This window comes from Paenibacillus sp. J31R30, assembly GCF_059692115.1.
This window is the reverse complement of sequence record NZ_JCAUAV010000009.1, coordinates 57,672-173,014: the sequence shown is the minus strand read 5'-3', so window position 1 is coordinate 173,014 and position 115,343 is coordinate 57,672. Positions and strand designations below refer to the sequence as shown.

Sequence of the window (115,343 nt, the reverse complement as noted above, 5' to 3'; positions counted from 1 at the left end):
GAGCTTGGGAAAATTCGTAAGGCCTAATACACGCACCCCATAAGTATGCCGCTGTTCTCTGACCTTGGTCGGAAAGGCGGCTTTTTGTTGTTGTGTGCAGCGAAGCACGAGACTGAGAACAGTCGAAGCGTTCCGTGATACGCATCGCACGCGGAGCACGAAAGAGTTCGAGCAGAGGCTGCTTGCTATTTTCATACATGCAGATGTCGTTTTCTCATTTGAATAGCAGCTATAAGGTAGAGAATAAGCGTTACACTAAATAGATTCCAGACGCTGGGAATAGTTGCTGCGGACAGATAGAGTCCGAAAGGGAATGACCATAGAAAAGCTGCCAACATGAGCTTCCAATTTCGCACGAATGAGCCGATCAATCCTAGTATGGCAGGAGCAATCAACATCACACTCATGATTAGAATTGTATCCCTGCTAGCGACAGACTCCGAGTAGGGATTCCACCAAAGGAACCAACAGCAGAGTAGAATGCTGCCTAATGAAGCGCCAACGCCAACGTAAGCATAGGTCCATTTCAAATGAAGACCCCCTTTTAATTACCATCAAGCTCTAATCGCCAATCATTACATTGCATGAAATGTCCTGGCGGGTACTCGAATTCACACTGACGCATCAGCGAAAAGTTAAGTTTTCGACACACCGCATTCGACGCTGGATTATGAATCGACGGAAAAGCATGCATCCATCCAAATTTAGCCTCTACATTTGCGTGAGCAATAGCTGCCTGTAAGGCCGCACTCGCTATCCCTTGCCCTTGATAGGCGGGAAGCACACTCCAACCGACTTCGTAAGCATTTTCCCCTTGCCAGTGGCTATCCCAGTATCCGATGCTACCTACGACTTCACGGTCAGGCAGTGTAACGATGCTAAACATATGCCCTTTACCTTTTTCGCTGATGGTAAGATACCGTTGGTGGCGGATCAGAAGCTGCTCCTCCGTTTCCGGGCCCCCTAGATGTTCCATCATCTCAGGAGCATTGATGAGCCGAAGAAGTTCGAGATCCGTGTCGGACCAAGGCACGATGGTAATCTGTGACTTACTCACATTCTCTGACATGTTCTCACTCCTATTTTAACTAGTAGAATTGCAATTTAATCTTTTACTGTTATCTCCATCATATTAGAACGTACGTTCTATGGCAAGTGGTATCTGCTCCCCCATACATACTATCTCCCCATTAGGGACAAAATAGGAAAAAAATGGACAGAGGAGATCGTCACATTGACTCAAAATAAAGAGGCTTCTACCGTTACGTTACCCCAATTCCCACAATCTTTCTGGCTCGACTCTGTGGACAAGATCCCTCAGTTTCCCAGCCTGACGGCCGATCTGAAGACGGATGTCGTCGTCATTGGTGCAGGTATTACAGGTATCACTACAGCATATCTACTCGCAAAACGAGGCGTGAAAGTCGTTGTTCTCCATGCAGGCCGCATCCTAGAAGGAACAACAGGGCACACCACCGCTAAATTGACTGTCCAGCATGGACTTATTTATCATGAGTTTCTTTCCCATTTTGGCGAGGAGAAGACTCGCCTCTACTATGAGGCTAATCACGAAGCGCTGATGCTCATCAAACAAACGATTAATGAGCTCGGCATCGAGTGCCAATTTACCGAAGAAGATGCTTATCTGTATACGAGTGATGATGCTTATTTAAAGCAACTAGAAGACGAATATATGGCCTATGGTGAGCTGCAGATTATTGGCGATTATCTGGAATCAACCCCTCTGCCTTTTGAAACCAAAGCAGCCATCAGATTAAAGGGGCAGGCTCGGTTTAATCCTGTGCCTTATCTGATCAGACTCACGCAGGAGATCACTCAGCTGGGGGGGCAGATTTATGAAGGAACGACAGTCGTTGGTGCAACGCATGAGAAGCCCTCACTTGTCAAAACAAAGCAAGGGCATCAGGTTACTTGTAATTATGTGGTCACAGCCTCCCATTACCCGTTCAACGATATCAAGGGCGCTTACTTCACTCGTCTGCACGCGGAGAAGTCGTATGTGATCGCTGCTCGCACGGAGAAAGCCTTCCCTGGCGGGATGTACATCAACGTTGAGCAGCCAACTCGGTCTCTCCGAGCTGTCACCATTCAGGGGGAGCCTGCGGTTCTGATTGGCGGCGAGGGGCATAAGACGGGGCAAGGCTTATGCACCCATCAGTATTATGAAAATCTACAGAAGTTCGGGGAGGAGACGTTCGGACTCCAAGAGATTCTGTATCGTTGGTCGGCGCAAGATGTGTTCACATTAGACAAAATGCCCTATATAGGCCAGCAATTCTCTGATGCGCCGCATCTCCTCATGGCGACTGGCTATCGCAAATGGGGGATGACGAACAGCATGGTAGCGGCAATGCTGAATACGAAACTAATCTTAGGGGAGCAAAGCCCCTATGAAGATGTATTCACACCGCATCGATTCCATGCCGATCCTAGCATCAAGACATTTGTCATGCAGAACGCGAATGTCGCGAAGCATTTTGTAGCTGGAAAGTTTGATTTGCTGCATAAACAGCCAGAGGAGCTGTCTCCAGACGAAGGCTCAGTCGTCCGCGTGAAGGGTAAGAGAGCTGGCGCTTATCGAGAACCCAGTGGGCAGCTTCACGTGGTTGATACGACTTGTACCCATTTAGGTTGTGAAGTCGAGTGGAACGATGCAGAGCGAACATGGGACTGCCCATGCCATGGCTCCAGATATTCCTTTCAAGGTGATGTGATAGAAGGACCTGCGAAAAAGGCACTAACCAAATTGACAGTAGAGTAATTAACCCCCTCAGGACAAGAGCGTATTTTTGCATAAAAATGGACAGCTATCCATGCGATGTTACCCCATAAGCCATACACTGTAGAGCAATGTATCTCTGCTCACGTGAAGGAGGTGGACGTTCGTGGCATCCAGAATTCGTAAAGATGACGTTCGTAAATTGATCGGGAAAGACATTTTGGCTGTTAAGAAAGATGGTACACAGGTGACTGGTAAATTGGTGCGGATCAGCGGTAACACGTTGATTGTTGCTCCACAAAACGGCAAAAAAGTGCAAGTTAAAGCGATTATCCCATTGGTACTATTTGATCTGTTAGCGATTGGTACTGCACCTTATGCATATGGTGGGTTTGGTGGTTATGGCTTTGGCGGTGGCTTTGGCGGTGGCTTTGGTGGCTATCCGTATGGCGGTGGCTTTGGCTTCGGTGGTCCAGGACTGTGGTTCTGAGAATGATCGAAATGGAAAACTCTTTCCTTCTGGGGAAGAGTTTTTTGTTGCTTTAGAAACAATATAAAGAGGCGCACCAATCTGCAGCCTCCTGAATAGGCTAACATACAGGTTTACAGAAGATGCCCCCGTGCATCGGGGAGAAGCTCTGGAACCAACCGCGGACAGGGAGTGAGCAACATGCCGAGTTCCATCGTGTTTAACATGATCAATATTAATAATCAGAATACGAATGCAACGATCGGGATCGGAGAGAATGCACAATCCAGCTGGGATTCTCATAGCAAAAACAATTACGGCACCGGTGAATTCATCGGTAATTCGATCGCCTGCAACTTCGTCAATACCATCTTTGATAATGACTTTATCGATGCACCAATTAATGATCAGGACTTTAAACCAGCCATAACCAATCAAGTTTAGCGGAAGGGTGGTTGAAAGCGATGCTGAATCTGCCTGGACCTTTAGACCCGCCGCTGATCCAATTTGATGCGATTCACGTCAACTCCATAGCCGATGGATCTGGTATATTCATTGGCACGAATGCTCAGGTGAATTGGACAACAAGCGGTAAAAGCAATAGCGGCCTTGGTGAAGTAAATGGTGAACATAACTTGGTGTGGAACAATGTGAACACCGTTTACGATAACGATATTATCGATGCGCCGTATACCAAGGGTGATTTGATCATTGGACGTGTTTGAAAAGAAGCTCCGCGACAGCCTTAATCGGCCGTTGGCGGAGCTTGTGTCGTTGCTTCGGTTGGAGCTGGAGCTGCCGCGACGGATGACGTGGTGAAGCCCGATGCCTGTGCTTGCGAGGTAATCATCTCCTGCAGCCATTCCGGCGTTTCATTATCACCCACATTGAGCATATCGAGGAAATCCGAATCGTTCAGCATGGAGCGGGTACCCACCAACTGATTATGATCCCCTTCGACGGCGCCAAAGCCTTGAACCGTTTTTTGATTGCTTTGAAAATCGGTTGGCCAATTATTTCCCATATTGATGCAGGAGGCACTTTCCACGGATCCAATACGGATGGAGCCAATAATAAATGTCGGAGACATGAAAGAAGACACCGTAAATCACCTCATCATTACGCTTTTGGTTGGGGCGGTGTGTAGCGGTAGCCGGTTGAGGTTCGCTCAGGGCCTGAACCCTCTTGTGCCGATGATTTCGAGACACTGTCGTTAGATCTCTCTGGCTGCGATCCTTTCGTCACCTGTGAACGTTGGAAAGCCTTATCTACAGCTTCATTTTGCGTTTTCCCATTTGGCTTAGCACCGAAATTATTTCCTAAATTCAGTGAGCCGCTCAGTTCCTTAATATCGAGCTGATCGAGTCGAAAGGTTAAATTTTCGAGAACAGGCTGATGGACGTGAAGGTTATCGATATGAATGCGCGGTTGCTTGGCTGTAAGGTCGGCCAACTGATCTTCGAGCTTGCGCAGCCGCTGTTCCAATAGGTTGACGGTTTGTGTATGTACGGAAGACGACACAGTCTCGTTTCTCATAGGAGATGACCCTTTTGAAGGCATGGAAGATGATCCAGGCGGCGACGCTTTCTTTTTTTGAAACCACATAGGCAGAGTCAGCTCTTTCGTGTATTCGGTTTAAAATCAAACGTATCATTATCCAGGACCGTGTGCTTCCCGCCTAGCACCACATTGTGATCACCTGTCAATTCACCGATCCCTTGATTCGTCTTGGCTGAATGCCGCCTTCCATTGATCCGATTTGTACCCTTGTTCACGCTGGCGTTGTGGCTTATGTCATCGATATGAATGGATTGAAATTGAATCCGAACCATCGCCATTCCCTCCAAATCCTCAATTTCGCAAAGATCTTTCTTTATTTATATGGGGACAACGGCAGAATCATTTCTATTTTTGCAAAACAAAAAGATCACCATGATCCCCATGAGGTGGAGTAGGTAATCTTTCCTGTTACGTAAACTGTATAGGGATGACCTTCTCGCCATCTGGAGGAGCAAGTGGTATGCGGATAATGAGCAAACCATTATGATACTGTGCTCGCATCTGATCGGTCAAAGCTCTGCCAGGCAAGCGGATTGCTCGCTCAAAATTGCCAAAATAACGCTCAGAGAGCCGCATTTGCTCATCACTGACCTGATATGGACGGACGAGCATGCCTCGGATGAGGAGAGACTGGTCGCGGAAAGAGATTTGAATGTTCTCAGGGGACGACAGTCCTGGCACCTCAGCGACTACAACGAGTTCTTGCGGCGTTTCGTACATATCAACTCTTGGTCCGGTTAGTGGAATAATACTGGCAATGTCCTGCCAGAACTCGGGGCCCAGCACATCGCCGGCTTGCGCCGACAGTCCCTTCCAATCGGGCTTTGACGAACGGTTGCCTGGAGGATTCATCTGCCATCATCACCTGACTTCACCATTAAAAGTAGAGCTGCAAGCAGCTTGCTACTAGTTTATGTGCTCACGAGGCGGATTATGGCTGACTCATTCATTCAGGACATGTTTACTACTGTGGAGGCCGCTGATTCGCCAGCTGCTGCTGCGCCATGCGTACGAGCTCCTTCACCATGGCGCCTCCGATTGGACCGCCAACCCTGCCTGCATCTTCTGAGCTCAGTTGACCATTGTACCCTTGCTGTAAGGGAACCCCGAGCGTGCGGGCGACCTCATATTTCACAAGATCAGGCCGCTCTGGATTTACCGCGTAACCTTGGTTTTGCATGACGTGAGCCTTTAGAAGGCCTAAGCCATGCTCGGATCCGGGCACCATGGCCCGATTTCTTCGTCTTCTTGACATCGTCTATCACCTCTTTGGTGTTAGGATGCCCTACCCCTTTTCGGTTCATGAGTCCGGAAGGTGAAATATTTATGCCCGACATAATTACCAATTGTGTACAAGCCATTGCCAACCAGAATTGCACCATTATGGAGCCAACCGGAATTAGCATCCGTTAGGTAGGATCCAAGCGCTTCGGCAAGAAGCCAACTGATCCCATAAGAGACGAAGTAACAGATGAGGATCACAAGTAAGAACTTCCACCAACTGTTGCCAACGCTCGCATTTGAGCGGAAGGTAAACGAACGATTAAGCACGTAACTCACCACGGCCCCGATCGTATTCCCACCGAAGGTCGACACCCAATAGTTAAGATCTAATAAGTTAAAGAGAGCAAAGCTGGCGGATAAGCCAACCAAGGTATTCAATACGCCAACGAGTAAGAAACGCGCGAAGCTGCCTGTTAATAAAGACTTCATGGACGCCATTCGATTACCGCCTTGCAGTGGCGGGTTTGACCGTCTGTGAGGAGGCAACTTCTATCTCCTGAGCCTGCTCCGTCAATTCCTTTTCGATAACAAATAGGGGACGCTGCTTCACTTCTTTATAGATTTTACCTATGTATTCGCCGATCAAACCGATAGCCAAGAGCTGCACGCCGCCAATGAACCATACTGAGAGTACAAGAGATGTCCAGCCTGTTACGTTTGCACCTAAAAACTTGCCTACAATCGCATAAATAGCAGCGACTACGCTCAATGCGAAAAGAAAGAAGCCCATGACAGTGACGAAACGTATCGGAGTTACACTGAATGAGGTGATGCCATCAAAGGCAAAAGCCAGCATTTTGCGCAGCGGATATTTGGATTCACCAGCAAATCTTTCTTTTCGGTCATAATAGACCTGTGTAGAGGGAAATCCTAGCAGAGGGACTAAGCCGCGAAGGAATAAGTTAACCTCTTGAAATTTCTCCAAATTATCCAGCGTGCGTTTGCTCATTAAGCGGAAATCTGCATGATTGTAATGTATTTTCACACCGAGAGAGGTCATGAGTTTATAAAAGCCTTGGGCCGTAGCACGCTTGAAAAAGGTGTCCGCTGAGCGATCCTGACGAATGCCGTAGACAATGTCGTAGCCTTCATGGAATTTAACGAGAAATTCACGGATGACTCCTGTATCATCTTGGAGATCAGCATCGATGGAAACGACGCAGTCCGAATACGCTTTCGCTTTCATTAGTCCGGCAAGTAAGGCGCTTTGATGTCCGGCATTTTTTGCAAGCTTAAGCCCTGTAACGAAAGGATTGGACAGGTGGAAACGCTCAATCAACGGCCAAGTTGCATCTTTACTGCCATCGTCAACAAAAAGCACGGTACTACTCTCGGCAATCAGTTGATCCGTAATTAAAGAATCTAACACTTCACTAAGCTGAAATACCGTTTCCGGGAGTACTTCTTCTTCGTTATAACAAGGGACCACAATGGTCAAAATCGGTTTAGACACAATACCTCGTCTCCGTCCTGAATAGGTTGTAGATGAAATTATATAGCTTAAGTTTTAATTATAGCTAAAAGGGCCATAAAAAGTAAGCGGCCGGAACGGAAATCATCGTCCCAGCCGCTAGTGCTGCTCTCTATTTTACCAACCAAACCCGAACGTAGCTAGAACAATAACCAAGAGGACGTATAGAACGAGGACTACAGCAGCGCTAGAACCACCAGCAGGGTACCCACAACTCATGTCAATCCCTCCCTTCACAAAATTACTATATGTCATTTATCTAGAGGTTGTATGGATGAATGCCCCATATGCGTCATAATTATTGGGCAACGTGTCCACCTTGCTGCAATGTTGCACCATAGGAGCGGGAAAGAATGAGGAGTTCGCATTCAAAGGGAGGAGGCAATCAAACACATGCGTTACGAAGAACGTCAACCGGATGATATCCTGCAGCAATATATTAAATGTTTTTGGTATTTGGAGCGGGATTACAGCGCGGCGGAAGAGGGGGAGACCATGTGGCCTGATGGCTGTCATGAGCTGATCTTCCATTTTGGAGCCGATTATTCCGCAAGTGGGCAAGTGATGCCTAGTGCGTTCTTTATAGGTACGCTTTCGCACTATCATCAGCTATCGGCGGAAGGACCCATCCGTGTATTCGGTGTACGTCTGCTGCCTTGGGGGTTGCGTGCATTCAAAGAAATGGATAACCGTACGCTCAGAGACAGATTTCTACCGCTAGCTGACATATTTCCCGAGCATGAGCTTGTGGAGCTAGTTGCTACATTGGCAGAAGCAGACTTTGACGAGGGTATCGCTATTCTGACAGCCTATTTGTATCGTCATTTTCAACCAGAAACCAAGCATGCTGCGATGATTCCTATCTTGTCCAAGCTGTACCACACACCGATGGAGCAGGATGTTCCCATCAGCGTAGCCGAGAGTGGTTATTCTCAGCGGCATTTTGAAAAGATCTGTTCGGAGCTCGTTGGCATGTCGCCAAAGCAACTAAATTCCGTGTCCAGATTCAATTTGGCTCGGCTCCAAATTTTCTTCAATCCGACGGTGGATATTTCGAGTTGTATGGCCCAGTTCGGCTATCATGATTATGCGCACTTTTCCAAGGAATTTAAGAGATGCCTCGGCATTACACCGACACACTACAAGAAGTGGCTGATGCGGCTTGCCGAGCGCAGGGGCCGGCTGACGCCTGGGATGAATGTCGCATCCGATCAGGAGGGGTAAGTTTTCGGATACCGAAAGCGGCTTACTGATTGGCGGAAACGGATGCTGTTGGCGATAAAACGAACCGAAGAGTGGCTCGTCAACAATTTAACTGGAGTTTTTCCATTTAAATTCCATAATTTACGATAAAGTTTCCCACTTCGCCCACATTTCCCTAGGGTTCAGCTCATAGACATCACTTTCTCGAAACATATACTGGTGCATAATCAACTCACGGCGCAAGGTAGCAAAATCCGGATGATAGTTTTTGAGGCATGTATTAAGGTCCGTCTCGGCGTAAGAGCGCCCTTTTTCAAGCTCGTTAACCAGATGCTCTAGAACAATAAGCTTCTTCTTGAGCTGTGCCGGGATATGCTTGAGCTTGCCTTCCTGTGTGAAAAAGTTCCTTAGAACGGACTGCTTGAGACTTGCGTTTTTGTCTGCTATTTCCATAGAAGCGGGAACCTCCTTTTTATTTTTGAAAATGAGGTCAGCAGTTGCCTGACCGTGACTGCGAATAAAGGCGTCATTCAATGTAAAATAAATCGTATTTTTGTCCCGACGCTCATGAATCAAGTTGGCTTCGCGAAGCTTGGAGGCGTGATGGGTAATGGTCGCAGGTGTCACACTCAGCTTCTCGGCGAGAGCTTGCCCATTGGATTCGCCGTCCGCTAACAAGATGAGCATACGAATACGCGTCGCATCGGACAGTGCTTTGTGATAGGTGATGAGTTTATCCAATTGCATGCGGGGGAGCTCCTTCAACTAGAGATTAGATGATTATCTAATTAGATAATATTTAAATTAGATGATCGTGTCAAGCGTGAAAGTTTCCTTCTGGGCAGGGGTCATGTAAAATATACGTATAGAAGTCAAAGCTTAGCTTAAAGGGGAAAAACAATGCGAATACTTGTCATGACAGCAGTCGCTCCTGAACGAGATGCTATACAGCGCGGTCTTGGTCAGGATAGCAGATTCGAATATGCTTTAGCTGGTGTGGGTCTTGCCGCGGCAGCAGTGAATGGAGCGCTAGAGTTGGCCAAAGCTGATTATGATCTATTAATCATCGCCGGTATCGCTGGCGGCTTCGTGGGTCAAGCGGAGGTTGGCTCGCTTGTTATCGCGAGCGAGATCATCGCCGCCGATCTTGGCGTCGAGCTGCTGGATGGCTTCAGCAGCTTGGACGAGCTGGGCTTCGGCTCAACGCGCATCAGCGTTGCGGCCGAACTGGCCCAGCGCGTGACGGCGGCGCTGCAAGCCGCCGGCCTGCAGGCGCAAGCGGCGCCGGTGCTCACGGTGGCCACGGCCACCGGCACAGCGGCAACCGCCGCTGCGCTGGCTGCGCGCGTCCCTGGCGCTGCCGCCGAAGCCATGGAAGGCTTCGGCGTTGCGACAGCTGCGCAGCAGCGCGGCGTGCCCGTGCTCGAGATCCGCGCGATCTCCAATGCGGTCGGCCCACGAGACCGAGACGCCTGGCGGATCGGTGATGCCTTGAAAGCTTTAGAAGCAGCAGGTTCAGTCTTAGCGGAGGTGCTTTAACCATGAAAATAGCGTTCTCACCATGTCCGAACGATACCTTTGTATTCCATGCCTGGGCACATGGCTTAATCCCAGGTGCACCAGAGCTCGATGTCCTCTACGCGGACATCGATATAACGAACCGTCTGGCTGCCGAAGGCAGCGGCCCCGACGTGCTCAAGATCTCCTACGCTGCACTCCCATGGGTGCTGAAGGATTACGCCCTGCTGCCCTGCGGCGGCGCCTTGGGCCGAGGCTGCGGACCGCTTGTGCTGATGCGGCCAAGCGACGGCTTTACGGCCGACCCGGCTGCGCTTAGCGGCCGCCGTGTCGCCGTGCCAAGCGAGCGCTCGACCGCGTACTTACTGTTCCGCCTATGGGCGGAACAGAACGTACCTGGCGGCGTAGGCGAAATCGTGGTCATGCCGTTCCACGAGATCATGCCCGCCGTGCGGGACGGCCTCATCGATGCCGGCCTGGTCATTCATGAAGCGCGATTTACTTACTCGTCGTACGGGTTAGCGCTTCTAACTGATCTAGGCAGCTGGTGGGAGTCCGACACTGGGCTGCCAATCCCGCTGGGCGCCATCATTGCTCGGCGCACCATGGATCTGGAGGCGCTCGCCGGCTGGGCTCGCGCCTCGGTTGAATACGCGTGGGCGCATCCAGAAGCTTCGCGCGACTACGTCATGCAGCACGCGCAGGAGATGGACCCACAGGTCGCGCAGCAGCACATCGAACTGTACGTCAACGAGTTCACCGCTGATCTCGGCGAGAGCGGCTATGGCGCCGTCTTGACCTTGCTCCAGCGGGCAGCGGAGACAGGCCTTGTGCCGCAGATGGATTATGCGGCCTTACTGAAATAACTTTGGATCGGAACATCCAAAGGAACACAAAAAGCTGTCTTTCCCGTAGATGAAATCTACACGGAAAGACAGCTCTTTTTTACCCAATCACATTCACCGGCCGACCCTCGACAAACCCACGCGCATTACTGCTCGCAACAGCCATCAATCTAGCTCTCGCTTCCTTCGTGGCCCAAGCAATATGCGGCGTAATAATTACATTCTGCGCATGCAGCAAGGGGTTATCAGGCTTCGGCGGTTCAATCGTTAGTACGTCAAGCCCAGCACCAGCAAGGCGGCCTTCATTCAAGGCTTGCGCCACATCCAACTCGTTAAGCAGCCCACCTCGAGCTGTATTGATCAGAATGGCTGACGGCTTCATAAGAGCGATCCGCTCCGCATTGATCAGCTCATTTGTCGCTGGTGTCAGCGGACAATGCAGACTAACGACATCTGCGCGCTGCAGCAGCTCTTCAAGCGATACCCATTCTATGCCCTCCACAGGCTCTGGTACACGGCGTCCACTACCTGCAGCAATGACCTTCATGCCCAGCGCCCCAGCAATGATTGCCGTTTGCTTTCCGATTTGACCAAGCCCGACCAGTCCCATTGTTTGACCGTGTAACTCCACGAGCGGGGACCTGCTGTAGTAGAAATCGATCGATTTCGCCCAATCCCCTTGAAGCACACTGTCACTATGGCGCTGCACCCGATGGCAGAATTCCAACACCAGTGCAAAAACCAGCTGAGCCACTGAATGCGTGCTGTAAGCAGGAACATTCGTCACCACAATTCCGCACGTTTTCGCAGCTTGAACATCTACAATATTGTAGCCAGTCGCCAAGACACCAACATATCGCAGTTTAGGCAGCTGTCCAAGGGTTTGAGCGGAGAGAGGCGTTTTATTTGTCAGCACCATGTCTGCGTCAGCGGCACGCTCCACGATTTCGGACTCGGCGGTCCGTTCATAGACAACTAGTTGCCCAAGTGCCTCCAACTCGCTCCAGTCCAGATCACCTGGATTTAACGTATATCCATCAAGTACAACAATGTTCATCGATTTACTCCCTTTTGCATTCTACGCCCTCAATCACTCAAGGTTCTTCCAAATCTCCGCTTCACTCGTCCTATCTTACTTCTTCACACCTGGCTCTTTAAAAGGGTTCAAAAACACCTTCGGAATATGCGTCTCAAAACGCATTAACTTGCCTGTCGTCGGGTGCAAAAAGGCTAGCACACGCGCATGCAGACCAAGTCGATTGATCTCCTTCGATTTGGAGCCGTACTTTTTATCCCCAGCAACGGGGTGCCCGATATCCTGCATATGTACACGAATCTGGTTTTTACGGCCAGTCTCCAAGTTCACCTCTAGCAGGGAGAAGCTCTTGTTCGCTTGCAGCGTTTTGTAGTGCGTGACTGCATGCTGTCCATCGTTAGGGTACGGTGTGGAGAACATTTTGAGCGATTTGGCGTGCTCCTTAAGCCATGAAGAAATCGTTCCCTCTGGCTTGCGCACCATACCTTCCACTAACGCAACGTACGTCCGCTCCTTAACGCTCTCTTGCCAAGTATTTTGCAAATGCTGCTGCGCTTGCTCGTTTTTGGCAAACATCATGACACCGGATGTATCCCGGTCTAGTCGATGAACAACGAAAATCCGCGCCTTTGGATCATGATTCCGCACGTGCGCCGTGAGCTGGCGATAGGCTGTGATCTGATTTTCCTGCGAATCCGTCGCGATGGATAGAAGGCCAGCATCCTTTTGAATCACAATGACATCGTTATCTTCGTGCAAAATCGTCATGCCTGCCAGCGGGATATCCTCCACGACTTTGTCCTTGTTAATCGTGACTGTCATCTCAGGTTGCAAGGGGTAATTATAAGCCGTGACCGCTTTGCCATTCACTGCGACTTGTCCGCGAGCGAGAATCGCCTTCACAGCATTCCGGCCTAAGCTCGATAGCTTTTCTAACAAAAAGGGCAGCAGCTCAATAGGCTCCTTCACCGTATACTGGCGAGTGCTCGACTCCTGGCTTATTTTAGCTGTGTTCGCGGGTTGCCCCTGTGGTTTATGAGAACCGAATTTGGGTTTATGACTCGGGCTTCCTTTTGGACGTGAACCTGGTTTCTTTTGCATACATGGAACCTCCTCTTGCGATCGCTTACCTTCCGGTCAGATCATTCGACCTTCAATATACCACGTTCGTAAAAGCAAATGAAATGCTTGGAGCGAAGCTCCTGTAAGAACATTGTTCAATAACAAGCGTAGTATTCCTTAGAACTACATATCTGTCGCCTAACCCTGCAACCTCTGAATCGTACTCCCCGTGAAAAAATCCCCCTGCAGCCTCACATGCTCAAAAGGTAAATGCGGATTCGCAATCCGCCATAGCATGCGATCGGCTGCGCGATAGCCAGCTTCTCGAATCGGCAGCTGGGGGCGAGAGCAGAGAGGCAGCGTGTCGCTTTGCTCATTCAGCAGCGCAACCAGCGAGCATTGCTGCGGGACGTTCACGCCTAATCGGCGAAGCGTGTGATACACAGGCGCAGCTTCCTCATCAATGCCGCAAATCACTGCCGTTGGCTGACGCAGCAGATATTTCTGCTGGAAATCCGCCAACCACGCCTCCGAACCATCTCGCTCTATCGCATGGTCCTGTGGATCAACCGCCAGCCCAGCTTCTTTCATCGCTTCCGTGAAAGCCTGCCACCGGATAACGAATCCACGTTGATCCTTCGTATCACCTACATAAAGAATGTTCCTGTGGCCCATTCGCACTAGCCTTCGTACGGCCTGATAGACGGCCTCGTATACATCCCAAATGACACTGTCGACCTTGGACTCCGGCGGCGGAAAATTCAACAAAATCCGAGGGAGCTGCAGCTCCAACAGTTTTTGCTCCAGTAGATCCCAATTCATCCTCGGTGCGATAAACACCCCCTCCGCATATAACAATCCTTCTTCCTCGGCCCAATCGTCAAATTCTGAAGGCTTAAGCTTTGGCGGTATAAGCAGCGGTTGTACGGTGTGTCCAAATTCCATAAAACGTTCATGCAACCCTTGCAGCAGTAGCCGATTGAAGTTCAATGATTGCTTGTTCTGGACGAGCACGAATCTGCGCTGGACAACGGGATACGGGGAAATGAGATCCTGCTGCAGCGTTTGTTTCTGATCTTTGGTCATATAGCCAAGCTCACGTGCTAGCTTGAAAACTTCACTTCGTGTCTGCTCTGACATGCCCGGAAGTCCACGCAGCGCTTTGGATACCGTTTGTATCGTTAAGCCTAGCTGGTCAGCCAAGTCGTGGAGCGTAATTCGTTTGCGCATACGTCTGAGTTGTCCTCTTTTCTAAAAAATCATTCGAGTCTTCTGTACCCCCAATTTTAAACTAAATTTAAACTAAAAAGAAGGTTATTTTTAAACTACACTATAGAGAGAAGTAAGGCATGGAAGAGGCAAGTGAGACACAAATCAAATTAGCTAAGGGAGCGAAGTCAGATGATCAAACAGATAGAAGCAGATGTGGTTGTAGTAGGAGGTGGACCAGCGGGGGTGAATGCAGCGATAGCGGCTGGCCGAAGCGGGGCCAAAACTGTTCTCATAGAAAAATACGGCTTTATTGGCGGGATGTCGACGGCTGCGCTGGTGTATCCTTGGATGACGTTTCATACAACGGATGGCAAGCAAGTCATTGCGGGTATCGCTCAAGAAATCATTGATCGCCTCATGGCGATGAACGCATCACCGGGGCATCTTCGGGATACGGTTGGTTTCGTGAATACGATCACACCTTACCACCCTGAAATATATAAAGTTCTTGCAGTCGATATGCTAAAAGAAGCGGGCGTTAAGCTGCTTTTCCATAGCTTTGTAGATCATGTTGAGACGGTGGACAATCGCATACAATCAGTGCAACTAACATCCAAATCCGGCAGAATTGATGTCAGTGGCAAAGTGTTTATTGATACAACAGGTGACGCTGATCTCGCGTATCTGTCTGGAGCGCCGTGCTTGCAAGGGCGTGATGGCGATAAAGCCACACAGCCAATGACGATGAAATTCAGAATGCGCGGTGTGAATCTGCCTGCCGTGAAACAATACATGATCGATCATCCAGATGAGTTTTATAAAAAGACGCCTTTCTCCGAGCTCGCTGATCTCCCTCTGTCTGGTGTACTCGGCTATTTCAAACACTGGAAGGAAGCGAATCTTCCGATCAATCGCGATCAAGTGCTGTTCTTCACAGGTCCAGAGGACGACGAAGTGCTGGTCAATACTACGCGTGTGCAGGGGCTGGATGGCACCAATGTGGAGGATTTGACAGAGGCTGAGGAGCTTGGACGCAAGCAAGTGTTGATGGTAGCTGAGTTTATGCGAAATAACTTACCCGGCTTTGAAAAAGCATCCATTTCCAACGTTGGCGCACAAATTGGTATCCGTGAAACGCGCCGGATTGATGGCCAGTATGCGCTGCAAGTGGATGATGTCGTGCAAGGCCGTCATTTTGATGACGTTATCGCACGCAGCGGTTATCCGATCGATATCCATGATCCGTCTGGCAAAGGCGTAACCGCAGCTTGGGTCAAAGGCGATGGCGCCTACGACATCCCTTACCGCTGCCTGCTGCCGCAAAAAATCGAAAATCTGCTCACCGCAGGTCGCTGCATCTCCACCACGCATGAAGCGCTCGCGACTACGCGCCTCACGCCAAGCTGCATGGCTACAGGTCAAGCTGCAGGTTCCGCAGCCGGACTTGCTGTTAAGCACGGCGTGCTTCCAGCGGAAATCGATGTAGCTGAGCTTCAGGCCGTCCTCGAGAAGGACGGAGCTTTGTTGAAATAGATTTAAGTAGAGAGCCCCCGGCGTCCGCTGGGGGTTTTTGATCTGTTCACAAGTGTCAAAAATGCAATAAGGCATCCTGTTAAGAGGTATTCGCTTCAACGTTTTAAATAGATGCAAAAATCGTTAATCTAAAAGAAAATAGTTGCAAATTTGCATTTCTCAGTAGTTGTTAACCACGAGCTACCCCAACACATCATCCTTCGACAGATTCAATTTCCTCATCATGCTCACATGCCCCACCAATTGTTATTTCCCCATTTTTGATACCACGCGGTTGATAACTTCCGAATACCTCCCCTCCATTCAGGGAATACTTGCATACACACATCCTAACCTGATAGCGAGGCGAGTCCATGCTTTTATACCAATTAACCCAGTGGTTTGAAGAACGCACGACGTTGCATCAAGCACTGCAGCATGAGCCGGCAGAATCGGCCGGAGAAATCCACCAGAAGATTCAAGAGGTGGAACAGCAGCTTTATTCCCACGCCGAACGCTGGAAAAACGCAATCGAAGAAGCCTCCTACCTGCAGTTCCCGTATGAAGTCCCGCATTTGGATGACGATATGGTTTTATAATGTCTGAAGTTGACTCTTACATGATCCCCTATTTGACGTAACGCTGCACAAGTCGTCCCTCATTGGAGGGCCTACCTTTGTATTTCCTCCGTTTTCGTGTAGAATTAGAAGGCACGATAATTGAGAATAGAACGAGGTTTTTTGCATATGAAAGTACTTGTATCCACACTGAACGCCAAATTCATTCATACCTCCTTGGCTTTGCGCTATCTGAAAGCGTTCTGCGAGAAGGATTTTGATGTTGAAATATCCGAATATACGATTAAAGACCCCGTCATGAACGTTGTCTCTGATATTTATCAGAAGGCGCCGGACGTGCTGGGCTTTTCCTGTTACATATGGAACATCGAAGAGACGATTCACATTATCAAAATGATCAAAAAAATCAGACCCGAAATCCTCATCGTCCTCGGCGGACCAGAAGTTTCTTATGATACGGACTATTGGATGGAGCGCATTCCCGAGGTGGATTTCATCGTGATGGGCGAAGGGGAAGAGACGTTCCACCAGCTGCTTACCGAGATCTCAACAACGCGCAAATACCACTTCGTGTATGGCGTGGCCTACCGCAAGGAACAAGAAGTGATTCTAATGCCGGGCAGACCGAAGCTGAAGCTAGATGATATTCCATCGCCGCATCGCTTCAAGGAAGATCTTCCGAGCCTAGCCAATCGTGTTGTTTATTTCGAGACAAGCCGCGGCTGTCCGTTCTCCTGCCAATTCTGCCTATCGAGTATCGAGGTGGGTGTGCGGTATTTTGATATGGAGCGAACGAAGTCGGACTTGCTTTACCTCATTGACTCCGGTGCGAAGCTGATCAAATTCGTGGATCGTACATTTAACATTAAGCGTGACTATGCGATGGAAATCTTTGAATTCCTGATCCAAAATCACCGCGGCACCGTGTTCCAATTCGAGATTACCGCAGATATCATGCGCCCAGAAGTACTCGATTATCTAGCTGAAAATGCCCCTCCGGGCACGTTCCGTTTCGAGATCGGTGTGCAATCGACGAATGACACGACCAATGACCTCGTGCAGCGGAGACAGAATTTCTTTAAGCTGAGCCGTACCGTGTCTAAGGTGAAAAACAGTCTCAAAATCGATCAGCATCTCGATCTCATCGCTGGACTGCCAGAAGAGGATTATAACTCGTTCCGTAAGACGTTTAACGATGTTTTCGAGTTAGGGCCGGAAGAGCTGCAACTCGGCTTCCTCAAAATGCTGCGCGGCACAGGCATGCGTAACGATGCTCATAAATATGGCTATATTTATATGGATCACGCCCCTTACGAGATTCTCGGCAACGACATCCTGCCGTTCACCGACTTGATTCGCATCAAGCGCGTCGAAGACGTGCTCGAGAAGTACTGGAACGCCCACCGTATGGATCACACGGTGAAGCATCTTATCGCGAACGAGTTCGCGTCGGCATTCGATTTCTTCCAAGAGTTCGGCGACTTCTGGGAAGGCCGCGGCTGGCAGAAGATCGGGCATCAGCTCGAGGATCTGTTCACGCGTTTGCACGAGTTCCTGATGCATCGCGGAACTAACAACATGCACATCATCGAAGGCCTGATGAAGCTAGACTACTTCCTCGGCCATAAATATAAGCCGCGCAAAATCTGGTGGGACTTCACCTTGGAGAAGTCCGAACAGAATGCGTACCTCAAGCTGATTGCGGAGCAGCCTGAGCTCGTCAGCGGAGACTTCCAGAGCCTCCGCATCAACGAAAAAGACCTCCACAAGCATGCGATGCTTGAGGTATTGCCGTTCGCTTTGCAGACGTATCTGCAAAGCGGCGAGATCGACCAAAGCAGCAAGGAGCTGCTTGTCGTGCACTTCCCGCCGGACGCTCAGAAGCCGGCGTCCTACTACACGATGCCCCTGCAGCAGCTAGCAGCCATTTAACAAAGCCATGCCCCTCACGACCGCCGTGAGGGGTATTTTTCTTGCGATCTGGGTAAATTAGGAGAGTTAAAGCAGATTGAGACGAAAGAGGAGAGCAGCAATGATCGAAACGAAAAACTCACAACTCGAAGAACAAATCATCCAGGTACTGAACGCCAATCAGGTGTGCTCCTTCGCTACGATTGACGGTAACAAGCCTAAAGTACGCTATATGGCCTTGTTTCACGACGGGCTCACGATTTATTTAACGACGAGTAAAAAAACAGATAAAGTGGAAGAACTCCAAGACAATCCCCATGTCCATATCCTTGTGGGATATGACGGCAAGTCTACGCCTAACATTTTGCAAATACAGGCTACGGCTGCGATTTCTTCGGATAATGCCCTTCGGGAGAAGCTATGGACCGAGGAGATGAAGCAATGGTTTGAGGGGCCGCATGATCCTAACTATGTCGTGATGGACATTTCCCCGTACTATATTGAATATTCGAGTCGTGGTTCCGAGCCACAGATCTGGAAGAAATAACGTTGATACGCAGCCGACTGAACATTTCCCTAAAAAATCCATTGACCACAGGCAAGGTTCAGTGATAAGATTATAAAAATTTACCTATGGATCAATTAAAGGAGAGACTTTGAGCAACGCTCAAAAATCCCTATATTAGGAGGAAATTGTAAAGTGGCTACGTATTATATGGAACCATCGCGTACGTTTAGTGAGTTTTTATTAATTCCTAACCTGACGACGAAGGCATGTACACCGGCGAACGTTAAGCTGAAGACCCCGCTAGTCAAGTTTAATAAAGGTGAGGAGCCTGCAATCTCACTGAATATCCCGTTTTCTTCTGCTGTCATGCAAGCTGTATCCGATGATGGAATGGCTATTGCTTTGGCGCGTAGTGGCGGGATTTCGTTCATTTTTGGCTCTCAGTCGATTGAAGAACAAGCGCAGATGGTGCGCAAGGTAAAAGGGTACAAGGCTGGTTTCGTCGTAAGCCGCTCCAACCTGACACCTGCTCATTCACTTAGTGATGTGTTGGCATTGAAAGAAGAGACAGGTCACTCCACAGTTGCAATCACCGATGATGGTACAGCGAACGGAAAATTGTTGGGGATCGTAACAGGCCGTGACTACCGCAAGAGTCGTGACTCGCAAGATCGTAAGATTTCAGAGTTCATGACGCCTTTTGAGAAATTAATTTATGGGAAGTCCGGTATTACTCTTTCCGAAGCCAATAACCTGATCTGGGATCACAAGCTGAACTGCTTGCCAATTGTGGACGATAACGGGAAGCTCGACACGCTTGTTTTCCGCAAGGACTATGATGAGCACAAAGAGAACCCGATGGAGCTCCTCGATAAGAACAAGAGCTACATTGTCGGCGCTGGTATCAACACGAAGGATTATATGGAGAGAGTACCTGCGCTTGTGGAAGCTGGCGTAGACATTCTCGTTATCGATTCATCGGACGGTTACAGCGAATGGCAGCATGAGACGGTGCAGTATGTGAAACAGAATTTTGATGTGAAAATCGGTGCAGGTAACGTCGTTGACCGTGAAGGCTTCCGCTACCTTGTAGAGTCAGGTGCTGACTTTATTAAAGTAGGAATCGGCGGAGGTTCCATCTGTATTACGCGGGAACAGAAGGGTATTGGCCGCGGCCAAGCTTCCTCGGTCATGGAAGTTGCTGAAGCGAGAGATGAATACTTCAGAGAAACCGGTATCTATATCCCGATCTGTTCTGATGGTGGTATCGTACACGACTACCACGTAACCCTTGCTTTGGCAATGGGCGCCGACTTCGTTATGTTGGGCAGATATTTTGCTCGTTTCGATGAGAGCCCGACTCGTAAACTTAAAGTCGGCAACAACTTTGTGAAAGAATATTGGGGCGAAGGCTCTAACCGTGCTCGTAACTGGCAGCGTTATGATACAGGCGGCAAAAGCAAACTTCTGTTCGAGGAAGGCGTGGATTCCTACGTTCCTTACGCGGGAAGTCTACAAGAGAACTTGGACAAGACGTTGGGTAAAATCAAATCCACGATGTGCAACTGTGGATCATTGACGTTAGATGAGCTGAAGCAAAATGCAAGAATCGCGCTCGTATCCGCGACATCACTTGTTGAGGGCGGAGCGCACGACGTGATTTTGAAAGAAAGCAGCCTTTCGGAAGAAGGTTAGCACAATAGAAAAGCTCTCTGACAGTGCCCGTCAACCGCGGCTGCTATCAGAGAGCTTTCTTTTATTTTAGCTTACGAATATCTTTTATGGCAAATAACTGCGAATCACCGTCATGCTGCCCTCAAGCGAGTAGCTGCCCAAATCCGCAGGAAGCAAGAAGCAGTCACCTGGCTTCGTTGCGATTTGACCGTCTGCCCATTGAAGCGTCCCGTTTCCGTCCGCGATCACTAGGATTACGAAGCTGTCTGGCGTTGTTGTGAGTTCCCACTCCGGACCAACAAGGCCTTTTTCTACGGTGAAAAAAGGAGAGGACGCGAGAGTCAGCCATGTGCCGGCTTCCGTCAAATCCGTTTTCATGCGCGTGGAGCCTGAACCTTCATAGGCGATGACATTGAGCGAGTCTTCGATATGCAGCTCACGCAATTTGCCATCCAAGCCCGGACGGTTATAATCGTATAAACGATACGTGGTATCGGAGTTTTGTTGAATTTCGGCTACAAGTACACCCGCGCCAAGCGCGTGAACCGTACCAGCCGGTATGTAAAAGGAATCTCCTGCTTCAACAGGTACTTCTTGCAAACAATCCATAATGCGGTTCTCCGCAATGGCTTCTGCAAGGCTTTCCCGTGTTACGCCGTCTTTCATACCATATATAATTTTGGCGCCTGGTTTCGCATCGAGAATGTACCACATCTCCGTTTTGCCTAGTTCACCTGCTGCAAGGTTCTCGTAGTGATCATTGGGATGAACTTGCACGGACAGATCGTCCTCACAATCTAGCAACTTGATAAGAAGCGGGAAACGACCGTTTTTCTCAGAAAATCCTTTGGTACCGAATAACTTCTTGCCATACTTCTCACGAATTTCGTCCAAACCTAAGCCAGCTAATTCGCCGTTGATGACTTTTGTTGTCCCATTCGGATGATCGCCGATCATCCAGCCTTCGCCAATGGCGCCTTCCGGCAGCTCAAAGCCAAATCGTTCGAGGGTTCTGCCTCCCCAAACACGTTCTTTCATTTCAGGTTGAAATTGCAGCGGGTATGATTTCAAAACAATCCCTACTTTCCCCTAGTCTGTTCTATCAATGTGTCATTAATTACTATCTAGCATTATATCATGCGGCTACCTTTTTTCTAGAGCTAAGAGATAAGGCGCAGAGGCGCTGCGATTAACAAATTGATATCGCAGCACTTGAAACGCTGCGAGTGGAAGTTGAGAAGCCCAGCGCTCGACCGCTGCGGCTTCTTCGGATCCGCCCTCGTGCCCGCTGTACAGCACGACGGTCACAATCCCGCCTTTGCGCAGCAGGCGGAGCGCAGCTTCAAGAGCAGGAATGGTCGATTCCTGCTCGGTGATAATGCTTGTATCGGCTCCTGGCAGGTAGCCGAGATTGAACGTGACCGCGGCGACCTTGCCGTGGCGGTCTTGCGGCACGGCCGCTTCCATGAGCGCATGGCTGCATAAGCTCATGGCTACTTGCGCGTCTGGCAGCTCTTTCGCCAGACGCTGCGCAGTTTGATCCAGCGCAGCCTGCTGGATATCGAAGCCGTACACGCTGCCGCGAGGGCCAACCAGCTTTGCCATAAACATGGCGTCCACACCAGTGCCAAGCGTGGCGTCGATAACGGTATCACCAGGCTCGACACGCTGCCCAAGTAGCTGGTGAACAAAACTTAGAACTGAAACAAATCCCATGTGTAATAAACCTCCGTTATTCCGATATGTCACGTGGACACTATCCCATTGGCTCAGAATATGGATGGACCCTTGCTGACCTAAGCGATGGGGATAGTGGCGATAGGTGCCCTTTATAAGAATGTCGATACTCTCGCTCCATCACAATAGAGCATCCTGGCTCACCAGAATGCTCTAAAGTAATCCTATTTACTCTTTACCAGCCCAATACTTCCCTTGCCACGTATTTCTCTCCAACAGCAGCTTATCAAAAGCGTTCAAAACTTCCCACTTTTTGAGGCTCCACATCGGTCCGATTAACAGATCCCGCGGGGCGTCCCCAGTGAGTCGATGAACGATCATTTCAGGGGGTAGAATTTCAAGCGTATCAACAATTAGCTTGACGTATTCATCCTTTTCCAAAAACTGCAGCAAGCCTGCTTCATACTGCTTCACCATTGGTGTTTTGCGCATGAGGTGCAGCAAGTGGATTTTGATGCCTTGCACATCCATCTGAGCGACGGCTTTCCCTGTATCCAGCATCATGTCATGGGTTTCACCTGGCAATCCATAAATAATGTGTGCACAGACACGGATATTATGCTTACGCAGCTTGGCGACAGCGTCCAAATAACATTGGGTATCATGTGCACGATTGATCAGTTCTGAGGTGGACTCATGTACCGTTTGTAGACCCATTTCTACCCATAAATAGGTGCGCTGATTCAATTCAGCCAAGTACTCGACGACGTCATCCGGCAGACAATCCGGCCGCGTTGCGATAGACAAGCCTACGACGCCTGGCTGCTTTAAAATCACTTCATAATATTCTCGCAGCTCCTCAACGGGCGCGTAGGTATTCGTATAAGCCTGAAAATAGCCGATGTAGTTGGCTTCGGGCCATTTTTGATGCTGTAGATCGCGGATCTTATTAAATTGTGTGACGAGATCGTCGCGGCGACTACCCGCGAAATCTCCTGAACCACGCGCGCTGCAGAAGGTGCAACCGCCAGTTGCAATCTTTCCGTCGCGGTTAGGGCAGGTGAACCCAGCATCCAGCATAACTTTGAAAACTTTACCACCGAAGGCATCGCGCATTTCATAATTCCATGTATGGAAACGTTTATCTCCCCATAGCTGGGGTGATTCCTGAATCAGTGTAGACATAGGAAGGTATCCTTTCTTTCTGCTGCTTCGCATTCATTCAACCTATATTGTAGCGAAATTTCCGCATGAAAGCGACCCCTGCCTTTCCAACAAGTCCCCCTATAAAAGCTTACAGAAGGGAGCATGATAACCTTGCACCACAATTACGAGCTGAGAGGGGAAATGCCTACGTGAAAAAGTTTCGTACGATAACTTTAGCAGTAGCTTTGACGGCAGCTTTAAGTATGGGGGCAGCAGGAGCTCAGGCAAAGAATATGGATTCGGGGAATGCAGTCGGAACGGGATCGCCAATAGGAGCACTGGGGACAGGAACTACGGGGACTACGACATCAACGGGCTATACAGGGAGTAACTATGATGCTACTTCACCAGGAATGGGGCTAGGAACAGGCATCGGCTCACCCAATTTTAGTGGGAATGGAACGAACGGGATCTATAATGGAAATTTGACGACCCCGAACACGTATTCTGGATACGGAACACCGAGCAGAGGAACGGGTATTATGGACCATATTAATGGATATGGTACGAATCCCGTTGAAAGAGGGGCTAATGCCATTGAAAGAGGCGTCGACCGCGGAGCCAATATGATCGAGAGAGGTGTCGATCGAAGTGCCAACATGGTTGATAGAATGAGTACCAAAAGCATAGGAACAACTCCACCAAGCAGCATAGCAACAACACCACCAAGCACTTATAGAGCTTATGCAACCACGGATACGGATAGTGATATCAGCTGGGGATGGTTAGGTCTCATCGGACTTTTGGGCCTAGCAGGGCTGAGAAGTAATAATAGAAGAAGAGACGAAAGCTATAAATAATGTTCTTTGAACATCTAGAAGCACCTTCCATCTCGGAGGGTGTTTTCTTCTAGTTTATCCTTAAATGCCTCTCATTTAAGAGAGAAAGCTTTGATTTTTTTTATAGAATCGACTATGATTTGTATTCGAAAGCATGTACGTGTAGGAGGAAAATGAATAATGCGTTTACGGGGTAGAAAAGGTATCAGAGAAGATATAGAACGTCAAAAAGAACTCGTTGTGTTAAATGCTAAGGATTATAAAGGCAAATGGGCCGAGTTGTTCGGAAACAATAACCCGATTCATGCCGAGTTGGGGATGGGCAAAGGGCGCTTTATTAGTGAAATGAGCAAAAAATACCCGAACATCAACTTCATTGGTGTAGATATGTATGATGAACTGATTAGGAAAGCAAGTGAGAAAGCCAAAGTCGCTCATAAAATTATAGTGGAAAATGAAGAAGATGCGGTACTTAGCATTGCAAATCTAAGATTGATGTTATTTAATATCGAGCATATTGAGGAAGCTTTCGCAGAAGGTGAGCTGGAGCGCGTTTATTTGAACTTTAGTGATCCATGGCCGAAGAAAAAGCATGCGCGCAGACGCTTAACGCATCCAGGATTTGTTGCTAAATATCAACAAATTTTGAATGCCAAAGGCGAAATACATTTGAAAACTGATTCTCAGTCTCTATTCGAATTCTCTTTGAATTCCTTTGCTGATATGGGGCTCAGAATGCGAAATATTTCGTTGAACCTTCACGTGGATGGCATACATCCGGATCACGTGATGACTGAATACGAAACGAAGTTCGCGGGCCAAGGCATGAATATTCATCGCTGTGAAGTTGTGATTGGACAAGAAGCCTTGTCTACACATCAAGAGCAATTGAAGCAAGCCGCTGCATCTGCCTTAGCAGCAGAAACGAAGGAATCGGCTGAATAAGATACAAATTAAATAGACGTTCCGGTGTTGCGAATAAGCATCACTGGAGCGTCTGTTTTTCTTATCCAAGCAATTGCATGATCACTTCGGAACCGTCGCCTGCAGGGAGATGAGTCTTCCTATGTTGATTGGAAACGCGCTTAGCCTGCACATCCGCATAGCGACTAGCCAGCATGGACAACCAATGAGAGATCGTATCCGCGGATTGGATCGGTTCGCCGAAGCCGTGTCTTGTGAAATAATGAACGTTTTCTTCCTCTTGGCCAGGAAGGGGGTCATAAAATAACATAGGAATCCCTTTCGCAAGTCCTTCTGAGCATGTCATACCGCCTGGCTTCGTAACAAGTAAGTCTGAGGCTTCCATCAGCTTGCCAATCTCTTGTGTAAATCCGAGCAGGTGGATATGAGGATGCTGATACCGCGGGTCAGCCGCTAATTTAGCAATGGCTTTTTCATTATGTCCTAAGCAGAAAATGAATTGAATTCGGTCTCTCCACGTCAGCAGATGCTCGCTTAAAGAATCGCCGCCGATCAAGCCCCAGCCGCCGCCCATAACCAAAACAGTTGGCAGGGAAGACAGATTAAACTGGTTTCGAATTAGTGTTCGGTCATGTACCTCTCGAAAGCTGGGGTGAACGGGTATCCCTGTGATTTCGACATGTGCGGCCGCGATGCCATGCACGATGAGTTTGTGTTTAACATCCTCGGAGGACACCATGTATTTATTAACCTCTCGACTGACCCATGTCCCATGAACATCATAGTCGGTTATTACGGTACACAGAGGGATGTGTAAGCCTGCTCGCTTTAATCGAGAAACAACAACGCTGGGAAAAGGGTGCGTACACACAATGGCTTGAGGCGCCCAATGGCTGATCATAGCTGCCGTTTGCGCATAGAAAATGCGATGAAGGGCGAGTTGAGTCAAAGGATTGAGCGATTTTTGATACTGCGCACGATACAATCGACCATACAATTTGGGCTGCGTTGAAATGGTTTTCTTATAGGCGCTAAGTATCCATGGTGCCAATGTGGGATGCAGAAAGGAGCCGAGCTCTACCACACGCGTTTCTATATTCGAACAGCGCTGTTCGAGGCTGCCAGCCAGAGCGAATGCAGCTTGCGTATGGCCGGCTCCGAAGCCTTCTGAAAGAATGAGCACTCTTCTTTTTTGCGATAGTTGTTGTTCCATGATTTACCCCCAGAAGGCTACTGTCACTAATGATGCTGTCGTTCCAAGCAAACAACCTACAATACAATCGGAAGGATAGTGAAGTCCCAAGTAAATCCGCGATAGGCCAACGATACTAGCAAGCGGGATCAGTATAAGTCCGAGCATGGGTAAAGCATATACGATAGGAATCATAACTGAGAAAATAGCCGTGGTGTGTCCAGATGGAAAGGAATGATCTGTCAGAGGGTTTTTATGTGTAATGGTTTGAGGATGGACGAGATAAGGGCGCAGTCTAGGATATCTTTTTTTCATAATCGCAACAGGGATATGGCTGATTGTCAAAGCGATCAGCGCTTGAATACCGGCTATACGCAGTGAGCCTTGCCCAAAGCATGTCAGGCATAAAGAGAGCATGATAGAAGCAGTGGCACCGCCTAGATGTGTTAAATTAGTAAAGAAATGATCGAGGAAATGATGTTGAATCCGTTGGTTGACGAAGTGGAATACTCGTGTTTCATGATGCTGAAGCCAATGTACAACTTTGCTGCTCATGAATAACCTCCTCCTTCTTATCTGGAATTTCACTCTATCTTTATTGTACGAAGGGTTTATTCGAGGAAGATTAAATGAATGATAAATATTCATAAATTCAAATTAATGTTGCACTAATCTGGCGTTAACATTTCTATGATAGGATGACACATATCTTCGAGTCGGCTCAGCGCAATTTCGCAGTTTTCTAGTTAGTCTTCCCCGAAATTGGAAGGACTATCCTGTGCAAGTCGTGGATGATATGTCCTTATTGTGAACGACGGACTCTTTCGGGTTGTGTTATGCGAATGCTGTTAAGGTGACCGTCTACATCCATTAACAGGGTAATTAAGCAAAAGTTGTCAGCAATTAGCTGAGTGACTTATAATAGGTGACGTTGCCACTTAGAAAAGACAGTGTTCGTCTAAATGGTGAACTTTTGGTACACAATAAATGAAAAACGATGAAAACAAGACATTTTCGACCCGATTTCAAGCGCATGCTCTATTCGGCGTGTGCGAACCACCCAAATTTCAAAGAACTGCCGCTTTTTCGGCGTTTGCAGACTTTGACAAACGGGGGGAAAGAGAGGAAAATCAAAAACGATTGTTTCACCGTTTGCCTGTTGACACGAATTACCTGTACATAAAAGCACGAGGCATATAAAAAGATAGCTGACGTGCACAAAAAAAGGGGGACTTTGCTTCATGCTAGACAAGATTATGCTTGCCGTTCAAATGTTCTTGGCTTTGGTCGGTGCGTATCAGTTGTTTTTAACTTTTTTTGGTTGGTATCGTCCCAAAAACAAAAAAATGTTTGCTCCACAGAAATCGTTTGCTGTTTTGGTTGCCGCTCATAATGAGGAACAAGTCGTAGGTGCCTTGATTGAAAACCTGAAGACATTGGATTATCCGAAAGAGCTCTATGACATCTTCGTGATTTGTGACAACTGTACGGATAACACTGCTGACATTGCACGCCACCATGGTGTATACGCGATGGAGCGCCGCAACCCGAACCTGAGAGGGAAAGGGTATGCGATTGAATGGATGTTGAAAGAGTTATGGAAACGTGAGCGTCAGTACGATGGCGTCGTGATGTTCGATGCGGATAACCTGGTAAGTCCTGACTATTTGATCCACATGAACAATGATCTATGTTCAGGCTCACGCGTCATTCAAGCTTACCTGGATACCAAAAATCCAAATGACTCATGGATTACGGGTTCTTTTGCTATCTCGTACTTCTACGCGAACCGTTTTGTTCAAACGCCTAGATCGAACTTGGGTCTTGCCAATTATCTTGGCGGAACGGGCATGTGTTTCGACTCCAATCTCTTAAAGGAAATTGGCTGGCGCGCAACGAGCTTGGTCGAGGATCTTGAATTCTCTATGAGATGTATTCAAATGGGTATCAAACCAACGTTCAATTATGATACGCGTGTTTATGATGAGAAGCCGCTATCGTTTAATGCGTCTGCTAAGCAGCGTCTGCGTTGGATGCAAGGCCACTTTGAAGTAGCCAAACGCTTCTTCTTCCCATTGCTGTGGCAAGGGATCAAAACGGGAAGCTGGATGAAAATTGACGCGGCGATCTATTCCGCGAATGTATACAATTTCTTCTTTGGTGCGATCCTAACAGTTATGCTGTGGATTCAATCCATGACATCTCACGGGACAGCTGATTCAGCGTTAGTTCATGTCAATCCCGCTGTTATCAATTCACTCAGCTTAGCGATCTATGTATTGCTTCCGATGTCGATGTTGATTGAAAAGGCTCATAAGAAGACGTACAAGTATTTGCTGCTTTACCCGGTGTTCATGCTTTCTTGGTGGCCAATTACGTTCTATGCATTCTTCACGCAAAACAACAAACAATGGAGTCACACCGAGCATACACGTGTAATTAGGTTGGATGAAATGAAAAGTAAACAAGTGAGTTGACTTTTCTAGAATGAAATGATATTATATTTCGAGTAAAGCAGAAGCGCCCGCTTCTCACCTGACTAACGTAACGTTGGCTGGTTTGAATGAATCATCATGTACATTCAATAGGTTTGTCTTAAACCTGTTATTGATGAAGATGTGGGCCCACTGCGCCCGCATCTTTTTTATATTTGGAAGAGAGTTACATACTTTATGGAGGTGGAACACAATTAGCAAAGACCATATGATTAACGACGAGATTCGTGTGAAGGAAGTACGCCTTATTGGGGCGGACGGAGAACAACTTGGTATTACACCAATTCGCGAAGCTCTTCAAATTGCACTTGACGCGAACCTTGATTTAGTAAACGTTGCACCGACGGCGAAGCCGCCTGTCTGCCGCATTATGGATTACGGCAAGTTCCGTTATGAAACGCAAAAGAAAGAAAAAGAAGCTCGTAAGAACCAGAAGATTGTGGATATCAAAGAGATTCGCCTGAGTGCGACGATCGATGAACATGACTTCCAAACGAAGCTTCGCAACGCAGTTAAGTTTCTTGGCGAAGGCGATAAAGTCAAGGCTAGCGTTCGTTTCCGTGGTCGTGAAATTGCGCACTCGGAGATTGGTCGCAAAGTGCTTGAGCGCCTTGCTACAGAAACTGCTGAAATCTCCTCGCAGGAGCGTGCTCCAAAGCTTGAGGGAAGAAGCATGATCATGATCTTAACGCCAAAAGCGACAACTTAGGCGAGTATACTAAATTAGGAGGAACAACAACATGCCGAAAATGAAAACACACAGCAGCCTGAAAGGCCGTTTCAAAATCACTGGCACAGGCAAAGTGATGAGATACAAACAAGGTAAGAACCACTTGCTTTCTGGTAAATCATCCAAGCAAAAACGCGTATTGTCCACGAACCCAACAATGGCTCCTGGCGATGTACGTCGTTTGCAACAACAACTGTCCCTTATCAAAGGTTAATTGTAACGTAGCATAAAATTCGAACATCATTTATATATCCCAGGAGGTAATTCACAATGGCAAGAGTCAAGGGCGGATTTATTCGCGCTCACCGTCGTAAGAAAATTTTGAAATTAGCAAAAGGTTATTTCGGTTCCAAACACCGTTTATTTAAAACAGCTAAAGAGCAAGTAATGAAGTCATTGGTATATGCATACCGTGACCGTCGTCAAACAAAACGTAACTTCCGTAGACTTTGGATTACTCGTATCAATGCAGGCGCTCGTCAAAACGGCTTGAGCTACAGCAAATTGATGCACGGCCTTAAATTGGCTGGTATCGAAGTTAACCGTAAAATCTTGGCTGACCTAGCTGTGAATGATTCCAAAGCGTTCAACGATTTGGCAACAGCTGCAAAAGCGAAAGTAAACGCGTAAGCTTAGCTTCGCGTCAGAGAGCTTGTCCCCATCAGGGGACAGGCTCTTTTTTGTATATCCGCCCCTTTTCAAACATCTGAAGAGGCTTGTGGGACTGGTATTTTACGAAAGAGGATGATGATAAACATGAGAGTCGGAATGATAACCTGAAAGAGAGGGTACAGCTTGACACTCACTCTAAGCCCCAGCCAAACATGTACCGTATAGTTGGGTTCAAGGAATGAGGTGAAGAAGATCAGGCTGCCCACAATGACAAGCCAAGTGCTCTTCCGCAGGGATGGGAAAATGTGTGAAAGCGCGTATACAGCCCCCCAGAAGAACATAGTCATTTTGACGAATAGGCCAAGGAAGAGTAATAAGGTGACGAGAACATCCAAACGTTCAAAGATTTCACCAACCTCGATTAGCTGCACAGTTTGCAGGAAGGGTAATGTGCTGTTTGCGGCAATTGTTGTTCCAAGTACTGTAATATTGATGACATTCATGAAAACCAAGAAAAGAGATACTGTGGCATAAGCAACGAGACTGAGCCTCTTTACTTTATTTCGTTCAGGCAGCATGTGCCATACCATGAAGAAGATGATTGTCTGCCCGAAGGGGAACGAAACCATATCAGGGAATGCGGCATGTAGGATCGGTTTGAAGCCATTTTCCAAGATGGGAAGCACGTTGTCGAAATGAATTAAATTGGCAATGTTGATTAGAAAAATAAGCAGGCCATAACTTATGGCTACGAGGGGGAGCAGCGCTTCTGTTACCCGAAATAGCGTATCCACCCCCATCATGATGGCATACGAAGCTAAAAGTAAGATGATGAACATGGTAATGTATTTGGGTGTTGTATTCAGTAAAGTGAGATTCGAGATTTCTCCGAAATCACGCACGTTTCTCATGGATTCGTAAGCAAAATAGATCGCAAATAGGACACCAAGGCAGCTTCCGGTGACTTTGCCGAAACAGATCCGAAGGAGTCCAATTAAGTCCTGATCAGGTGCTCGTCGTTGAATGGTGACAAACATAAGTAATAAGAGAAATCCAGCGACTGCTGCAGCTAACATGGCAAGCCAAGAGTCCTGCTTGGCACTGCTGCCTAGTGCAAAAAGCGGCGTACTCCCGATTTCAAATAGGATAATCATGACGATCAGTTGATAGTTCGTAATTCGATCTTCCAAGTCCTTCTGCCTCCTCCCAATGTGAACTGAACGGATCACTCACCTGTCTCTTTGGTCATTTCCCTAAAAGCTTTGCCGCTCATGCCGATTCTTGTGATCTTCACCTTCACGTTCGTCTCTAATTCAAGCTTGGCGAAATGCTCTTCCCAATCGGATTTGACTTGCTTCCAATACTTAGGGTTGTGTTTATGTATCGTATCTGCGAAATGGAAGACATCTAGCTTATTCTGAACAGCGACCTGAAAGGCATCCGACATGAGTCGTGTGATTTCGGCGCCTGCGATTCGTTCCATGGTCTGCAAATCCTTGGGCTGCGTGGGGTCATTCGGACAGGCATTCTCATTCAGGGTACCGGCTGTTTCCACATCAACATGCATAATCAAATGGCCATCGTCGGAGAACATAGGCCTCAATTTGCTTTTGTTATGATCGACACGCAGAGCTGCTTTAATATCTTTACTTCCTTCTGTACAGCCAAAGAACAAAGTTGTCCGCTGAATGGTATCCCGAATCCAGCTGAGGCCATATTCCTGCTCTTCTGTAAACCAGCCAGCTAGTTTATCTTTTTTGAATACAGCCACTCTGCCAAGCTTAAGCTTATTGGGAAAGGATGTTTTCTTGAGCGTGGCAATGGAATTATTCTCGCCTTCACCAGAGATAACAATCTCGGGGACCAGTGTGAAGGGGGCGTCGCTGGCGACCCCCATCATCATTTGATACATGGAAACTTGTTGGAAATTGGATCCATTCCTATCTTCGTTTTGAATCATATTTTTGATCGCGGCGCCTGGTACTTTTTCCAAGGGGACGATTTGCTCCAAAATCTTTCTTCCTTCACCTCTTGTGACCAGGATTCCGACCGTCTCACGTGAATCTGAATTGCGCAGATACACGTCCAAGAGTTGGGAAATCCCTTCTTTAGCGGCTTTTTCACCGATCACAATCACGCGATTGTGAGCAAAGAAGAGAGATCTTGGCATTTCTAAGCTTGATTCCTGAACAGCTCCCCGAATGGAACCACCGCTTGTTGAGAAAACCATAACAGGTGCCTGCTGTCCAGGGCTGCCCCCCGTGTTGGGATTAGCGATGGATTGCGGGATGACAACCTGATACGAAACGGTCCACACCTTCCCGTCCCAATCAACGGCGGTTGCTGAGGTAATGGCAAGCTGGTTTAATTCTTTGCGATCCCAACACCCTGTTAACAGGAAACAGCACAAGCTAAGGGTCAATAGACATAGCCAGCCTCGCCTAACGTTCATTTTCATATCAATTACCTCCTGCAAGATGCCTCAAGAACGTTCTTTATTAGGCGGAGACGGCTTGTCATAAGGAGCTTTTCTTTTTGGATTTCCTCGGCTAAAAGGCCGCAAGCTTGTCAACCATTGGGGCACACGGATGAGCGTATCTTTCAGACCGCTAACCACTAACGGTGCGACTGGTGTTAAATAAGGCATACCGAAGGAACGAAGTGAGGCCAAATGAATCAAGATGGCCATACAACCTGTCAAAATACCGAACAAACCGAAGGAACCGGCAAGGAGCATTAAGCCAAAACGGATTAATCGAGCGGCAACGGCCATATTTAGGGCGGGTGTTACAAAATTTGAAATGGCTGTGAAAGAAACGATAATGACCATTGCAGCAGAAACTAAGCCAGCTTGAACAGAGGCTTGCCCTAACACGAGTGCACCCACGATGGAGATCGCTGAACCGATAACACGAGGCATGCGGACACCGGCTTCGCGAAGCACCTCGAAAGTGATTTCCATGAGGAAGGCTTCAATAATCGCAGGAAAAGGTACGCCTTCACGCTGTGCGGCTAACGAGATAAGCAAGGTTGTCGGCAGCATTTCCTGGTGAAACGTAGTGATCGCAATATAGAGGGAAGGAAGCAGCATGGAGACGAAGAAGGACATATACCGAATGCCTCGGATGAATGTTGCGATATCAAAGCGCTGATAGTAATCTTCACTCGAGTGCAAAAATCCAAAAAAAGTAACAGGCGCCTGCAAGACAAAGGGGGTGCCGTCTACAATTATCGCAATCTGGCCCTCCAGAATGCCTGCAGCTACCGCATCAGGACGCTCTGAATTCATGATTGTAGGAAAGGGAGAATAGGTCACGTCCTCTAAGTATTCCTCTAGGTTTCCGCTTTCCAAAATACTATCGGTATCGATTCGTTCCAATCGTTTCGTTGCTTCCTTGATCACTCTTTCCTCAGCGACGCCCTCCAGATAAGTGATCACGACTTCTGTTTGTGTATATCGGCCAATCTTTAAGGAGATAAACCGAAGCTGGGGCGATCTTATTTTCCTCCGGATCAAAGAAATATTGGTTCGCAAATCCTCCGTGAAGCTTTCCTTGGGACCACGGACAACGGTTTGTGTCTGAGGTTCATCAATTGCCCTTTTGTCCCAACCCGCAGTGCCAGCGATGATCACTTCATCATAGCCGTCAGCAATGAGTATGGTGTTACCTCCGAGCAGGGCGGCGAGGACATCCGTTCCTTCCTTGCTGAAGCTAAGTTCGCTGATCGTTAACGCCTGGCACAGCAGATCATGGAAGCAAATATCCTGCTGCCAGTAGTCCTCGTTCTCATAGGCACTAAGGAGCGGCTTTGAAATATGCTCGTTGATGAGATCATATTGGACGAGCCCCACGATGTAAAATATAGCGACACTATTCGTTTCAGGATAGACGCCAATTTCCAGCTGGCGGTAGCAGACATCGGAGCTTAGTCCCAATTTATGTTGAAGCCACTTGACGTTGTCTTGTAAGTTCGTAGACATCGGGAAAGGGTCTTGCAGAGACAGTTTCATGCGAGGCCTCCTCAGAACTTTCCATAGAATTGGTATTATCTTCTCTCATGGCCTTTACTTTTATTCGATTTCCCTATTGACTATTGGCCTTCCGATGCATATAATAATCTTTAATCATATTTGATATGGTGAAGCATACGAATGAATCGCTATGAAGAGGAAGAAGTAATAAGGGCACTTATGCGCAGAGAGCGTTGGACTTGCTGAAACCATCGCCTTAATCCCTTACGTACGAAGTCACCTCGGAGCTGTTTTCCTGAAACATGCAGATTACTGGCAGGTATTAGGGAGAATCGGAAGAGCACACGTTATCGTGCTGAGGGTAATGTTTGTAAGTAGAGCATTCCTGCTAAGGTTATGTGCTGTGAGGCATATAGCAAATTTGGGTGGTACCACGGAAGCTTAAACCCCTTTCGTCCCGTTGAGCGCGTTTTGTGCGCGCACGGGATGAATAGGGGTTTTTCTTATTTTCATGGCATGGAAGACGATGACACGCGAATTGACTTTTCGAGAGGAGGATCACAATGAATGTTCAAACTGAACCAAAACGCTCTAAAGAAGAACTAATTGAAAAGCTGACGCAGCCTGACCTGATTACAGGTTCCGAAATTTTGCTAAGAAGCTTATTGCTGGAGGGTGTGGACTGCGTCTTTGGATATCCAGGCGGCGCTGTATTGTACATCTATGATGCGATGCATGGTTTTGACGATTTCAATCACTTGTTGACTAGACATGAACAAGGCGCGATTCATGCGGCAGATGGCTATGCTCGTTCAACAGGTAAAGTTGGTGTATGTATCGCAACGTCCGGACCGGGGGCTACGAACCTCGTCACAGGTATTGCTACAGCATATATGGATTCTGTCCCTATGGTTGTTATTACAGGTAACGTGGCAACGAGCTTTATCGGCACGGATGCTTTCCAAGAGGCTGATATTACTGGCATTACAATGCCGATTACGAAGCACAGCTATTTGGTTAGAGACGTAAAAGACTTGCCGCGAATCATTCATGAAGCCTTCCATATTGCGAACACAGGTCGTAAGGGGCCGGTTCTCATTGACATTCCAAAGGATGTCTCCGCTCATAAAACGATATTTAAGCCTGTAACGGATGTAAGCATTCGTGGTTACAACCCTACAGTTCAACCGAATAAGCTGCAAATTGATAAACTGATCAAAGCCATCGAAGAGGCTGAGCGTCCGGTAATCATTGCAGGAGGCGGCGTTGTTTATGCGGATGCTTCCAATGAATTGATCGAATTTGTAAATAAAACACAGATCCCAGTAGCTACGACATTGCTTGGCTTAAGCGGCTTCCCAAGTGCACACGAGTTATGGCTCGGTATGCCGGGGATGCACGGAACGTTTACAGCTAACACTGCGATCCAAAATGCAGATCTACTCATCTCCATCGGTTCCAGATTTGATGATCGGGTGACGATGAATTTGAATGGTTTTGCTCCAAAGGTAAAACTGATCGCTCACATCGACGTTGATCCAGCGGAAATCGGCAAGAACGTAAAAACCGATATCCCATGCGTTGGCGACGTGAAAGCCGTTCTGGAGTATGCCAATACGAAAGCGAAACCTGCGAATAACGCAGCATGGATCGCTGAATTGCAAGAAAGCAAAGAGAAGTTTCCGTTGAAATACGGTGAAACCGAAACTGAGCTTAAACCCCAATACGTCATTGAAATGATCAGCGAAACTACCAAAGGTGAAGCGATTATTACAACTGACGTTGGTCAGCATCAAATGTGGGCCGCGCAGTTCTATAAATTCAAAAACCCGCGCTCCCTTGTAACGTCCGGTGGACTTGGTACAATGGGCTTCGGATTCCCATCAGCGATCGGCGCTCAAATGGGGAACCCGGATAAACTGGTTGTTTCCATTAATGGAGACGGCGGCGTTCAGATGTGTGCGCAAGAGCTTGCGATCTGTGCGATCAACAACATTCCGGTTAAAGTTGTTATTATCAACAACCAAGTGCTTGGGATGGTTCGCCAATGGCAAGAAATTATTTATGAGAACCGCTATAGTCACATTGACTTGGCAGGAAGCCCTGATTTCGTGAAGCTTGCAGAAGCTTACGGCGTAAAAGGTTTGCGCGCAACGACGAAGGAAGAAGCGAGAAAAGCATGGCAGGAAGCCCTCGATACACCGGGGCCTGTCGTTATTGATTTCGTCGTACCGAAGGGCGAGAACGTATTCCCAATGGTTAAAGCGGGCGATACAATTAGTGACATGTTAATGGGGGATTCGGAATGACAACTAAACATACAGTTTCCGTACTCGTAAACAATCAGCCTGGTGTCCTGCAACGTGTTTCTGGTTTGTTCGGACGCCGCGGCTTTAACATTGAAAGCATCACCGTAGGAGAGTCCGAGGAAAACGGACTTTCCCGGATGGTCATCGTAACCACGGGTGATGATAACACATTGGAGCAAATCTCCAAGCAATTGTACAAGTTGATCGACGTTATCAAGGTTGTAGATTTGAGCTCCAACCCAATGGTAGCTAGAGAACTCGCACTTATTAAAGTAAATGCTGAACCGCTCATGCGCCCAGAAATTCTAGGCATTGTTGAAACGTTTCGCGCGGCAGTTGTCGATATCGGTCCTGCTTCATTGATCGTGCAAGTTGTTGGAGATTCAGATAAAATAGATGCTATGGTCGAATTGCTTCGTCCATATGGCATTCGTGAGCTTTCCCGTACGGGCGTTACTGCGATGATTCGCGGTTCCGTTAAATAAATAGAAACACCCATTTTTAGGTGAGCAGTAAGCTCTCTTTGAGTGGGGGTTTCAGCGGAGTACCACGGTAAATCGTTGAAACACCCACTCAAGGGGTAGACAAAACGGATTCATTATATCAAAGGAGGATTTATTCGAATGGCAGTTACTACTTACTATGAAAAAGATGCAGACTTAGCGGTACTTAAAGGTAAAACGATTGCGGTTGTTGGTTATGGTTCCCAAGGGCACGCACAAGCACAAAACTTGCGTGATAGCGGGTTGAACGTTATTATCGGACTTCGTGAAGGCCGTTCATGGAACGCAGCTAAAAACGATGGTTTCGAAGTTGTATCTGTAGAAGAGGCAGCACGTCGCGCTGATGTTATCCAAATTTTGATGCCGGATGAAACGCAAGCTCGCGTTTACAAAGAGTCCATTCAACCGAACATGAAACAAGGCGCAGCAATCATGTTCTCCCACGGATTTAACATCCATTTCGGACAAATCGTTGCTCCTGAAGGTACAGATGTATTCTTGGTAGCTCCTAAATCCCCTGGTCACATGGTACGTCGTACGTACGTTGAAGGCTTTGGTGTACCTGGCTTGATCGCAATTGAGAAAGATGCGACTGGTAATGCAAAAGCAATCGGTCTTGCTTATGCAAAAGGTATCGGCTGTACACGTGCAGGCGTTATCGAAACTTCTTTCCGTGAAGAAACAGAAACTGATTTGTTCGGTGAGCAAGCAGTTCTTTGTGGCGGTGCTTCTGAACTGGTTAAAGCTGGTTTCGAAACATTGGTTGAAGCGGGTTATGCACCTGAGATGGCTTACTTCGAGTGCTTGCACGAATTGAAATTGATCGTTGATATGATGTATGAAGGCGGACTTGCTTCCATGCGCAGCTCCATCTCCAACACAGCTGAGTACGGTGACTATGTAACAGGTCCACGTATCATCACTGCTGAAACGAAAAAAGCAATGAAAGAAGTTCTTTCCGATATCCAACAAGGTAAATTCGCTCGCGACTTCATCTTGGAAAACCAATCCAACTTCGCATTCATGAACGCAACTCGTCGTAACGAAGCTCAACACCCAATCGAGGTTGTTGGTTCCCAATTGCGCGAAATGATGCACTGGATCAAAAAGTAATCATTCGTCATTATTGAATTTTATAGCTGTACATTCCACAGGGAGTGATTGAGGAGAATTTCCCAATTACTCCCTGTGAATACTATAACGACTTGGAAATAACATCTTAGCAAATGGTTTCGAAGCAAGTTTTCTATCGAAAACTCTTAGGAGGTGACATGGTGCGTAAAATTTATATTTTTGATACAACCCTTCGTGATGGTGAGCAATCACCAGGTGTGAACCTGAATACGCAGGAGAAGGTCGAGATCGCACTGCAGCTAGAGAAGCTTGGCGTGGATCGTATGGAGGCTGGCTTTCCTGCTGCATCTCCAGGGGATTTGGCGGGTGTGAATGCTGTCGCTAGAGCGGTTAAGAACGCTTCTGTTATCGGCTTGTCCCGTTCGCGTGAGAATGATATCGAGGCCGTGCGTGAAGCCCTGCAGGGTGCACAGGATCCATGCATCCATCTCTTCCTTGCCACGTCGCCGATTCACCGCCAGCATAAGCTGCGGATGGAGAAGCACCAGGTGCTGGAAACAGCGGAAGCGGCGATCAAATATGCGAAGAAGTATTTCAGTAAAATCGAGTTCTCACTCGAGGATGCTGGACGTACGGAGCTGGACTTCATCGCGGAAGTGACGAATATGGCGATTCGCGCCGGTGCTTCTGTCGTGAATATTCCGGATACCGTTGGCTATATGACACCTTATGACTACGGTAATATTTTCAAAATGCTGAAGGAGACTGTGCCCGGCATTGAGAAGATTCAATTGAGCGCGCACTGCCATGACGACTTAGGCATGGCGACTGCGAACGCGCTCGCAGCAGTTCTGAATGGTGCCGATCAAATCGAAGGCACCATTAACGGAATTGGCGAGCGAGCAGGGAACACCTCGATCGAGGAAGTCGTCATGGCGCTGGAAACACGCCAAGACTTCTACCAAGCGAAAACTTCGCTTGTGCTGAACGAGATCTACCGCACCAGCCGTCTTGTCAGCAAGCTGACAGGCATGGTGGTTCCAGGCAACAAGGCGATCGTTGGCGCTAACGCCTTCGCGCATGAGTCCGGCATCCATCAGGATGGGATGCTCAAAGAGAAAACAACGTACGAGATTATGTCTCCGGAAACGATTGGCGTGAAGGAAAGTAAGCTCGTTATGGGCAAACACTCCGGACGTCATGCATTCCGTGAGAAGCTCATTGATCTTGGTTACGAGCTCGGCGACGAGCAAGTCAACGTGGCTTTTGCCAAATTCAAGGATTTGGCAGATCGCAAGAAGCAGGTAGAAGACGAGGATATTCGTGCTTTGATCGAAGAGAAATTGATCGAAACACCGGAAATTTTCGCACTTGGCACGCTTCAAGTTGCCTACGGCAACCAAATGACACCAACCGCTACGGTTCATGTTCGCTTCCAAGATGGCAGCGAAGTGGCTGAAAGCGCGGTAGGTAACGGTTCGGTTGACGCGATTTACAACGCGATTGATAAAGCAACGAAGGAAAACGTGGAGCTTGACGACTATTCCATCAAATCCGTTTCGCACGGGAAAGATGCGCTTGGTGAAGTTCACGTCGTACTGAAGCAGGACTCCATGTCCGTGCAAGGACGCGGCATTTCGACGGATATTCTGGAAGCAAGCGCGAAGGCTTATCTGGACGCAGTGAACAGACTGATCGATAAGCGCAAAAACCCAACAAGCAACAGAAGCAACGTAACGTTAATATAAGCTCTTAGCTTTCATGGAAACCCGGATTAGCACCTCACCTCCAAGAATCGAGGAGGGGTGCTTTCTACAAATGCGAAAGGATGCGTCCCTGTATGAAATATCGATTTTCTAAATCGTTGGAAGGCTTCTCATCATCAGCAGTAAGAGAAATTCTTAAGCTGACACAAGGGAGCTCGATTATTTCCTTTGCTGGCGGATTGCCTGCTGAAGAGTTTTTCCCGTTAGACGCTGTCAGTGAAGCGTTCACAAGAGTTGTTGGCGGAGGTAAGTCTGCGCTGCAATATGGTTTGACAGAAGGGTACAAGCCTTTGCGCGAATCCTTATGTAAGCGGATGGCAGCTAAGAACATGCTGGTTACACCAGACGAAATGCTGCTGACGACAGGGTCGCAGCAAGCGATCGATCTTTTGACACGTGTATATATTGATGAAGGTGATGTCATTCTCGTCGAAAGTCCAACGTATTTGGCAGCGATCCAAGTGTTCCAAGCCAAAGGCGCGAAAATCTACTCCGTTGATAGCGATAGCGACGGGATGATTCTCGAGGATTTGTCAGCTAAAATTGCGAAGCATAATCCGAAAATGGTTTATGTTATCCCAACTTTTTCCAATCCTGCAGGTCGTGCATGGAGCTTGGAGCGCCGTCAAGGTTTGCTAGATATTTGCCGCGGCGCTGACGTGCTGATTCTGGAAGATGACCCGTATGGGGAAATCCAGTTTGATGAGAGTGAAAGCTACCCAACTGTTTACTCGCTTGGTGGCAAAGCTGAGGGTGGTAACGTCGTTTACACGAGCACCTTCTCCAAAACCGTGGCTCCTGCTTTCCGTACAGGCTGGGTGATGGGCGACGAGTCAATTATTCGTCAGGTTGCACGCTTCAAGCAGTCTGCGGATCTACACTCCAGCACGATCGATCAGCAAACGCTGTATCACTTGCTTGAGCACTTTGATCTGGACGCTCATATCTCCTTAATCCGTGAACAGTATCTGGATCGGATGAAATTCATGTCAGGATTGCTCTCTGAGCTGAACTGGCCTGGTCTGAAATGGGAAGAGCCAAAAGGCGGCATGTTCATTTGGGTTGAGCTTCCTGAGCAAATTAACGCAGCGGATTTGTTGAAAATCGCGGTCAAAGAAGGCGTTGCCTTTGTTCCCGGTGCTACTTTCTACGCCGAGAATCCACAGTACAACACGATGCGCCTGAACTACACGCACACCGATCGTGAAACAACGATTCTGGGTATGAAGAAGCTCGCGAAAGCGATGGAGTCGTATTTGCAAAACGCATAAGCTAGAGACGCAGCACCCAAGGCCGATGGCTTTGGGTGTTTTTGCGCATGTTTGCGCTGGTGGTGGCGAGCGGGGACGGGAGTGTTAGCGCCCTTTTTGGGCGCTATTGCAGTGATCCGTCGCCCGTGGGCGCCGATAAGGCCCGAAAAGGACCTTAAAGGGCTGCGCGTCGGCAGCACCGGGCGGAAAAGGGAGCAATAGCGCCTTTTTGGGCGCTATTGAAGTGATCTTGGCGCCGGTGGGCGCCGAAAAGGGCCTTAAAAGGCTGCCCCCTCGCCACTCACCGAACCATCTGGACCGCAACTGTCGGGTGTAACTGATAGTATCTTATTCGTTGTTGCCCTTCAACCGCGGGGTCGAGAAGTTGTTTCTCTTTCATCTTTTGAAGGATCTTCCTTGATTTCTTAGATCCGAATTTAAAATGTTCAGCCACATCACGAGGAGAAATAGCTTGTCCATGTGATAGAGCTAGCCGACAAATCTCTTTTTCAATGAAAGTTAGCTCCCCGTATTGTGCTTGCTCCCCAAGCTGTTCGCTGAAATACTTCCCAATAAATTGCAATATAATCTGCTCGCACATGCGAGGACGATCTTTTACATCATCAAAAGAAAAATGTAATATTTTCCATCCATCAATCATCAAATGATTTTGACGTATGAGTCCATCGGAGAATTGTGTGCGACTGATCTGACTCGCACGTGTAGCGTAACCATCAATTTCGATAGCAAGTTTTAGCCCTTGTCGAATGTAGGCAAAATCGATATATCGAGTGCCATCACGGAAATCCTTTACCTCAAACTCTGGATGCAAATATAGAAATGCACCTAATGCCCTCCACCACACTTGGTTCAGAAATAGTCGCTCGGCATGACCATGCCCTTCTTTCAATCTTCGTAATCGTTCGCCCGTACGTCTGGAATTATGCGCTTGTATGAATGCCTCATAAGCTTTATCAAATAATGACATAACCAATTCCGCCCCTTTTTCAGAAAATAAAGAAGCCGCTCCCTAGCATCAGCAAAGGCTGAACTAGAAAAGCGGCGTGTGCTTCACTGCCATTTTTTGTAATTTTAACATGAGCGTATGGATATAATCAAGCAATGGGATCATTTTGAAGTGACTGAATTGGGATTAGTTCATAGAAGTTGACTTGGAATTATTTTGAAATTAAGATGGAACAAGGAAGTAAGAAAGGGGACTATCTGACGGATGAATAAGCCGAAACAACCCTTAAAACCGATCCACCGAAGTCGGGCAAGGATTTATCTAGGGATCAGAGCATACCGCTTGAAACGATATTGGACCTGGTTATTCGATGGCAAAAAGTATGCCTCCCATAAACAGAGTACGATACTTCCTAACCTTGCATTTACGCATCGTACCCCACTGTTAAGACAGTTGAAAGATGTGGATATGTGGCTTCAGCATAATAAGGTCATAAATTTGAAGCTCGCTGCGGAGCAATTGAATGGCGTGATTATTCAGCCTGGTGAGACTTTTTCCTATTGGCGCTTAATTGGCAGTACAACCCGTAGAAAGGGATATGTCGATGGGATGGTTCTCTTTCATGGGAAGGTGAAGACGGGAGTTGGGGGGGGTTTATGCCAACTTTCGAATTTAATTTACTGGATGACCTTGCATACACCGCTTACCATAACGGAAAGGTATCGTCATAGTTATGATGTTTTTCCAGATGCGGGAAGAGTTCAGCCTTTTGGGAGTGGGGCAACGTGTTATTATAATTACTTGGATTTGCAAATTCGGAACGAAACGATGGAGGCGTATCAGCTCATCATTCATGTCACGGATACCGATTTGATAGGGGAATGGCGTTCACTTAGCCCTGGCTTTCATAGCTATGAGATTTATGAAAAAAGTCATCGGATTACACGGGAATTTTGGGGCGGATATGTCAGGCATAATGAAATCCATCGAAGAATAATGAATAGAGAAGGGCAGCTCGTAAGGGATGAATGGGTGACGGACAACCATGCGATTATGATGTACGAACCTTTGCTGACAGCTGGAGAGAGCAATAAAAATTGATGAAATTTTAATTTAAATTATGGTAAAATAATCCATTTATGGTGGTGGCCATCATAGAAAATTCTTCCTCTAGATTGTATCTTATAAACTATGTTGTTTATATATTACGATGTGAGGGGTGAATTGGCGTGAAGTTCCTTGTTCTCATTCATGTTTTGTCTGCCATTATCGGGGTTGGTCCAACGTTTTTTGCTCATGTGCTGCTCAGAAAAAATCAAACGCTTGAGGAATTGCGGATGTCCTTACGTGTAGGAAGCCGGTTGGAAATTTTCCCGAAAATCGGCGGCACCCTTGCCGTGCTAACGGGTCTATTGTTGATTTGGTTAGGCGATTACGGCTCCATCATGCAAATTTGGCTGATAGGCTCACTTGTGGCTTATGTGATCATTCAAATTATTGCCATCGGCTTCGCAACTCCTAATCAGAAGAAGCTCGGAGGCTGGGTATTGGATCCTTCCAATCAGAAGGCGACTACACTGCCAGGAGAGCAGCTGCTGCAATGGGTGAAGGCGCGTAATTATTTCTATGCGGCATCTACTGTGGGTCTTGTTTTATTCATTCTCATGATTGTAAAACCAAGCTAAGCTCATGCCCTTCTTACCACAAGGTAAGAAGGGCATTTTGTTTGAGGTGACGAATAATTTTTCCTGAATGTGGGAAAATATTGTGTACATGTCATATCGGATTGGTGGTGCAGGAAAGGTGTTGATTCGGAGATGGTTAAAAGGAATAAAATCAGATCCAATCATGAAATCATCCGTTCCTCTAAATCAATCGATTTCAGGAGTCCTTGACGATGATATTACTACGATTCGAGATTTCTTTACTTTTGCACCAGATCTTTGTATACGTCAGTTTCAATTAAAAACCGGAGATCATGCCATTCTGGTTTATTTGGAAGGGCTCATTGATAAATCTGCAATTAATAATAACATCTTATATCCGCTTATGTATGAGGTTGGGTCGATAAACGATATTTGGAGCTCTTCCATATCGATTGCAAAAACAGATATTGCCACCTTATGGTCAGATATTGAAAACGCGATTTTTCTGGGTAAAAGTATCCTTTTAATTAATGGACAAAAACGTTCAGTTATTTTACACACACAAGGCTGGCCTCAAAGAGCGATTAAAGAGCCGCAAATCGAGTCCACTTTAAAGGGGTCACATCAAGGCTTTGTCGAGACATTGGGGCAAAATATTGCCTTAATCAGACGTTATCTTCCAAATCGCGAACTGAAAATAAAAGAATACAACGTCGGATCTCGGGGAAATACGAGAGTGTCTATGATGTATCTGGAAGATGTTGCTCAACCTAATTTCGTAACTGAAATGGAGGGCCGACTACTTCAAATTAATGTGGATGCCATATTAAATACGGGTGAGTTAGCGGAGTTTATTGAAGATCATCCGATTAGCCTGTTCCCACAGTTAATTATGACGGAGCGTCCGGATTCTGCAGCAGCCCACATTTTGCAAGGAAGAATAGTAGTCGTTGTCGACCACTCCCCCAGTGTAATCGTGGCACCTGTAACCTTCGCATCATTCTTTCAAAGTGTTGATGATTACAGTAATCGCTGGCTCATAGCCAGTTTCCTACGTTTATTGCGCTTTCTAGCTTTAATTACAACAATCTCTTTATCAGCTGTATATATAGCCATTGTTTCTTTTCATTATGAAGTTCTTCCTTTGGCTTTGTTGGTATCGATTGGAGAATCCAGAGCAAAAGTACCTTTTCCTCCGATTGTCGAGGCGTTTCTAATGGAAACCGCATTAGAGATGCTTAGAGAAGCGGGGTTGCGTCTACCGGGCCCTATTGGCCACACGATAGGTGTCGTTGGGGGGATTGTCATCGGTCAGGCGGCTGTGCAAGCGGGAATTGTGAGTAATATTATGGTTATTATCGTTGCCATAACGGCCATTTCCTCTTTTATTATTCCTGATTATGACATGTCCTCCTCGTTGCGGTTGCTGCGCTTTCCAATGATGCTTTTGGCTGCTGTATTCGGAATGGTGGGCATTGTGATTGGGCTGATGATTATAGGTGCTCACCTTATTTCTATGGAATCGTTTGGAATATCGTACGGAAGTCCAATTGCGCCTATCCGATTGTCTGATTGGAAAGACGTATGGATTCGACTCCCGATGTGGAAGATGAAAAAGCGTCCGGTCTCGGCCCATCCAACGCAACTTATAAGACAGGGGGCGAACAGAGAAGGTGAAGATCAATCATGAAAAAGTATTCGTTTAATCAGCTTTCTTTGATCCAATACATCTTAATTATTTTTGAAACACAAGTCGGAATCGGTGTCTTATCCATTCCCCGCGATTTAGCTATAGCTGTTGGTACGGATGGATGGATATCCATAATTTTAGGTTCGATTTTATCGATGCTAGTAAGTTTAGTTATTATTCGAATTATGAATAAAAACCCCGAATCTACGTTATTCGAGCTTTTATCTCACTACTTTGGGAAGTGGGTGGGTAAAAGTATAGCTGTCCTCTGGATTTTGTATACGGTCTATGCAGCAAGTGTGGTATTGTTCTCAACAGTTTATATCGTAAAATTATGGATTGTTCCTGATTTACAGGAATTTATCTTGATGATCCTGTTTATCATTCCTATCTATATCATTACCAAGCAAGGAATAAGGGTGATCGGACTCTTTGCTGAGCTCGTCTTTATTATCTCGTTATGGATGCCTTTCTTGTTGTTATATGCCTTAAAAGATACCCATTGGTTATTTCTTCTGCCCATCGGTAAAGAAGGCATGATTCCCATTTTGTCTAGCGTAAGACCAACCATCCTGTCTTTCCTTGGATTTGAACTTGCTTTCATATTATTCCCGTTTCTAAAGGACAAGAAATCCGCGTCCAAAGGTATTATCATTGCAAACTCGCTATCTATGTTTATTTTTGTAATAGTGACTGTAATTAGTTTTGTTAGATTCTCACCAGATGAGATCAAAGATTACGCCTATCCCACACTCAACTTACTGAAGCTCATCCAATTACCGTTTCTAGAGAGGCTGGAAATCATTTTTCTTTCCGTGTATTTATTTACGCTGTTCATGACGATCATTCCCTACTTGTATACAGCTGTACTAGGCGTAAGTGAATTATTCGGCAAACAGGATCACCGGAATATGTTACGAATCGTCATCTGCCTCTGGTTATGCTCATCCTTCTTTTTTCTCCCTTCTGCTTCCCAAATAAATCAAATGGGTAAATTGTGGATGATGGCAGGTACTTATTTCGCGTATTTGCTTCCTATTTTCCTTTGGATCTACGGATGGTTTTTCCATCGCACTAGAAAGGTATAAAAGCAATGAAAAACTTGAGGAGCATATTTTTGACTTGGGCAGCTGTATTATGTTTAACGGGGTGCGGTAAGGAAGTATATATAGAGAATCAACGGTTTATGATTGCGGAAGGCATAGATCTTGATGAAAATAAGAAATTTGTCATTTACACAGCAAGTCCTGTCTTCAGTAGAGAAGCTACAAATAAATATAAAATCACAACTGCAACTGCGGATACGTTACGGGAAGGTAAGAAAAAACTCGAGTCGAAAATACACGGTAGTTTCGGGCCAGGAAAATTGCAAAGTATTCTTATTGGAAAAAAGTTGTTGCAGCAAATCGATGTCTTAACCTATCTTGATGTCTTCTTTCGCGATCCTAAAAATGAAATTAATGCAAATATGATTGTAGTTGATGGGTCTGTGAAAGATGTTATGTATGCAAATATGAGTGATAAAGGTCAATTAGGCAGCGTACTCAAATTAATGGTAGAAAGCGCGTATAAAGCCAGAATTTCAGTTCTAACTACACTGCAGAGATTCCATCAGCAAATGATGGATAATGCAATAACACCAAGCATAACTGAAATGAGAGTAGAGAATGGGGAACTTGTAGTTACTGGAACCACTCTTTTACATAAAGATGGTACCTATGCGACTTCTTTGAATAATCAAGAAAGTTCACTGCTGCTATTGATGCAGAACAATACGAAGAATCCCATACCGTTAACATTTCACCTTCCTTCTGAGATGTTTCATACGGATGAAGAAATGTCTTATGTTAGTTTCAATATTAACAAGGCAAAGGCTAACGTTAAGACCAAATTTGAAGAAGGTCATCTTACAGTTGATATCTTGATGAAGGTTCAGATCGATTTAATGGAACGCATGTTTAGTTTAGACATGGAGAAAGAGAGCGAACGGTTAGAACGAGCGATTGAAGTAGAACTAAAAAAAGAATGCCTGGATCTACTCAAAAAAGCAGGAAAGCATCAGGTCTATCCATTTGGTTTAGGGATTTATATAAGAGCGCACGATTATAAAAATTGGAAAAAGGTAGAGGATAACTGGGGAAAAGCAATATCTGATGCGATAATAAATATTTCAACTCAAGTTAAGATCAAAAGTATCGGTGTTTCCGAATAAAGCTAAGCGGGCAAAAAAAGGGGGGAGATTAGTGAATAAATATTCGTTCAATCAAATCTCCTTGATCCAATATATCCTTATCATATTTGAAGCCCAAGTTGGGATAGGTATCCTATCCCTGCCTCGCGATTTAGCTAAAACGGCTGGAACTGACGGATGGATATCGATTGTACTGGGGTGGATGCTGTCTACGCTATTAAGCTTAGTCATCATTCGTATTATGGAGAGAAATCCCGATCATACTTTATTCGAACTTTTATCTAAATACTTTGGTAAGTGGGTGGGAAAAGGTTTAGCAGTAGTATGGATTCTGCTAGCGGTATATGCAGCAAGTATTGTTATGTTTTCAACGATTTATATCATCAAAATGTGGATAATACAGGAAGTACGGAACTATATCTTAATGATCCTGTTTATCATTCCAATCTATATGATTACCAAGCAAGGGGTAAGGATGATTGGGCTCTTCGCTGAGCTTGTACTAATTGTTACCTTGTGGATACCTTTTTTATTGTTATTTGCACTAAGGGATATCGAATGGATGTATCTTTTTCCGCTAGGAAAAGAAGGCGTTCTTCCCATTCTGTCTGGCGTGAAATCAACCATATTTTCATTTATTGGTTTTGAACTGACTTTCATTCTTTATCCATTTCTTAAGGACAAGAAATCAGCATCCAAGGGAATTGTGATTGCAAATTCATTAACGATGATGGTCTATGTTGCAGTTACAATAGAATGTTTTATTAGATTCTCTCCAACTGAAGTCACGGATTACGTATATCCCGTACTTAATTTATTTAAAGTTATCCAATTACCTTTTATTGAACGGATGGAGATCATGTGCTTAAGCTTTTATTTGTTTATTATATTTATGACGATGATTCCTTATCTCTACGCGGCTGCACTAGGAATAAGTCAATTATTAGGCAAGCAGGATCATCGAAATGCTTTACGAATCATTTTATTCGTATGGGTGTTATCTCCATTCTTTTTTATTCCTACTTCTTCCCAAATCACTCTGATGGCCTACTCGTGGGGACTAGCAGGCATATGCAGCGCTTTCGTATTACCAATTGTTCTTTGGATATATGGATGCATTTTTCATATGGTAAGAAAGGAAACGCAATAATGAAAAATCTCAAACCTATTTCTTTTACATTGGTCGTTTTAATGATTTTATCAGGGTGTGGTAAAGCCGTATATATAGAGAATCAACAGTTTGTTCTTACAGAAGCTATTGATTTTGATGAAAATAATAAGTTAATCGTTTACACCTCAACGCCTGCTTTCAATCAAGAAGCTAAAGATAGATATAAGATCACATTCTCCAGGTCTACTACGATGCGCAAATCAAAAGGGCAAATTGATAGTAAGACGAGCGGCAGGCTTGCTTATGGAAAATCACAAAATGTTCTTATTGGAAAAAAACTGCTGCAGCAAAGAAACGCACTTCCCTATTTAGATGTGCTCTTCCGGGATTCTCGAAATGAGATCAACGCGAATGTGATTCTGATTGATGGAACCATTAAAGATGTGATGTATACGAACATGAGTGATAAAGGCCGAATCGCCAACGTGATCAAAGATCTTGTAGAGAGTTCTTATAAGAGCAGGGTTAGCGTACAAACTTCACTGCAGAAATTTCATCTACAAGTAAAGGATAAAGGAATGACGCCTGTATTAACTGAAATGAAACCAGAGAAAAATGAACTCGTTATTTCAGGTACTGCTCTATTACATAAAGACGGGACCTACGCGGCTTCTTTGAATTATCAAGAAAGTTCTCTGCTCATCTTATTGCAAGGCGATACGAAAAATAGCATACCGTTAACGTTGCACTTTCCTTCCGACATGTTTCATACGAGTAAAGAAAAGTCCTATGTGAGCTTCAATATCAAAAAAGGAAAGCCTAAGATCAAGGTGAAATTCGAAGAAGATGACCATTTGACGATCGATATCGCGATGAAGGTTCAGATCGATTTGACAGAGCGGTTGTTTCCTTTAGACGTAGATGAGAAGAAAAAACAACTGGAGCAAGCCATTGAAATCGAGTTACAGAAAGAATGTGAGGCTTTAATCAAGAAAGCTCAAAAATACCAAATAGATCCCTTTCAGTTTGGCGTTCATGTACGTGCATTTCACTATAAAGACTGGAAGAAGCTAGAGGATAATTGGGGGAAAGCGTTATCTGAAGCAACAGTCAATATTTCACCTAAAGTGATCATCAAAAGTATTGGAGTTCTAGAATAGTCACTGAGAAGTGTTAATAGGTGAAACCTATAAACGCGATAGATTTTATATCTAAAGAAGAGAGTCTCCTTATGGTACAATATGTTCAGGATATAACGATTGGAATGCTAACTAACTAGGTTTGCTAAATAAGGAGTGAATGATTGTCATGGCTGATGTTAAAAAAATTGCGGTAATCGCTGGGGACGGTATTGGTCCAGAAGTCGTTGCAGAAGCAGAAAAAGTATTGAAACGTACGGAAGAATTGTTCGGATATCAATTTGAAACAGAACACGCGCTTTTCGGTGGTATCGCGATCGATGAGAAAGGTACACCGCTTCCGGAAGAAACTTTGAAAGTTTGTCAATCCGCAGACGCTGTTCTTCTAGGAGCAGTTGGGGGTCCGAAATGGGACAACAACTCCAAAGAGCTTCGCCCTGAAACAGGTCTTCTTGGCATTCGTAAAGCGCTTGGCTTGTTCTCCAACATCCGTCCTGCGTTCATCTTTGATTGCTTGAAAGAAGCTTCCACATTGAAACCGGAAGTTCTTGAAGGTACAGATTTGATCGTTGTTCGTGAGTTGACTGGCGGTATTTACTTCGGTGAGAAATTCCGTCGTGAAACAGCAAATGGTCAAGAAGCGGTTGACACTTGTGCATATAACGTAATGGAAATCGAGCGTATCGCGCGTCAAGCGTTTGATATTGCACGCACGCGTCGCAAGAAGCTTGCTTCCGTTGACAAAGCAAACGTACTTGAAACATCCCGCCTGTGGCGTGAAGTAGTCATCCGTGTATCGGCTGACTACCCAGATGTTGAGCTTGAGCACGTATTGGTTGATAACTGTGCGATGCAATTGCTTCGCCGTCCGTCCAGCTTCGATGTTATCGTAACAGAGAACATGTTCGGCGACATTTTGAGTGACGAAGCAGCAATGCTTACAGGCTCCATCGGGATGCTTGCATCTGCTTCCCTTGGCGAAGGCAGCTTCGGCTTGTACGAGCCGGTACACGGTTCTGCTCCTGATATTGCAGGTCAAGGTATTTCCAACCCAATCGCAACGATCCTTTCCGTTGCTTTGATGTTCCGTTTGACTTTCGGCTACCACGAAGCAGCGGATTCCATCGAACGCGCTGTGAAAGAAGTCTTGGACGCTGGTCACCGTACAGGCGACATCGCAGTAGATAAGAGCACAGCGATCGGTACACTTGCTATGGGTCAATTGATTGTTGACGCTATGCGTAAATAAGCCAGATAAAAGCTCGCATTTTCGAAGCAGAACGGCTTCGGGAATGCGGTTTTTTTTGTTAAGATAAGTAGCTGCATTTCGTGTCGAATCTTTGCAGGTACAAGCCATCGGACGCCTCACCAAACGCTCTCTGATCGGATCTTTGGCCGTTTAATTCAATTGATAGGGGTATTTGATAGGAAGAAGCTTGGAGGGCTGTAGAGCTTAGTTAGAGAATTAGGAGGGGCCTGTTTGACATGCAAAAGCATACCAGCGGCAGTCTACTTCCGATTAAAATAATTATTATCTAGTATACGATCTAATTATTGACTTTCAAGTAGGTGGATGGTACCATTTTATACGGATAATATAGAATACAGATAGATTTTGAGGAGGAATTATACCCATGGCAGAACGTTTAGTTGGTAAACAAGCTCCTGATTTTACAATGGAGACAGCTACAGGTGACGGTACAGCATTTGGTAAAGCATCTTTGTCCGATTACAAAGGAAAATGGTTAGTTCTTTTCTTCTACCCATTGGACTTCACATTCGTTTGTCCAACTGAAATCACAGCACTTAGCTATGCTGCTGATCAATTCAAAGCTTTGGACACTGAAATTCTTGGTGTTTCCATCGACAGCATCCACACACACAAAGCGTGGATCAACACGCCGGTTAACGATAATGGTCTTGGCAAATTGGCATTCCCACTTGCTGCAGACATTACGAAATCCGTTGCTCGTGACTACGGCGTTCTAATCGAAGAAGAAGGTATCGCGCTCCGCGGTCTTTTCATCATCGATCCAGAAGGCGAAATGAAATACGAAGTTGTTAACCACAACGACGTAGGTCGCAGCGTAGAAGAAACACTTCGTGTACTTCAAGCGCTTCAATCCGGCGGATTGTGCCCAATGAACTGGAAACCAGGCGACAAAAACTTGGTTGTTAAATAAGTTTTAACTACATAGGAAGGCCCCTCAGTGTAGCATGCGAATGCGGGCGGAGGGGTCTTTCTTCATAAGGAGAACATTCATGGATGTCATAACGACGGAAGAGTTATATTGGGTACGTAAGGAGGGCAATGAAGCAGTAATTGGGCTTACTGAGCATGCGTTAGAGAAATGGGGAATGATCCTATTCATCGAACTGCCAGAGAAGGGTGTCGAGTTAACGAAAGGGGAGTTCATGAGTTCACTCGAAACGGCTGTCGATGAATATGAGTTGTTTTCCCCTGTATCGGGGAAAGTGACGGCTGTGAACATGTTGATTGAGCGAGCCACTATGCTGCTGTATGAGTCGCCATATGATAAAGGCTGGCTGTTTCGGGTAGCGTTGGTTTAGTCTCCTCCACCACCGCCACCGCCATCTCCACCCCCACCACCAGAATCGCTTCCTCCACTATCCCCACCACTATCGTTGGAGTCCCCGTGATTGCCATGACTGCCATGACCGCTGTGATGATGGTTCCCATGACGATGGTGATCATCGTAGAGAGAGGAATCGCTCGCGAAGCCGCTATAGCTGGCATCATGGTTGTCACGGCGTCTGCTCCGATTCCTTTTGCGAGACTCTTGAGTAAAAGCTGAGAAAAGGATTAGGACTGCAATGACAATAACAAAAAAAATGATGAAAGTACCCATGTTCACGCCTCCTCGAAAATGAAATGGATTGTATTCCGCGCCAAATTGGCTGCACGGCTAGGCAGATATTAGCAATGGGACCTGCCCGTGCTGAAAAAAGCCGTCCCCCTTAGAGAACGGCCGACATTATTCATTGCGATTTGGAAAGCTGCTTAAATTTGTTTAGATATTTGACTACAGTTAGGACATATGTCGCATGGGACCATGTAAGTGGAGCTACGGAAACCGGCTCACCAGAGAAGGGATCTAATTGTTCGGACAATACGCCGCTTTCCATCGCGTGTTTGACGACCCACTCCAGCGTTTTGCGCGGAGCTTCAAGTTCAGCAATCGTCTTGGCGTACTCAATTTCCCACTCAGCAATCCAGAGTGTACAAATAATCCAAGGATTACCTGGAACTTTCTCGATATCGGTGGAACGTTGGAAGTAATAATCATGATGATAGCGGGCGGAGCCACCGACTTCGGTTTTGATCATAAGGCCTTCTTTGTTCGCTTGCATTGTACTTACTACACGCGGATCGTCAGCAGGAAGCACGCCAAACTCAAAAATGCCGTACACGGAGCTCTCCAATGTCATATCTTTAACCCATTCGCCATCTTCCATATACAAGCCGCGAACGAATCGTTGTTCACCTTCATCCCACAGATGCTTCAGGATACCGGATTTGATTTTCTCCGCCGTATGCTTGTAGCGGTTGCTTCGCTCTTCATCTCCGAACAAATTGCTGAAGTTCGAAGCAGCGATTAATCCGCCGTACACAGCTGAGGCTGTGAAGGTATAGATGCCGTAACGTTCTTCCCATAAATCGTAGCTCGGCTTAGGTAGATTCAGTTCTTGATCGATGTAAGTGGACATGAATCTCGCCGCTCTACGAATGAGGTTCCGGTATAAAGATTGAGCAAATTCAAGGCTTCCATTTTTCTGGAAATCCTGCCAGAGGGCAAATAACACAAGCGCCGTTTCGTCTTCCTGAATGGGAAGCTGTACACGACCGGAATGAATGTAAGGATGCCAGCTGGAGCCTACGGTACCGTCTGGATTGTATTTATGATGCAAATAGCCTTCAGGAGACAGCACATTGGCACAGAAATTAAAGAAAGGAATAATCATACCTTGGTACCCAGCCATGGACATGGAATAAGCGATTAACGCACCATCACGCGGCCACATGTAGCTGTAATGATCTCGGTTACTTTGCATAATGTCGGAATCGTTCGCTGCAATAATAGCGCCGTTCACATCGGTTTGTGTGCGAACGAGCAGCAAGCTTTGTTTGAAAAGACGTTGCACTTCAGGTGTGAGATCGTAGTAGTCGCGATCGATTTTGTTCGCCCAACGCTGCCAATATACCGTCACACGGTCAAGCAGTTTGCCTGGGTGGCTGTCTTTCACATAAGCGTCGAGCTTCTTAACTTCCTCCAGGTTTTTGCCTGCGCCCATCCAGTAGTAAAGCGTCTGGTTTCCGTTAGGCGGGACGAAGAGCCGGAAAGAGATCGTACTATCGACGGAGCCTTGTGCGATGGCATTCCCCATGAGATGGCCATCTTCAGCATCGCGCCATGTGCCTTCGGCGTTGTAGAACCTTTTGACCCCAGTGGAATATTGATAAATACCTTCCGTACCCGTGGAGCCGTTAAACATGAAATAACGATCCTTTTTATAATGAAAGACGGTGTTTGTTGAAGGGTAGTAAGCGGCTGTATCGCCGACTTCCGTCTCATTAATGAGCAGGTCCTGATTGAAGAACATACGTACTTCACGAACGGTATTGGTGTGATTGGTAATGTGAATCCGTTTCAAATAAATATCCTCACGCTGGTGAACGCCGTCATTCATAAGCAGAGTAACACCGAGTCCAGGATGTGTAGCAGTCACCTCAGTGACCAGGGAATCTTCGACATAGCCGAGCTTGAATTGCCACTCAGGGGCATTCAACCATGCGAAGTCACCATCTACCCATACACCAACACGACACTGATAGCCGCCAATATGGTTAAGCTGGCCGACGAAAGGATAGTACAGATCTCTCATGTACGAATGCTGATCGAGGTTAATAAGGAATTTTCCATTTCCGATGACCAGATGTCTTGGCAATACAATCACTTCCCCACTCTTTTGTTTGATGCGCATTCAGCTCAGACCAGGAGGACTGAACGATGGAGCACAAGTCTTGCCAATAGGTTACCTAATTCTATCAAAGGAATCAATGATCCTTTGAAAAAAATTCTGAAAATTCTAACTGGTCACGCTTACAATTGGTATATGCATCCAAATTACTTGATTATTTCCTTTTGTTGCGGGGACATACTGGTTGGTAGAGCCAGATTAGAGATCATCTTCTCGTAAACATGAGTTGTCAAAGAACCATTTTTGGCCAAGTTAAATTGGGTACTAACGGTACGTAAGGCAGTGGAAGCAAGCTTGGATGCATAGACGGGTTGTTCTAAAAGTTGAATGATTTGCCTTGCTAAAGTATCGCTGTCCCCTGGCGGAAATGTACATCCGTTCACGCCATTTTTGACAATCTCTATGAGGCCTCCGGTTTCAGAGACGATGAGAGGTGTCCCGCTGGCCATCGCTTCTAAAGCAACCAGTCCGAAAGGTTCGTAAAGGCTTGGGACAATACATAGATCTGCCGAGTGTAAAAGCAAGTTTTTGTCCGCCTCATCGAGAAAGCCTGTGAAGCGTACCCGATCTCCGAAGCTTAACGCGAGCTGCTCCAACGCATCATACTCAGGTCCCGTGCCGGCAATGACGAGCTTAACGTCTGGGAATGTAGCGAGCACGAGCGGCATCGCGGCTAGAAGTGTGAGCACACCTTTTTCGAACACAAGCCGTCCTAGAAAAGCAAGAATGCGCTGCGGCTTATCATGCGTGGTAATGGCATCACCCAGCAGTTGATTCGTCGTAGAAGACGATGGATCGGGTTTGTGCGAAGGAGCGATGCCGTTCGGAATAGGTGTTATTTTATGAATAGGGATATGAAAGAGCGTCTTAATCTCTTGCTGCATAGAAAGACTGCACACGATGAGATGATCGGCTGCTGCTGTTAATTTACCTTCTAGGGTATGAATCCGTTTCTGTAACGGTGACTCCAGCTTTCCTAGATTTCGTCCTGTCTCCGTCGCGTGAATTGTGGCTAGAAGCGGGAGGCGCAGCTCTTGTTTGGCCACATGTGCTGTGTAGTAAACAAGCCAATCATGCGCATGCACAAGATCGAAAACGAAGCCTTGCCGTGATAACTCTAACATGATGTCGGTGAACGCCATATTTATTTGAAATACGTGATCCAGGAAGTGCAGAGGATCCGTTGTAGGGAGCACTTCCGCACGATGAACATGGACGCCCTCTACCACTTCATAGGAAGGACATCCGGGAGACTGGCAGGTGATGACATGGATGGTATGACCGTCGGATGTAAGCTGTTTGGATAGGTCGCAGACGGCTCTGGCAAGACCACCGATCACATGCGGCGGGTATTCCCAAGCGAGCATAAGAACGCGCAGTTTGGATGCATATCCGCGAGTGGATGCTTCTGTCAATGAGGTGACGGCAACTTCGTTTAATGGTGTTTCTGTATCTACGCGCGATGGCGAGCGCTGAATGTCATGTTTAGAAGAAGATGGCTGAAAAAGACGATATTGAAGTTCTGGTAAAAAAGGAGACTTCCGTTCCAAAGCATGCACGAGTGTCGCAAGCTCTTTGTCCGTGCTGCCCTTGTCTAACGTGTTCAACAGGTTATGGAAGTGTGACAAATGCGTTTCAATACGCTTCGTCGCATAGGAGGTGACCGTGTCCGCATCCAGAATAAACGTCCAGTCGCTGCTCTGTGCGAGCATCAGCTCCCGCGCGGCTTGATTCAGCGCCCGCAGCTGCAGGCTGCTGAGCGCTGCCGGATCCTGGTGCTTCTGCGCAGCCTGCACCATTCGGTCCTCCGCCGCGTGCAGCCGCGGCGTCACCCACTGGCTGCGCGGCTGCAGCCAGACCTCGGCATAGCCGCCGCGGCCCCAGCTCGACACCGGAAGCGTAGCTTCGGTGATCGGCGCATGGCCGGCGGCGTAGCCGCCAAGCGTAGTCGTGTGCACGACTACGCTTTCATCGCTGCGCGCGGCAAGGCCGCGCAGCACGGCTTCGAGCCACTGGTGGCCTTCGTACCACCAGTGCCCGAACAGCTCGGCATCGTATGGACATACGATGACCGCAGGCTCTGCAGACGCAGTGCGCCGCGCCGCGAGGCGGCGCACTTGCGCCACCCGGCTAGCGATGAAATGCTCAGCATGCTGCTGAGCTTTCTGTGCGGCGCGCGCCGGGTGGTAGGGGACTTTGGCGTCACCGTCACCGGTGACGCTGTAGTACTTGAAGCCCGTGTTGATGCGTGCGCCATCCGGCAGCACATAGGGCTTCAAGTAAGCCCACTCGGCGCCGCCTTCGCGGCCGAGGTCGTAGCCGATATCGCGATAATATTCGCGATAGTCGGGGTCGCCGGGGTATCCGGCCTCGGCGCTCCAAACATTGGCGCCGGCCTCGGGATCCCGGGCGAACGCGCAGGCGCCGCTTGGCGTGCGCAGCGGCAAGCCAGCGATGTCTGCATGGCCATCGCGATGTGCTAACGCATGTGCATGCGTGTCAACGACGAAGTAACGTAGATCTAATGCTTGCAGGTGAGGCTCAAGCGCTGGTGAATACCCGCACTCGGGCAGCCAAATGCCAGCCGGAGCGACACCAAAATGGCGGCGGAATTCTTGGACCGCCGCTTCAAGCTGCGCGCGTAGTGTAGCCTCGTTCTTGACCAAGGGTAAGAACGCATGCGTAGCGGCGCAAGTAATTAATTCTAAGCAGCCCGTGCTGCTGAGGCTGCGGAACTTCGCAATGAGATCGCCGTGAAGGCGATCGTAGAGAAGGCTGAGCCGGTGATACCGATCAGCGTACAGCTTGGCTAGCGGGCCGAAGGCTTCATCGCCCCACAGGCGAATGACTTCTCGCTGTCCCAGCTCGCAAAGCTTTAACAGGTGTTTGCGAAGCCGCATATGCAACCGTGAATCCTCCAGCATAGCTAGCAGCGGCGGAGACAAGGACAAGGTAAGGCGGAACGGGACTTGATCTTCAAGGAGCCTCTCCATCATGTCGATGAGAGGAAGATACGTATCGACAACTGCTTCGAAAAACCAGCGTTCTTCCAACGTAATTTCAGATGCATTGTGGCGAACATAAGGGATATGGGCATGCAAGAGCAAAGCAACATAGCCTTGTACGTTAGTGCTCAATCAGTATCGCCTCCGGATTCCATATCTACTAGGTAAGTGTTCTTCGGGACATACACCGAATAGGCCGAGAAATACGCATATGCATCGGGCGTTACTTGCGGTAAATGAAGGGTCGCCAGCTGGTAGATGAAAGGCAGATCAGATTCAGCTTGATTACTCGTGTTAGGCAGTTCATTGGCTGGAAGTTGAATGGTATTGGAATGTAGGAGCGGAAGGAAGTGGCCATGCTCATTCCGAACACCGAGACTTGCGAAGTACGTTTGACCGGCGTTTAACCCGCTTACAAAGCAGGATTCTCCTGGGGGAAGAAGAAGCTCTAAGACCCTCTCTGCAGGTTCCTGCGGCTTGCTGAGAGATGGATCGTTCACTTCATGAAACCGAAGTGAGGGCGTTAATGAACGCCAATCTTTCTGGAAATGCTCCTGAAGGAGCATTTGCTTACTGGATGAGAGCTGCCAATAAATAAACTGAACCGCAGGGGACTGTGCTAGTAAATAAAGCGTATCGCGATTGATGACAAAGGGGTGTGCTTGGATGGAGATCAGACTCACCTTTTCTCAAAATATCAGAATTCAAATTTTTCATAATCATACAGCGTTATTTCGTGATACATGCACCACACAAGAAGGGGGCTCTTCCAATATATATGTTAGGGAAAGAAGAAAACCTATATCGGACCATTCGTTTAAGAAAGCACATTTGTGTTAAACCTATGTTCAATTGTAGCATATGCGCCATATAAACCAAAAATCTCCACCCATATTAAAAGGGGGGAGATCGCTTGCATATGCTTTACTTGGGTGAAACATTACCTTCCATGTACCTACTTTCCGTAAGTCTCATTAGAGAATCATACCGATTCGCCGAAGTGAAAACCAAGAGATACTCATCTTGTTTCACATTGGTGTAGGAGGCTCTGAATCCGGTATGATACTGAACTGTCATGCTGGAGGATTGATCGTCATATTGGACAAAAGCAATCTGTCTGGAAACACTCGGAATCATGTTCACGCCGCTCTCCCCTTCATCTTAAGAATTCGGAAAACACGTAATGGATCGATCATTACTATATTTATGCTTATTCAAACACATTTAGAATGATTTGACATAAGCTAGCTCTCTGATGAAAAAGGAATTTCACACATTTGTAACGAATATATTAAATTAATCCGGGTTCAACGATTAGGAGGGAATTCCATGAGTTTTTGCTGTGGAGCCAGTATGATTGGAACAAAAGGTACTTTGAAGCACATACGTACACAAATTCACAATGTGCCCATTCTCTTCTGCCCGGTATGTCACCATATTGAGGTTCATTATTTGGTTGAGAACGAGTATGAAATCCTCGCCGAATACGCCCATGGAGATGGAGCTGCTGAAGTTGATTTTGTCGAGTACGTAGATGGCAAAGATCATCTGTTGCACGATAATTGTGTCAACCACGAAGGCGAAGAGCCTATGGATATTGTTCGCTGTCAAATTGACATGGCGTTAGATCTGCTTGGATTCGCCAAAACGATTGAGGATCATGAATGGGAAGAGCAGCTTATGAAACGATTAAAAATGCTGAGCGCACGCCGCGACAAGCTAAAAAATAAAAAGACCTCTAAGAATTCCTAGAGGGAATTTCGTTTTAATGGAAAACCTCCCGTTAATTTTCTGGTTTTTGCTGTGTTCGAAGCAAATCCCAGAGAATAACGGGAGGTTTTCCTGTTTGCAGGAAAATAGTAAGAGCCGCGCTACTACTGGCAGCGGGCTCAACTAAATTGTACATCAACAACACTCAATTGATTTCCTGCAGCAACTTCGCAAAATCCTTCTGTAAGTCTCGGCTCAAAGGAATCTTGACAGAGGTATGCCTCAAATGAATCAGGAATCTCCGTGAAGTGGGAAAGCCACTTTCTTTCACAAAAGAGACGACGTGCCGCAAATTAACTAGAAAGCCCTTGAAAGGGCTGAACATATGAGGTGTGCTTTGGGCCAGAATCTCGGATAAATTAGAACTGGATTCCATTTGAGCACCGTTGATCAGATGAATTCTAGTATGTCGCTTATCTTCCTTCTCGACGAAAAGAATGGCATCCTCGGATATGGGCAGCTGCGATTTCTGATTTTTAATGGTGATCCACGTTGCTGAGGTTGGTTGTGGATCTTGCAGCACGCGGCTGCGATCTAATTGAATTTCGGCGATAGCCTTTCGGATGGCGGCTTGAAATTTAGGAAGCATGACAGGCTTGGAAAGAAAATAGACAGAGTCTAGTTCATGAAAGGCCGTCAAGATATGATCCATATTTGTTGTGCCGCTAACCATGATCACCTTTTGCTGATAGCCAGCCATACGTAAGGATTGAACGACGCTAATTCCATCCAAATTACCTTCAAGTCCTATATCCATAAGCACAATATCAGGCTGAAGCTTGTCATAATCCAGTAGAAATTGTTCCCCGTCCGACACAATAGAAATGACTTGTAATCCGCATTGCTGACAATAGCTTTCAAGTAATTGACCTACCCAGTAGTTATCTTCTACGATGGCGACTGTAAAGCCGTGCTTCATTTGTTGATCTCACTCCAATCCTTTCTGTACATCAGCACGAACGATGTCATCTTATACGCGTTAACAGCCAACTTAGTCCACTTTGAAGGCAAAAGTACAATTATCTTGTATACTTCGAAGTGAGATTAGAAAGGTCAGGCTGCTCATAGAATGATTTCTTTGGTTAGAAATGAGGGAAGGCGCACTTGTTTACAGGGGTAAAATTGATTTTATCACTATTGTATTTTCTTCCCATGCTCTTATTCTCATTCATGTTATTTCGACTGCGATTAAAGCCCTATTGGAAACAAATTACGGTAGCCGCAGCAGCCGGAACAGCATTCACTTATGTATATGGCGTTTCGTTATGGCTAGTCACAGTTATTTGCATCTTGCTCATGGTTGTATGGAAATATCGTTTGATTCCCGCATTACTTATTGCACTTTCTGGTTTTATGATGTCAGCAATTATTTCAACCGTTGTTCTCGTTTCTTTGGACTTTCTACAGGTTATTGATATAGCAGAATTGCAAAATAATTGGTATGCCTTTTGTTTAACTCGCTTACTAGGTTTCATAGTAAAATGTAGTGTTCTAGTAACCTTATATCGACTCCGATTAGGCTTTACATTTCTCTCCAATTATGTGAGCTTCCCGTTCGCAAGAGAGAATGCAGGGGTATACCTTTTTATCGTAGTTACGTTGATCGGCGTTGCCTTCCGTCAACCTCACATGCAAAATGCGTTCAGTGCGGCTATGCCAATTCAAATGTTAAGTTTAGCAACTCTACTATTTATTTATGTCATTCTAAGTAAGGAATTTGGCTTTCAACGAAGAGGGGCAAAGGGAACCCAATGATTCCACTGCGTGTCCATTATTCAGAGCAACGTAATCAAGAATCGTTTGATGGTACTTCTTCTGTGGAATGGCTGCAGCAATGATAAAAGGTGCATTTTCATAGGTATCAAAATAAAGTTTGCCTTCAGAGGAGGCATACTTTTTTATTTTGTTCAGATTTACGAAAAGATGCATATCTAATTTAACAAAGTGGTGCTCCGATAAGGTTTCAATGAAGTGGGTGAAGGCTACGAGAGATTCAACCTGCTCTTCTTTCATCCCATCTTCAGATACATAGAGGATCGTTTGGATCCCAAACTCGACGTACCAAATGTTATCCAGATTGACTTGAGCTGGTTTAGACCAGGTAGAAGCTTCTTCTAAATATCCTGCCTTTTTAAGTAAGTCGGTGTACGGATACTGATAGGCGTGAGCCAATTTCCTTAAGGTCTCAGGAGAAGGTTTAATGACATCGTTGGTCGTACGATTACGACCTAGCTCCAGGTCCCTGATATAAGCGTGAGATAACCCGCTTTTGTTAGCTGCTTTACGCAGTGATGCTTTGCCTCGTAAGGTTTCAAGAAACTTACCGAATTGATTGCTAGCTTCCATATGAAACACCTCCCAATCTTACCATTTAAGAATAATACATATTATCGAATTTCGAAACCGAAGTTTTTCTCATTGGCATTTTATGAAATTTGCCTTAACGCCGTGCTTATCCTGTATGGCATCAATAAAGGCTATCTTAATATTATAAAGGATTGATTAAGCAATTGAAACCGTAAACAAGGGTTTATTTGCCAGTAGGTGCTCATTTAGAGATCTATGTTATAATGAATCAGCAATTTATTTTCTATTTTCATCACGTGTACCCCCCGAATTGTTATACATAGGGACGAAACTACTATACTGTGAGGTGGAAAGGTGCTACTGGTACTATTCAAAAAGTTTCTGGGAAAGAACGAGTCCCATGGAAAAAATGAACCGCAAGCCTCTTCACTCGAGGTCACTATACATCAAATTCAATCAGGAGACCTACGACTAAGGAATCAATTTATTGCGGATTATCAGCCGTATGTAGCGAAAGTGACGAGCAGATTCTGCAAACGATTTATTGACCCCGCCAGGGATGATGAATTCAGTATTGCATTAGCCGCTTTTAACGAAGCTATTAACCAATACTCTTCGGCTATGGGAAGGTCTTTCCTAGGTTTTGCAGAGACGGTTATCCGGCGGAGGTTAATTGATTTTATTCGTAAAGAGCAACGTTTCAAAGGGCAGATCCCTTACAGCTCATTTGATCAGGAAGATGATGAAGATAACTTAATGAATCCCATTGAGGTTCATCAAGCGATTGAAGCCTATGAGAAACAGAAGGGTTTGGAAGAAAGACGAAGTGAAATTATTGATTTTAATCGCTGTTTGAGTGATTTCGAAATTAATTTTTCGGAGTTGACGGAAGCTTCTCCCAAGCATGACGACTCAAGGCAGATGCTGTTCGGTATTGGCCGCACACTTGCACAGGATTCAGAGCTTATGCGCACTCTGTTGACGAAACGACAGCTGCCGATTAAAGAGCTGCTCGAGCAGGTTCAAGTATCTAGAAAAACCTTGGAACGAAATCGTAAGTACATCATTGCAATTGCACTTATTTTTAACGGCCCATATCCGTATCTACGGGATTACTTACATATTCGTGATGAAGAAAGTTGAATGAAAGGAAGAACAGCGCATGAACAAGGGGATCGTAATGGAATTAAGCGAGAGCTCCATTATTGTAATGAATTCAGAGGGTCGGTTTGACAAGCTTCCAAGGGGGACACGGAGCTGTGAGTTGGGAGAAGAGATTCTCTACGCGCCAGTGAAACGTCGGTTACGGGTACCGCAAATGGCGATCGTTTCAGGATTAGCTGCAGCGATTATGGTTTGCTTCGTTCTGGTCTCAACTTTATCAGGTGGCGTGCCAGGCAATAGCGTTGTTGCCTACGTATCCATTGATATTAATCCAAGTGTTGAAATTGGGATCGATAATAATGAGATTGTTCGTGACCTGCAAGGACTCAATACAGACGGTGATGATTTGATTCAAGCTTTAGTGTATGAAGGCAAAACATTAGAGGATGTAACGTCTGCTATTTTAGACAAAGCCGAACAGGGGGCACTGGCTAAGGGCGAGGGAGATATCATTATTTCCTCCACAGTTGTTGGCTCCAATACGACGGTGAGCGACGAAGCCATTGCAACGAAGCTCAAGGCCCAAGTCGCTAAGCACATCGAAGAAAGCCATCCGGATCAAGTGAAAAATTATGAGGTGCAAGCCTTCGCTGCTCCGCAAGAGGTTAGGAAGGAAGCACAAGCGAGTGGGGTTTCCGCAGGGAAATATGCCATCTATCTAAATGCCAATGATAATGGTGTGAAAGTATCATTAGATGATATCAAGACCACTTCCATTCATCAACTTGCGAAGGATAACGGTGGGATTCAATCATTCGTCAAACCAGATAAACCGATAGATAAGTCTTCTTTACAAAGACTACTGGCTGACGAAAAATCCGGCAAGCTTAGTGAACGTGCGCAACAGACTGCAAATGCAAAATTCAGTGGGAGCAATTCCTCTAACAAAGATGATGACAAGAACAGCAAAAATAATAACGGCAAAGGGAGTAATACCCCAGGCAAAGTGACAAGCAAACCAACGCCGACGCCATCATCGAAGAATGATCGAGATAATAATAACAAGAATAATAACGATAGAAATAATAGTAATAATGATAAAAATAACAATAATGACAAGAATAATGGAAATGACAAGAATAACAACGGAAATGATAAGAACAACAGTAATGATAAAAACAATAATGATAATAAATCGACCCCAAAGCCGGATCGTAAGGATGACGACGATGATAAGAACTCATCCTCTACGAAGAGGCCTACTCCAACGCCTAAGGCAACCGCAAAGCCTACTGTGAAGCCGACAAGCTCAAGTAAACCAACGGTGAAGCCATTCCAGCAGTCCAGAGATGATTTGGGGAGATTCCCAGGTGTAACTTGGGGCTTTGGAAACAATGATCGGGACGACAATAGGAATAATAATGAGGGAAGACGGTAGTAATCACCTGTCAGCGAAGGCAGAAGGGATTACGTTTAATGCTGTCTGGATGTAGACAAGAAGCACCTGAGGCGAGAGCCTTAGGTGTTTTTGCATGTTGATATCCGGTAACACAGCATGGAAAGATCAACCGAGTTGTATTACAATAGTTGAAGTGTAGGGAAGCATTATGCTCTTGCGGGAGAGCATGCCTAGAGCATGTTAATCTAGTTAATCTGTGATACTGAATCAGTAAACCTAAGGGGGAATAGGGTTTGAGATATTCGACGTTTGGGAAGTCAGGCTATAACGTGTCGTCGCTAGGATTCGGCGCAATGAATCTGCCAAGTGTACCGTTAGAACAAGCAAGAGAAGCGCTCAATTATGCCTTGGATCATGGCATTAACTATATAGATACGGCTGCTGCCTATAGGAACAGCGAAGAAATTATTGGCGAGTGTATCTCGCATCGCAGACAGGAATATTTCCTGGCAACGAAAACAGGAGCACGCGATTATGCAACTGCAAAAGCGGAAATAGAGCGAAGCCTAGTGCGTATGAAGACCGATCATGTGGATTTGCTGCAAATACACTATGTGAACAATGTGACGGAATACAAGAAAGCGATGGAAGTCGGTGGCGCTTATGAGGCTGCGCTAGAGGCTCAGCGAGAAGGAAAAGTGCGGTTTATCGGCATTTCCGGACACCGGCCAGATCTGCTTGTGAAATGGATTGCAAAGGAGCAATTCTCGCAAATTTTATTCCATTTGAACTTGGCGCAGCCTTTCGCGCTGGATGAGTTGATTCCCGTAGCGTCCGAGATGGATTTGATGCGAGTAGCGATGAAGCCTTTGTCTGGCGGATTCATTCAACCCGTGGATCGGGCGATTCGGTATCCGTACAGCCAAGACGTGCATGTCACGATTTCTGGCATGGTAAGTGTCAAGGAAGTACAAGAGAATTTGGACGCCCAAGAGCAGGAAGTAGGGCCAGAGGAACGCCATGAGTTAGAGCAGCTAGCTCTTGAATTGGGTGAGCATGATTGTAGACGGTGTAACTATTGCTCCTGTCCATTGGAAATCCCGATCCCCGATGTGATGATCGCCAGTAAGTTCAGGGAGAAATTCGGCCTGCTGCCGAAGGGGGATGGATTCTTCCAGCGACATAAGGAAAAAATAACAAGCTGCGCAGACCATGATCCTTGTAAGGTAGTACCGCTTTGCGAAGCTAAGTGTCCTTATCAATTGCCGATGCAGTCGGTGGTGCAGAAGGCAGCGTCGTTTTATTAGGCTGGTGAGTAGGGATCAGTCATGTTCTGCCTGCTGTCCGGGGTTGTGCGGAATCGCGGACGCTTCAAATAACTGGAAAATCTACAGTTAATTAAAGCGGATTTCCTCTTTTGGGAGGAATAAATGGATTTTATGTAGTTAATTTACGCGGTTTGGGCAATAATCGGTTAGAATGGCAAAATTAGCTGGAGTTTTTCCAGTTACTTGGCGAGCGGATCTCAAAGAAAAGACTTGAAATATGGATGAGGGCAGGGACAATTTCCTATGTTTACAAAAATAACGGACATTACAACGGGTGTGTACACTTCGTTGTTGGAGAATACAACAGGGGCAGACGCGATTCTCGTCTGCCTCACAGAAGCGGAGCTGCGCCAGGACGGTGTCCTCGGCCAGCCGCAGCTCGACCAGGCCCTTGAGCGCATGCGCGCAAAGGGCCTATTCACCGGCGCCTCAGGCGAGCTCGAGGCGCTGCCGACCCACGGGCTGCTGCCGTACGCGTACGTGCTGGTTGCGGGGCTCGGCCCCGCAACCACGCGCGATACGCTGCGCGCAGCCGCGGTTTTTGCAGCGCGCAAGATGCTCGCGCTGCAGTTCGGACGCTTGGCGCTGAAGCTGCCAAGCGGCTTTGACACCCGGTCAGCCGCCTCGGCGCTGACCGAAGGGCTGCTCCTCGGTACGTACCGCATCGCGGCGTACCGCAAGAACGAGCCTGCGCGCGCGGAGCTGCGCCAGGCGGTGTTGCTCACAGAAGCGGCTGCGGATGCAGCGCTTCTGCAACAAGTAATCGCAGCAGCAGAGGCGGTTGCGGAGGGCACGAACTATGCCCGGGATCTCACGAATCTCCCAGGCAACAAGCTTGTGCCGGCTTCCCTCGCCAAGGAAGCCATGCAGCTCGCCCTGCACTACGGCTTCGCCTGCGAAGTGCTGGATGAGTACGAGATCGCCGCCCGCGGGATGGGCGGCCTCATCGCGGTGGGCGCGGGCAGCGTCCACCCGCCACGCATGATCACCCTGCGTTACACGGGTGATTCAGATAGTGCCGACGTGCTCGGCCTCGTCGGCAAGGGAGTGACCTTCGATACCGGCGGTATCTCGATGAAAAAGCCCGACGGCATGGAAGAAATGATCAGTGATATGGGCGGAGCCGCCACACTGCTTGGAGCCTTGCACGTCGTCGGTCAACTGAAGCCGAAGGTGAATCTCGTTGTGGTGATTCCGGCAGCGGAGAATATGACGTCCGGCGCGGCGTACCGCCCAGGAGATGTCGTCAGGTTGCTGAGCGGACATTTCGTGGAGGTTTTGAATACCGATGCGGAGGGCCGTATTATTTTGGCAGAGGGCATCACCTATGCGAAAGCGCATGGAGCGAACCGCCTGATCGACGTAGCGACGCTGACGGGAGCGATTCTCATCAGCTTTGCGGATGTTGCGACTGGGGCGGTAACGAATGACGATGAGTTCTTAAAGCCATTTCTTCAAGCTGCTGGGGCAGCAGGTGAAAAAGTATGGCAGCTACCTAACTATCCCGAGTATCGTGCGATGCTAAAGAGTGATGTAGCGGATATCAAAAACGCAACCTCTTCTGATCGCTGGGCAGGCGCGATTACAGCTGGACTGTTCATCGGCTACTTTGCCGAAGAAACGCCATGGATTCATCTGGATACAGGTGGTACAGCTTGGCTTTGGTCGGCCAAAGGTATCGAACCCAAAGGAGCAACGGGCGTCATGGTCCGTACGCTAGCAGCATATTTGTGCGGCGAGCAGCTCGTTTAGTCTTTTCTTTAGAGTTGCCTAAACTTTTCCAAATAAAAAAATCACCCGCGTTCGAGCCTCCTCCGATCTACTTGATTGCAAGTAAGGAGCGAGCTCAAACTTCGGGTGATTTTGTTTTTTGCTGCTTAAGCACCAACCTGTTGCCCTACAGTAGCAGGGTGCTTGATGTTGGTTTGCTGCAGCTCTAGAATATCCGAAATACGAATAATTAGACGGTTTACTTCATTGGTTGTATAAGAGAGCTGTTCTGTGCGCTGCTCGAGCTGTGATAGGGAAATGCCGACCCAATTCTTTTTGCGGCGATGCGTGAGCAGATCAAATTTGAGAACGGTAAGCGTTGCCGCAAATGGATCTGGCTTTACATAGACATCCTTCATTTTGTCTGAGAGATTGAAGAAAAGCTTGCCGCCATTCCACTTGATGTACCCTGGTTCAAAAAGGATCACGATAAAATCGGAATCCCCGCCGTCCTTATTTTCCATCGAAATGAGACGAACGGCGCCGTTAGCCTTTGGTTTAATATATTGATTAGATCGGATGTCTGGTAGAAAAGGAACGACTAGAATAGGGCAAACACTAGCGATATACAAATAAGTAGTTGACTCAAACTTGATAGAGAGTACAATGAAAGTCAAAAAGAGCAACAAGGTTGCGATTAGACCCAAAATTTTAGGTTTCATAAGTTTACGATGATCCCGCCTGACATGATAGATTAGGTAGTCATTACTATTTTACCATAAGCGCCCCATAGGTTGTAAACTATTAGATCCTGCTAACCTTGCTAGACAGACAAAAGGAGGTTTATGCCTATGAAATTATTCGATCTGAACGCGCGTAAGCCGAAGAAAAAAATGTCCACCTACCGCAAAAGCTTACTCGTCGCGACATTTGAGGGCTTTCCTGCTGTTATTATTTTCCAACTGTTGGGCGGACCGTTCTTAACTGGTTATTTAATTTACTTGGGAGCAAGTTCTACCGAGATTGGCTTCATTCTGGCGATCACCACTGTCGTGAATATCGTTCAGATTGCGATGGCGGTCATCATGCAAAAATTCCGAAACCGGAAACGCATGCTGATTATCTTCGGATCTACACATCGCATACTTTGGGCCTGTGTAGGCCTTATCCCGTTTGTCTTACCGCAAGAGTATTGGGTCATCACCTATATGATTCTGTACACCGCTGCGCATCTGGGGAATGCGGCTGGGGGGATTGTGTGGACCTCCTTAATCAGCGATGCGGTACCTGGACCGATTCGGGGACGGTATTTTGGGCTGCGCAACACCATTTTAGGAGGAGTTAGCTCGCTGGCGCTTTTTGTTGGCGGTCAGATTCTCGATAAATACCCGGGTGAGCAAGGTTTTACGTATATTTTTATCATCGTTAGTATATGTGTGGTTTTGAACGTGATTGCTTATTTTTTGTATCCGAATCCACCTTTCGAACCATCAACGGCATCGAATCCCGTCGGGATGATACGGAAACCTTTAATGGATCGCGCTTTTCTAAAAGCAATCATTTTTCTGGCAGCTTTCCTCTTCGTTCAGGGTCTGACCGTACCTCTCTTCTCTTATGTTATGCTGAAGCTGATGAACATTTCTTATGGAACTGTTTCCTATATTACAGTGGTCCATACCTTAGTCATGATGGCTAGCTATTATGTATGGGGGAATTTGAATGCGCGATTCTCGGCTCAAACCTTGCTATTATGGTCTTTGCCGATTATTGCCTTGGCCTGTCTCTTATGGGGAGCGATCGCTTTTGTACCAGCAGTTGTTGTATTGTTTGCTGTTCATATTGTGCTCGGTATTGGCTTGGGAGGCTTCAATCAAATGGTATTCGCTTTTACGATCGGAGATACGCCGAAGAGTGAGCGTCCGATGTATATTGCGACATATTCGGCGATTACAGGATTTGCGGCTTTCTTAGGGCCTGTTGCAGGAGGGAAGATTTATGCATTAATTGCTGATCAGCCGATGTGGGTACAGGTGTATGGCGTATCCACGTTGGTTGGCGCAATTTTGCTCATACTAGGATTGTGGGTAGGACGTTACGTATTACGAACAGAGATAAGGAGTGGCGTTTAAAATGTCTAGAAAGAGAATTGGCCTTATCGGCTTAGGCGATATCGCACAAAAAGTATATTTACCGCTGCTTTCCGTCAATGAACAAGTGGAGCTTGTAGGGATTATGAGCTCTACGTCAGCAACTGTTGAACGGTTGAAGACGAAGTATAGGGTTCCTTTTGGGACGACGCAGTTGAATGAATTATTAGCGCTTGGTTTGGATGCTGTATTCGTACATAGTCCAACATCGACGCATTTTAATATTGCGATGACATGCATGGCGCATGGCGTAGCGGTATATGTAGATAAGCCACTTTCTTATGCGTGGGCAGAGTCAGTGGAAATGGTTACCTATGCGGAGCGAAAAGGTGTACTGCTCGCCGCGGGCTTTAATCGTCGCTATGCACCGCTGTATTTGGAAGCGAAGATGTGGTTGCAGGAAGCGGGCGGATTTGATGTGGCTTCAGCCGTCAAGCATCGTACCAAGCTGCAAGGGCACGGCGCCAAAGAAACGTTGTATGACGATTTGATTCATATGCTGGACACCTTACTTTGGTTGGGTGAGAGTTCATATGAGGTGAAATCCTTCCATCAACAGGAGGATGCCAGCGGTAAGCTGCTTCATGCGTCAGGGATGCTGGGATTCGGTTCTGCGACAGGCTCCTACAGTATGGTGAGGCAAGCTGGCGTTGATTTGGAAAAGGTCGAGCTGCACGGCAGCGGCAGATCCGTCGAGGTGACGAATTTGGAGTCAGCGGTCTTCTATGATAAAAATGCCGCTCCGCGCCTGCGCACCTTCGGCAGCTGGGATACGGTATTGGAACGCCGAGGCTTCGCGGGGGTAGTCCAGCATTTTTTGGACTCGCTGGATAATCCGAATGCCTGCGGCATTCGCGGGGATTTGGTGCTGGCTTCGCATCAGCTGGTGGAGAAGCTGTCGGTGTGAGGGGAGACTCACCATCCAGGCACTGTAAGGGAACGTCAGTGCGCTATTCGGCCAAACTAGCCTGATTTCTACTTCTAACGGAACGTAGGGACGCTATGGCTCCGTTTGCAGCTCAAAAAGTCCCTAAATGCATAGAATAGCGGACTCACGTTCCGCATCTCAGCCTAAACGTGCGATATTCACGAAATAGCGACTTCTAGTTCCGTTAGCGGTTGGCCAGAGCGGAATATCGGAATAAAGATCTCATAAGCACTGATCAAGCTACGTTCAGGTGAGTAAATTCTTGTTGCTGTCTTAAGCAAAAACACCGTTTCAGCTGGCTGTATGCCAACATGAAACGGTGTTTTTTAGGTTTATCTAAGGGCCAGCATTCAAATTGACTTTGCTAATTCAGCTGCTTTGGTGTGAAGGCGGGACCTGCAAACAATTCATTAGCCAATTGTCCAATCCCTTTCTTTAAATATCGATAGTATGTCGTTATAGGAAGGCCTAGACGTAAAGCAACCGTTTCATGGGAACCAATCTGATCTATGTAGAAAAGCCGCAAAATCCGTTCTTGCATTTGCTCCTGAAATTTACCCTCTGCCAATCGTTCAAGTGTCTTTTCAGCAAGGACAAGCGTTCTCTTTACTACCGTTTCGTCTGAAAGTGTAGGCGAATGTTCGGGGTGCAATCTTCTAATCGTATCCAAAAGGTCGGTTTCCCGGGTTAACGTATGGTATCGTTCCAATACTTGTTTGATCAGCTGCATACGAGTTTCGGGCGTAATGATCTGACCGATGTCCCCGACTTCAGAGGGATGAATATGAGTGAAAAAGTCCTCTTTTCGAAGGTCAACTCGGCAGGCCTGATAATGTAGTCCTCCGGGGGAATGGAAATCTGCCCATGGCAATCGCTCAAATCCAAGTTCGCACATCGAATCAACGGGTCCTTCGAATGGAATCGTTGTAAACACTTTTTTGCCCGTCATGCTGTGACAAAGAATATGTTGGATGAAGAAACTCATAGCGTCTAAATGGAACTCTGGCGCGATAGCACCTATCCAGTTTAGATATTCCAATTCCATCGGTGGTGATTTCTTTAAATAATTATGAAGAATGCAGTTCTCGGCAAGTATTGCCCTCATTTTTTCGTTTAAAGGTAAACAAATATGAAATCCGGCCAGTTTGTCTTCGTATTGGAAGACGCTCAATGAAGACGGTTCTTCCTTCCAAATGGCTTCGATGAAGGCATACTGCCCAGTGTCGTCTGGCAAATAAGGGGGAAAAGCCACATGGGCTTGCTGATAGATCGGGCCTAAGAGCGGGATATCCTCTGTCTTTGCAGGTCTGACTTCGAAACCTTGCCCGTCCCCGGTAAAATAATAATTTTGCAAAAAAGAGTTGGAAAGAAGGAACAATTTCTCAAATCGCAGCTTTATTTTATACGCTTCATCATGAGGTGTATGTTTTATCCAACGATTTTCCACTGCGGCAATAGCCCTTTTTCTGTAAAGGGTGTAGGTTTCGGGGGCGCGATGGGTAAGTTCAGCATTCATCCATTTGCGAGCAGCATCCAGAATGCAATATCCGCCATCACGAATGATAGTTACATAAGGCAAATTGCAAAAATCGCTAAACATGCGTTGTGGAATCTTCTCTTCAAGAATGGACTCCAGCATATCTTGATCAAATCGCCAAACGAGTGACGCGGCAGCCAATAACCGTTTATTCTGTGAAGGTTCATCACCCGTATAGAAAAATGCACGATCTATTGAAGCGATGATGGTTTTGGTCTGTCTTCCCTCCAAGAACGAGGTTTCCCCATTTTGTAAGGCCGATTCGCATGCCAAAGAAAGTGCAAGTGGGATCCCGCCTGAGAATCGCTCGATGGCATCGCGCAATTTATCGCTGGTGATACCGTATGAAGTCATAAAACTAGCAATCTCTTTTTTGTTTAAGGGTGAGAGTTTGATACTTCGAACAATACTATTCCAGCCTGTTTCGGTCAACAAACTTTCATCCAGTGGATACCTCCCAGCTGAACAAACTTTAACACGCAAGTTCAGTAGTGGCAGCCAACAGTCCCGCAGCCATGTTTCGACCGCTCTGCATCGATCCATACTATCCAACAGCAGGACGACGCCTCTGTTTTCTTCCCCAATTCGGTTCAACGCTTCCGCTTCCCATTCACCCAAGCGCGTGTCATCCTCCGTTTTGTCTAGAGGAATAGAATTTGCTGCAAGCTGGATGCGAACCGCATCTAGAAATTGAGTTGGATGCAAATAGGAGCGACCATCAATTAATAAAATGAGCCGATCTTGTATTGTCCTTTGGAAGGTCCTTAACAAAGCACTTTTACCGATTCCACCAGGTCCATAGATGTGAAGCATTCGCCAGCTGTCCTCATTGGCACACAGCTCCTGCTGCATAATGCTGAGCTCTCTTTCTCTGCTAACAAAACGTCTTTGTTGCAATTCATTCAGCAGTTGGCCAACCTTCTTCATCAGGAATCACTCCCGGCAATATTGGTAGTGGAATGGTATTGGTTATGGAAGTTTCTACCTTGTATTATACAAGTGAATATTCTCGTTCATGATAGGCCTTTGTGATTAAAAATGGGTATATTTTGGAGAAGAGGAGAGTGTGGAGATGGACTCGTCGCCTCAACCTAACGAATCTGGAGATCCAAGTAAGAACGGTTCAGCAACGACTTCCTTAGTGTTAGGAATTGTTGGAATTGTTCTATCATTTGAACCGTTTTTTGGAATTCCGTGTGGTGTAATCGGATTAATCATGGGAATCAAGGGGAAGAAGTCGCAAAAGGTTGGCTTTGCAAACGCCGGATTTATCATGAGTATTGTTGCTCTTGGCCTATCGGCTATTGCCTTAGTTACCGTCTCAGATTCTTATTATTACTGGTATTAGTATTCGAATATTATTTAACTGAGCCAGACATAGAAGCCCCTAAAATCTCTAGGAGATATTGAGGGCTTTTTGTATGGGAAAGAGGGGGAGATGGATGAAAGGTATGCGTGGAATCTCCCAAGAAAAGTGAGAGTAACTTGGGATTGTGTGTGATAGTGATTCACTTCTATATTCTTGATTGGAAGGATCGCTGGTAATGCTTATCCTATCAAATGAACTGAGGTGTAATCGATTGAGTAGAAGCCGCAAGTCTCTGATTTGGACATCGCTCTTTGTACTGTTGTTCAGCTTGTTCGCTCCATTAGTTGTTTCTGCAGAGGGTGCTAACAATGGCACCCAAACGGTCTCTTTCAGTGATATTAAGGGACATTGGGCTTACAATGAAATTACAGAACTTTCTGCGCTCGAGATCGTTTCCGGTTTCGAAGACGGAACCTTCCAGCCAACTGGCAATGTGACACGGGAGCAGTTTCTGAAGATGCTGGTCGTGTTGCGGGGACTGCCGCAAACGTCAAGCGACGTTCCATTTAAAGACGTTGACAAGAGCCAGTGGTCAGCGCCATATATCGCTGCGGGTCTAAAGAGCGGAATATTAATCGCTTCGGAATTTGCGGACGGTTTCAAACCGAGCCAGCCAATTACGCGGTATGAGATGGCGGTCTGGATTGTACGGGCGTTACAGATCCCGCCCGCAACGGGTGAGAAACGACTGGGACTACTGAAAGACCAGTCGGACATTACCAAAAATCGTGGATTGATCGAAGCAGCGCTTGAAACGGGCATTATTCAGGGTTATCCGGATGGGACGTTCAAAGGAGGGAATAACTCCACTCGGGCTGAAGCGACGGTCATGCTCGTTCGTGCCGTTCACTATTCTCCGAAGACTACACCCGATAAAGATGACTCGGGCAATGTTGTCGAATATCGTTCTAATGTAAAACAAGGATCTAGCACCTCATATTCTCAAAGAAGCAAAGGAGAATGGGTCATAAAAGATCCTGAATTGAATTTGTCTGTCGGTGATGTGTTTGTGCTGCCTCCGAATGAGACATATCACGGTGGTGTTGCAAGGAAGGTGGCTTCCCTCGGTAAGGAAAATGGCGCGCTAGTCGTGAAGACCTCTAATCCAGAAGTGAATGAAGTCTTCTCGAAGATTGATATCTCATCGGAGGTCCCGTTTAGTCCAAAGCAGTTTATTCCCCTTGACCCGTCGATCAAAATTGAGCAACAAGATGTAGCGATGCAGGCAAATACAACCAAACTCATTAATGCCTTCTGTATATGTGCAAATGATCTTCAGGTCGGTCCAGTCGAACTGGATGTAAGCATATCAGTTAGTGATATTAATGCGATAACAGATTTGCAAATCGCAAATGATGAAATCAGCTATAGTAAACTTGAGATAGTCGGAGACATTACGACTAGGGTGCAACTGAATGTGGATCCTGGACCTGGTGGCATCACAACCCCATTAGATATTCCGTTAACCGCATTCGAAGTGCCGATTGCGGGGCCCTTACTCCTGCAAGGCGTCCTGTCCTTGAAGATTGAGCCTGACTTTACAAGCAAATTAGAAATTATTTTCGAAGATCGACTGCATATTGATGCTGGATTTGAATATCAGGGAGCAACTGACCATTACAATTATATCTCTAATAATGTGAACCCTCCTCCAACCTGGGAGGCGACTTCAGAGAAGAATGCAAGTCTTGCGGCTGGTCCTGACTTTAAATTGAGGCTCTCACTTGCTGAGCTTGCCTATGCAGGTGTAGAAGTCTACCCTGGATTGAAAGCTGGCTTGGATAAGTATAATGCAGGCGTGAGCGAACCGGAAAATTGCGATATTTTGCATGTAGATGCTTTTATGAAAGTATGGGCGATATTAGGCATCCAAGTGCCTGATTGGTTATGGGATTGGGTACCTGATGTAGAGATTTTTGGATTTAATATCCATGATGGAATCGAGGCCGCATTGGATGGGGTAGGGTGGAGTGAGTCATTCCTGTTGCTTAACATGAATGAAGTTCTCTGGATGAAATATATTTGTCCGCCTCCACCAGAAACTGTAACAGCGAAGGCTGGCAACGCATTGATTAATTTGTCATGGAGCAAGGTGAACGAAGCTGCTAGTTATAACGTTTGGCGCTCGACTTCCTATAACGGTGCTTACACGATCGTGGGCCCAAAAGTAACCAGTACTTCTTTTACCGATAAGCCTCTTCAAAACGATAAGACTTACTACTACTACGTAACGGCTTTAAATTCAAATGGAGAAAGTGGATATCCAGTCATAGTAAGTGCAATGCCGAAACTTCCAGCGACATCCGATTTTCCCGTTCTTCCCGATTCAATACCGTTCGTACCAATTCCAATACCAAGGCCACTACCGGATTTGATATTAATGCTGAAGCCGCCGACGGGTGTGAGTGTAACCGGAGGCGATGCTCAGGCGACGCTGAACTGGACGGCAGCGGCAATAGCAACAGGATATAATGTGAAACGCTCGGACTCGATCAATGGCACTTATACGATAGTTGGCTCTAATGTCAGTGGAACAACATTCACAGATAAAACAGTTGTAAATGGAAAAGAATACTTTTATGTTGTTAGCTCGGTGAATGCGAAAGGCATACAGAGTGCCAACTCTGCACCTCCAGTCAAAGTTGTCCCGAAAAAAGTGTTGCAAAGGTTGAATTAACGCTTTAAAAAAAACAAGGTGCCTGGGCCAGTATAATCTGGTTCAAGCACCTTGTTTTTTATATATTCTAAGGTCACAATACGTTAACCGCAGGTGCAATTCAGAACCGGCTGCCGAGCGACTAATGCCTTATCCATTTGGCTGGCGACGAGTTGTTTGAAGAGTGAGGGAGCGCGCGGAAGCCGTATAGTTCGAAATTGCCTGCTTATTTGGGACAGTTGGAGGAGATTAGGGGTATTAGTTCGAATTAGCCCACTTAAAACACGCTAAACCGGTGTTTACCTCGGAATTTAGTTAAAAAGTTGGGTGAAATCGAATTAATCGCGTATTAATGTTGATTTGATGCCATTTAGTTCGATTTTTTCGGACTAATGACTGTAAATAGTCCTTAGGATATAAAAAGGCTGATCCTTAAAGTAGCATCCTACTTTAGGGATCAGCCTATACGCAATGCGTTGAGCTGCTACACGACCACGAGGGAGGAAGCAACGTAAGGTCAGTTCATTAGTTCATGCTTACCCGCAAGTACAGTTCAAAACCGGCTTCCGAGCGGCCAACGCCTCATCCATCCGACTGACGACAGTCGTGTAAGGGGCATTTTTAACCAATTCCGGATTCTCTTCCGCTTCCTTCGCGATGGCAATCATCGTATCAATGAAGCTATCTAGGGTTTGCTTGCTCTCGGTCTCGGTCGGCTCGATCATGATGCATTCCTCCACGCTGAGCGGGAAGTAGATGGTCGGCGGATGGTAACCGAAATCGAGCAACCTTTTGGCAATATCGAGTGTACGGACACCCAGTTTCTTCTGCCGATTACCGGAAAGCACGAATTCATGCTTACAGAAGCGCGGATGCGGCACATCGAAGTAAGGTGTTAACCGAGCGAGCATATAGTTGGCGTTCAACACGGCGTATTCCGATACTTTGCGCAAGCCCTCCGGACCCAGCGTACGAATGTACGTGTAGGCACGAACAAGTATGCCGAAGTTGCCGTAGAAGCCTTTGACGCGACCGATGGACTGCGGATAGTTGTAGTCAAAATAGAAGCTGTTATCCTCACGTTTAGCCACGAGCGGCGTTGGCAAGAAAGGAATCAGCCGCTCTTTGACGCCGACTGGGCCTGCGCCAGGGCCGCCGCCGCCGTGCGGGGTGCTCATCGTTTTGTGCAGGTTGAGATGGACCACATCGAAGCCCATGTCCCCTGGCCGCGTGATGCCCATAATGGCATTCGCATTCGCGCCATCATAGTAGAGCAGCCCGCCTGCGGCATGCACGATTTCGGCAATCTCGACGATTTGTTCTTCGAACAAGCCGAGCGTGTTTGGGTTCGTGAGCATGAGTGCGGCAGTATCGGAGCCGACAGCACGACGCAGCTCGTCGAGATTCACGAGACCGCGCTCATCCGATTTGATCGTGACGGTTTGAAAGCCGGCAACGGTTGCACTAGCTGGATTCGTGCCATGCGCCGAATCGGGGCAAATGACCTTGGTACGGTGCTCGCCGCGGCTTTCGTGATAGGCACGGATCATCATGAGTCCAGTCCATTCGCCATGTGCGCCAGCCGCTGGCTGTAAGGTTACGCGATCCATGCCCGTGATCGCTTCAAGATCGTGCTGGAGATTATACAGCAGCTCCATGGCGCCTTGTATCGATTCTTCCGGTTGATACGGATGAATATGAGCGAAGCCGGGGAAGCGGGCAACGTCTTCGTTGATTTTGGGATTATATTTCATCGTACACGAGCCTAGCGGATAGAAGCCATTATCCACGCCGAAGTTGCGGCGAGAAAGTGCCGTGTAGTGGCGGATGACATCGACTTCATACACTTCAGGCAGATCAGGCTCGACTTGACGGCGGAATTTCGCTGGCAGAAGCTCATGGATGTTCACGTCTGGAACGTCCGATTCAGGTAAAGAGTAGGCGACGCGACCTGGATGGCTCATTTCAAAAATGAGCGCTTTTTCGTTGTTCATACGAGTTCCTCCAATGCGGCTGCGAAGCTATCGATATCTTCGCGTGTACGTTGCTCGGTGACGGCGATTAACATATGGCTGGCTAGTTCGGGATAGTCGCGGCCGAGGTCGTAGCCGCCGATGAAGCCCTTATGAAGGAGCTGACGATTCAGCTCCTCGATGTTCGTGCCGTCCGGCAGCTTGACGGCAAATTCATTGAAGTAGCTGCCTGTGAATGGCAGCTCCAGTTTGCTTGAAGCGGCGAATCGATTCGCCGCGTAGTGGGCTTTGCGGACGTTGAGCGTGCCAACGTCTTGAATCCCTTGCTTGCCCATCGTGGACAAGTACACGGATGCGCAAAGCGCGAGAAGCGCTTGGTTGGAGCAGATGTTCGACGTGGCTTTCTCACGTCGGATGTGCTGCTCCCGCGCTTGCAGTGTAAGGACGAAACCGCGCTTGCCATCGCGGTCCACGGTTTGACCCACGATGCGCCCCGGCATGCGGCGCATCCAGCTCTCCGCGACGGCGAAGTAGCCGCAGCTAGGCCCTCCCAGCGCAGCTGGGATGCCGAGCGGCTGGCAGTCGCCGACGACGATGTCAGCGCCGAGCTTGCCCGGCGCTTCGAGAAGCCCGAGCGTGAGCGGGTTCGCGCTCACGACGAGCAGTGCGCCCGCGCCGTGCGCGAGCGGCTCCACAGCCGCGATATCCTCCAAGAAGCCGAAGAAATTCGGCGATTGGAGGATGACGGCGGCTGCGTCGCTCTCGAGCTTGGACGCGAGGTCGTCCAGATCAGTTACACCTTCAGGTGTAACTGCGATCTCGACGACCTCCAAGTTGAGCCCGCGGGCGGACGTGCGCAAGACAGCGCGCGCTTCCGGGTGCACCGCGCGCGAGACGAGCAGACGGCTGCGTTTCGTCGCACCGCTGGCGAGGGCGCCTGCTTCGGCCAGCGCCGTGGCCCCATCGTACATCGAGGCGTTCGCTACGGCCATGCCGGTGAGCTCACAGATGTACGACTGAAATTCAAAAATCGCCTGCAATTCCCCCTGGCTAATCTCCGGTTGATAAGGCGTGTACGCCGTGTAGAACTCCGAGCGTGAGATCACGTGATTGATCACCACCGGAAGGTGATGATCGTAGATGCCAGCGCCGAGGAAGCTTGCGTAGCGCTGGAAATCCGCGTTGCGCCCCGCCAACTCGCGCATATATCGGAGTAATCCCTGTTCACTGAGGGCATTCCCCACTTGCAGTTCACCCTGAAACCGTACCTGCTGCGGGATGTCGCTAAACATCTCTTCCATGGAGGAGATGCCGATCGTTTCTAGCATTTCCTTTTGATCCTGCTCCGTAATAGGTAAATAACGATGTTTCATAACCAAAGATGCTCCTTCCGACCCGGATTCGGGGATTATTTCTTTTTATGAAAAGGGGTAGAGACGACTTTAGCTTTCACTTGCGTGCCTCTAATTTCAACCTGCACATCCGTGTCCAAGGCGCTGTACGCCGCATCGATTAAAGCCAGACCTACGTTTGTTTTGTACGTTGGGGACTGTGTTCCTGTTGTAATTTCACCAATCTGCTTACCCCCGGCAAATACGGCGTAATGCGGACGAGGAATGCCGCGTTCTAGCATTTCAATGCCGACGAGCTTGCGGGGCACTCCGTTTGTCTTTTGCTCGAGCAGGGCATCACGCCCAATGAAATCACCTTTATCCAGCTTCACAAAATAAGAAAGTCCCGCCTCAAGCGGCGAAATCTCGGAGGATAGCTCCTGTCCGTAAAGGGGGAGTCGCGCTTCAAAGCGCAGCGTATCCCTAGCTCCTAGTCCTGTGGGGATGAGCCCATGCTCTTCGCCAGCTTCAAGCAGTGTCCGCCACAATGTAATGGCATCCTTCTGATCCACGTACAGCTCAAAGCCATCTTCACCTGTATATCCAGTACGGGAGAGCAGCGTTGTCACAGCTCCTACCTTCACGTCTGGGAGGAAGTGAAAGGTTTTCAAAGTCTGAATCGGTGCGTCTGTCAATTTAGCTAAAATGTCAATCGCCCGAGGACCTTGCAATGCAAGCAAGGCGGTCTCCTCGGAGACGTTGGTCAGTTCTACCTGACCTGTCAGGTGCTGCTGCAACCAAGCGATGTCTTTGTCAATGTTCGATGCGTTGATAACTAGCATATAGTCGTTGTCGCTCAGCTTGTAAACGAGCAGATCATCAACCACACCGCCATTTGGGTAGCATAGGAGGCTGTATTGGCATTGCCCTGGGGCCAGTTTGGCCACATCATTCGTCGTGAGTCGCTGTATACAAGGGAAAGCATCCGGGCCTTGAATACGTACCTCGCCCATATGCGACACATCAAAAAGCCCAGCTTGCTGCCTGACAGCATCATGCTCTTTTTGAATGCCAGAGAACTGCACGGGCAGCTCCCAGCCGCCAAAATCAATAATTCTCGCGCCATGTTCCGCGTAAATCGGGAATAACGGTGTTCGTTTCAGCATGCGGTTAACCTCACCTTCAATCGACTTATTGTCCGTTGGTTATTTTCCTTGGAATGCAAAAAAGGAGCAAAAAGTATGCAACACAAACATACCTTTTGCCCCTGTCCTTTGTACCTGAGAGTTGCCTAGAACGGATGGGAATATACAATCAACCGTTAAGTTTCCCCTTGGGTGTCCGATTTCTCGTTATCAACGAGTTCTCGAAGCTCTCCAGAGTCGCGTCCGATACAGGTCCTTTTGCCTGAGAGATTCACCACATCGGGCTTACTCCTTCGGCGCTGCCAACGTGCTCCGCAGTCTCTCCCTGTATCCTCATTCGCCAATATTTAATTAGACTTATTATATTCATTATGCGCCTAAATCGGTGTGAATTGTCAACAGTAACTTTTAGGAATGACGGCCATCTTGACTTTGATGTTCACAGTAGATTAAGCTATAAGCAAAATTTGTAAGTAAGTGAGGCGTGGACTGATGAGCAACGTACAAGCCAATTTGTTATACACGAAAGAGCACGAGTGGGTAGAAAAGCTATCGGATACGGTGGTTCGCATAGGAATTACCGATTTTGCACAAGATCAGTTGGGAGATATTGTATTCGTGGAGCTTCCGAAAGTTGGCGCTTCTGTTACAGCGAATGAGAGCATAGGCAGCGTGGAATCGGTCAAAACGGTTTCGGATATTTTCTGCCCAGTATCAGGCAAAGTAACGGCTGTGAACAGCACGTTGGAAGGCTCGCCAGAGCTTGTGAACAGTGCGTCCTTCGGTGAAGGCTGGATGGTTGAGGTTGAAATTTCAGGGCCAGAAGCATTGGAAGGCCTGTTAAGCGCTGCGGAATACGGCTCCTATATCGGGAACGACTAGGATTAGAGAGAGTAGAACGGATGGAGGTTATTCCATGCAATTTGGGCAAAAGCTGCCACAGGACCCGAGCGATCGTGTTCCTCCTGGGCAAACGCTGACACAAGGCTGGCCTGTGCTGCACTATGGGTCCGTGCCCTACTATAACGACATGAGCAAATGGGATTTGCGTTTGTTCGGGTTGGTGGAGGAAGAGTTCACCATTTCGTACAAGGATTTCATGGCGCTGCCTCGCAAGGAATTTGCCAACGATATTCACTGTGTGACCACCTGGTCCAAGCTGGACAATGTGTGGGAAGGCATTGCTGTATCTGAGCTGATGAGCAAAGTGAAGCTGAAGCCAGAGGCGACTCATGTGATGCTGCATGCCGAGCATGGATGGACGACGAATCTACCGCTGGCCGATTTCTTGCTGGAGACGTCTTTTCTGGGCATCCGACATAATGGCGTGCTGCTAACACCTGATCATGGTGCGCCCGTACGGATGGTCGTGCCGCATCTCTACTTCTGGAAAAGCGCCAAATGGCTGCGCGGCATCGAGTTTATGTCGAAGGATAAGCCAGGCTTCTGGGAGCGGAACGGTTATCACATGTATGGAAATCCGTGGAAAGAGGAACGCTACGACTTCGATTAAAAAAACATAATGTTAAAGACATGTTGCTGTTGCAACATGTCTTTTTTATATGCCTTAAACTCCCTTGGGTGAAGTTGAACGCAATCAAATACACATTTGTATGGCCAGTAATACAGGGGATATCTTCCATTCGAGTTTTGTGGTATAAATAATTATAAAATTTTCCAATTGGATGTGTATACGTTGACATTTAATAAAAAAACAATAGTCATTCTGTTAAGCGCACTTATTATAATTACTTCTTCACTACTTGGATTAAGTTCAGCCGAGGCTGAATCAGCCCAACCTATAAAAAAAATTGTACTGCGTCTCGATTATGAATTGGCTGAAGTAAATGGTCATGTATATCAATTGGAAGCTGCCCCTAAATTAAAAGGCAATACAACCATGGTTCCACTTCGTTTCATAGCTGAAGCATTAGGAGCAAATGTACAATGGACTAGTGAAACGAATTCTATTGATATTCAAGTCAGCGGAGAGAATGTCCATCTACAAGTCGGTAATCCTCAAGCTTTGATAAACCAACACCCCATTACGTTAGAGCAACCCCCATTGGTAGTTCATGGAACAACTCTTGTACCGCTTCGATTTGTAGCGGAGAGTTTAAATCAAAAGGTTACTTTTGACGATAAAAATCAAGAGATTACGATAATACCTACTCCACCTATTCCCGTATCAGAGCCTGTAAAGAAGCCGAATCAGAGTTTGGGCACGATTACTGTGGACGAGCTTACGACTGTTGAAGAAACAGGCATATATTATTTTCAACTCAGACCTCCTTTTGGTTCCTTTATTGAATCAGTTACGATACTTAGCATGGAATGTGATTTAAATAACAATATTTATTTACTTGAAAAAAGGAATACATCGATCCTAGCTGATTATGTCATCAAAATGTATAATCCGACAAAAGGAGAGGGACTTACAACAGTTATGTCTCTTGGACCCGATTTTAATTTCGAGTTTACAAACTCAAAGGGAGTGAAAAGCGAATTTAACTATCGCAATCTAACCCCTCAAGCCATTTTTTTTGACGAATCGAAGCAAAGAATGTTCATGCTGGCACACCTTGCTCCAATATTTAGTCCTATACCAATCCCAGTTTCAAGAGTTATTTATGAATTAGGTGATAAACCTCGCGTAGTAGGTTATGAAATATCTGACACGGTAGGTGATCATCCTGGGGACTTATTCGCCACAGCGGATGGCGAGCATTTTGTGTACAGCGATTTGTTCCATGAGTCGATTTATTCGCTGGAGGATGGTAAGTTCCCTGAAAAAGTTCAGTATTACGAACGCCTACCCAATGAAAAGCTTGTCGGAACAGCAAATGGGGGTATTCTCTATGTTTTCGACAAAGCGAAGCGAACTTTACTAAAGGCTGAAAAGAGCGGTTCTTTGACGCAAATCGCAAAAGTGGACATGAAGGAAATTACTGATGTTTCATCTCGAAATGGCATGTTTTATTTAGAAAACGACAATGAAATTTACCAACTAAGCACAGAAGGCAAATTAACTTTGTATGTTAATCTAACTGCTATTAAAGTTTATAATAAAGGGCTCTATCAACCGAAGAAGAATGCCTATGACGAATCGTATTTCTCAGATATTTCAAATAACATCATCTACAAAAACAGAAACATAGTCAGATTTGGCCAATTTACTGTAGATCACGATGGTAATATTATCATGGTAGATCCAGTGCATAAAAATATAAGACGGATAAATTTATATCCAAAGGATGCTCATTAACTTAAAAAGCTTGCTCACTCATGTGTAATGAGTGGGCTTTTTTGATTTAACTTCTCCAGAGGCCTTTACCGCCACCCTTCACCTAATCCATCCCCCCTACAAGTGACCAATAGGCTCATGAACACATACTATGGTTAAGAGTTGGAAAGGAGTGGCCGGAGCATGCCTGCAATTATTAATGGTGGAATCAAAATCCTCAACGTCGCTCAGGGCTCCAATGTCCAGATTGGCGATACCTTTGCAATTAACCTTACCAGCAGCTCCAAAATCTTTGCGGGAGCCAACTCGTTTTCACCCGGAGACAGCTTTGGAAGCGTTCAGAATGTGCTGAATGGAAGCACCAATACCGTCGATCCAGATGTTGTCGATACTCCGAATACAACGATATAAGGGTGTCATATTTACTTCCACAAATTGGACGACTTCCGTGATGAAGCTGACGGTCCTAAAGTTTATTAGCCGTGCGAAAGCTATACGGAGTCTGAAACCATTTTATAGATAAATAGGGGATAGAGAAGCTTGTTAAAACGAAAAGCATTACGAATTTATATCGATATGATGATGTGGTTCATGCCTGTCCTGATTCTAATCTTGGGGGCTAATCCTTCTATAGCAGGCAGCATCTGGTGGAAAGTGCTAGGATTCTTGCTCTTTGCCGGCATTGTTGTCGTATGCATTTCTTCCTGGTTTCAGGTACACCGTGAACAACGTGAACTTGATAAAAAACGATTTGACTATGAATCTGTTGTATACCGTCAGTTCTAATCAGACTGACTGACCGTCGATGCGCTAAGCATGGGCGGTTTTTTTGTACCTAAAAATCGTATCCGTTTTTCGATAATAAATAGATGTCAGACTTCCGCCAGAGGTATACAGGCAAGAGATTCAGAGTGTGTTTCCGACGGTTGCGAAAGTGATTGCCCATATCTATCTCACAGATGGCTGCTGGTTAGACATTCTGAAAGGCATGAGTATGCAAGCGGCTATGACAGCCTCCTGGCAGATAACCGAAGCAACAGAGAGGAAGAGCTTAGAGGAACTGGAGGCTATGTATGCCGAATTAACGCAGCGATTTAAGGCATTTCTGAAGGAGCAGCCTGACTTGGATAAGAAAATCAGACTCGATAATCCCTATGCAGGAGTAAGGGAAACAAGTCTCGCTGAGATGGTTTTACAGGTTGTCAATCACGCCACATACCATCGTGGGAATGTAACGGCCATGCTGCGCCAAATAGGCTATGCTTCCGTTATGACTGAATATGCGTTGTTCTGGTATGCAGACTCAGGCTCAGGAGAAGCTCAGCTTACTTAATAACTTCAAGATCCCCCTCACCAGGATCCCTGAATAGAAAAAGGCTCTGCCGCAAAATCATGCGAACAGAGCCTTTACTACGTTTTAAATCATCGTTTCGCCTTCTGTGAATAGGTGGAAGGTCACGCCAAACTTATCTTTCACTTGTCCGTAAGCAGGGCTGAAGAATGCTTCATGCAGGTCCATGATGACCGTGCCGCCTTCTTTGAGCGCTTCGAAGAATTGTTTGGATTTGCTAGCATCTTTCGTTGTAATACAGATCGTTACATGATCGCCCTGTTGAACGGGTTGACCTGGGAACGTGTCAGAGAACATCAGTTGGCTTTCGCCGACTTGCATCATGGCATGACCAATCAGCCCTTTCTGTTCATCCGCAAGCAGGAAGTTAGGGTCGGCTGGCATCTCACCGAAGGTTTGCTTAAATAGCACTTGCGCATCCAGGGCTTTTTCATAAAAGGCAATAGCTTCAGCCGCAGTGCCAGGCAATACTAAATACGGAGTTAAACGAACGGACATGAATAAACAGCTCCTTCGATTGAGTGATCTGAAGTGTAAAATGTCTACCTCTTATTATTAACACATTTAACTGAAAAAATAAAGAACATATGTTCTATTTTTATGGAATCGTGAAATAGCTGCCCTCGATCTTGAATTTTCCCCATCCTCACGGAAAGTGCCCTATACTATAATAGAGGAAGACTATCTTCTTACACACAGGAAAGGTGCTAACGCTTATGAATAAGCTTGCTATCTGGTCGTGGCTGCCACGCATGTTCCATTCCTTTTCCTTAAAACAACGCATATGGTTTACCTTTGTCATATTAATCACGGTGGGTCTAGTAGCGACTGGGAGCATCGCCTACCTAATCGCATCCAAGGAAATTCAGCGTAATGCGATGCAGTCGAGCCAGGATACCGTTAATCAATCCGCGCAAATCGTGAATGAAAGACTAAAAAATATCGGTACGGCTGTCCGTGCACTGATGTTCAGTGATGCCTTCAAGCAGCTCATGAAGGATGTTCAGAATAAGGACAGCACCAGCTACTATAAGTCACTAACTGCGCTGCAGTACGTGTTCTCACAAGTGAAGTTCAATGATACCATGATCGAAAGTATACTCATTGCCACGCCGATCGGTGATTTCTATCCAACCTCCAGTGCACGAAGTAATGCGACATCCTTTTATCAATCGGATATGTTTAAGCAGTTTCAGCTCTTGAAGCGGGGGTTCTGGAGTAAAGGGCATGTGGATCCTTTTTTTACCGGGAAACAGCGGGTCATCTCACTCGTGGCGGAGGGTGTCAGTGAAGATTCAATTTTGAGTAATGAGCCAACGAATGTCTATGTTGTCATTAATGTGAAAGAGGACGATCTACGGGATCTCTTTATGGAAAACTTATCGGATCCTAACAAGCATTACTACTTCGTTGATTCGCAAGGTGAAGATGTCAACTACGCGGATCGTACTCAGGATAGAGCGTTCATGCAGCGACCAGATTTCGTGCAACAATTGACAGACGAAAGTAAGGGTTCCTTTTTTTACAGCGATTCCGATGACCAAGATTATCTCGTTAATTATGCACGACTAGACGTCAAGGATGATTGGATGATTGTCGGCGTCCAGGCCAAAGATAAATTGCTAGCCAAATTGAATGGCATTAAGCAAGCAACGACATTTGTGACCATCGGTTTTATCCTAGTCTCCCTTTTCATCACGAACAATTTAACACTTCTGCTGCTCAAACCGCTGTTCCGACTACAGAAGCTGATGAAGCGAGTCGAAGAGAATGATCTGGATGTACGATTCGAAAGTGTGTATCGGGATGAAGTTTCTCAGGTTGGATTCCGTTTCAACCGCATGTTAGATGAGATTAAGCAGCTCATTGAGGATGTGAAAAATCGGGAACGTGATAAACGAAGAGCGGAGATCAAGGCGTTGTCTGCGCAAATGGATCCTCATTTTTTCTATAACACGCTCAATACGATTTACTGTAAATCGGTGCTAGGTGAGAACGAAGATGTGAATGAAATGATTTTGGCGTTATCGAATATGTTCCAATTGAGCTTAAGCGGGGGCAGGGATTTGATCACACTCGCGGACGAGTTGGATCATGTTCGTCAATATTTGTCGATTCAGCAAAGGTCGTATGAGAATCTATTCGTCTTCCGGATGGAAGTTGAGCCAGAGCTGCAAGCTTGCCTTGTACCTAAAATCATGATTCAGCCTTTGATTGAAAATAGTATTTTGCACGGCTTCAAGGATATGACCTCTGGTGGTGAAATTCAGCTCACAGCTCGAACCGAAGATGATTGGCTGCATATCACGGTGGAGGATAACGGACATGGTCTCGTTCCTGAGCTCCTTCTCCAGAGCATGCTGCATCCTGCAACCTCGAAGCATGGTTATGCATTGCGCAATATATACACACGACTACAGCTGTATTATGGGACTGAACAACGGATGGAGATCACAACGAACGCATTTGGCGGAGCTCAAATCGACTTGTGGCTGCCACGGTATGAGAAAGAGGAGGACTTCCATGGACCGACTAATTAAGCTATGTGTGGTGGATGATATTCGAAGTGTCGTGGATATGATTACGAGGAAAATACCCTGGGAAGATCATGGGATTGAAATCGTGGGCAGCGCGACCAATGGCGAGGAAGGCTTTGCGGTGATTCGTGAAACGAAGCCAGATCTTATTCTAACGGATATTCGTATGCCCAAAATGGACGGCCTAGAGATGACTCGCAATATTATGGAGATCCTGCCGACGAGTAAGGTCATCATTTTAAGCGCCTATACAGACTTCGATTATGCCCAAAAAGCGATCCAATACGGAGCATTGGACTATGTGAAAAAACCTTTTTCCATTGAACAGATCGTGAAAGCGGTCGTCAAGGCGAAGGAGGTTTGGGAGCAGGAAAACCTGAGCCGCACGCAGCTAATTGGTCTCCAGCAGAAGATCAAGGAAAGCATGCCGGCCCTCCGGCAGGAGTACTTGTCGCTGCTCGTGTACCATCAAACCAATGACGCCGAGTTAGCGCGATTATCCGACTTTCTGGACATTAATGAGCTGAAGCCTCCTTTTGCGGTAATGACGATTCAGATTGATCAATTTACAGATAAATATGGCGAAGTGCCAGTGAAAGAGCTAGAGCTTGTCCGATTCTCCTTGCAAAATATCGTGGAAGAGACGATTGCCGTGGGTGGGGCATCGGTGGTATTTCGCGAGGGCTTCAATCGCTACATTTGTATTCTCAATGCAGCGAATCATGACATGCCGATTGCCATCGCAGATCAGTGCTGCGCGAACATTGCACGTCATACGAAATTCACGATCTCCATTGGCATCGGCCAATGTGTAGAGACCGTGCAAGAGCTGCCGAAAAGCTATCAGCAGTCGCTCAGTGCGTTATCGTACCATTTTTACACGGGAGGCAATGGGGCATTCAGCTATAATACGGATGCTGCAGCGGTCCCTGTGGAGTGGATTTACACCGAGGATAGCGAGAATGAGTTTCTATTCGCTTTCCGTTCGGGCAATCGAGATGCATGCGTAGCTTGGGCGATGACCATTTTCACAGAGATGGGGAAAGTATCCGTCCTCCCTGAGCCAGGTATGGTGGAGCGACTGCTGCAAGGTCTTGTGTTGCGGATGCTGCGCGTGCTGCTAGAGAAATTCCCTCGTCCCAGCCTGGTCGAATTCGAAGCAAAGACGCATGAAATCAAAGACAGCGGAGCTGCTATCCTGGAGTATCGCGCATGGTTCATTGAGCTTTGCGAAATTGGCTGCCGTCTGATTCATCAAGAGCGAGCGAGCGAGTCGCAGAAAATTATTCACCGATCGGCTGATTATATCAAAGCGAATCTGAATCTCGATTTGACCTTAGAGCATTGCGCGAAGCAGGTAAACTTGAGTTGGGGCTATTATTCGAATTTGTTCAAAAAAGTAACGGGGTCTACCTTCCAGCAGTTCGTTACCCAGGCCAAAATGGAGCGGGCGAAATCGATGCTGATTGAGGATTTTCAAGTACAGGAAATAGCACAGGAACTCGGCTACGAGCATCGGCGTTATTTCAGCGAGGTATTCAAGAAGCAGACGGGTCTTACACCGACGGAATTCAAAGAAATGTCTCTGGGCAAGTCCTCCAAGCCGTGAGGGCTTGCCTGTTTTTTGGGCAGGAGGAAGGGCAATATATAGAAATATCTGCCCTCATTCAAGAGTTGACCTCATTATCAGGTAACGAGAATTCTTTTAATATTAGAAGTGTAAACAACAGATTTAAGGGAGGCTTACACATGATAAAGAAATTAGGGACGGTCACATTAACAGTCGCACTCGCAGGTAGCTTAGCAGCTTGTAGTTCAAGTAAAACGGAAACAGCAGCAAGCCCGGCGGCATCCACCAAAGCATCCAGCGCGCCGGCGAGCGCGGCTCCTGCCAAGGCCAAAACGAAGCTCTCTTATTGGACGGGTGACCGTCATGATATGGACTATATCAAGAGTGTTGTTCAGAAGTTTAACGAAACGAATAGCGACAATATTGAAGTTGAAATGGTTGTAAAGACAGAAGACTTCAACCAAGCGATTGATCTGGCTTTTGCTTCCGGACAGGCGCCTGACGTCATTCGTGTTAAAGAAAATACGATTCAGCCTTTTGCAGCGAAAGGTTATCTGAAACCTATCGATTCTTATGTAACGGATGCGATTAAGAAGAAATTCCCAGTCATTGATGATTTCAACCGAATTGGCGGCAAAATGTACAGCCTTCCCAACTACGGGTCAACGATTCGTCTCGTTTATAACAAAGAGCTTTTCGCTAAAGCAGGCATCGCTGCACCTCCGAAAACATTGAAAGAAATGGTTGAAGATGCGAAGAAAATTACCGCAGTCGGTAAAGTGAATGGCTCCTACGGGTTTGCTCAGAACTTCAAGAGCCCGGATAGCGCGCTAGGTCGTTCAGCAAGAGTTATCGCAGAAGCTAGCGGTTACGGCGGTTTTGGTTATGATTTCAAAACAGCGAAGTTTGACTTCGCAGGATACAAAGATATCATTCAATCCTTTAAGCAAATGGTAGACGACGGCAGCACATTGCCAGGTATGGAATCCTTGGATATTGATCCACTGCGCGCACAATTCGCGGAAGGTAAAATCGGGATGTACATCTCCTTCTCCTCCGAGCCAGGCGTATATGCGAACCAATTCCCAGCGAAGATTGAATGGGCTGCAGCACCTGTTCCAACCATTGATGGCACGATCAAAGGCGCAAGTTCATTCCTTGGGGGTCAATGGCTATCCATCAGCAACACGACCAAAAATGCCGATCAAGCTTGGAAGTTCATGCAGTTCATGTATGAAGATGAAGTATTGAAAACGTATCATGAAAAAGGCTTTGGCTTGTCGATGGTACCATCTGTATCCTCTGTTGCCAAAAAACCAGAGATCAAAGGCATCGATGGCTTCTTGCCTAATGGAAATGACGGCACATGGCCGCTTCAACCAACTGTTACAGTTGAAGGTATGAAATACAATGATGCATTCTTCAAATATATGATCAGCGGCGGTAATTTGGATCAGATTATCCAAGATCTGAGCAAGCGTTATAACGATGCGTTGGATAAAGCAGTCGCGAAAGGCGATGTCAAAGTAGCGCCGAATCCAAGCTTCGATCCAATGAAACTAATGATGAAATAAGTGCTAACTGAAGAGATAACAAGCGAGAGTGGAGCTGAAACTCCACTCTCGCGCTCTATAAAGAGGAGGGAATGGGATGAACAGAACACGCCAGATCGGGTTTTCCTACTTATTTTTGTTTCCAAGCTTTCTACTGACCATGGTGCTGGGCGTCTATCCGATTGCTTGGGCGATTCGCTATATGTTTTATGAGTACAAAGGCTACGCGGCTCCAACCTTTATTGGAATCGATAACTTCAGACGACTCTTCCGAGATACGGAGTACTGGCATTCTGTCGTAAATACATTCGTCTATGCAGGTGGAAAGCTCATCATAACACTTCCGTTATGCTTAGCACTTGCCGTTATATTAAATTCCAAGCTGCGTGGACGCAACTGGTTAAGAGCAATCTATTTCATGCCTACGATCATTAGCTCAGCTGTCATGGCTGTCGTCTTTTTTATCATTTTCAACTCATACAACGGTATTCTTAATCAGTATTTATTAAAGTTTCATATCATCTCTGAAAGAATCGATTGGCTCGGACCCAAGCATGCGATGCTGACAACGATCATCATTGCAGTATGGGGGGCAGTAGGGAATTACATGCTGTTATTTCTAGCTGGTCTTCAAAATATCCCGAATGATGTGTACGAAAGCTCATCCTTGGACGGTGCGAATAAATGGCAGCAGTTCTGGTATCTAACGATTCCGATGCTCGGTCCGGTGCTGCAAATCGTCATCATGTTGGCGATCATCAATTCTCTCAAAGGGTATGAGAGCATCATGGTTCTCACCGAAGGCGGACCGGTAGGGAAGACGGAAGTCATGTATCTCTATGTTTATAAGCTCTTTTTCCCAACACCATCAGGATCTTTTACGGATCAACAATTTGGCTACGGTAGTAGCGTTGGCTTCATGACCGCTGTCATTGTCGGCATCATTACGCTTGTTTATCATCTGATGTCGAAGCGTCTAAACAAACTTCAATAGGAAGGAGATCGGATCATGGAAGTGACAGAATCGATACCTGCTGTTCATATAAAAAAACAAACACAGTCATTTTCAGTGGGTAGATGGGGTGGAAGAGCGCTGCTCTGGTTGTTTTTACTAATTACGGCCTTGCTCATCGTTTTCCCCGTCGTTGTGACTTTTTTAGGCTCCTTTATGTCAAATATGGAGATTACCAAGGGGGGCAAGATCTTCCCGTCTTCCTGGCATTTTGAAAATTATAAGGAAGCTTGGGTACAGGCTAACTTCGCGAGATTTACATGGAATAGCTTGTTCCTGAGTGGAGCAACGACAATCGGCGTACTGACCGTAGCCTCCATGGCAGCTTATGTGGTCGACCGCCTCAAATTTCCAGGCAGGGGGATCTATGTTGGAATTCAAGCGTCCACGATGTTTATCTCTATTGGCGCAGTTGTGATTAGACCGCAGTTCGAGCTGATGGTCAAGCTGCACCTGAACACGAATTTGTGGGGCGTAGTCCTCATTCTCGTCAGTGGTCACGCGTATATTTTCTTTATTTTACTTAGCTTCTTAAAAGGTATTTCCCGGGAATTAGATGAGGCTGCGCGAATTGATGGATGCTCTAACGCCGGTATTTTCTGGCGAATTATTTTGCCGCTAATGCGACCAGGACTAGGCGTAGGTGCGCTGTTCACCTTTTGCGGGGCGTGGAATGAGTACTTGCGACCGTTGGTGTTTACGATGACGAATCCGAAGCTGCAAACGTTGACCGTTGGGTTATCTTATTTGCGGTATGGCACCACAGCTGCGGTTCAAACGCACTATATGCTGGCTGGAGCGTGCTTATCGATTCTGCCATTGTTGATTGTCTATATGATTGCAAATCGTCAGTTCATGCAAATGACGGCAGGTTCATTGAAAGGCTAGGAGGACTTCTAATCATGGACATCAAGCGTTTAGAGAGACTGCGGAGGAACGCAGGTAAGTCGGATTTTCAAGCAGCGATGGAGCTGCTAAGACGGGATGCAGAAGAAGCGGCGGAGATCACCTTCGCCATTCGCTCCCACGAGCAAGGCGAATGGATGCACTATTATTATTGCGATGAAGATGGGACTCGGCTCACTTTCCAGTGGCACGAGCCTTTTCTTCATCGTTGTTCAACCTGTGGCAAGGAGCGGCAAAGTAAGCGGTTGGATGGGTGTTGGACATCGTTTGCCCATAGCCAGATCGGTCGAGCTGTGTATCACATTGCGTTGCTGTACGCGATAGAACCAGATGTGGAACGACTGCAATTCGTTAAATCGTATCTAACGGCGTATGCCGATCACTACGAATCTTATGCTATCCACGGGGATATTCCCTATAATGGGCCGGGTAAATTATTCGCCCAAACTTTAGATGAAGCGCATTGGATCACGGATCTGGCGCTTGCTTTTGATATGATTCAGGAGCATCTAACGCCTAATGAGATCGCTCATATTCGGGCAGGGCTGCTAAAGCCCTGTGCCCGATTTCTCATTGCGCATAAAGAAGAGCAAATTCATAATCACTCGGTATTGATAACATCAGCCATTGCTGCGCTTGGGCTTTTACTAAACGATAGAGGAGTGTTGGAGGCAGGCTTAGATGGTGAATATGGCTTGCATGACCAACTGGACCGTGGAATCATCGAAGACGGCTTATGGTACGAGGGGAATGTGCAGTATCACTTCTATGCATTTAAATCCCTGCTGCACTATGCCTTAATCGCAGAAGGAACGCCATGGGATATCTGGAAAAAGGAAGCGCTGAAAGCGATGTTCGATTATCCGCTGCAGCTGGTTTTGCCGAGCGGCGTTATGCCGACGATCAATGATGCAGGGTTAGGCGATCATATTGGCACGTATGCGCCCTATTATGAAATTGCCTACGATATTTATAGAGATGGCAAGTATCGCTCTCTTTTGAATACGGCTTATGGCACAAAAGATGCAGACCCACGCATGCAAAGTAGCTAGCCAAACGAAGCGAAATTCGATCTATGCATTGATGTTCGGGCAAGACCTGGTTGGATATACGGAGGAGTCCGACTTGCTTGGGACCGAGGTGGAGCAATCACGCTCCTTACCTGCGAGCGGGCTGACCAAGCTAGTGAACAAAGCTGGCTGGCATGTGATCGTGAAGCATAGCCGGTTCGGCGGTGAACATGATCATATGGATCGATTGGGGCTATCCATAATGCACGGCAGTGTCCCGTTGCTTGTTGACCCCGGTACGACGGCGTACGGAATTCCTGCGCATTACGGTTGGTTTAAGCATACGTATTCGCATAACACAGTGAGTATTGACGGGGCAGATCAGCCGCCACGGGATGGGCAATTGATTCAGATGCACGAAGAGTCATGGGGCGTATGGTTGGAAACAGCCGTGGATTGGTTGGCTGAGGATTATGTGATGAAAGATCGAATCATCTTGCCTGATGAACTCAATCCTTGGGACAACGACGCCTATCGAGGGGCTCAAGTTCGAAGAATAAACCTCTTAAGTGAGGATCATTTCCTAGATATTGTGCAAGTCACAGTCCCCGTACCGCGCGTGGTTCATTGGACGAATCATTTTAGCGGTAAGCTCCAGAGCACTGACGAGGGCGAGGCTGTCCAATGGGCCGCGTCGGAAGATCAGCTAAGCCGATTGGATCAGCAATGGTTTAGGGAGAAGAAGAGGCTGGATCAGGATGTTTCGGCCTTCCGTTATCAGATGCGTCAAGGTACGTTGGAGCAGCACATCTGGTGCTCTCTGCCTACAACGAAATACTCTGCGTTGACGCCAGACAATCCGCCAAGTGGGCAGCGAACATCTCTCATGACAACAGCTTCTGTGGAGAAGCATGTAATATTTGTACAAGCCCTTCATTATGATGCTAGCAAGGAAGAGATACTTCGGGGGAGACTGGAAGTGGCAGACCTGACTAGCGATACCCTTCAAATATCGTGGAATCATGCGAAAGCACAGGGAACTTATAAAATAAAGCTATATGACGGAAAAGTGTATATTGAGAAGCTGGCCTGATGTCATTATGATACCCATATAAAGGAATACGAAATAGACCCTCATTAGGGGAAAAGGGTGTAAGCAAATGAGAAATAAATTGTCATTCCTCAGTTTTTGGTCGATCAACGATGAATTGAATCTGAAACAACTGCAAAACCAGCTTGACGAACTGCGTTTATCCGGGCTGGAGGGTGTCATTTTTCATCCTCGGTTTTATCCCAATAAACCTGTCTACATGAGCGAAGCGTATCTGGCTATTCTGTCAGACTTGATTTTATATGCCAAATCAACGGGGATGATCTTCTGGATTTACGATGAAAATGGTTGGCCTTCAGGAACAGCAAGTGGTGAAGTGATCAAAAGGTTACCTGAATCCACATGTAAGCATGTCAATTGGATTTCAGATGAGCACGCTGGCAGTGGCAGGCTCGTTTTTGGAGAAATCGCAGCCGTCTCCTCCTTAGATCCTGAGGCTACACATACTTTTATTGAGATCATTCATGAAGGCTATCGCAAAGGCTTGCTTCCCGAAGCGTTCGATTATGTGACTGGCTTTTTCTCAGATGAAGTGGCGTTCCTAGATGGGCATGGGATTACGGTCAAAACAGGTGCCATTCCTTGGGATGATCGATTCCCTGTACTTTATGAGAATAAGTATGGCGAAGCGTTGCTCCCGCAATTACCGCTGCTGTTCACAACTGGAGAAGGCTACGAGAGCTTCCGTGTTCGATACTGGGAAATGTTAACCGATGCCATCATTTCGAGTTTTTATAAGCCTGTAGCTGATTGGTGTGAAAAGCATGGCAAAAAATTCACAGCCCACGTGAAAGCAGAGGAAAGTCCTTTCTTCCAGGTGTCGTATAGCGGTTCAGCGTTTCAAGTGCTGCAACAAGTAGAAACACCGGCCGTTGACGCCTTGGAGCGGTTCCCCGGCAATAACTTTTACCCGCGAATTGCCCACTCCGTCGCGATGCAGCAAGGGCGTGATAGCGTGCTTGTTGAAGCCATGGGAGGAAGCGGCTGGGGAGTCTCGCCAGAGTCCTTCACCAACTATGTGATGTGGCTGGCCAGTCATGGCGTGGAACATTTCGTGTTCCACTTGAACCAGCTCAAGCTTACCACCCAAGCGGTGCAAGATTGGCCGCCGTCCATGCCGAGCCATCTTACATGGAAGAATGCCTTTCCAACGCTGTTGGCCTCCCTGCAGGAGCAGGCGGCACAGCTGCCGGATTTAAGGGCGATGCCGGATGTGCTTATCGTAGCGCCAACCCGAGGGATCATGGCGAATTTTGATACGCGTGATGCGATGCAAATGAACGAGCATGACGGGTCGAACATTCCTGCCAGTACGGCAGGCATTCTCAATGCGAAGCTGCTTGCGCTTGTAGAAGCATGCTTCGAGGCAGGGCTTCATTACGAGTTGACCGAGGAGCGGGGCATCGAGGAATCTGGTGTTATCATGGACGGCAATCTGCGGATTGGCATGCGGGATTACACGCATGTACTATTGGCAGACGGCTGTCGTTGGCATGACCCCGCGATTGTAGAGCGCCTGCACGCTGCGGGGGTTACGGTATGTGATTCGGAGGACTGGCAGCGCGTCCTGCCTGTGAAGGCTCCTTCCGTACAAACGACTACGGAGGTTTCTTATATAGCGCAGACACCGTGGATTACGGAGGTGCCGGGGTCGAATCAGGTGTATGTTGAGCTGCAGCGGCAAGTGAACGGCAAGCTGACAGCTGAATTCAGCGTTGACCAGGCAGATTCTTTTGGCGGGATGTCACTCTTTTTGCATGATGACGTGAGCGGGGTTTGGTTGAATGGTGAGGAATTGAAGGTGATCCCAAGGTCAAGCGGCTTCGAAGCGGCTGTTCCTGCAGCGCTTGTTGTGAACATAACGAAGCTGCATATCGAGGTATCACCGCTACCAGAGGGTGAAGCTTGCCCCCTTGTTTTCTTGCGCGGTCAATTCATCGTCACGAGTAAAGCGCCGCTTATCGAGAAGGACGCGCATCAATGGATGCTCGAAGGTCCTTTCGAGCTAGCTCCATTGCCTTCCGTGATCAACAGTGCAAACTTGATTGCGTCAGGATTCCCATTTGCAGGCTCACCTGTTGCTGTGAAGAAAACGATCCAATTGAACAGCGTGGAACATGCATCCATTGAGCTAACTAATTTATGGGCGGATGCCGCCTTGGTGAAACTGAATGGGGCTGAACTGGGTTGGTGCTGGGGGCCGAGCTGGTCGGTGCCGCTTCCGCAAGCATTGATGGAAGGCTCGTATGAACTAGAGGTTCTGTTATATCCGAGTACATACAATGTATACGGACCTCATCGTCATGTGGACGGAGACCGCTATTTAACGAGTCCAGACCAGTATAAAGGTGTTAAAAATTTTGCTGACCGTCCAGATGCGCCTGAACAAACGAAGGTAGATTACGCCCATTTCGTCAAATGGGGGATTTCGGGTGATGTGCGAATCATCAATTGAATGAATTGTTAGTGAGATAAGAAATACGCTATCCTTACAAAGACCAATAGAAAGCTGCCCTCGATATGGAAGTTCCCGCATTACAGGAACGAGGGCAGTTTTTTTATAATTAATTGTGTGAGCGCTTTACTTTCTCGTTTAGGCGAGAACATCAGAAGGAGGGAATTTATTTGCACAAAATGAAAGCATGGCTGATCGGACTATTTTCATTTGTTTTTATCCTTGGGAGTTTAGGTGCGGTACCTATTCAGGTCCATGCGGCCACTATCTCTTCCTACGCATTACCTTCGATCTACACGGCATCCACGGTGTATGGGCTCAAGGTAGATGCGACAACGATTCCTGTTGTTAGTTACACGAGTGAATACGATTATGCCCACTTCTCCATGTCGGGGTCAGCGACCATTGAGATCACGGCCATTGGACAAGCGAATATTACCTCTTACTCGATTAGCCCGAAAAAGCTCAATTTGACGGGAACTACGAGTGGCAATAAGCTGACGTTTACCGTCAGTGGCGATGAATATTTGATAGTCAAAATCAATGAACAACGCGCTCTCGTCATCGCAGCTGACCCGGCGGAGACGAACAAACCCGCCTCATCGGGGACGGGGATTTATAATGTGAAAAATGCGCCATACAACGCGGACAGCACAGGAACTAGTATGGCGACAACGGCCATTCAGAATGCCATTAATGATGCGGCCAACTACATGGGCGGGCAGGGGATTGTGTATGTGCCTGCGGGGATCTATAAGGCGGGCAATCTGCAGCTGAAAAGCGACGTCGCTTTGTATTTGGAAGGCGGAGCCGTGCTTCGTTTTACAGGGGTAGCGAGTGATTATACGGTGAATTGGCACAAGGATTCACAGCTTCGAGACGTCACCTGGTGGTTATACACGCAGACCGGCGCAGATAATGTCAAAATTTACGGTCGAGGTACCATTGACGGCAACGGCAAATACGCGACATCGACTAATAATTTTGCCAGTAATATTATCGTGCCGATCGGTACGACCAACTTCACATTGGATGGTCCGTTGATTCGCGATTCCGGTTCGTGGGCTGTGACGCCAGCAAGATCGAATGATCTTACGTTCAAAAATATGAAGATCTTTAACCGTTTTGATATGGGCGAGAACGACGGTATCGATGTGAATGAATCCCAGAATGTACTCGTTCAGCATGGCCTTGGAATTGGCTTGGATGATCCTTACACAACGAAAACGTGGGATCAGACGGTGGATATTAGTCTAAGCTGGCCAGGAAGTCCTGAGCCCGTCAGTAATGTCGTGTTTGATGATCTGATCTCTTGGACGGTTTGCTTTGGATTTAAAGTGGGTCAAGGTATGAGACAAAATCAAAGTGACGTTACTTTTAAAAACAGTGTAGTTTACGACGCATCCGTCGGTATCGGAGTCGACCATAAATACGGGGTTGGAACACTGACGAATGTGACCTTTGATAATATCGATATCGAAAGAGTTACCAATACCAATGATAGCACGCGTACATGGGCTTATTTTACCATTCGAAATGCCGATGGTTTCGGTGGCGGCACGATTAATACGTTGAATGTCAAAAACATTCTGGTTCGCGATGCTGGAACGACTTTAGGAACGCTGAAAGGCTACAGCAGCACCAAAAATATCAGCAATATCACGTTTGATAACGTGGTTATGCCAGGGAGTGCGACGCCTGCTCAGAATTTATTTCAGATGAACATTCTCAATCGTGCATTCCATACGCCAGTGACGATCCTGCCAACGCAAATTGCTGAACCTGTGCAACGGCCGAATCTAGCACTAAATAAACCAGCAACCGCCTCATCTTCCGCTGCTGCGCCGAGTCTTTCTTTTGATGGCAACTTCGGTACGAGATGGGGGTCCAGTTATACAGATAATGAATGGATCTATGTAGACCTTGGGTCATCTGCGTATATAGATGCCGCGAAGCTTTATTGGGAAGCTGCTTATGGCAAAAACTATCAAATCCAAGTATCGAGTGATGGGGTCAACTGGACAAATGTATATACCACAACGACAGGGGATGGCGGTGTCGATGACATTAGCTTTACGCCTACTTTGGCTCGATATGTGAAAATGAATGGGACCCTGCGAGGCTCCTCATACGGCTACTCCCTGTGGGAGTTAGAAGTGTACGGAACCGTAGGAAACTTAGCCATTGGGGCAGGTGTATCGGCGACCAGCTCCGTTGAGAATACGAATTTCTCGACTGCAAAAATAAATGACGGGCAACGTAACACCGTAACAGGTTCCATGGGGTGGAGTAGTAACAACAGCTTAACCACGAATCATACAGAGTCAGTGACGCTTGATATGGGTTCGAACAAGACGATTTCGAAAGTGGATCTGTACCCACGAAATGATGCAGGCAATATCGGTCAGAACTTTCCGATCGACTTCACAATTAAGACCTCGACGGATAATGTGAATTGGTCGACCGTTGTTACACGAACAGGGTACGCTCAGCCGGGGAATGCAGTTCAAAGCTTTGGTTTTTCTGCGGTATCTGCTAGATATGTGAAAATCGAAGGAACGAATTTACGTCCGAACCCGAGCGATGCGAATCGGTATCGGATGGCTTTTCCAGAGGTAGAAATTTACGCTGCCAATCAAGCATCCGGCGCAATCGTTTCAGCGAGCAGCTCTTTGGAGAATAGCAATTTCTCCACAAGCAAAGTGAATGATGGCGGGCGCAATTCGGTGACAGGTTCCATGGGTTGGACCAGTAATAACAGCCTGACTGCGAACCATACCGAGAACTTAACGATTGATATGGGATCGAACCGCAGTGTAACCAAGGTCGATATTTACCCGCGCAATGATTCGGGAAATATTGGTCAGAACTTCCCAATTGATTTCACTGTACAGACCTCTACGGATAATGTGAATTGGACGACAGCCGTGACTAGAACGGGATATGCGCAGCCAGGGAATGCGGTTCAGAGCTTCACCTTTACTGCTGCGACAGTGCGTTATGTGAAGGTGGAGGGCACGAACTTGCGCCCGAACCCGAATGATGCGAATCGGTATCGCTTAGCGTTTGCTGAGGTTGAAGTTTATTGATTCATAGGAAATAACCACGTAGCCTTGGGGCTGATGTGGTTATTTTTTTTGGCAAAGGGTGACCGCACCCCGCACCCCTGGCTAACGGACATAGGATACGCTAATGGATTGTAATCTTAGTTTTTGCAAGGCTATCGGACACAGAAGTCACTATTCGTTGGATTTCAGCTTGTAAGTGTCTCACTTTGCGAAATAACAACACTGGTGTCCGATAGCTTCCCGAAACGGAAGATTCCGTCGGGATTAACGTCCAATGTGTCCAATAGGAGATGCAATCTGCCATGTACGGCCATGAATTCATACAGTATATGGGTAATTGCAGCTTTAAACATGCAAGCCCTCTAGAGCCCCAATAAAATCCATTAAATATTTTCATATCGACAATTTAAAGACTTGTCTTTTATATGTCCCCTTACATACAATAGGATAAGATAGTAAGTAAGACCTTAGGATTGGAGCGCTGTGTGATGCGTTTTAAAGATGTGTTTTCCATCATCGGTCCTTCGATGATTGGTCCTTCCTCCTCGCATACCGCGGGTGCGATTCGATTAGGCCGCGTTGCAAGACAGCTGTTAGGCGAACTGCCGCTTAAAGCAGAAATCACATTATACGGGTCATTCGCAGATACCTACCGAGGACACGGGACCGATCTCGCGTTAATCGGCGGGATATTGGATTTTGAAACGGACGATCCTCGAATTCCTCAAGCGGCTGAAGCAGCGGAAGCGACAGGGGTAGTAATAGCTTTTCACATTAGTAAAGATAAAGCAGACCATCCGAACACGGTGGGAATTGTACTTACCTCAGAAAAACGGAAAGTTAGCATGAGGGGGGCTTCGATCGGTGGCGGCAATGTAGAAATTAACAGTGTTGATCAATTTGACGTGAAATTCACTGCGAATTATCCGACATTAGTTATTTCGCATCATGACCGACCTGGGATGATCGCGGATATCACGACGCTGTTAGGCAGCAATCAGATTAATATCGGATTCATGGATTTGGATCGTAAAGGGCGCAATCGGGAAGCAATGACAGTTATTGAGACGGATGCAGCTATCCCGGATTCCCTTATTGAACAGCTAATGCGCTTAAGTATGATCACCGAGATTAGAAAAGTGGACCTTGCAGAAAGAGGCGACGAATGAGATTCCGGACATTAAAGCAACTAGCTGATGTATGTGCGGCGGAAGGCTTGACGATTGCGGAAGTGATGCTGGCTGATCAAAGTCATGAATCAGGCAAACCGCCCGAGTATGTGTTTGACAAAATGCGTGCGTATTATCAAATAATGAAAGAGGCCGTAACCAAAGGGCTGACCGAGGACACGACTTCTCGAAGCGGGTTAACGGGGAAGGACGCTCAGCGTGTGGCCAGTTATTTAACAACCACAGAGGCCTCTCTCGGAGAAGAAGCGTGCAAAGCAATGGCTTATGCTTTAGCCGTTTCGGAAGTCAACGCATCAATGGGGCGAATCATCGCCACGCCAACTGCAGGCTCCTGCGGGATTATTCCAGGTGTATTTATCAGTTCTCAGCAGCGTTTTGGGTGGGACGATGATCATTTGGTCAAAGGGCTGCTATGTGCGGGTGCGATTGGGTATGTCATCGCCAATAATTCCTTCGTTTCCGGTGCCGAAGGAGGATGCCAAGCGGAAGTTGGCTCTGCGATTGGGATGGCGGCTGGCGCACTTGTTGAGCTGCGCGGCGGTACGCCGGAGCAAGCGATGCATGCCGTAGGGCTAGCGCTCAAGAATACACTAGGATTGATCTGCGATCCTGTCGGCGGACTTGTGGAAATCCCGTGCATCGTTCGCAACGGCTTCGGCGCGGTTAATGCCATGGCAGCAGCCGATATGGCGTTGGCAGGTGTCAGATCGGTCATCCCATCGGACGAGGTCGTCCAAGTGATGTATGAAGTGGGCACGGCCATGCCGGAGAAGCACAGGGAAACAGCCAAAGGCGGCTTAGCCCAAACACCGACAGGTCGGAAAATTATGAAAGAACTCAACCTAGGGAAGAAAAAGTAACCGAGAAGTCTGTGGGCATGTCCGCAGGCTTTTTGTTTTAACTTCCCCTCATTTCGGTATATAGTAGACATATTGAAGTGGAAAGGAAGAAGACAATGCGTACAACAATGACTACATCAATGACCGAAAAACAACAAGGTATTTTCCCAGCTGTCTGTCCTCTGGACTGTCCAGATCAGTGCGGCTTGCTGCTTCATAAAGAAGACGGGAAGATTGTGAAAATAGAAGGAGACCCTGAACATCCCGTTACACAGGGAGCTATCTGTAACAAAGTTCGCAACATGACGGCACGTCTTTATGATGATAAAAGATTGCAGTATCCGATGAAACGTATCGGCCCCAAGGGGGAAGAGAGCTCTTTCCAACGCATATCCTGGGATGAGGCTTTGGACACCATCACGAGCCGCTGGAAAGAACTGATCGCCTCGGAAGGCCCAGAATCGATCTTGCCTTATAGTTTTTATGGCAACATGGGGCGAATCGGGACGGAGGGCATGGATCGTCGATTCTTCCATCGCATGGGAGCCAGCCGTTTGATGTATTCGATTTGCGAATCAGCCGGCACCGAAGGCTACAAATACACGATGGGCGGCAGCTATGGGACCGATCCTGAGGAGACGGTTCATGCGAAGCTGATCATCATGTGGGGCATCAATGCGGTCAGCACGAATATGCATCAGGTGATGCTGGCTGAGAAAGCCCGCAAAAATGGCGCGCAAATCATCGTCATAGACGCGCATAAGAACCAAACAGGCCGCTGGGCGGACTGGTTCATTCCCATTTTGCCTGGAACGGACGCGGCTCTAGCTCTTGGCATGATGCACATTCTGTTCGCTGAGAATCTGACCGATGAAGCCTTCCTCCAGCAATATACGCTAGGGTATGAGGAGCTTAGAGCGCACGTGCAGCAGTATGATCCTGCCAGCGTATCCGAGATTACAGGCGTGCCAGTAGAGGATATTTATCGCCTTGCTCGCTTATATGGCGAGACTTCTCCCTCTTTTATTCGAATTGGAAATGGGATTCAACACCACGATAACGGCGGCATGTGTGTACGGACAATTGCCTGCTTACCAGCGCTTACGGGCCAATGGCTGCATCCAGGCGGCGGCGCGATCAAAGGAAATGGCGCTTATTTGGAGCACAACCTTGCGGCATTGCAACGGCCTGATTTGCGTGCAAAGGAAGCGCGTCTCATCAATATGAACCTGCTTGGCAGTGCCTTGCTCGAGCTAGATCCGCCTATCAACGCGTTGTACGTCTATAATTCCAACCCAGCTCTGGTCGCTCCCCATGCGAATAAAGTGAAGGAGGGGCTGGAGCGAGAGGATCTCTTCACAGTAGTGCATGATCTGTTCCTAACGGAGACAGCCAAGTATGCGGATATTGTGCTGCCAGCGACGTCCTCTTTTGAAAATACGGACTTCTATCGCTCTTATTGGCATCACTATGTACATCTTCAGCTCCCCGTGATAGAGCCTTATGGCGAGAGCAAGGCGAATGTAGACGTATTCCGGCTGCTCGCGGAGAAAATGGGCTACGAGGATGAAGCGCTGCGGGACAGTGATGAGGACATGGTTCGTCAGGCTTTGAATCATCCCGGAAATCCAGCTCTAGCTGACATATCGTTCGATGCCTTGCTGGATACCGGATTTATGAAGGCAGCGACCGTGCCCTTATTTCCTGGGAAGCTACGGACACCTAGCGGCAAAATCGAACTGTATTCAGCCGAAATGGCGAGCAAGGGCTTTCCAGCGCTCCCTACCTATGTGCCTCTTGTCGAAGACAGTGATTTGCCGTTTATGTTCATCCCAGCGCCAAATCATAATTTCTTGAATTCAACCTTTGCACATAATGAGAAGCATGTCCGCATGGAGAAAGTGCCAAAGCTGCACATGCATGAAGACGATGCATCTGCATTGGGCTTGGCAAGCGGCGATCTCGCCCGTGTGTGGAACGAGCGGGGCGAGTGTGAACTAGTCGTTATGGCAGGGCGTGATGTGCGAAGCGGCGTTGTGGTTAGTCAGGGGCTTTGGGCCGACGCGCCAGGCAGCAAAACTCGCGTGAATGTCCTAACGCCAGATCGCGTTGCTGATATGGGCGGAGGGGCGACTTTTTTCTCGGGACGAGTAGGTGTAGAAAAGTTGAAATAGCTTGAACCTATAGGCGGGCTATCGCATAGGGTACATCAGGAGATGATGACATATGCCTATTCAGCAAAAAGCTTACGCCTTAATCGGAAGGCCGGTTGGTATATCCCTGATGGATGGTACCGGCGTATCTGGCATTCTGTGCAGTGTACAAGGCGGCTCCATTTATATAATTGAATATTTATACCATACGCAATTTGCTACAAAACATTATACGTTCAATCAGGTGAGAGATATTCTGCCCTATCCGCAATGTCCGCAGCCGTATCCGCCAGTGTTTACACCGCAGCCGTTGTATTAAGCGATTGTGGAAGATAACCAATGAAACCGATCCTTTTGGATCGGTTTTTTGTGTGAAATCCTAATTTAGCCACTCCTTGACCTAAATAAATGACAATTAAATCGCAAGAAAAACAAGTATCATAAAATTCATGTATACGCTTACAACTTAGAAACAGAAGGAAAAGGGGTCTGAATAATGAAAATGCATGTGTTCAAAAGCAAAATAAGTATTATGTTGATTTTTTCAATGATATTTTCGCTTCTACTGCTTCCTATACCTGGTATGGCGGCTGATGTTGAGGTGGACGTCGTAGGTACTCCTCTCTTAGCCAGTGCGGACGCAGCCATACTTAAGGATACGGGAGATGCTACTGTCGAAACAAAGAACTATGACACTAAAACTGATACTGCTGTTGGTGTGTTTAGTATCTCGACGAGCAGTACCAAGAAAAAGCAAGCCTATTTTAAGTTTAATGTGGCAACAGTGGCTGATTCTACTTATAAGTATTATTTGGAGGTTTCTGCTAAGCGAGGAAGTTCTGAAATCAATACGCCTATGCAAGTTTATGGCTTAAATAATTTTACATGGGAAGAGAACACAATTACTTGGAATACTTCACCTTATACTGATTTGACACAACTTAATCAGTTAGGTCAATTTACGGTGACGCAGCCGAATAAAATTGATGGTGCTAACCAAAATCCCGTTCATTATAAAGTTGATGTGACGGATTATGTTAGACAGCATCTAGCTGATGGGGCAGTTTCCTTTGTTGTTGCCAACAGTTCAAGTAACTCGGTAAATGTATATTCCAAAGAAGCAACAGGTCAGAACTTGAAGACGCAGCTCCGAGTGTCGCGCATCGTCCAAAGCGATGACACGCCACCTGATTGGCCGTCCGATGCAGCATTAAAGTCTTCTAATCTTGGAATGGATTTTGTTCAATTAACTTGGCCAACAGCAACAGATAACAGCTCTGTATCCAATTATAAGATTTATCAAAATGATAGCTTAATCAAAACCGTGGTTGGCAATACCTACACAGTTCAAGGATTAACTCCAAATACAGGTGTTACCTATTACGTCTACGCAGGAGATCCAGTCGGTAATTACTCAACACCATTGATTTACCATGTTACTACTTTATCCGCGCCAGTTACTCCTTTACAGGTCGTAGAAGTGAACGCGAGCAGCAGTGACGGAAATGTAGAGAGCAATACCGTAGATAACAACTTGTTCAGCCGTTGGTCTGCATCAGGTGACGGTCAGTATATTATGTTTGATTTAGGTCAAACCAAACGAATTGGGTATGTAGGCATCGCTTTTTATAAAGGTGATCTACGTTCTACACGGCTGGATATTGAGACTTCAAATGATGCACTAACATGGACAAATGTATGGAGTGGTAATAGTCGTGCGACCACAGCGAATATGCAAGCCTTTGATATTCCAGATACGGATGCTCGTTTCGTAAGAATCATAGGGCATGGAAATTCCGATGGCAGCACGTTTACCAGCTTAACGGATGTGATGATTTACGCGCCATATGTGACTGGCGATACGCCGGTTGCTATAGTTCCTAATATTACACCTACGGCTCCTCCGGGAGCGGTTCCTTTCACCAAAGCTGGTTTAACGAACCCAGACGGCACTGTACACGCGCTACATACACCGAATCCTGTAACAGGAGCAACCATTAATGTAACTAGTTATGGTGCGGATCCTGCCGATAATGCGAATGATGACCGTGTTGCGATTCAAAATGCGATTAATGCTGCTTCTCCAGGGGACGAAGTTTATCTGCCAAACGGTGTGTATAACCTAATCACTTCGCCTGATGGATTTGTGAATTTGAAATTGAAGTCCGGTGTGAATTTACGCGGAGAAAGTGAAGTAGGAACCAAACTGAAATCCAGCATCGACGATATTAAAAATAGTTCCGTTGTGAAGTCGTCAAGTCAACACGACATTTTAATTTCTAACATGACGATCACTTCAACGTGGGATCGGGCATTTTCACTTGAGCATGCTACGAATAACCCAGCTGCCGGGGGGCCAGACAGCAGTATTGCTATTGCCAATTACGGGGAGATTCCATCCTATAATGTGACGATTGATCATGTTACCGTGGAACGTTTTAGACGTATGGCGATTCGCATTGAGAACAGCCACGACGTTATCGTTCGCAATAGCACTTTCCGCAATGCAACCGATCTAGGCGGAGGCGGAGCGGGATACGGAACTTCTATTCAAGGCATGCCGAAGGTGGATCGACTTGGTTTTGATAATGATACGTATTGGAATGTAGTTGAAAACTCAACGTTTGAAGGACCTTATTTACGCCATGGTTCACTCATTCAAAATGTTGCACACAATAATACGCTAAGAAACAATCATTATATTAATACCAAATTAGATTCCATCGATCTTCATGGTGAATTGGAATATTTGAACGAGGTTTATGACAATACGATTGAAAATATTTATACCGGTGGTGGCGTAGGTCTCGGAAATACAGGGGGGACGGCTCCCACTAACCATAGTAAATCTGGCCCTAAAAACCATATTCATGACAATGTAATCCGCAATTCGCGAGAAGGTATTGTTGTAACGATGGGTACGCCAGAAACATTGATTGAGAACAATATTATTGAAAATACGACGTCTGTAAATAATGCGGTAGGAATTAATATTTTAAATGGACCAGGGACTCGCATTATTAGTAACACGATTCGTAATAATACGGCGACAAACTACTGGGGTATTTTGCTGGAACACGATAATGGCGACCAAAATGCTAATTTTGTAGGAGCTGGAGATCCTCAAGACGTACAAATTATAGGAAATATTATTACAGGAAATACCAATGGAATTCAATTGCAGGAAGGAACTAATATTCAGGTAAGCAAAAATATCTTAAACAATATCGGAACCGATTATGATAAAGCTGCAGGGGTGACGGCAACGGAGGTATGGCCTTCGACAGATAACACGTTAAGCAACTTAACCATCAGCGCAGGAACGTTAAGCCCTGCATTTGATGCGGCAGTAACGGAGTACACATCTGTTTTGTCAGAAGGTACAGGAGAAATTCAGATTACACCAACAACAACAGACAGCGGAGCTAAAGTTACCGTGAAGGGAGCATCTGTCTTAAGTGGCTCGGCTTCCAATGCGATTCAACTTCAAGTTGGAGACAATGTAATTGAGGTTGTAGTTACCGCAGAAGATCTTTCGGCGAAGACGTATGTATTAACGGTAACTCGGGCAGCTAGTCCTACTACGGGCTATGCTCCGCCAAGCAGTGCGCTAGAAGCTTCAGATAGCCTGAACTCCGTCATCACTGAAGTTGATGGTAAAGCCGTGGCTAAAGCAACGTTAGATGAAAAGACGCTGGATGCCATTTTAAAAGCACAAGGGAACGGTCCAATTACTTTAGTGGTGGATTCGCCAAACGATGTAGGCCAAGTACAGCTAACCTTGAATCAGCAAACCATACAAAAGCTGAATGACAAGCCTTCCACATATATTGAAACGAAAATTGGAGGATTCCAGCTTCCTTTGTCACAATTAAATATGACTCAATTGGCTTCACTGCTAGGAGATAAACCAGAAAACGTTCAGATTCAAGTGAATATTAGTAAGAACGATAACGCATCAATGCAAGCAAATGCTGCTGGACTCAAAGTAGTCGAATCGATCGATTTCACGATGAAAGCCGTTGCGGGGAACGGGAAATCCGAAGATATTTCCACTTTTAATACGTATGTACCGTATACGATTCAGGTAGATCATAAAGTTAATGAGCGTAATCTTGCTGCGGTCAGAGTAGTTAAGGATGCACAAGGGCATACGACGTATGAACCAGTTCCGCTCTCAATCAAATCAGGAGAGGTTGTTCTTTATAGTCATTCCAATGAGACGTTCCTGTTGATTGAAAATAATATTTCTTTTACAGATACGAATAAGCATTGGGCAAAAGATGGCATTGAGCGAATGGCGAATAAATGGCTCGTTCAAGGTGTTTCCAAAGATGAATTCCGTCCAGATCAACCGATCACACGTGCAGAGTTAGCTGCACTCCTGACACGTACGCTGGGTATGAAGTCATCGAATGCGAATACGGATTTTACAGATTTGAATCAGCAAGAATGGTACAACGATTCCATAAAAGCTGCTGTAGAAGGCGGAATCATTACAGGCTATGAAGATGGTACTTTCCGACCTAATCAGACGATTACTCGTGAGGAAATGGCTGTCATGATCGACAGGGCGCTGCAAGCAGCTGGTTACGATGATCACCAAGCTACAGGTAATGTACCTGCTTTCTCGGACCAGAACCAAATTAATTCTTGGTCAGGTGACGCTGTTAAACGGTTAGTTCAATTGCAGTTGATGGAGGGCATGAGCCCAACTTCCTTTGATCCTGATAAGGAAGCGACGCGTGCACAAAGTGCTGTGCTGTTACAGCGCTTGTTGCAAATCCTAACGTTTACGAAGTAGGCAAAATATGAAAAAAAGCTTGGTCAATTCCAGCATACGACTGGGGTTGACCAAGCTTTTCTAATTTGAAGATCTTAACGATTATCAATCTTCTCCGGATATAGATCATGATTCATCAAACGATGTTCAGCCATCGCTTCGTACTTGGTACCTGGCTGACCCCAGTTGCAATAAGGATCAATGGAGATTCCGCCGCGAGGCGTGAACTTGCCCCAAACCTCGATGTAACGCGGATTCATCAAATCGATGAGATCATTCATAATGATATTGACACAATCCTCGTGGAAATCACCATGATTGCGGAAGCTGAATAGGTATAGCTTCAGCGATTTGCTCTCGACCATTTTGATCGTAGGAATGTACGAAATGTAAAGTGTAGCGAAATCCGGTTGTCCGGTTACAGGACATAAGCTAGTAAACTCAGGGAAGTTAAATTTGACGAAATAAGCCCGGTCCGGGTGTTTATTATCAAATGCTTCTAAGAGTGTAGGGTCATAGTTGAAAATGTACTTCGTGCCTTGATTACCTAATAAGGTAATTTCTTTCAAATCTTCATTGCTTCTGCCTGCCATGGGTAAATCCTCATTTCATAGTTTTTTAGAGAGGGAGTTTGCGAACCTCTTCTATAAGCAGATAGGTCCGTAGGTCCGCTCATAGAGGTGACTTCCTATTTCTTAAAAAATGTATCATACTCCACAGGAAAAAGCACCTTGCAGCGAGGTGGCAATTATTACAGTTCAGTGGATTTTGAGAATGGAAATTGGTATGAAATGTCGAAGTAGATCAAGCATAATGCTATAATAGAAAAATAATGTCGAAAGCGTGGGGAAGAATTGAATTATGAAAGCTTATTTAGAACTGCTTAAAGATGTTTTAGATCAAGGTGTAGAAAAGGGAGATCGCACGGGTACAGGCACGATTTCTGTGTTTGGACGTCAGATGCGAATCAATCTGCAGCAAGGCTTCCCTCTTTTGACAACGAAGAAGCTGCATATTAAATCCATTGTTCATGAACTGCTGTGGTTCTTGAGCGGCAGCACGAATGTCCAATATTTGCGCGACAACGGGGTAACAATCTGGGATGAGTGGGCTGACGAAAACGGAAACCTTGGCCGCGTCTATGGTGCTCAATGGCGTACGTGGCTTGCGCCGAATGGGCAAGTCATCGATCAAATCGAGAAGCTGATTCACCAAATCAAGACAAATCCAGATTCACGCAGACATTTGGTCAGCGCATGGAATCCTGCAGAAGTGGACAATATGGCATTGCCGCCGTGTCATTATGCTTTTCAATTCTATGTAGCAAATGGCAAGTTATCCTGTATGTTTCAGATGAGATCTGTTGATACATTCCTAGGATTGCCGTTTAATCTGGCATCGTATGCCCTCTTAACTCATATGATTGCGCAGCAGTGCGATTTGGAAGTTGGGGATTTGATTTGGAACGGCGGCGATGTGCATATTTATCAGAATCACGTTGAACAGGTGAATAAGCAGCTTCTGCGAGAACCACAAGATCTGCCAACTCTTCATATCAAAAGAAAGCCAGCTTCCATCTTCGATTACACGTTCGACGATTTTGAGTTTCTGAACTACACGCCACTGCCGGGCATTAAAGCGCCGATTGCGATTTAAGCAAGGTGTTGTAACGAAAGGAGTGTTTCCCGTTGAGTATTTCGTTTATATTTGCGATGGATCGCAACCGAGCGATCGGTGTTAATAATACGTTACCGTGGCATTTGCCAGGTGATTTGAAATTTTTCAAAAACGTAACGATGGGTCACCCCATCCTTATGGGCCGCAAGACGTACGAATCCATCGGAAAGCCGCTTCCTGGAAGACGTAATATCATTCTCACGCAAAATACTGCGTATCAAGCCGAAGGCTGTGAAATTTTTCATTCGGTAGATGAAGCGATCGAAGCATTCCGTGACCAGGAGTTGTTCGTGATTGGTGGAGCGGAAGTCTTCAATCTTTTCGCCGCTAGCGTGAATCGCATGTATATCACATTCATTGAGCACGAATTCGAAGCTGACACCTTCATGTCTGACTTGGACTTGTCATCTTGGACCTTGGTGTCGAGTGAGCAAGGCGAGCGCAATGAGAAAAATCCGTACGAGTACTATTTCCGGATTTACGAACGGAATTAGATAGTGGGCATATCACCCTATTCGTGTCGTGAATACAGCAGTAAAGCATGCAAAAGTGCAACCTTTTTATCGAATAAACTTCTCAATCTGAAATGCTTGCAAAAGCGCAACTATTTGGACGGCATCCCCCAATTTTGGCACCATTTCGGTCCAAAGGGATGCGCTTTTGCACTAATTTATCTATATTAAGCCGTTTTCCCCGAAATTGAGTGCTCTTTAGCATCTTTGAGCAATTACGCTTACACGGGGTGTATAAAACAAAGGAGCTTAGCGCAAACATGCCCTTAGCTCCTTTTCCATAATCAAAAAGCCTCGAGCACCCTCTGCTTCACACAGAGAGTCTCGAGGCTTTCTTCATTAAGGCATTATACGCCGATTATCTGCGTTTCCTAACCAACGATACGATCAAAGCTAACGCGCCAAGCACCACGCCAGCAATGGAGAGGTACAGCGACGTATTCGATTCCGAGCTACCAGCACCTGCTGCACCAGCTGTCACGTTCCCGTGGCTGTCCGTCGTTGCGCCAGCCGCTGCTTTAGCTTTAACGGTTGTGACAGAAGCAGGCTTGTCGGAGCCATTCGCCCCAACCCATTCCACGACAGAGCCATCCTTGTAAGTCTGGTAGGCCTTCCAGATGATTTGCGTAGCGGTATCAGCTACTTTACCCTGCATACTGAAATCACCGAATTCGGTCGCTCCTAGTCCATCACCAGTTGCTGTCCAAGTAACGCCAGTAATTTTCCCGGCAGCGTCCTTAGCGATGTCGTACTTCCAACCCGCTTTGGGCTCAAAACGCGAAACGGCTACCGAATCAATTGGAAATTTGACCTCAACTTTAACAGTGGCACTGTCCTTCTCAGAAGGAACACGTACGGTAAATACTTCATAGCTGCCTTGTGTAGCTTCTTTTGGATATACAACGACGTGAGCACTTGCGATTCCCACGAGGAGCATGGAAGCGATCATCATCGAGCTTGCGGTTAACATAATTTTTTTAAACATGGAATAATATCCCCTTTCAATATCAACTCTTACCATGTTGTCCATCTTACCTGATTGACAAGCATAAGAGTATGACTCGACTGGGCTATTTTTTCGACTAGATTTGTCCTTTCCGTGTCAGACCATGCTTGATGGCAAATGCAGTAAGCTGCACGCGATTCTCTAAGGAGAGCTTCACGAGAATATTTTTCATGTGATTTTTCACGGTGTGCTCGGAGATGAGCAGCTTTTCGGCAATCACTCGATTATTGTCCCCTTGTGCGACATAAGCTGTAATTTCTTGTTCACGTGAAGTGAGCATGTGTGGGCTTGGACCCTCTGTGTGCGCGCCTACTGGTGAGCGGAAGCGTCCGAATAGCTTGTCTGCCATTCCTCTGGCTACCTCCGAATTATCGTCAAGCAGGGCACGGAGATAGCTAAGCCATTCATCGGGATCCATATTTTTGAGCAAATACCCTTGTGCACCGAATTGCAATGCCGTGAAGAGATCAGCCACATCATCTGAAACGGTGAGCATAATGATGCGTATCCCGCCATAGGCTTGTTTAATGTGCCGTGTGGCTTGCAAACCGTCCATCGGAGACATATGGATGTCCATTAAGACGACGTCGGGAGCAAGCTCCCCGCAAAGTCGAATGGCATCTTCTCCTGTGCTGGCTTCCCCAACGATGAAGAAATCTGCGCATGGCTCCAGCATACTTCGGATTGCTTTGCGCGCTAAAGGATGATCATCAACAATGAGTACACGAAATGGCATGAGATTCGGCATTAGCTGTTCACCTTTCTTTCGGCCTGTACAATCAGTTTCGTGCCAGCGCCTTTCTCACTTTGAAGCGCAAACGTTCCACCAAGCTCGGCGGCCCGTTTCTGCATAAGGTCGATGCCGTAGGTCTTGCTTTTATCATCCGTTGCCGACTTGAGCTCCATGCCGCACCCGTTATCCGTAATGAGTAGTCGCCAGTGATCGTTCCCAGCTTCCAAAAGAAAGGCAGCATCTGTTGCCATAGAATGCTTCCGAATGTTCGTGAAAGCCTCTTGCATGATGCCGAATAGTTGAACTTCCTCACTAGGTGAGAAGCTATGTTCTTTGATCTGCACGGTATTCTGAAGCTCAATGCCGGTTACCAACCGCCAGTTCTCTAAGTAGGTAAGAATCCGTTGCCCGAAGGAAGTGCCTTCTTCTGGCGGCGTTCGCAGATTGAAAATAGCCTGACGAAGCGAATTGTCAATCTCGGACACAGCCGCTTTCGCTTCTTCAATGTCCCCTTGTCGCAGCTTCACATTGAGGAAGAAGAGAGTTTGAGCCAAATCGTCATGCAACTCACGAGCCAGCCGTTCACGCTCCTCAAAGACAGCCCTGCGGGCTTCACTAAGCAGAATTTTCTCATTGCTGCGTTCAATACTGCCGAACATCCAGGAGGCGAAGAGGTAAGATAAGAGCAGTGTAATGACCGTAATCGTGAAATTACCGGCTTCCATGGTTAGATAACGCAGTAAATATTCATGACGGATATATTCAAAACCACCAATAATAAGGACGGGCACCAGCACCGTAAAAAGCTTATACTTACGCATGGACATACAGCAGGTCAGCTCCTTTTTAATATAAATGCATGGAATAAGTTTTCTAAGTAAGTTGGCCGTATATTTGGAACGGTTTCTATTATATCAGATCACATTTAGAATTCTTTACAAAAAATTGGATAGGTACTTCTCAATTCATGCACACGTGTGCTACATTATTAGTAAATCGTAACACGAATGGGAAAGGTGTGGTTGAATTACATGTGGAAATCATTGCTGCGGGAGAGAAAAAGCTGGGGCGGATACGTTGGCTTTATTGTCCTCCTTCACGTATTGGGGCTGATCGGTTTATACTCCGTCGCCAAAACATCGCCCGCTTTCTGGGGAATTGGACTCCTAGCGTATACGTTAGGGATGCGTCACGCGTTCGACGTTGATCATATTGCAGCTATCGACAATACCGTACGGAAGCTTGTTCAACAGAAGAAAAATCCGCTAGGCGTTGGCTTTTACTTCTCGCTGGGTCACTCGTCTGTCGTGTTCATCATGGCTATAGTAACTGCTTTCTCGGTACAATGGGCTGCGCGTGAGCTTCCTTGGATGCAGCGCTTTGGCGGTGTGATCGGGGCTTCTGTTTCCGGACTATTCCTCGTCATCATTGGCGTCATTAATTTGATCATTCTGATTAGCCTATATAAAATGTTTCTGAAGTTTCGCAGCGGTAAGTACGACAACAACGAGTTTGAAGAGCTGTTGGAGTCACGCGGCTTTATTGCACGCCTGATCAAACCGCTATTCTCGTTCATCACCAAAAGCTGGCACGTCTATCCATTAGGCTTTCTCTTCGGTTTAGGTTTCGATACCGCAAGTGAGATCGCCTTGCTGGCGATTTCTGCGCACGCGGCGAAGGATGCAATTCCTTTTATCGGAGTAATCTCACTTCCACTCTTGTTCGCAGCGGGGATGAGCCTATTCGATACAGCAGACGGCATGTTCATGACCAAAGCGTACAAGTGGGCATTTCATACGCCCGTTCGCAAGCTTTACTACAATTTGACCGTTACTGCGCTTGCGGTGGTTGCGGCATTAATCATTGGTGTCATCGAGCTTGGACAGGTGCTTTCCGAAGAGTTCAGTATGGAAGGTACATTCTGGACGTGGCTGCAAGAGATTGATTTTGGAACGTTAGGCTTTATTCTGGTTGGGATGTTCGTCATCGCGTGGATCGTTTCAATTGCCGTCTGGAAAGGCATGAAGATCGAGGAGCGTTGGGGCGCAAAGTACAATCCATAGATGAGATGGCCTCAGCGAGTTCGCTTGGGGTCTTTTTTTGTGC

107 protein-coding genes, 1 pseudogene, 3 riboswitches and 1 other annotated feature (1 of these 112 only partly in view) are annotated in these 115,343 nt (G+C 46.8%); of the genes and pseudogenes, 67 read left to right on the top strand and 41 right to left on the bottom strand.

The genetic code is table 11. The annotated features are described in order from the left end of the window. A protein-coding gene (locus AC58QO_RS25055) for a DUF1128 domain-containing protein (protein ID WP_497270313.1) crosses the window boundary here: on the top strand, nucleotides 1-27 show its 3' portion. 198 nt of this gene lie to the left of the window's left edge; 27 of the gene's 225 nt are visible here — the last part of the coding sequence; its start codon lies off the left edge, out of view; its stop codon occupies nucleotides 25-27. A 164-nt stretch (nucleotides 28-191) separates the two neighbouring features. Here the strand turns inward: AC58QO_RS25055 and AC58QO_RS25050 are convergent, their stop codons facing one another. Continuing rightward, nucleotides 192-530, bottom strand: a complete 339-nt coding sequence (locus AC58QO_RS25050; protein WP_497270311.1) for a hypothetical protein — start codon at nucleotides 528-530, stop codon at nucleotides 192-194. A 14-nt stretch (nucleotides 531-544) separates the two neighbouring features. After that, complete coding sequence (locus AC58QO_RS25045; protein WP_497270309.1) at nucleotides 545-1,069, bottom strand: GNAT family N-acetyltransferase; 525 nt, start codon at nucleotides 1,067-1,069, stop codon at nucleotides 545-547. A 165-nt stretch (nucleotides 1,070-1,234) separates the two neighbouring features. Between AC58QO_RS25045 and AC58QO_RS25040 the strand changes: the two genes are divergently transcribed. The 4 genes from AC58QO_RS25040 (at nucleotide 1,235) to AC58QO_RS25025 (ending at nucleotide 3,934) form a co-directional block, all read left to right on the top strand. After that, a complete protein-coding gene (locus tag AC58QO_RS25040) occupies nucleotides 1,235-2,782 on the top strand; it encodes an FAD-dependent oxidoreductase (protein WP_497270307.1) in 1,548 nt (515 codons plus the stop codon). A gap of 124 nt (nucleotides 2,783-2,906) precedes the next feature. Continuing rightward, on the top strand, nucleotides 2,907-3,230 hold the full coding sequence (locus AC58QO_RS25035; protein ID WP_497270305.1) for a hypothetical protein: 324 nt from the start codon (nucleotides 2,907-2,909) through the stop codon (nucleotides 3,228-3,230). Nucleotides 3,231-3,410: 180 nt separating this feature from the next. Further along, nucleotides 3,411-3,653, top strand: coding sequence for a spore germination protein (locus AC58QO_RS25030; RefSeq protein WP_056609042.1), 243 nt, complete (start codon nucleotides 3,411-3,413; stop codon nucleotides 3,651-3,653). 20 nt (nucleotides 3,654-3,673) lie between these two features. Then, the gene (locus AC58QO_RS25025) at nucleotides 3,674-3,934 is read left to right on the top strand and encodes a hypothetical protein (protein ID WP_497270303.1); all 261 of its coding nucleotides are present in this window, start codon (nucleotides 3,674-3,676) and stop codon (nucleotides 3,932-3,934) included. Between the two features lie 20 nt (nucleotides 3,935-3,954). Here the strand turns inward: AC58QO_RS25025 and AC58QO_RS25020 are convergent, their stop codons facing one another. The 8 genes from AC58QO_RS25020 to AC58QO_RS24985 all read right to left on the bottom strand — a co-directional run bounded on the left by AC58QO_RS25020 (nucleotide 3,955) and on the right by AC58QO_RS24985 (nucleotide 7,743). After that, the gene (locus tag AC58QO_RS25020) at nucleotides 3,955-4,311 is read right to left on the bottom strand and encodes a hypothetical protein (RefSeq protein ID WP_497270301.1); all 357 of its coding nucleotides are present in this window, start codon (nucleotides 4,309-4,311) and stop codon (nucleotides 3,955-3,957) included. A gap of 17 nt (nucleotides 4,312-4,328) precedes the next feature. Beyond that, complete coding sequence (locus AC58QO_RS25015) at nucleotides 4,329-4,745, bottom strand: hypothetical protein (RefSeq protein ID WP_497270299.1); 417 nt, start codon at nucleotides 4,743-4,745, stop codon at nucleotides 4,329-4,331. A gap of 77 nt (nucleotides 4,746-4,822) precedes the next feature. Beyond that, the gene (locus AC58QO_RS25010) at nucleotides 4,823-5,041 is read right to left on the bottom strand and encodes a hypothetical protein (RefSeq protein ID WP_497270297.1); all 219 of its coding nucleotides are present in this window, start codon (nucleotides 5,039-5,041) and stop codon (nucleotides 4,823-4,825) included. Between the two features lie 136 nt (nucleotides 5,042-5,177). After that, complete coding sequence (locus AC58QO_RS25005) at nucleotides 5,178-5,621, bottom strand: Hsp20/alpha crystallin family protein (protein WP_497270296.1); 444 nt, start codon at nucleotides 5,619-5,621, stop codon at nucleotides 5,178-5,180. A gap of 112 nt (nucleotides 5,622-5,733) precedes the next feature. Further along, nucleotides 5,734-6,024 (bottom strand): alpha/beta-type small acid-soluble spore protein, encoded by a 291-nt coding sequence (locus tag AC58QO_RS25000; protein ID WP_497270294.1) that lies wholly within the window; start codon nucleotides 6,022-6,024, stop codon nucleotides 5,734-5,736. A gap of 20 nt (nucleotides 6,025-6,044) precedes the next feature. Further along, on the bottom strand, nucleotides 6,045-6,491 hold the full coding sequence (locus AC58QO_RS24995) for a GtrA family protein (protein WP_497270292.1): 447 nt from the start codon (nucleotides 6,489-6,491) through the stop codon (nucleotides 6,045-6,047). Between the two features lie 4 nt (nucleotides 6,492-6,495). Next, nucleotides 6,496-7,506 (bottom strand): glycosyltransferase family 2 protein, encoded by a 1,011-nt coding sequence (locus tag AC58QO_RS24990; RefSeq protein ID WP_497270290.1) that lies wholly within the window; start codon nucleotides 7,504-7,506, stop codon nucleotides 6,496-6,498. 135 nt (nucleotides 7,507-7,641) lie between these two features. Next, complete coding sequence (locus AC58QO_RS24985) at nucleotides 7,642-7,743, bottom strand: YjcZ family sporulation protein (protein ID WP_477587644.1); 102 nt, start codon at nucleotides 7,741-7,743, stop codon at nucleotides 7,642-7,644. A 174-nt stretch (nucleotides 7,744-7,917) separates the two neighbouring features. Here AC58QO_RS24985 and AC58QO_RS24980 point away from each other — a divergent pair, with 174 nt between their 5' ends. After that, entirely contained in the window at nucleotides 7,918-8,748 is an 831-nt protein-coding gene (locus AC58QO_RS24980) for an AraC family transcriptional regulator (protein WP_497270289.1), read from the top strand. 120 nt (nucleotides 8,749-8,868) lie between these two features. On the opposite strand, the gene AC58QO_RS24975 is transcribed toward AC58QO_RS24980, so the two are convergent. Beyond that, nucleotides 8,869-9,474 (bottom strand): DUF2087 domain-containing protein, encoded by a 606-nt coding sequence (locus tag AC58QO_RS24975; RefSeq protein ID WP_497270287.1) that lies wholly within the window; start codon nucleotides 9,472-9,474, stop codon nucleotides 8,869-8,871. Nucleotides 9,475-9,627: 153 nt separating this feature from the next. On the opposite strand from AC58QO_RS24975, the gene AC58QO_RS24970 reads away from it, so the two are divergent. Both AC58QO_RS24970 and AC58QO_RS24965 read left to right on the top strand, forming a co-directional pair. Continuing rightward, entirely contained in the window at nucleotides 9,628-10,266 is a 639-nt protein-coding gene (locus tag AC58QO_RS24970) for a futalosine hydrolase (RefSeq protein WP_497270285.1), read from the top strand. A gap of 2 nt (nucleotides 10,267-10,268) precedes the next feature. Next, nucleotides 10,269-11,111: a 1,4-dihydroxy-6-naphtoate synthase gene (locus tag AC58QO_RS24965; RefSeq protein WP_497270283.1), complete on the top strand. Its 843-nt coding sequence runs from the start codon at nucleotides 10,269-10,271 to the stop codon at nucleotides 11,109-11,111. Between the two features lie 79 nt (nucleotides 11,112-11,190). Here AC58QO_RS24965 and AC58QO_RS24960 read toward each other — a convergent pair whose 3' ends face one another. The 3 genes from AC58QO_RS24960 to AC58QO_RS24950 all read right to left on the bottom strand — a co-directional run bounded on the left by AC58QO_RS24960 (nucleotide 11,191) and on the right by AC58QO_RS24950 (nucleotide 14,418). After that, the gene (locus AC58QO_RS24960; protein ID WP_497270282.1) at nucleotides 11,191-12,147 is read right to left on the bottom strand and encodes a D-2-hydroxyacid dehydrogenase; all 957 of its coding nucleotides are present in this window, start codon (nucleotides 12,145-12,147) and stop codon (nucleotides 11,191-11,193) included. A gap of 75 nt (nucleotides 12,148-12,222) precedes the next feature. Further along, complete coding sequence (locus AC58QO_RS24955) at nucleotides 12,223-13,227, bottom strand: RluA family pseudouridine synthase (protein ID WP_497270280.1); 1,005 nt, start codon at nucleotides 13,225-13,227, stop codon at nucleotides 12,223-12,225. 159 nt (nucleotides 13,228-13,386) lie between these two features. Then, nucleotides 13,387-14,418 (bottom strand): LacI family DNA-binding transcriptional regulator, encoded by a 1,032-nt coding sequence (locus AC58QO_RS24950; protein ID WP_497270278.1) that lies wholly within the window; start codon nucleotides 14,416-14,418, stop codon nucleotides 13,387-13,389. A 171-nt stretch (nucleotides 14,419-14,589) separates the two neighbouring features. Between AC58QO_RS24950 and AC58QO_RS24945 the strand changes: the two genes are divergently transcribed. From AC58QO_RS24945 to AC58QO_RS24925, 5 genes are all read left to right on the top strand, one after another. Continuing rightward, a complete protein-coding gene (locus AC58QO_RS24945) occupies nucleotides 14,590-15,933 on the top strand; it encodes an FAD-dependent oxidoreductase (protein WP_497270277.1) in 1,344 nt (447 codons plus the stop codon). 353 nt (nucleotides 15,934-16,286) lie between these two features. Further along, nucleotides 16,287-16,511, top strand: a complete 225-nt coding sequence (locus AC58QO_RS24940) for a hypothetical protein (protein WP_497270275.1) — start codon at nucleotides 16,287-16,289, stop codon at nucleotides 16,509-16,511. A 147-nt stretch (nucleotides 16,512-16,658) separates the two neighbouring features. Then, the gene (locus AC58QO_RS24935; protein WP_497270273.1) at nucleotides 16,659-18,422 is read left to right on the top strand and encodes a B12-binding domain-containing radical SAM protein; all 1,764 of its coding nucleotides are present in this window, start codon (nucleotides 16,659-16,661) and stop codon (nucleotides 18,420-18,422) included. 100 nt (nucleotides 18,423-18,522) lie between these two features. Further along, the gene (locus tag AC58QO_RS24930; RefSeq protein ID WP_497270271.1) at nucleotides 18,523-18,948 is read left to right on the top strand and encodes a pyridoxamine 5'-phosphate oxidase family protein; all 426 of its coding nucleotides are present in this window, start codon (nucleotides 18,523-18,525) and stop codon (nucleotides 18,946-18,948) included. A 153-nt stretch (nucleotides 18,949-19,101) separates the two neighbouring features. Then, the gene (locus tag AC58QO_RS24925) at nucleotides 19,102-20,604 is read left to right on the top strand and encodes an IMP dehydrogenase (RefSeq protein ID WP_497270269.1); all 1,503 of its coding nucleotides are present in this window, start codon (nucleotides 19,102-19,104) and stop codon (nucleotides 20,602-20,604) included. Between the two features lie 84 nt (nucleotides 20,605-20,688). Here AC58QO_RS24925 and AC58QO_RS24920 read toward each other — a convergent pair whose 3' ends face one another. The 3 genes from AC58QO_RS24920 to mnmL all read right to left on the bottom strand — a co-directional run bounded on the left by AC58QO_RS24920 (nucleotide 20,689) and on the right by mnmL (nucleotide 23,445). Next, nucleotides 20,689-21,654, bottom strand: a complete 966-nt coding sequence (locus AC58QO_RS24920; RefSeq protein WP_497270267.1) for a type I phosphomannose isomerase catalytic subunit — start codon at nucleotides 21,652-21,654, stop codon at nucleotides 20,689-20,691. Between the two features lie 72 nt (nucleotides 21,655-21,726). After that, nucleotides 21,727-22,299, bottom strand: a complete 573-nt coding sequence (gene mnmM / locus AC58QO_RS24915; RefSeq protein ID WP_497270266.1) for a tRNA 5-(aminomethyl)-2-thiouridylate-methyltransferase MnmM — start codon at nucleotides 22,297-22,299, stop codon at nucleotides 21,727-21,729. Between the two features lie 189 nt (nucleotides 22,300-22,488). Continuing rightward, entirely contained in the window at nucleotides 22,489-23,445 is a 957-nt protein-coding gene (mnmL, locus tag AC58QO_RS24910; RefSeq protein WP_497270264.1) for a tRNA modification radical SAM protein MnmL/YtqA, read from the bottom strand. A 170-nt stretch (nucleotides 23,446-23,615) separates the two neighbouring features. On the opposite strand from mnmL, the gene AC58QO_RS24905 reads away from it, so the two are divergent. Together AC58QO_RS24905 and trmB are read left to right on the top strand one after the other, a co-directional pair. Beyond that, nucleotides 23,616-24,266, top strand: coding sequence for a WGxxGxxG family protein (locus AC58QO_RS24905; protein ID WP_497270262.1), 651 nt, complete (start codon nucleotides 23,616-23,618; stop codon nucleotides 24,264-24,266). Between the two features lie 159 nt (nucleotides 24,267-24,425). After that, a complete protein-coding gene (trmB, locus tag AC58QO_RS24900) occupies nucleotides 24,426-25,190 on the top strand; it encodes a tRNA (guanosine(46)-N7)-methyltransferase TrmB (protein ID WP_497270260.1) in 765 nt (254 codons plus the stop codon). 61 nt (nucleotides 25,191-25,251) lie between these two features. Here the strand turns inward: trmB and AC58QO_RS24895 are convergent, their stop codons facing one another. Both AC58QO_RS24895 and AC58QO_RS24890 read right to left on the bottom strand, forming a co-directional pair. Continuing rightward, nucleotides 25,252-26,382 (bottom strand): MGDG synthase family glycosyltransferase, encoded by a 1,131-nt coding sequence (locus AC58QO_RS24895; protein WP_497270258.1) that lies wholly within the window; start codon nucleotides 26,380-26,382, stop codon nucleotides 25,252-25,254. A gap of 3 nt (nucleotides 26,383-26,385) precedes the next feature. After that, nucleotides 26,386-26,916, bottom strand: coding sequence for a phosphatase PAP2 family protein (locus tag AC58QO_RS24890; RefSeq protein ID WP_497270256.1), 531 nt, complete (start codon nucleotides 26,914-26,916; stop codon nucleotides 26,386-26,388). A gap of 686 nt (nucleotides 26,917-27,602) precedes the next feature. Here AC58QO_RS24890 and AC58QO_RS24885 point away from each other — a divergent pair. The 4 genes from AC58QO_RS24885 (at nucleotide 27,603) to rplT (ending at nucleotide 30,216) form a co-directional block, all read left to right on the top strand. Further along, nucleotides 27,603-28,838 carry a glycosyltransferase family 2 protein gene (locus AC58QO_RS24885; RefSeq protein WP_497270255.1) on the top strand — a complete coding sequence of 412 codons (1,236 nt, stop codon included), beginning with the start codon at nucleotides 27,603-27,605 and terminating at the stop codon, nucleotides 28,836-28,838. 29 nt (nucleotides 28,839-28,867) lie between these two features. Further along, nucleotides 28,868-29,012: a sequence feature (ribosomal protein L20 leader region), on the top strand. 52 nt (nucleotides 29,013-29,064) lie between these two features. Beyond that, nucleotides 29,065-29,565 (top strand): translation initiation factor IF-3, encoded by a 501-nt coding sequence (gene infC / locus AC58QO_RS24880; protein ID WP_056609101.1) that lies wholly within the window; start codon nucleotides 29,065-29,067, stop codon nucleotides 29,563-29,565. Nucleotides 29,566-29,596: 31 nt separating this feature from the next. After that, nucleotides 29,597-29,800: a 50S ribosomal protein L35 gene (gene rpmI, locus AC58QO_RS24875; protein WP_028553997.1), complete on the top strand. Its 204-nt coding sequence runs from the start codon at nucleotides 29,597-29,599 to the stop codon at nucleotides 29,798-29,800. Nucleotides 29,801-29,856: 56 nt separating this feature from the next. Then, complete coding sequence (rplT, locus tag AC58QO_RS24870; RefSeq protein WP_028553998.1) at nucleotides 29,857-30,216, top strand: 50S ribosomal protein L20; 360 nt, start codon at nucleotides 29,857-29,859, stop codon at nucleotides 30,214-30,216. A gap of 68 nt (nucleotides 30,217-30,284) precedes the next feature. Here the strand turns inward: rplT and AC58QO_RS24865 are convergent, their stop codons facing one another. The 3 genes from AC58QO_RS24865 to AC58QO_RS24855 are packed head-to-tail and all read right to left on the bottom strand — an operon-like array spanning nucleotide 30,285 to nucleotide 34,210. Beyond that, on the bottom strand, nucleotides 30,285-31,388 hold the full coding sequence (locus AC58QO_RS24865; protein ID WP_497270253.1) for a GerAB/ArcD/ProY family transporter: 1,104 nt from the start codon (nucleotides 31,386-31,388) through the stop codon (nucleotides 30,285-30,287). 35 nt (nucleotides 31,389-31,423) lie between these two features. Then, nucleotides 31,424-32,656 (bottom strand): Ger(x)C family spore germination protein, encoded by a 1,233-nt coding sequence (locus tag AC58QO_RS24860; RefSeq protein WP_497270251.1) that lies wholly within the window; start codon nucleotides 32,654-32,656, stop codon nucleotides 31,424-31,426. A gap of 24 nt (nucleotides 32,657-32,680) precedes the next feature. Further along, nucleotides 32,681-34,210: a spore germination protein gene (locus AC58QO_RS24855; protein WP_497270249.1), complete on the bottom strand. Its 1,530-nt coding sequence runs from the start codon at nucleotides 34,208-34,210 to the stop codon at nucleotides 32,681-32,683. Between the two features lie 524 nt (nucleotides 34,211-34,734). On the opposite strand from AC58QO_RS24855, the gene ilvB reads away from it, so the two are divergent. The 5 genes from ilvB (at nucleotide 34,735) to AC58QO_RS24830 (ending at nucleotide 41,094) form a co-directional block, all read left to right on the top strand. Then, nucleotides 34,735-36,480, top strand: coding sequence for a biosynthetic-type acetolactate synthase large subunit (gene ilvB / locus AC58QO_RS24850; RefSeq protein WP_497270247.1), 1,746 nt, complete (start codon nucleotides 34,735-34,737; stop codon nucleotides 36,478-36,480). Then, the gene (gene ilvN / locus AC58QO_RS24845; RefSeq protein WP_171631212.1) at nucleotides 36,477-36,965 is read left to right on the top strand and encodes an acetolactate synthase small subunit; all 489 of its coding nucleotides are present in this window, start codon (nucleotides 36,477-36,479) and stop codon (nucleotides 36,963-36,965) included. The genes ilvB and ilvN overlap by 4 nt, the downstream gene beginning before the upstream one ends. Nucleotides 36,966-37,103: 138 nt before the next feature. Then, on the top strand, nucleotides 37,104-38,096 hold the full coding sequence (gene ilvC, locus AC58QO_RS24840) for a ketol-acid reductoisomerase (RefSeq protein WP_497270245.1): 993 nt from the start codon (nucleotides 37,104-37,106) through the stop codon (nucleotides 38,094-38,096). A gap of 161 nt (nucleotides 38,097-38,257) precedes the next feature. After that, nucleotides 38,258-39,805, top strand: a complete 1,548-nt coding sequence (locus AC58QO_RS24835) for a 2-isopropylmalate synthase (protein ID WP_497270411.1) — start codon at nucleotides 38,258-38,260, stop codon at nucleotides 39,803-39,805. Nucleotides 39,806-39,897: 92 nt separating this feature from the next. Continuing rightward, nucleotides 39,898-41,094, top strand: coding sequence for an aminotransferase-like domain-containing protein (locus tag AC58QO_RS24830; protein ID WP_497270243.1), 1,197 nt, complete (start codon nucleotides 39,898-39,900; stop codon nucleotides 41,092-41,094). Nucleotides 41,095-41,374: 280 nt separating this feature from the next. Here AC58QO_RS24830 and AC58QO_RS24825 read toward each other — a convergent pair whose 3' ends face one another. Continuing rightward, the gene (locus AC58QO_RS24825; protein ID WP_497270241.1) at nucleotides 41,375-42,061 is read right to left on the bottom strand and encodes a putative endonuclease domain-containing protein; all 687 of its coding nucleotides are present in this window, start codon (nucleotides 42,059-42,061) and stop codon (nucleotides 41,375-41,377) included. A 243-nt stretch (nucleotides 42,062-42,304) separates the two neighbouring features. On the opposite strand from AC58QO_RS24825, the gene AC58QO_RS24820 reads away from it, so the two are divergent. From AC58QO_RS24820 to AC58QO_RS24775, 10 genes are all read left to right on the top strand, one after another. Then, complete coding sequence (locus AC58QO_RS24820) at nucleotides 42,305-43,141, top strand: VanW family protein (protein ID WP_497270239.1); 837 nt, start codon at nucleotides 42,305-42,307, stop codon at nucleotides 43,139-43,141. Nucleotides 43,142-43,269: 128 nt separating this feature from the next. Continuing rightward, nucleotides 43,270-43,725, top strand: a complete 456-nt coding sequence (locus AC58QO_RS24815) for a DUF2269 family protein (RefSeq protein WP_497270237.1) — start codon at nucleotides 43,270-43,272, stop codon at nucleotides 43,723-43,725. A gap of 163 nt (nucleotides 43,726-43,888) precedes the next feature. Continuing rightward, entirely contained in the window at nucleotides 43,889-45,376 is a 1,488-nt protein-coding gene (locus tag AC58QO_RS24810) for a spore germination protein (protein WP_497270409.1), read from the top strand. Next, nucleotides 45,373-46,464, top strand: coding sequence for a GerAB/ArcD/ProY family transporter (locus AC58QO_RS24805; RefSeq protein WP_497270236.1), 1,092 nt, complete (start codon nucleotides 45,373-45,375; stop codon nucleotides 46,462-46,464). Before AC58QO_RS24810 ends, AC58QO_RS24805 begins: the two co-directional genes overlap by 4 nt. A 29-nt stretch (nucleotides 46,465-46,493) precedes the next feature. Further along, nucleotides 46,494-47,588 carry a Ger(x)C family spore germination protein gene (locus AC58QO_RS24800; protein WP_497270234.1) on the top strand — a complete coding sequence of 365 codons (1,095 nt, stop codon included), beginning with the start codon at nucleotides 46,494-46,496 and terminating at the stop codon, nucleotides 47,586-47,588. Nucleotides 47,589-47,619: 31 nt separating this feature from the next. Beyond that, complete coding sequence (locus AC58QO_RS24795) at nucleotides 47,620-48,717, top strand: GerAB/ArcD/ProY family transporter (protein ID WP_497270232.1); 1,098 nt, start codon at nucleotides 47,620-47,622, stop codon at nucleotides 48,715-48,717. Next, nucleotides 48,717-49,838 (top strand): Ger(x)C family spore germination protein, encoded by a 1,122-nt coding sequence (locus tag AC58QO_RS24790; protein ID WP_497270230.1) that lies wholly within the window; start codon nucleotides 48,717-48,719, stop codon nucleotides 49,836-49,838. The genes AC58QO_RS24795 and AC58QO_RS24790 overlap by 1 nt, the downstream gene beginning before the upstream one ends. 148 nt (nucleotides 49,839-49,986) lie before the next feature. Next, on the top strand, nucleotides 49,987-51,066 hold the full coding sequence (leuB, locus tag AC58QO_RS24785; protein WP_497270228.1) for a 3-isopropylmalate dehydrogenase: 1,080 nt from the start codon (nucleotides 49,987-49,989) through the stop codon (nucleotides 51,064-51,066). Nucleotides 51,067-51,451: 385 nt separating this feature from the next. Further along, nucleotides 51,452-52,000, top strand: a complete 549-nt coding sequence (locus AC58QO_RS24780; RefSeq protein WP_497270226.1) for a peroxiredoxin — start codon at nucleotides 51,452-51,454, stop codon at nucleotides 51,998-52,000. Between the two features lie 79 nt (nucleotides 52,001-52,079). Next, nucleotides 52,080-52,388 carry a glycine cleavage system H family protein gene (locus AC58QO_RS24775; protein WP_497270225.1) on the top strand — a complete coding sequence of 103 codons (309 nt, stop codon included), beginning with the start codon at nucleotides 52,080-52,082 and terminating at the stop codon, nucleotides 52,386-52,388. On the opposite strand, the gene AC58QO_RS24770 is transcribed toward AC58QO_RS24775, so the two are convergent. From AC58QO_RS24770 to AC58QO_RS24750, 5 genes are all read right to left on the bottom strand, one after another. Further along, entirely contained in the window at nucleotides 52,385-52,687 is a 303-nt protein-coding gene (locus tag AC58QO_RS24770) for a hypothetical protein (protein ID WP_497270223.1), read from the bottom strand. The two genes, AC58QO_RS24775 and AC58QO_RS24770, sit on opposite strands and share 4 nt — an antisense overlap. Before the next feature lie 130 nt (nucleotides 52,688-52,817). Then, entirely contained in the window at nucleotides 52,818-54,785 is a 1,968-nt protein-coding gene (locus AC58QO_RS24765) for a glycoside hydrolase family 15 protein (protein WP_497270221.1), read from the bottom strand. 179 nt (nucleotides 54,786-54,964) lie between these two features. Beyond that, nucleotides 54,965-57,955: a 1,4-alpha-glucan branching protein domain-containing protein gene (locus tag AC58QO_RS24760; protein WP_497270219.1), complete on the bottom strand. Its 2,991-nt coding sequence runs from the start codon at nucleotides 57,953-57,955 to the stop codon at nucleotides 54,965-54,967. Beyond that, nucleotides 57,952-58,506 carry a DUF4912 domain-containing protein gene (locus tag AC58QO_RS24755; RefSeq protein ID WP_497270217.1) on the bottom strand — a complete coding sequence of 185 codons (555 nt, stop codon included), beginning with the start codon at nucleotides 58,504-58,506 and terminating at the stop codon, nucleotides 57,952-57,954. Before AC58QO_RS24755 ends, AC58QO_RS24760 begins: the two co-directional genes overlap by 4 nt. Nucleotides 58,507-58,747: 241 nt before the next feature. After that, nucleotides 58,748-58,960 carry a KTSC domain-containing protein gene (locus AC58QO_RS24750; RefSeq protein ID WP_497270407.1) on the bottom strand — a complete coding sequence of 71 codons (213 nt, stop codon included), beginning with the start codon at nucleotides 58,958-58,960 and terminating at the stop codon, nucleotides 58,748-58,750. A gap of 192 nt (nucleotides 58,961-59,152) precedes the next feature. On the opposite strand from AC58QO_RS24750, the gene AC58QO_RS24745 reads away from it, so the two are divergent. Next, nucleotides 59,153-59,575, top strand: coding sequence for a hypothetical protein (locus AC58QO_RS24745; RefSeq protein ID WP_497270215.1), 423 nt, complete (start codon nucleotides 59,153-59,155; stop codon nucleotides 59,573-59,575). A 163-nt stretch (nucleotides 59,576-59,738) separates the two neighbouring features. Here the strand turns inward: AC58QO_RS24745 and AC58QO_RS24740 are convergent, their stop codons facing one another. Continuing rightward, nucleotides 59,739-60,512: a LytR/AlgR family response regulator transcription factor gene (locus tag AC58QO_RS24740; protein WP_497270213.1), complete on the bottom strand. Its 774-nt coding sequence runs from the start codon at nucleotides 60,510-60,512 to the stop codon at nucleotides 59,739-59,741. 185 nt (nucleotides 60,513-60,697) lie between these two features. Between AC58QO_RS24740 and AC58QO_RS24735 the strand changes: the two genes are divergently transcribed. Then, entirely contained in the window at nucleotides 60,698-61,348 is a 651-nt protein-coding gene (locus tag AC58QO_RS24735) for a hypothetical protein (protein ID WP_497270211.1), read from the top strand. On the opposite strand, the gene AC58QO_RS24730 is transcribed toward AC58QO_RS24735, so the two are convergent. Further along, complete coding sequence (locus AC58QO_RS24730; protein WP_497270210.1) at nucleotides 61,298-61,939, bottom strand: helix-turn-helix domain-containing protein; 642 nt, start codon at nucleotides 61,937-61,939, stop codon at nucleotides 61,298-61,300. The two genes, AC58QO_RS24735 and AC58QO_RS24730, sit on opposite strands and share 51 nt — an antisense overlap. Nucleotides 61,940-62,254: 315 nt before the next feature. Between AC58QO_RS24730 and sigI the strand changes: the two genes are divergently transcribed. From sigI to AC58QO_RS24710, 4 genes are all read left to right on the top strand, one after another. Beyond that, on the top strand, nucleotides 62,255-63,043 hold the full coding sequence (gene sigI / locus AC58QO_RS24725) for an RNA polymerase sigma factor SigI (RefSeq protein WP_497270208.1): 789 nt from the start codon (nucleotides 62,255-62,257) through the stop codon (nucleotides 63,041-63,043). Nucleotides 63,044-63,062: 19 nt separating this feature from the next. Beyond that, entirely contained in the window at nucleotides 63,063-64,442 is a 1,380-nt protein-coding gene (locus AC58QO_RS24720) for an anti-sigma factor domain-containing protein (RefSeq protein ID WP_497270207.1), read from the top strand. A 254-nt stretch (nucleotides 64,443-64,696) separates the two neighbouring features. Beyond that, nucleotides 64,697-65,710 (top strand): aldo/keto reductase, encoded by a 1,014-nt coding sequence (locus AC58QO_RS24715; protein ID WP_497270205.1) that lies wholly within the window; start codon nucleotides 64,697-64,699, stop codon nucleotides 65,708-65,710. A gap of 264 nt (nucleotides 65,711-65,974) precedes the next feature. Then, on the top strand, nucleotides 65,975-67,483 hold the full coding sequence (locus tag AC58QO_RS24710; protein ID WP_497270203.1) for a leucyl aminopeptidase: 1,509 nt from the start codon (nucleotides 65,975-65,977) through the stop codon (nucleotides 67,481-67,483). Between the two features lie 125 nt (nucleotides 67,484-67,608). Here AC58QO_RS24710 and AC58QO_RS24705 read toward each other — a convergent pair whose 3' ends face one another. Next, the gene (locus AC58QO_RS24705) at nucleotides 67,609-68,163 is read right to left on the bottom strand and encodes a hypothetical protein (RefSeq protein WP_497270201.1); all 555 of its coding nucleotides are present in this window, start codon (nucleotides 68,161-68,163) and stop codon (nucleotides 67,609-67,611) included. 129 nt (nucleotides 68,164-68,292) lie between these two features. Between AC58QO_RS24705 and AC58QO_RS24700 the strand changes: the two genes are divergently transcribed. Both AC58QO_RS24700 and AC58QO_RS24695 read left to right on the top strand, forming a co-directional pair. Then, nucleotides 68,293-69,570 (top strand): MFS transporter, encoded by a 1,278-nt coding sequence (locus AC58QO_RS24700; RefSeq protein WP_497270199.1) that lies wholly within the window; start codon nucleotides 68,293-68,295, stop codon nucleotides 69,568-69,570. A 1-nt stretch (nucleotide 69,571) separates the two neighbouring features. Next, complete coding sequence (locus tag AC58QO_RS24695; protein WP_497270197.1) at nucleotides 69,572-70,495, top strand: Gfo/Idh/MocA family protein; 924 nt, start codon at nucleotides 69,572-69,574, stop codon at nucleotides 70,493-70,495. A gap of 385 nt (nucleotides 70,496-70,880) precedes the next feature. Here the strand turns inward: AC58QO_RS24695 and AC58QO_RS24690 are convergent, their stop codons facing one another. Then, nucleotides 70,881-72,980: an AAA family ATPase gene (locus AC58QO_RS24690; RefSeq protein ID WP_497270195.1), complete on the bottom strand. Its 2,100-nt coding sequence runs from the start codon at nucleotides 72,978-72,980 to the stop codon at nucleotides 70,881-70,883. A 145-nt stretch (nucleotides 72,981-73,125) separates the two neighbouring features. Between AC58QO_RS24690 and AC58QO_RS24685 the strand changes: the two genes are divergently transcribed. Together AC58QO_RS24685 and AC58QO_RS24680 are read left to right on the top strand one after the other, a co-directional pair. Further along, nucleotides 73,126-73,401 (top strand): hypothetical protein, encoded by a 276-nt coding sequence (locus AC58QO_RS24685; RefSeq protein ID WP_497270193.1) that lies wholly within the window; start codon nucleotides 73,126-73,128, stop codon nucleotides 73,399-73,401. A gap of 232 nt (nucleotides 73,402-73,633) precedes the next feature. Beyond that, nucleotides 73,634-76,099, top strand: a complete 2,466-nt coding sequence (locus AC58QO_RS24680; protein ID WP_497270191.1) for an S-layer homology domain-containing protein — start codon at nucleotides 73,634-73,636, stop codon at nucleotides 76,097-76,099. A gap of 515 nt (nucleotides 76,100-76,614) precedes the next feature. Here AC58QO_RS24680 and gcvPB read toward each other — a convergent pair. The 3 genes from gcvPB to gcvT are packed head-to-tail and all read right to left on the bottom strand — an operon-like array spanning nucleotide 76,615 to nucleotide 80,548. Continuing rightward, nucleotides 76,615-78,072 (bottom strand): aminomethyl-transferring glycine dehydrogenase subunit GcvPB, encoded by a 1,458-nt coding sequence (gcvPB, locus tag AC58QO_RS24675; protein ID WP_497270189.1) that lies wholly within the window; start codon nucleotides 78,070-78,072, stop codon nucleotides 76,615-76,617. After that, nucleotides 78,069-79,424: an aminomethyl-transferring glycine dehydrogenase subunit GcvPA gene (gcvPA, locus tag AC58QO_RS24670; RefSeq protein WP_497270187.1), complete on the bottom strand. Its 1,356-nt coding sequence runs from the start codon at nucleotides 79,422-79,424 to the stop codon at nucleotides 78,069-78,071. The genes gcvPB and gcvPA overlap by 4 nt, the downstream gene beginning before the upstream one ends. A gap of 35 nt (nucleotides 79,425-79,459) precedes the next feature. Continuing rightward, a complete protein-coding gene (gcvT, locus tag AC58QO_RS24665) occupies nucleotides 79,460-80,548 on the bottom strand; it encodes a glycine cleavage system aminomethyltransferase GcvT (RefSeq protein ID WP_497270185.1) in 1,089 nt (362 codons plus the stop codon). Nucleotides 80,549-80,645: 97 nt separating this feature from the next. Further along, nucleotides 80,646-80,766: riboswitch (glycine riboswitch) on the bottom strand. 1 nt (nucleotide 80,767) lies between these two features. After that, a riboswitch (glycine riboswitch) is annotated at nucleotides 80,768-80,864 on the bottom strand. A gap of 155 nt (nucleotides 80,865-81,019) precedes the next feature. Between gcvT and gcvH the strand changes: the two genes are divergently transcribed. From gcvH to AC58QO_RS24635, 6 genes and pseudogenes are all read left to right on the top strand, one after another. Further along, nucleotides 81,020-81,409, top strand: coding sequence for a glycine cleavage system protein GcvH (gcvH, locus tag AC58QO_RS24660; protein WP_065857454.1), 390 nt, complete (start codon nucleotides 81,020-81,022; stop codon nucleotides 81,407-81,409). Between the two features lie 34 nt (nucleotides 81,410-81,443). Next, entirely contained in the window at nucleotides 81,444-82,040 is a 597-nt protein-coding gene (locus AC58QO_RS24655; protein ID WP_497270183.1) for a sulfite oxidase-like oxidoreductase, read from the top strand. A gap of 183 nt (nucleotides 82,041-82,223) precedes the next feature. Then, the gene (locus tag AC58QO_RS24650) at nucleotides 82,224-83,792 is read left to right on the top strand and encodes a copper amine oxidase N-terminal domain-containing protein (RefSeq protein WP_497270181.1); all 1,569 of its coding nucleotides are present in this window, start codon (nucleotides 82,224-82,226) and stop codon (nucleotides 83,790-83,792) included. Nucleotides 83,793-83,954: 162 nt separating this feature from the next. Beyond that, nucleotides 83,955-84,182, top strand: coding sequence for a spore germination protein (locus AC58QO_RS24645; RefSeq protein WP_497270179.1), 228 nt, complete (start codon nucleotides 83,955-83,957; stop codon nucleotides 84,180-84,182). A gap of 129 nt (nucleotides 84,183-84,311) precedes the next feature. Then, nucleotides 84,312-84,557 (top strand): hypothetical protein, encoded by a 246-nt coding sequence (locus tag AC58QO_RS24640; RefSeq protein ID WP_497270177.1) that lies wholly within the window; start codon nucleotides 84,312-84,314, stop codon nucleotides 84,555-84,557. Nucleotides 84,558-84,648: 91 nt separating this feature from the next. Beyond that, nucleotides 84,649-85,104: pseudogene (locus AC58QO_RS24635) on the top strand (DinB family protein); the annotation flags it as partial. Nucleotides 85,105-85,188: 84 nt separating this feature from the next. On the opposite strand, the gene AC58QO_RS24630 reads toward AC58QO_RS24635, so the two are convergent. Continuing rightward, nucleotides 85,189-85,620 (bottom strand): VOC family protein, encoded by a 432-nt coding sequence (locus tag AC58QO_RS24630; protein WP_497270175.1) that lies wholly within the window; start codon nucleotides 85,618-85,620, stop codon nucleotides 85,189-85,191. A gap of 218 nt (nucleotides 85,621-85,838) precedes the next feature. Here AC58QO_RS24630 and AC58QO_RS24625 point away from each other — a divergent pair, with 218 nt between their 5' ends. The 9 genes from AC58QO_RS24625 (at nucleotide 85,839) to AC58QO_RS24585 (ending at nucleotide 100,365) form a co-directional block, all read left to right on the top strand. Next, a complete protein-coding gene (locus tag AC58QO_RS24625; protein WP_497270173.1) occupies nucleotides 85,839-87,662 on the top strand; it encodes a cache domain-containing sensor histidine kinase in 1,824 nt (607 codons plus the stop codon). Continuing rightward, complete coding sequence (locus AC58QO_RS24620) at nucleotides 87,646-89,268, top strand: response regulator (RefSeq protein WP_497270171.1); 1,623 nt, start codon at nucleotides 87,646-87,648, stop codon at nucleotides 89,266-89,268. Before AC58QO_RS24625 ends, AC58QO_RS24620 begins: the two co-directional genes overlap by 17 nt. Nucleotides 89,269-89,408: 140 nt before the next feature. Further along, on the top strand, nucleotides 89,409-90,803 hold the full coding sequence (locus tag AC58QO_RS24615; RefSeq protein WP_497270169.1) for an ABC transporter substrate-binding protein: 1,395 nt from the start codon (nucleotides 89,409-89,411) through the stop codon (nucleotides 90,801-90,803). Nucleotides 90,804-90,879: 76 nt separating this feature from the next. Continuing rightward, on the top strand, nucleotides 90,880-91,776 hold the full coding sequence (locus AC58QO_RS24610) for a carbohydrate ABC transporter permease (RefSeq protein ID WP_497270167.1): 897 nt from the start codon (nucleotides 90,880-90,882) through the stop codon (nucleotides 91,774-91,776). A gap of 15 nt (nucleotides 91,777-91,791) precedes the next feature. Continuing rightward, on the top strand, nucleotides 91,792-92,682 hold the full coding sequence (locus tag AC58QO_RS24605; RefSeq protein WP_497270165.1) for a carbohydrate ABC transporter permease: 891 nt from the start codon (nucleotides 91,792-91,794) through the stop codon (nucleotides 92,680-92,682). A 14-nt stretch (nucleotides 92,683-92,696) separates the two neighbouring features. Further along, nucleotides 92,697-93,752 carry an alginate lyase family protein gene (locus AC58QO_RS24600; protein ID WP_497270163.1) on the top strand — a complete coding sequence of 352 codons (1,056 nt, stop codon included), beginning with the start codon at nucleotides 92,697-92,699 and terminating at the stop codon, nucleotides 93,750-93,752. Further along, nucleotides 93,712-94,803 carry a heparinase II/III domain-containing protein gene (locus tag AC58QO_RS24595; RefSeq protein ID WP_497270161.1) on the top strand — a complete coding sequence of 364 codons (1,092 nt, stop codon included), beginning with the start codon at nucleotides 93,712-93,714 and terminating at the stop codon, nucleotides 94,801-94,803. Before AC58QO_RS24600 ends, AC58QO_RS24595 begins: the two co-directional genes overlap by 41 nt. Before the next feature lie 67 nt (nucleotides 94,804-94,870). Further along, nucleotides 94,871-97,276, top strand: a complete 2,406-nt coding sequence (locus AC58QO_RS24590) for a hypothetical protein (protein ID WP_497270159.1) — start codon at nucleotides 94,871-94,873, stop codon at nucleotides 97,274-97,276. Nucleotides 97,277-97,455: 179 nt separating this feature from the next. Further along, entirely contained in the window at nucleotides 97,456-100,365 is a 2,910-nt protein-coding gene (locus tag AC58QO_RS24585; protein ID WP_497270405.1) for a discoidin domain-containing protein, read from the top strand. A 164-nt stretch (nucleotides 100,366-100,529) separates the two neighbouring features. On the opposite strand, the gene AC58QO_RS24580 is transcribed toward AC58QO_RS24585, so the two are convergent. Further along, nucleotides 100,530-100,697 (bottom strand): hypothetical protein, encoded by a 168-nt coding sequence (locus tag AC58QO_RS24580; protein WP_497270157.1) that lies wholly within the window; start codon nucleotides 100,695-100,697, stop codon nucleotides 100,530-100,532. Nucleotides 100,698-100,832: 135 nt separating this feature from the next. Here AC58QO_RS24580 and sdaAB point away from each other — a divergent pair, with 135 nt between their 5' ends. From sdaAB to AC58QO_RS24555, 5 genes are all read left to right on the top strand, one after another. Further along, nucleotides 100,833-101,513, top strand: a complete 681-nt coding sequence (gene sdaAB, locus AC58QO_RS24575; protein ID WP_497270156.1) for an L-serine ammonia-lyase, iron-sulfur-dependent subunit beta — start codon at nucleotides 100,833-100,835, stop codon at nucleotides 101,511-101,513. Next, nucleotides 101,510-102,394 carry an L-serine ammonia-lyase, iron-sulfur-dependent, subunit alpha gene (sdaAA, locus tag AC58QO_RS24570; protein ID WP_497270154.1) on the top strand — a complete coding sequence of 295 codons (885 nt, stop codon included), beginning with the start codon at nucleotides 101,510-101,512 and terminating at the stop codon, nucleotides 102,392-102,394. Before sdaAB ends, sdaAA begins: the two co-directional genes overlap by 4 nt. A gap of 95 nt (nucleotides 102,395-102,489) precedes the next feature. Next, a complete protein-coding gene (locus AC58QO_RS24565) occupies nucleotides 102,490-104,547 on the top strand; it encodes a molybdopterin oxidoreductase family protein (protein ID WP_497270152.1) in 2,058 nt (685 codons plus the stop codon). A 52-nt stretch (nucleotides 104,548-104,599) separates the two neighbouring features. Then, complete coding sequence (locus tag AC58QO_RS24560) at nucleotides 104,600-104,845, top strand: hypothetical protein (RefSeq protein WP_497270150.1); 246 nt, start codon at nucleotides 104,600-104,602, stop codon at nucleotides 104,843-104,845. A gap of 177 nt (nucleotides 104,846-105,022) precedes the next feature. After that, a complete protein-coding gene (locus AC58QO_RS24555; protein ID WP_497270148.1) occupies nucleotides 105,023-109,330 on the top strand; it encodes an S-layer homology domain-containing protein in 4,308 nt (1,435 codons plus the stop codon). Between the two features lie 74 nt (nucleotides 109,331-109,404). Here AC58QO_RS24555 and queF read toward each other — a convergent pair whose 3' ends face one another. Further along, entirely contained in the window at nucleotides 109,405-109,902 is a 498-nt protein-coding gene (gene queF / locus AC58QO_RS24550) for a preQ(1) synthase (RefSeq protein ID WP_236289680.1), read from the bottom strand. Between the two features lie 11 nt (nucleotides 109,903-109,913). After that, a riboswitch (PreQ1 riboswitch) is annotated at nucleotides 109,914-109,957 on the bottom strand. Between the two features lie 213 nt (nucleotides 109,958-110,170). Here queF and thyA point away from each other — a divergent pair. Continuing rightward, nucleotides 110,171-110,965 carry a thymidylate synthase gene (gene thyA, locus AC58QO_RS24545; RefSeq protein ID WP_497270146.1) on the top strand — a complete coding sequence of 265 codons (795 nt, stop codon included), beginning with the start codon at nucleotides 110,171-110,173 and terminating at the stop codon, nucleotides 110,963-110,965. Between the two features lie 32 nt (nucleotides 110,966-110,997). After that, nucleotides 110,998-111,480 carry a dihydrofolate reductase gene (locus tag AC58QO_RS24540; protein WP_497270144.1) on the top strand — a complete coding sequence of 161 codons (483 nt, stop codon included), beginning with the start codon at nucleotides 110,998-111,000 and terminating at the stop codon, nucleotides 111,478-111,480. Nucleotides 111,481-111,856: 376 nt separating this feature from the next. On the opposite strand, the gene AC58QO_RS24535 is transcribed toward AC58QO_RS24540, so the two are convergent. From AC58QO_RS24535 to AC58QO_RS24525, 3 genes are all read right to left on the bottom strand, one after another. Next, nucleotides 111,857-112,483, bottom strand: a complete 627-nt coding sequence (locus tag AC58QO_RS24535) for a YcnI family copper-binding membrane protein (protein ID WP_497270142.1) — start codon at nucleotides 112,481-112,483, stop codon at nucleotides 111,857-111,859. A 97-nt stretch (nucleotides 112,484-112,580) separates the two neighbouring features. Beyond that, a complete protein-coding gene (locus AC58QO_RS24530; protein ID WP_497270140.1) occupies nucleotides 112,581-113,252 on the bottom strand; it encodes a response regulator in 672 nt (223 codons plus the stop codon). Beyond that, nucleotides 113,252-114,064, bottom strand: a complete 813-nt coding sequence (locus AC58QO_RS24525; protein ID WP_497270138.1) for a sensor histidine kinase — start codon at nucleotides 114,062-114,064, stop codon at nucleotides 113,252-113,254. Before AC58QO_RS24525 ends, AC58QO_RS24530 begins: the two co-directional genes overlap by 1 nt. Nucleotides 114,065-114,268: 204 nt before the next feature. Here AC58QO_RS24525 and AC58QO_RS24520 point away from each other — a divergent pair, with 204 nt between their 5' ends. Continuing rightward, on the top strand, nucleotides 114,269-115,300 hold the full coding sequence (locus AC58QO_RS24520) for a HoxN/HupN/NixA family nickel/cobalt transporter (RefSeq protein ID WP_497270136.1): 1,032 nt from the start codon (nucleotides 114,269-114,271) through the stop codon (nucleotides 115,298-115,300). Nucleotides 115,301-115,343: the final 43 nt, after the last annotated feature.

Excerpts from the sequence above, each read along its gene's own strand:
- AC58QO_RS25045 (WP_497270309.1), bottom strand. The coding sequence starts at position 1,069 with ATGTCAGAGAATGTGAGTAAGTCACAGATTACCATCGTGCCTTGGTCC.
- AC58QO_RS25030 (WP_056609042.1), top strand. The coding sequence starts at position 3,411 with ATGCCGAGTTCCATCGTGTTTAACATGATCAATATTAATAATCAGAAT.
- AC58QO_RS25025 (WP_497270303.1), top strand. The coding sequence starts at position 3,674 with ATGCTGAATCTGCCTGGACCTTTAGACCCGCCGCTGATCCAATTTGAT.
- AC58QO_RS25015 (WP_497270299.1), bottom strand. The coding sequence starts at position 4,745 with ATGAGAAACGAGACTGTGTCGTCTTCCGTACATACACAAACCGTCAAC.
- AC58QO_RS25010 (WP_497270297.1), bottom strand. The coding sequence starts at position 5,041 with ATGGTTCGGATTCAATTTCAATCCATTCATATCGATGACATAAGCCAC.
- AC58QO_RS25005 (WP_497270296.1), bottom strand. The coding sequence starts at position 5,621 with ATGAATCCTCCAGGCAACCGTTCGTCAAAGCCCGATTGGAAGGGACTG.
- AC58QO_RS25000 (WP_497270294.1), bottom strand. The coding sequence starts at position 6,024 with ATGTCAAGAAGACGAAGAAATCGGGCCATGGTGCCCGGATCCGAGCAT.
- AC58QO_RS24995 (WP_497270292.1), bottom strand. The coding sequence starts at position 6,491 with ATGGCGTCCATGAAGTCTTTATTAACAGGCAGCTTCGCGCGTTTCTTA.
- AC58QO_RS24985 (WP_477587644.1), bottom strand. The coding sequence starts at position 7,743 with ATGAGTTGTGGGTACCCTGCTGGTGGTTCTAGCGCTGCTGTAGTCCTC.
- AC58QO_RS24980 (WP_497270289.1), top strand. The coding sequence starts at position 7,918 with ATGCGTTACGAAGAACGTCAACCGGATGATATCCTGCAGCAATATATT.
- AC58QO_RS24975 (WP_497270287.1), bottom strand. The coding sequence starts at position 9,474 with ATGCAATTGGATAAACTCATCACCTATCACAAAGCACTGTCCGATGCG.
- AC58QO_RS24970 (WP_497270285.1), top strand. The coding sequence starts at position 9,628 with ATGCGAATACTTGTCATGACAGCAGTCGCTCCTGAACGAGATGCTATA.
- AC58QO_RS24965 (WP_497270283.1), top strand. The coding sequence starts at position 10,269 with ATGAAAATAGCGTTCTCACCATGTCCGAACGATACCTTTGTATTCCAT.
- AC58QO_RS24960 (WP_497270282.1), bottom strand. The coding sequence starts at position 12,147 with ATGAACATTGTTGTACTTGATGGATATACGTTAAATCCAGGTGATCTG.
- AC58QO_RS24955 (WP_497270280.1), bottom strand. The coding sequence starts at position 13,227 with ATGCAAAAGAAACCAGGTTCACGTCCAAAAGGAAGCCCGAGTCATAAA.
- AC58QO_RS24950 (WP_497270278.1), bottom strand. The coding sequence starts at position 14,418 with ATGCGCAAACGAATTACGCTCCACGACTTGGCTGACCAGCTAGGCTTA.
- AC58QO_RS24945 (WP_497270277.1), top strand. The coding sequence starts at position 14,590 with ATGATCAAACAGATAGAAGCAGATGTGGTTGTAGTAGGAGGTGGACCA.
- AC58QO_RS24940 (WP_497270275.1), top strand. The coding sequence starts at position 16,287 with ATGCTTTTATACCAATTAACCCAGTGGTTTGAAGAACGCACGACGTTG.
- AC58QO_RS24935 (WP_497270273.1), top strand. The coding sequence starts at position 16,659 with ATGAAAGTACTTGTATCCACACTGAACGCCAAATTCATTCATACCTCC.
- AC58QO_RS24930 (WP_497270271.1), top strand. The coding sequence starts at position 18,523 with ATGATCGAAACGAAAAACTCACAACTCGAAGAACAAATCATCCAGGTA.
- mnmM (WP_497270266.1), bottom strand. The coding sequence starts at position 22,299 with ATGGGATTTGTTTCAGTTCTAAGTTTTGTTCACCAGCTACTTGGGCAG.
- mnmL (WP_497270264.1), bottom strand. The coding sequence starts at position 23,445 with ATGTCTACACTGATTCAGGAATCACCCCAGCTATGGGGAGATAAACGT.
- trmB (WP_497270260.1), top strand. The coding sequence starts at position 24,426 with ATGCGTTTACGGGGTAGAAAAGGTATCAGAGAAGATATAGAACGTCAA.
- AC58QO_RS24895 (WP_497270258.1), bottom strand. The coding sequence starts at position 26,382 with ATGGAACAACAACTATCGCAAAAAAGAAGAGTGCTCATTCTTTCAGAA.
- AC58QO_RS24890 (WP_497270256.1), bottom strand. The coding sequence starts at position 26,916 with ATGAGCAGCAAAGTTGTACATTGGCTTCAGCATCATGAAACACGAGTA.
- AC58QO_RS24885 (WP_497270255.1), top strand. The coding sequence starts at position 27,603 with ATGCTAGACAAGATTATGCTTGCCGTTCAAATGTTCTTGGCTTTGGTC.
- infC (WP_056609101.1), top strand. The coding sequence starts at position 29,065 with ATGATTAACGACGAGATTCGTGTGAAGGAAGTACGCCTTATTGGGGCG.
- rpmI (WP_028553997.1), top strand. The coding sequence starts at position 29,597 with ATGCCGAAAATGAAAACACACAGCAGCCTGAAAGGCCGTTTCAAAATC.
- rplT (WP_028553998.1), top strand. The coding sequence starts at position 29,857 with ATGGCAAGAGTCAAGGGCGGATTTATTCGCGCTCACCGTCGTAAGAAA.
- AC58QO_RS24860 (WP_497270251.1), bottom strand. The coding sequence starts at position 32,656 with ATGAAAATGAACGTTAGGCGAGGCTGGCTATGTCTATTGACCCTTAGC.
- AC58QO_RS24855 (WP_497270249.1), bottom strand. The coding sequence starts at position 34,210 with ATGAAACTGTCTCTGCAAGACCCTTTCCCGATGTCTACGAACTTACAA.
- ilvB (WP_497270247.1), top strand. The coding sequence starts at position 34,735 with ATGAATGTTCAAACTGAACCAAAACGCTCTAAAGAAGAACTAATTGAA.
- ilvN (WP_171631212.1), top strand. The coding sequence starts at position 36,477 with ATGACAACTAAACATACAGTTTCCGTACTCGTAAACAATCAGCCTGGT.
- ilvC (WP_497270245.1), top strand. The coding sequence starts at position 37,104 with ATGGCAGTTACTACTTACTATGAAAAAGATGCAGACTTAGCGGTACTT.
- AC58QO_RS24830 (WP_497270243.1), top strand. The coding sequence starts at position 39,898 with ATGAAATATCGATTTTCTAAATCGTTGGAAGGCTTCTCATCATCAGCA.
- AC58QO_RS24825 (WP_497270241.1), bottom strand. The coding sequence starts at position 42,061 with ATGTCATTATTTGATAAAGCTTATGAGGCATTCATACAAGCGCATAAT.
- AC58QO_RS24820 (WP_497270239.1), top strand. The coding sequence starts at position 42,305 with ATGAATAAGCCGAAACAACCCTTAAAACCGATCCACCGAAGTCGGGCA.
- AC58QO_RS24810 (WP_497270409.1), top strand. The coding sequence starts at position 43,889 with ATGAAATCATCCGTTCCTCTAAATCAATCGATTTCAGGAGTCCTTGAC.
- AC58QO_RS24805 (WP_497270236.1), top strand. The coding sequence starts at position 45,373 with ATGAAAAAGTATTCGTTTAATCAGCTTTCTTTGATCCAATACATCTTA.
- AC58QO_RS24790 (WP_497270230.1), top strand. The coding sequence starts at position 48,717 with ATGAAAAATCTCAAACCTATTTCTTTTACATTGGTCGTTTTAATGATT.
- leuB (WP_497270228.1), top strand. The coding sequence starts at position 49,987 with ATGGCTGATGTTAAAAAAATTGCGGTAATCGCTGGGGACGGTATTGGT.
- AC58QO_RS24780 (WP_497270226.1), top strand. The coding sequence starts at position 51,452 with ATGGCAGAACGTTTAGTTGGTAAACAAGCTCCTGATTTTACAATGGAG.
- AC58QO_RS24775 (WP_497270225.1), top strand. The coding sequence starts at position 52,080 with ATGGATGTCATAACGACGGAAGAGTTATATTGGGTACGTAAGGAGGGC.
- AC58QO_RS24770 (WP_497270223.1), bottom strand. The coding sequence starts at position 52,687 with ATGGGTACTTTCATCATTTTTTTTGTTATTGTCATTGCAGTCCTAATC.
- AC58QO_RS24750 (WP_497270407.1), bottom strand. The coding sequence starts at position 58,960 with ATGATTCCGAGTGTTTCCAGACAGATTGCTTTTGTCCAATATGACGAT.
- AC58QO_RS24745 (WP_497270215.1), top strand. The coding sequence starts at position 59,153 with ATGAGTTTTTGCTGTGGAGCCAGTATGATTGGAACAAAAGGTACTTTG.
- AC58QO_RS24740 (WP_497270213.1), bottom strand. The coding sequence starts at position 60,512 with ATGAAGCACGGCTTTACAGTCGCCATCGTAGAAGATAACTACTGGGTA.
- AC58QO_RS24730 (WP_497270210.1), bottom strand. The coding sequence starts at position 61,939 with ATGGAAGCTAGCAATCAATTCGGTAAGTTTCTTGAAACCTTACGAGGC.
- AC58QO_RS24720 (WP_497270207.1), top strand. The coding sequence starts at position 63,063 with ATGAACAAGGGGATCGTAATGGAATTAAGCGAGAGCTCCATTATTGTA.
- AC58QO_RS24710 (WP_497270203.1), top strand. The coding sequence starts at position 65,975 with ATGTTTACAAAAATAACGGACATTACAACGGGTGTGTACACTTCGTTG.
- AC58QO_RS24705 (WP_497270201.1), bottom strand. The coding sequence starts at position 68,163 with ATGAAACCTAAAATTTTGGGTCTAATCGCAACCTTGTTGCTCTTTTTG.
- AC58QO_RS24700 (WP_497270199.1), top strand. The coding sequence starts at position 68,293 with ATGAAATTATTCGATCTGAACGCGCGTAAGCCGAAGAAAAAAATGTCC.
- AC58QO_RS24695 (WP_497270197.1), top strand. The coding sequence starts at position 69,572 with ATGTCTAGAAAGAGAATTGGCCTTATCGGCTTAGGCGATATCGCACAA.
- AC58QO_RS24690 (WP_497270195.1), bottom strand. The coding sequence starts at position 72,980 with ATGAAGAAGGTTGGCCAACTGCTGAATGAATTGCAACAAAGACGTTTT.
- AC58QO_RS24685 (WP_497270193.1), top strand. The coding sequence starts at position 73,126 with ATGGACTCGTCGCCTCAACCTAACGAATCTGGAGATCCAAGTAAGAAC.
- gcvPB (WP_497270189.1), bottom strand. The coding sequence starts at position 78,072 with ATGAACAACGAAAAAGCGCTCATTTTTGAAATGAGCCATCCAGGTCGC.
- gcvPA (WP_497270187.1), bottom strand. The coding sequence starts at position 79,424 with ATGAAACATCGTTATTTACCTATTACGGAGCAGGATCAAAAGGAAATG.
- gcvT (WP_497270185.1), bottom strand. The coding sequence starts at position 80,548 with ATGCTGAAACGAACACCGTTATTCCCGATTTACGCGGAACATGGCGCG.
- gcvH (WP_065857454.1), top strand. The coding sequence starts at position 81,020 with ATGAGCAACGTACAAGCCAATTTGTTATACACGAAAGAGCACGAGTGG.
- AC58QO_RS24655 (WP_497270183.1), top strand. The coding sequence starts at position 81,444 with ATGCAATTTGGGCAAAAGCTGCCACAGGACCCGAGCGATCGTGTTCCT.
- AC58QO_RS24645 (WP_497270179.1), top strand. The coding sequence starts at position 83,955 with ATGCCTGCAATTATTAATGGTGGAATCAAAATCCTCAACGTCGCTCAG.
- AC58QO_RS24630 (WP_497270175.1), bottom strand. The coding sequence starts at position 85,620 with ATGTCCGTTCGTTTAACTCCGTATTTAGTATTGCCTGGCACTGCGGCT.
- AC58QO_RS24625 (WP_497270173.1), top strand. The coding sequence starts at position 85,839 with ATGAATAAGCTTGCTATCTGGTCGTGGCTGCCACGCATGTTCCATTCC.
- AC58QO_RS24620 (WP_497270171.1), top strand. The coding sequence starts at position 87,646 with ATGGACCGACTAATTAAGCTATGTGTGGTGGATGATATTCGAAGTGTC.
- AC58QO_RS24615 (WP_497270169.1), top strand. The coding sequence starts at position 89,409 with ATGATAAAGAAATTAGGGACGGTCACATTAACAGTCGCACTCGCAGGT.
- AC58QO_RS24610 (WP_497270167.1), top strand. The coding sequence starts at position 90,880 with ATGAACAGAACACGCCAGATCGGGTTTTCCTACTTATTTTTGTTTCCA.
- AC58QO_RS24605 (WP_497270165.1), top strand. The coding sequence starts at position 91,792 with ATGGAAGTGACAGAATCGATACCTGCTGTTCATATAAAAAAACAAACA.
- AC58QO_RS24600 (WP_497270163.1), top strand. The coding sequence starts at position 92,697 with ATGGACATCAAGCGTTTAGAGAGACTGCGGAGGAACGCAGGTAAGTCG.
- AC58QO_RS24595 (WP_497270161.1), top strand. The coding sequence starts at position 93,712 with ATGGCACAAAAGATGCAGACCCACGCATGCAAAGTAGCTAGCCAAACG.
- AC58QO_RS24590 (WP_497270159.1), top strand. The coding sequence starts at position 94,871 with ATGAGAAATAAATTGTCATTCCTCAGTTTTTGGTCGATCAACGATGAA.
- AC58QO_RS24585 (WP_497270405.1), top strand. The coding sequence starts at position 97,456 with ATGAAAGCATGGCTGATCGGACTATTTTCATTTGTTTTTATCCTTGGG.
- AC58QO_RS24580 (WP_497270157.1), bottom strand. The coding sequence starts at position 100,697 with ATGTTTAAAGCTGCAATTACCCATATACTGTATGAATTCATGGCCGTA.
- sdaAB (WP_497270156.1), top strand. The coding sequence starts at position 100,833 with ATGCGTTTTAAAGATGTGTTTTCCATCATCGGTCCTTCGATGATTGGT.
- sdaAA (WP_497270154.1), top strand. The coding sequence starts at position 101,510 with ATGAGATTCCGGACATTAAAGCAACTAGCTGATGTATGTGCGGCGGAA.
- AC58QO_RS24565 (WP_497270152.1), top strand. The coding sequence starts at position 102,490 with ATGCGTACAACAATGACTACATCAATGACCGAAAAACAACAAGGTATT.
- AC58QO_RS24560 (WP_497270150.1), top strand. The coding sequence starts at position 104,600 with ATGCCTATTCAGCAAAAAGCTTACGCCTTAATCGGAAGGCCGGTTGGT.
- AC58QO_RS24555 (WP_497270148.1), top strand. The coding sequence starts at position 105,023 with ATGAAAATGCATGTGTTCAAAAGCAAAATAAGTATTATGTTGATTTTT.
- queF (WP_236289680.1), bottom strand. The coding sequence starts at position 109,902 with ATGGCAGGCAGAAGCAATGAAGATTTGAAAGAAATTACCTTATTAGGT.
- thyA (WP_497270146.1), top strand. The coding sequence starts at position 110,171 with ATGAAAGCTTATTTAGAACTGCTTAAAGATGTTTTAGATCAAGGTGTA.
- AC58QO_RS24535 (WP_497270142.1), bottom strand. The coding sequence starts at position 112,483 with ATGTTTAAAAAAATTATGTTAACCGCAAGCTCGATGATGATCGCTTCC.
- AC58QO_RS24530 (WP_497270140.1), bottom strand. The coding sequence starts at position 113,252 with ATGCCGAATCTCATGCCATTTCGTGTACTCATTGTTGATGATCATCCT.
- AC58QO_RS24525 (WP_497270138.1), bottom strand. The coding sequence starts at position 114,064 with ATGTCCATGCGTAAGTATAAGCTTTTTACGGTGCTGGTGCCCGTCCTT.
- AC58QO_RS24520 (WP_497270136.1), top strand. The coding sequence starts at position 114,269 with ATGTGGAAATCATTGCTGCGGGAGAGAAAAAGCTGGGGCGGATACGTT.